General features: G+C 44.9%; 84 protein-coding genes and 1 tRNA gene (1 of these 85 cut by a window edge). 37 read left to right on the top strand and 48 right to left on the bottom strand.

Annotated elements, in window-relative coordinates; genetic code table 11:
- Positions 1-483 precede the first annotated feature (483 nt).
- Entirely contained in the window at positions 484-1,356 is an 873-nt protein-coding gene (locus R7P74_RS16885) for a Tim44 domain-containing protein (RefSeq protein ID WP_005384268.1), read from the bottom strand.
- Positions 1,357-1,748: 392 nt separating this feature from the next.
- On the opposite strand from R7P74_RS16885, the gene R7P74_RS16880 reads away from it, so the two are divergent.
- The 3 genes from R7P74_RS16880 to R7P74_RS16870 all read left to right on the top strand — a co-directional run bounded on the left by R7P74_RS16880 (position 1,749) and on the right by R7P74_RS16870 (position 5,271).
- The gene (locus tag R7P74_RS16880) at positions 1,749-2,339 is read left to right on the top strand and encodes a TetR/AcrR family transcriptional regulator (protein WP_005382308.1); all 591 of its coding nucleotides are present in this window, start codon (positions 1,749-1,751) and stop codon (positions 2,337-2,339) included.
- Between the two features lie 13 nt (positions 2,340-2,352).
- Positions 2,353-4,227: an MFS transporter gene (locus R7P74_RS16875; RefSeq protein ID WP_115385834.1), complete on the top strand. Its 1,875-nt coding sequence runs from the start codon at positions 2,353-2,355 to the stop codon at positions 4,225-4,227.
- 114 nt (positions 4,228-4,341) lie between these two features.
- A complete protein-coding gene (locus R7P74_RS16870; RefSeq protein ID WP_213973147.1) occupies positions 4,342-5,271 on the top strand; it encodes a YeiH family protein in 930 nt (309 codons plus the stop codon).
- Here R7P74_RS16870 and R7P74_RS16865 read toward each other — a convergent pair.
- The 7 genes from R7P74_RS16865 to R7P74_RS16835 form a co-directional block, all read right to left on the bottom strand.
- Entirely contained in the window at positions 5,268-5,456 is a 189-nt protein-coding gene (locus tag R7P74_RS16865) for a hypothetical protein (protein WP_017634658.1), read from the bottom strand. The genes R7P74_RS16870 and R7P74_RS16865 overlap by 4 nt on opposite strands.
- Positions 5,457-5,556: 100 nt before the next feature.
- On the bottom strand, positions 5,557-6,984 hold the full coding sequence (gene menE / locus R7P74_RS16860; RefSeq protein WP_262634444.1) for an o-succinylbenzoate--CoA ligase: 1,428 nt from the start codon (positions 6,982-6,984) through the stop codon (positions 5,557-5,559).
- The gene (menC, locus tag R7P74_RS16855) at positions 6,969-7,958 is read right to left on the bottom strand and encodes an o-succinylbenzoate synthase (RefSeq protein WP_186584408.1); all 990 of its coding nucleotides are present in this window, start codon (positions 7,956-7,958) and stop codon (positions 6,969-6,971) included. The genes menE and menC overlap by 16 nt, the downstream gene beginning before the upstream one ends.
- Before the next feature lie 125 nt (positions 7,959-8,083).
- Positions 8,084-8,950, bottom strand: a complete 867-nt coding sequence (menB, locus tag R7P74_RS16850; protein ID WP_009707163.1) for a 1,4-dihydroxy-2-naphthoyl-CoA synthase — start codon at positions 8,948-8,950, stop codon at positions 8,084-8,086.
- Positions 8,943-9,770 carry a 2-succinyl-6-hydroxy-2,4-cyclohexadiene-1-carboxylate synthase gene (gene menH / locus R7P74_RS16845; RefSeq protein WP_318122985.1) on the bottom strand — a complete coding sequence of 276 codons (828 nt, stop codon included), beginning with the start codon at positions 9,768-9,770 and terminating at the stop codon, positions 8,943-8,945. The genes menB and menH overlap by 8 nt, the downstream gene beginning before the upstream one ends.
- Positions 9,757-11,475 carry a 2-succinyl-5-enolpyruvyl-6-hydroxy-3-cyclohexene-1-carboxylic-acid synthase gene (menD, locus tag R7P74_RS16840; protein WP_262634441.1) on the bottom strand — a complete coding sequence of 573 codons (1,719 nt, stop codon included), beginning with the start codon at positions 11,473-11,475 and terminating at the stop codon, positions 9,757-9,759. The genes menH and menD overlap by 14 nt, the downstream gene beginning before the upstream one ends.
- Positions 11,472-12,779, bottom strand: coding sequence for an isochorismate synthase (locus R7P74_RS16835; RefSeq protein WP_042524025.1), 1,308 nt, complete (start codon positions 12,777-12,779; stop codon positions 11,472-11,474). Before R7P74_RS16835 ends, menD begins: the two co-directional genes overlap by 4 nt.
- Before the next feature lie 217 nt (positions 12,780-12,996).
- Between R7P74_RS16835 and R7P74_RS16830 the strand changes: the two genes are divergently transcribed.
- From R7P74_RS16830 to R7P74_RS16820, 3 genes are all read left to right on the top strand, one after another.
- Positions 12,997-14,211, top strand: a complete 1,215-nt coding sequence (locus R7P74_RS16830; protein ID WP_005384283.1) for a pyridoxal phosphate-dependent aminotransferase — start codon at positions 12,997-12,999, stop codon at positions 14,209-14,211.
- 90 nt (positions 14,212-14,301) lie between these two features.
- Entirely contained in the window at positions 14,302-14,886 is a 585-nt protein-coding gene (gene yfbR / locus R7P74_RS16825; RefSeq protein ID WP_262634440.1) for a 5'-deoxynucleotidase, read from the top strand.
- Between the two features lie 15 nt (positions 14,887-14,901).
- Complete coding sequence (locus tag R7P74_RS16820) at positions 14,902-16,224, top strand: anti-phage deoxyguanosine triphosphatase (protein ID WP_262634439.1); 1,323 nt, start codon at positions 14,902-14,904, stop codon at positions 16,222-16,224.
- 6 nt (positions 16,225-16,230) lie between these two features.
- On the opposite strand, the gene R7P74_RS16815 is transcribed toward R7P74_RS16820, so the two are convergent.
- Positions 16,231-16,845: a tRNA-uridine aminocarboxypropyltransferase gene (locus tag R7P74_RS16815; protein WP_213871761.1), complete on the bottom strand. Its 615-nt coding sequence runs from the start codon at positions 16,843-16,845 to the stop codon at positions 16,231-16,233.
- A 3-nt stretch (positions 16,846-16,848) separates the two neighbouring features.
- On the opposite strand from R7P74_RS16815, the gene rrtA reads away from it, so the two are divergent.
- Positions 16,849-17,400 (top strand): rhombosortase, encoded by a 552-nt coding sequence (gene rrtA, locus R7P74_RS16810; RefSeq protein ID WP_165401728.1) that lies wholly within the window; start codon positions 16,849-16,851, stop codon positions 17,398-17,400.
- A gap of 98 nt (positions 17,401-17,498) precedes the next feature.
- On the opposite strand, the gene R7P74_RS16805 is transcribed toward rrtA, so the two are convergent.
- The 7 genes from R7P74_RS16805 to tig all read right to left on the bottom strand — a co-directional run bounded on the left by R7P74_RS16805 (position 17,499) and on the right by tig (position 26,436).
- Positions 17,499-17,783: a ComEA family DNA-binding protein gene (locus R7P74_RS16805; protein WP_031777211.1), complete on the bottom strand. Its 285-nt coding sequence runs from the start codon at positions 17,781-17,783 to the stop codon at positions 17,499-17,501.
- A 255-nt stretch (positions 17,784-18,038) separates the two neighbouring features.
- A complete protein-coding gene (gene ppiD / locus R7P74_RS16800; protein WP_005382334.1) occupies positions 18,039-19,898 on the bottom strand; it encodes a peptidylprolyl isomerase in 1,860 nt (619 codons plus the stop codon).
- 201 nt (positions 19,899-20,099) lie between these two features.
- The gene (locus R7P74_RS16795) at positions 20,100-20,372 is read right to left on the bottom strand and encodes an HU family DNA-binding protein (protein ID WP_005382341.1); all 273 of its coding nucleotides are present in this window, start codon (positions 20,370-20,372) and stop codon (positions 20,100-20,102) included.
- A gap of 191 nt (positions 20,373-20,563) precedes the next feature.
- Positions 20,564-22,915: an endopeptidase La gene (gene lon / locus R7P74_RS16790; protein ID WP_005384300.1), complete on the bottom strand. Its 2,352-nt coding sequence runs from the start codon at positions 22,913-22,915 to the stop codon at positions 20,564-20,566.
- Between the two features lie 130 nt (positions 22,916-23,045).
- Entirely contained in the window at positions 23,046-24,326 is a 1,281-nt protein-coding gene (clpX, locus tag R7P74_RS16785) for an ATP-dependent protease ATP-binding subunit ClpX (protein WP_005382345.1), read from the bottom strand.
- Positions 24,327-24,396: 70 nt separating this feature from the next.
- Complete coding sequence (gene clpP, locus R7P74_RS16780) at positions 24,397-25,023, bottom strand: ATP-dependent Clp endopeptidase proteolytic subunit ClpP (RefSeq protein WP_005382347.1); 627 nt, start codon at positions 25,021-25,023, stop codon at positions 24,397-24,399.
- Between the two features lie 105 nt (positions 25,024-25,128).
- On the bottom strand, positions 25,129-26,436 hold the full coding sequence (tig, locus tag R7P74_RS16775; protein WP_005382251.1) for a trigger factor: 1,308 nt from the start codon (positions 26,434-26,436) through the stop codon (positions 25,129-25,131).
- Positions 26,437-26,962: 526 nt separating this feature from the next.
- Between tig and R7P74_RS16770 the strand changes: the two genes are divergently transcribed.
- From R7P74_RS16770 to R7P74_RS16760, 3 genes are all read left to right on the top strand, one after another.
- Positions 26,963-28,768: an ATP-binding protein gene (locus R7P74_RS16770; protein ID WP_033906887.1), complete on the top strand. Its 1,806-nt coding sequence runs from the start codon at positions 26,963-26,965 to the stop codon at positions 28,766-28,768.
- Between the two features lie 4 nt (positions 28,769-28,772).
- Positions 28,773-30,110: a sigma-54-dependent transcriptional regulator gene (locus R7P74_RS16765; protein ID WP_033906888.1), complete on the top strand. Its 1,338-nt coding sequence runs from the start codon at positions 28,773-28,775 to the stop codon at positions 30,108-30,110.
- Between the two features lie 78 nt (positions 30,111-30,188).
- A complete protein-coding gene (locus R7P74_RS16760; protein ID WP_021034161.1) occupies positions 30,189-30,371 on the top strand; it encodes a hypothetical protein in 183 nt (60 codons plus the stop codon).
- Positions 30,372-30,404: 33 nt separating this feature from the next.
- Here R7P74_RS16760 and R7P74_RS16755 read toward each other — a convergent pair whose 3' ends face one another.
- The 13 genes from R7P74_RS16755 to R7P74_RS16695 form a co-directional block, all read right to left on the bottom strand.
- Positions 30,405-31,766, bottom strand: a complete 1,362-nt coding sequence (locus R7P74_RS16755) for a TRAP transporter large permease (RefSeq protein ID WP_225473971.1) — start codon at positions 31,764-31,766, stop codon at positions 30,405-30,407.
- Between the two features lie 3 nt (positions 31,767-31,769).
- Positions 31,770-32,444 (bottom strand): TRAP transporter small permease, encoded by a 675-nt coding sequence (locus tag R7P74_RS16750; RefSeq protein ID WP_005384308.1) that lies wholly within the window; start codon positions 32,442-32,444, stop codon positions 31,770-31,772.
- Positions 32,445-32,514: 70 nt separating this feature from the next.
- Entirely contained in the window at positions 32,515-33,513 is a 999-nt protein-coding gene (locus R7P74_RS16745; protein ID WP_017634784.1) for a TRAP transporter substrate-binding protein, read from the bottom strand.
- A 212-nt stretch (positions 33,514-33,725) separates the two neighbouring features.
- Entirely contained in the window at positions 33,726-35,195 is a 1,470-nt protein-coding gene (locus R7P74_RS16740) for a protein adenylyltransferase SelO (protein WP_225473969.1), read from the bottom strand.
- A 176-nt stretch (positions 35,196-35,371) separates the two neighbouring features.
- A complete protein-coding gene (locus tag R7P74_RS16735; protein WP_318122984.1) occupies positions 35,372-36,184 on the bottom strand; it encodes a sugar transporter in 813 nt (270 codons plus the stop codon).
- A gap of 172 nt (positions 36,185-36,356) precedes the next feature.
- Entirely contained in the window at positions 36,357-39,332 is a 2,976-nt protein-coding gene (locus R7P74_RS16730) for a M6 family metalloprotease domain-containing protein (protein ID WP_318122983.1), read from the bottom strand.
- Positions 39,333-39,692: 360 nt separating this feature from the next.
- On the bottom strand, positions 39,693-41,060 hold the full coding sequence (locus tag R7P74_RS16725) for a TrkH family potassium uptake protein (protein ID WP_025766961.1): 1,368 nt from the start codon (positions 41,058-41,060) through the stop codon (positions 39,693-39,695).
- The gene (locus tag R7P74_RS16720) at positions 41,057-41,719 is read right to left on the bottom strand and encodes a potassium channel family protein (protein ID WP_005388291.1); all 663 of its coding nucleotides are present in this window, start codon (positions 41,717-41,719) and stop codon (positions 41,057-41,059) included. Before R7P74_RS16720 ends, R7P74_RS16725 begins: the two co-directional genes overlap by 4 nt.
- Before the next feature lie 250 nt (positions 41,720-41,969).
- Positions 41,970-43,178 (bottom strand): DEAD/DEAH box helicase, encoded by a 1,209-nt coding sequence (locus R7P74_RS16715; RefSeq protein WP_318122982.1) that lies wholly within the window; start codon positions 43,176-43,178, stop codon positions 41,970-41,972.
- Between the two features lie 99 nt (positions 43,179-43,277).
- Complete coding sequence (locus tag R7P74_RS16710; protein WP_080276914.1) at positions 43,278-44,018, bottom strand: transglycosylase SLT domain-containing protein; 741 nt, start codon at positions 44,016-44,018, stop codon at positions 43,278-43,280.
- Positions 44,019-44,229: 211 nt separating this feature from the next.
- Positions 44,230-45,474 carry an NAD(P)/FAD-dependent oxidoreductase gene (locus R7P74_RS16705; protein WP_005388294.1) on the bottom strand — a complete coding sequence of 415 codons (1,245 nt, stop codon included), beginning with the start codon at positions 45,472-45,474 and terminating at the stop codon, positions 44,230-44,232.
- A gap of 7 nt (positions 45,475-45,481) precedes the next feature.
- Positions 45,482-46,549: a class I SAM-dependent methyltransferase gene (locus tag R7P74_RS16700; protein WP_262665596.1), complete on the bottom strand. Its 1,068-nt coding sequence runs from the start codon at positions 46,547-46,549 to the stop codon at positions 45,482-45,484.
- Between the two features lie 27 nt (positions 46,550-46,576).
- Positions 46,577-46,975, bottom strand: a complete 399-nt coding sequence (locus tag R7P74_RS16695) for a hypothetical protein (RefSeq protein ID WP_005382272.1) — start codon at positions 46,973-46,975, stop codon at positions 46,577-46,579.
- 76 nt (positions 46,976-47,051) lie between these two features.
- Between R7P74_RS16695 and R7P74_RS16690 the strand changes: the two genes are divergently transcribed.
- Genes R7P74_RS16690 through R7P74_RS16610 form a run of 17 tightly spaced genes read left to right on the top strand, consistent with a single transcriptional unit; the run spans position 47,052 to position 62,266 of the window.
- On the top strand, positions 47,052-47,780 hold the full coding sequence (locus tag R7P74_RS16690; protein WP_213896173.1) for a beta-ketoacyl synthase chain length factor: 729 nt from the start codon (positions 47,052-47,054) through the stop codon (positions 47,778-47,780).
- Positions 47,777-48,544, top strand: coding sequence for a lysophospholipid acyltransferase family protein (locus R7P74_RS16685; RefSeq protein ID WP_005388305.1), 768 nt, complete (start codon positions 47,777-47,779; stop codon positions 48,542-48,544). The genes R7P74_RS16690 and R7P74_RS16685 overlap by 4 nt, the downstream gene beginning before the upstream one ends.
- Before the next feature lie 13 nt (positions 48,545-48,557).
- Positions 48,558-48,818 carry a phosphopantetheine-binding protein gene (locus R7P74_RS16680; protein WP_005382278.1) on the top strand — a complete coding sequence of 87 codons (261 nt, stop codon included), beginning with the start codon at positions 48,558-48,560 and terminating at the stop codon, positions 48,816-48,818.
- 15 nt (positions 48,819-48,833) lie between these two features.
- Positions 48,834-49,091 carry an acyl carrier protein gene (locus R7P74_RS16675; protein WP_025766966.1) on the top strand — a complete coding sequence of 86 codons (258 nt, stop codon included), beginning with the start codon at positions 48,834-48,836 and terminating at the stop codon, positions 49,089-49,091.
- Positions 49,091-49,651 (top strand): hypothetical protein, encoded by a 561-nt coding sequence (locus tag R7P74_RS16670; RefSeq protein ID WP_132936505.1) that lies wholly within the window; start codon positions 49,091-49,093, stop codon positions 49,649-49,651. The genes R7P74_RS16675 and R7P74_RS16670 overlap by 1 nt, the downstream gene beginning before the upstream one ends.
- 4 nt (positions 49,652-49,655) lie before the next feature.
- Positions 49,656-51,056: an AMP-binding protein gene (locus R7P74_RS16665; protein WP_318122981.1), complete on the top strand. Its 1,401-nt coding sequence runs from the start codon at positions 49,656-49,658 to the stop codon at positions 51,054-51,056.
- A 10-nt stretch (positions 51,057-51,066) separates the two neighbouring features.
- Positions 51,067-51,435, top strand: a complete 369-nt coding sequence (locus tag R7P74_RS16660; RefSeq protein ID WP_047102874.1) for an ApeI family dehydratase — start codon at positions 51,067-51,069, stop codon at positions 51,433-51,435.
- Positions 51,428-53,134 (top strand): glycosyltransferase family 2 protein, encoded by a 1,707-nt coding sequence (locus R7P74_RS16655; protein ID WP_318122980.1) that lies wholly within the window; start codon positions 51,428-51,430, stop codon positions 53,132-53,134. The genes R7P74_RS16660 and R7P74_RS16655 overlap by 8 nt, the downstream gene beginning before the upstream one ends.
- Positions 53,118-54,671 (top strand): HAL/PAL/TAL family ammonia-lyase, encoded by a 1,554-nt coding sequence (locus R7P74_RS16650; RefSeq protein WP_213912197.1) that lies wholly within the window; start codon positions 53,118-53,120, stop codon positions 54,669-54,671. The genes R7P74_RS16655 and R7P74_RS16650 overlap by 17 nt, the downstream gene beginning before the upstream one ends.
- Positions 54,671-55,117: an acyl-CoA thioesterase gene (locus R7P74_RS16645; protein WP_318122979.1), complete on the top strand. Its 447-nt coding sequence runs from the start codon at positions 54,671-54,673 to the stop codon at positions 55,115-55,117. The genes R7P74_RS16650 and R7P74_RS16645 overlap by 1 nt, the downstream gene beginning before the upstream one ends.
- Entirely contained in the window at positions 55,117-55,737 is a 621-nt protein-coding gene (locus R7P74_RS16640; protein ID WP_213973161.1) for a LolA family protein, read from the top strand. Before R7P74_RS16645 ends, R7P74_RS16640 begins: the two co-directional genes overlap by 1 nt.
- Complete coding sequence (locus tag R7P74_RS16635) at positions 55,709-58,051, top strand: MMPL family transporter (protein WP_318116853.1); 2,343 nt, start codon at positions 55,709-55,711, stop codon at positions 58,049-58,051. Before R7P74_RS16640 ends, R7P74_RS16635 begins: the two co-directional genes overlap by 29 nt.
- Positions 58,048-58,659: a DUF3261 domain-containing protein gene (locus tag R7P74_RS16630; protein WP_318122977.1), complete on the top strand. Its 612-nt coding sequence runs from the start codon at positions 58,048-58,050 to the stop codon at positions 58,657-58,659. The genes R7P74_RS16635 and R7P74_RS16630 overlap by 4 nt, the downstream gene beginning before the upstream one ends.
- A 20-nt stretch (positions 58,660-58,679) precedes the next feature.
- Positions 58,680-59,867, top strand: a complete 1,188-nt coding sequence (locus tag R7P74_RS16625) for a beta-ketoacyl-[acyl-carrier-protein] synthase family protein (protein WP_225473946.1) — start codon at positions 58,680-58,682, stop codon at positions 59,865-59,867.
- Positions 59,860-60,324, top strand: coding sequence for a hotdog family protein (locus R7P74_RS16620; protein ID WP_074191022.1), 465 nt, complete (start codon positions 59,860-59,862; stop codon positions 60,322-60,324). The genes R7P74_RS16625 and R7P74_RS16620 overlap by 8 nt, the downstream gene beginning before the upstream one ends.
- Complete coding sequence (gene fabG, locus R7P74_RS16615) at positions 60,321-61,046, top strand: 3-oxoacyl-ACP reductase FabG (protein ID WP_005388326.1); 726 nt, start codon at positions 60,321-60,323, stop codon at positions 61,044-61,046. Before R7P74_RS16620 ends, fabG begins: the two co-directional genes overlap by 4 nt.
- Positions 61,043-62,266 (top strand): beta-ketoacyl-ACP synthase, encoded by a 1,224-nt coding sequence (locus R7P74_RS16610; protein ID WP_213973139.1) that lies wholly within the window; start codon positions 61,043-61,045, stop codon positions 62,264-62,266. The genes fabG and R7P74_RS16610 overlap by 4 nt, the downstream gene beginning before the upstream one ends.
- 185 nt (positions 62,267-62,451) lie before the next feature.
- Here the strand turns inward: R7P74_RS16610 and R7P74_RS16605 are convergent.
- A tRNA-Arg gene (locus tag R7P74_RS16605) sits at positions 62,452-62,528 on the bottom strand.
- A 203-nt stretch (positions 62,529-62,731) separates the two neighbouring features.
- Here R7P74_RS16605 and folD point away from each other — a divergent pair.
- The gene (gene folD, locus R7P74_RS16600; RefSeq protein WP_005382297.1) at positions 62,732-63,592 is read left to right on the top strand and encodes a bifunctional methylenetetrahydrofolate dehydrogenase/methenyltetrahydrofolate cyclohydrolase FolD; all 861 of its coding nucleotides are present in this window, start codon (positions 62,732-62,734) and stop codon (positions 63,590-63,592) included.
- 68 nt (positions 63,593-63,660) lie between these two features.
- Here folD and R7P74_RS16595 read toward each other — a convergent pair whose 3' ends face one another.
- The 4 genes from R7P74_RS16595 to R7P74_RS16580 form a co-directional block, all read right to left on the bottom strand.
- Positions 63,661-64,860 (bottom strand): NupC/NupG family nucleoside CNT transporter, encoded by a 1,200-nt coding sequence (locus R7P74_RS16595; protein ID WP_005382298.1) that lies wholly within the window; start codon positions 64,858-64,860, stop codon positions 63,661-63,663.
- 257 nt (positions 64,861-65,117) lie between these two features.
- Positions 65,118-66,062, bottom strand: coding sequence for a LysR family transcriptional regulator (locus tag R7P74_RS16590; RefSeq protein ID WP_213973136.1), 945 nt, complete (start codon positions 66,060-66,062; stop codon positions 65,118-65,120).
- Between the two features lie 88 nt (positions 66,063-66,150).
- The gene (locus R7P74_RS16585; protein WP_005388330.1) at positions 66,151-67,122 is read right to left on the bottom strand and encodes a lytic murein transglycosylase; all 972 of its coding nucleotides are present in this window, start codon (positions 67,120-67,122) and stop codon (positions 66,151-66,153) included.
- A 48-nt stretch (positions 67,123-67,170) separates the two neighbouring features.
- On the bottom strand, positions 67,171-67,452 hold the full coding sequence (locus R7P74_RS16580) for a YcgL domain-containing protein (RefSeq protein WP_005382303.1): 282 nt from the start codon (positions 67,450-67,452) through the stop codon (positions 67,171-67,173).
- A 197-nt stretch (positions 67,453-67,649) separates the two neighbouring features.
- Between R7P74_RS16580 and minC the strand changes: the two genes are divergently transcribed.
- From minC to minE, 3 genes are read left to right on the top strand one after another with little or no spacing between them, the layout of a single operon-like run.
- Positions 67,650-68,312, top strand: coding sequence for a septum site-determining protein MinC (gene minC, locus R7P74_RS16575; protein ID WP_005382304.1), 663 nt, complete (start codon positions 67,650-67,652; stop codon positions 68,310-68,312).
- Between the two features lie 17 nt (positions 68,313-68,329).
- Positions 68,330-69,142 carry a septum site-determining protein MinD gene (minD, locus tag R7P74_RS16570; protein WP_005388331.1) on the top strand — a complete coding sequence of 271 codons (813 nt, stop codon included), beginning with the start codon at positions 68,330-68,332 and terminating at the stop codon, positions 69,140-69,142.
- 2 nt (positions 69,143-69,144) lie between these two features.
- Positions 69,145-69,408 carry a cell division topological specificity factor MinE gene (minE, locus tag R7P74_RS16565; RefSeq protein WP_005388332.1) on the top strand — a complete coding sequence of 88 codons (264 nt, stop codon included), beginning with the start codon at positions 69,145-69,147 and terminating at the stop codon, positions 69,406-69,408.
- A gap of 77 nt (positions 69,409-69,485) precedes the next feature.
- On the opposite strand, the gene rnd is transcribed toward minE, so the two are convergent.
- The 7 genes from rnd to R7P74_RS16530 all read right to left on the bottom strand — a co-directional run bounded on the left by rnd (position 69,486) and on the right by R7P74_RS16530 (position 76,979).
- Positions 69,486-70,604 carry a ribonuclease D gene (gene rnd, locus R7P74_RS16560; protein WP_031777213.1) on the bottom strand — a complete coding sequence of 373 codons (1,119 nt, stop codon included), beginning with the start codon at positions 70,602-70,604 and terminating at the stop codon, positions 69,486-69,488.
- Positions 70,605-70,683: 79 nt separating this feature from the next.
- Positions 70,684-72,375: a long-chain-fatty-acid--CoA ligase FadD gene (fadD, locus tag R7P74_RS16555; RefSeq protein ID WP_005382216.1), complete on the bottom strand. Its 1,692-nt coding sequence runs from the start codon at positions 72,373-72,375 to the stop codon at positions 70,684-70,686.
- A gap of 106 nt (positions 72,376-72,481) precedes the next feature.
- A complete protein-coding gene (locus R7P74_RS16550) occupies positions 72,482-73,336 on the bottom strand; it encodes an alpha/beta fold hydrolase (RefSeq protein ID WP_047102882.1) in 855 nt (284 codons plus the stop codon).
- A 6-nt stretch (positions 73,337-73,342) separates the two neighbouring features.
- On the bottom strand, positions 73,343-73,900 hold the full coding sequence (locus R7P74_RS16545; protein WP_258644889.1) for a Slp family lipoprotein: 558 nt from the start codon (positions 73,898-73,900) through the stop codon (positions 73,343-73,345).
- A gap of 41 nt (positions 73,901-73,941) precedes the next feature.
- Positions 73,942-74,247, bottom strand: coding sequence for a hypothetical protein (locus R7P74_RS16540; RefSeq protein WP_047102883.1), 306 nt, complete (start codon positions 74,245-74,247; stop codon positions 73,942-73,944).
- A gap of 60 nt (positions 74,248-74,307) precedes the next feature.
- Positions 74,308-75,009, bottom strand: coding sequence for a tRNA (adenosine(37)-N6)-threonylcarbamoyltransferase complex dimerization subunit type 1 TsaB (gene tsaB, locus R7P74_RS16535; RefSeq protein WP_154204748.1), 702 nt, complete (start codon positions 75,007-75,009; stop codon positions 74,308-74,310).
- A 29-nt stretch (positions 75,010-75,038) separates the two neighbouring features.
- A complete protein-coding gene (locus R7P74_RS16530; protein ID WP_005382210.1) occupies positions 75,039-76,979 on the bottom strand; it encodes an ATP-dependent DNA helicase in 1,941 nt (646 codons plus the stop codon).
- 218 nt (positions 76,980-77,197) lie between these two features.
- On the opposite strand from R7P74_RS16530, the gene purU reads away from it, so the two are divergent.
- Complete coding sequence (gene purU, locus R7P74_RS16525) at positions 77,198-78,031, top strand: formyltetrahydrofolate deformylase (RefSeq protein ID WP_005382206.1); 834 nt, start codon at positions 77,198-77,200, stop codon at positions 78,029-78,031.
- Between the two features lie 74 nt (positions 78,032-78,105).
- Here purU and R7P74_RS16520 read toward each other — a convergent pair whose 3' ends face one another.
- Entirely contained in the window at positions 78,106-78,705 is a 600-nt protein-coding gene (locus R7P74_RS16520) for a VOC family protein (RefSeq protein WP_262597933.1), read from the bottom strand.
- Between the two features lie 220 nt (positions 78,706-78,925).
- Between R7P74_RS16520 and argS the strand changes: the two genes are divergently transcribed.
- The 3 genes from argS to R7P74_RS16505 all read left to right on the top strand — a co-directional run bounded on the left by argS (position 78,926) and on the right by R7P74_RS16505 (position 81,885).
- On the top strand, positions 78,926-80,659 hold the full coding sequence (gene argS / locus R7P74_RS16515) for an arginine--tRNA ligase (RefSeq protein WP_262597931.1): 1,734 nt from the start codon (positions 78,926-78,928) through the stop codon (positions 80,657-80,659).
- A gap of 125 nt (positions 80,660-80,784) precedes the next feature.
- Positions 80,785-81,213, top strand: a complete 429-nt coding sequence (locus R7P74_RS16510) for an HIT family protein (protein WP_005446436.1) — start codon at positions 80,785-80,787, stop codon at positions 81,211-81,213.
- 150 nt (positions 81,214-81,363) lie between these two features.
- A complete protein-coding gene (locus tag R7P74_RS16505) occupies positions 81,364-81,885 on the top strand; it encodes a YqhA family protein (RefSeq protein ID WP_042523163.1) in 522 nt (173 codons plus the stop codon).
- Positions 81,886-81,993: 108 nt separating this feature from the next.
- Here R7P74_RS16505 and R7P74_RS16500 read toward each other — a convergent pair whose 3' ends face one another.
- The 5 genes from R7P74_RS16500 to znuA all read right to left on the bottom strand — a co-directional run bounded on the left by R7P74_RS16500 (position 81,994) and on the right by znuA (position 90,024).
- The gene (locus R7P74_RS16500) at positions 81,994-82,224 is read right to left on the bottom strand and encodes a FeoC-like transcriptional regulator (protein ID WP_053303289.1); all 231 of its coding nucleotides are present in this window, start codon (positions 82,222-82,224) and stop codon (positions 81,994-81,996) included.
- The gene (gene feoB, locus R7P74_RS16495) at positions 82,221-84,497 is read right to left on the bottom strand and encodes a Fe(2+) transporter permease subunit FeoB (protein WP_226083839.1); all 2,277 of its coding nucleotides are present in this window, start codon (positions 84,495-84,497) and stop codon (positions 82,221-82,223) included. The genes R7P74_RS16500 and feoB overlap by 4 nt, the downstream gene beginning before the upstream one ends.
- A complete protein-coding gene (locus tag R7P74_RS16490; RefSeq protein ID WP_065274263.1) occupies positions 84,479-84,724 on the bottom strand; it encodes a FeoA family protein in 246 nt (81 codons plus the stop codon). The genes feoB and R7P74_RS16490 overlap by 19 nt, the downstream gene beginning before the upstream one ends.
- An 832-nt stretch (positions 84,725-85,556) precedes the next feature.
- Positions 85,557-88,934 carry a helix-turn-helix domain-containing protein gene (locus R7P74_RS16485; RefSeq protein ID WP_318122976.1) on the bottom strand — a complete coding sequence of 1,126 codons (3,378 nt, stop codon included), beginning with the start codon at positions 88,932-88,934 and terminating at the stop codon, positions 85,557-85,559.
- 202 nt (positions 88,935-89,136) lie between these two features.
- Complete coding sequence (znuA, locus tag R7P74_RS16480) at positions 89,137-90,024, bottom strand: zinc ABC transporter substrate-binding protein ZnuA (protein ID WP_167415070.1); 888 nt, start codon at positions 90,022-90,024, stop codon at positions 89,137-89,139.
- Between the two features lie 78 nt (positions 90,025-90,102).
- Between znuA and znuC the strand changes: the two genes are divergently transcribed.
- Complete coding sequence (gene znuC, locus R7P74_RS16475; RefSeq protein ID WP_005382185.1) at positions 90,103-90,891, top strand: zinc ABC transporter ATP-binding protein ZnuC; 789 nt, start codon at positions 90,103-90,105, stop codon at positions 90,889-90,891.
- Entirely contained in the window at positions 90,884-91,669 is a 786-nt protein-coding gene (gene znuB / locus R7P74_RS16470; protein WP_005382183.1) for a zinc ABC transporter permease subunit ZnuB, read from the top strand. Before znuC ends, znuB begins: the two co-directional genes overlap by 8 nt.
- A 119-nt stretch (positions 91,670-91,788) precedes the next feature.
- On the opposite strand, the gene sucD is transcribed toward znuB, so the two are convergent.
- On the bottom strand, positions 91,789-92,541 hold the 3' portion of the coding sequence (gene sucD, locus R7P74_RS16465) for a succinate--CoA ligase subunit alpha (protein ID WP_005382181.1). It continues 120 nt past the right edge of the window; only the last 753 of its 873 coding nucleotides appear in the window; its start codon lies off the right edge, out of view; it ends in the stop codon at positions 91,789-91,791.

Raw genomic sequence — 92,541 nt, 5'->3', positions numbered from 1 at the left:
CAGTAAATAAGTGATCAGAAATAGCGTAGGGAAAATGCTTGAGAACAAGGCGCAATTTTTCGATAAGTAGTTATTCTGCAATCAAAAATTGCAACGCAGTTATCGAGTATTTTAACAAGCTAGAATGACCAGTTATTTACTACGATTGGTATAACCTATACTCAATCTCACTAAAGTAACCAACCCCATGTGAAGCTCCACAAACAAAAGGCTGAGGAGCAGATCTTTACCCTACAAACAATGTACTAGCTATTTTGATTTTGTTAGTTCGTATGGCCTTAATATGAATGTTCAATATAACTAGGAAAACACTTGAGGACTTACTAGAAAAAGGGGGCTCGCAAAATTAGAGCAAAAGTTATCAAGCGGACTCAATTAGTGATGTTTGTGTAAAAGCACGTACAAGAAATATAAATGATAGATACAAAAAATCCCGCAGGGGGTGCGGGATTTTTACTAGTGGCTAAATCGGTTTAAAGGTGACTAGCCTTGAATACCAACGATTAACCATGGCGCATTAGGCGCAGTCAAGTCACGCTCTAGGTGCCAGATATCTTCGATTTCTTCTTCAACACCTTCTACTGTGTCACGGTAACGACCGCTAAACTGTAGACTAAGCTGTGCTTTATTTGCATCGTAATCAGCACGGACGATCTCTGCATCAACGTACATTACATCAGTATGCTGCTCACCGTCGAGCTTCGCGCGCTCTGCTTTTAGGTCTTCAAACAAGCTTGGAGAAACATATTCTTCAATAGTTTCTAGCTGGTTGTGATTCCACGCACCTTGCAGGATTCGATAGTGTTCACGAGAACCATTAATGAACGCTGCTTGGTCAAAACCCGGTGGGTAGTTATGTGGTACGTCTGTTTGAGCGCCAAAACCACCAAAGCCACCATTATTTGTGTTTGGTTGTTGCTCAAAGTTTTGCATGTTTGGTTGCTCAAACTTAGATGCGTTGCCACCAAATGCAGGCTGTTGACGATGCTGGTTCATACTGCCCTGCTTCGCACCTAGCATACCGCGCATTAGTTTAAAGATGACAAAGGCAATCAAACCAATAATTAGGATATCCATAAACTGGATACCTTCAAAAGCACCGCCAAAGAATGCAGCAAGTAGACCACCAGCAAGAAGTCCGCCTAGCAGACCACCCATAAGGCCTTTCTTACTTGAAGACTTTGTCGTCTGATCTTTGCCGACCGTATTGGTGTTTTGTTGCTGTTGTTTCGGTGCTGGTGCAGTTTTGTAGCTCTTACCGAAAGACTTACTGCCACCAAACTTCTTCGCTTCCGCGATAGGCGTTACAGCAACAGTAAACATCAATAAAGCAACAATAGAAAATAAACGTTTCATCGTTATCCTTAAAGTTAGCTATCTAAGATAGTGCCCCATTTTCAAGACGAAACAATCGTTGTTTCAAACAGTAGCACGCCAAAGATGATTTTTAAGTCATCATACTCTGTATACCGATTGATGAAAATAGCTTATAGAAGCTGACATGTATCAGAATATTGCCAAAAATGCAGACTGCTCACACTGCTTGCAATTCAGCTGAAGGCGCTTGATCAATGTAAAAAAAGTATGGAATAAGTTCACTAATACTCCAGATTGTTTTACTTGAATTAGAATCAGTGACACAGCTCAGAATCCTACACCTTGAGGGCACTTGGACACATTGCCTTGTTGACGGTTAATAGGTAGCTGACTATCATATTGAACGATGTTCAATAAAGTAGTTTGAGAGTATGGCGCGCAGAAACGATCACACCCGAGAAGAGTTAGTGAATTTGACCTTAACAACGGTCAAAAACTTTTTAGATGAGAATTCTTACCACGAACTCAGTCTTCGTAAAATCGCTAACATGATTGGTTACGTGCCAAGCACATTGGTAAATGTTTTTGGTAATTATAATTTGTTGTTGCTTCATGTTGTCGCTCAAACTTTAGATGAGTTATCTCAAGAAGCACGCAAAGCGACTAATGACAGCAAAGACTCCCATCAAGCGCTTTTTGAACTCGCTTATTGCTACCACGATTTTGCTCAAAAACACCCATACCGTTGGCAGTTAGTGTTCGAACACAACATGAATGGAGCAGAACTTCCGGAATGGCATGCCAAACGTATCGATGGTATGACGGGAATGCTAGAGTCACTATTGGCTCAAATCGCACCACATCGTACTGAATCCGAAGTGATTCAAGCGAGTCGAGTCCTTTGGTCTGGCGTACATGGCATTACTTTACTCAGTGTTGATGATAAGTTTTTCTCTAGTGAACCGATTGATGGCAAAGAATTGATCAGTAATCTTCTTTCTAACTACCTCACGAACTGGTAACAAAGGATTATCCATGTCATCCGACAGACAGCCGTCCTTACTTACGCAGAGAAAGTTCCTGCCCTATTTCATTACTCAGTTTTTTGGCGCTTTCAACGACAATATTTTTAAAAACGTTTTGCTGTTGTTTGTCGCATTCGCTGGCTCCAGTGCACTGCCTATTTCGAGCAATTTGTTCATCAACCTTGCGGCAGGCTTGTTCATTCTACCGTTCTTTCTGTTCTCTGCTTCCGCTGGCGTATTAGCCGACAAATATGAAAAGTCATGGTTTATTCGTAAGGTCAAACTATTTGAAATAGCCATCATGCTGTTGGGTGCCATCGGATTCATAACCGAAAGTTATGGTGTGCTTTTATTGCTACTGTTTTTAATGGGCACACAGTCAGCATTTTTTGGCCCAGTTAAATATGCCCTTTTGCCTCAAAAGTTAAATGCTAAAGAGTTAGTGCCCGGCAACGCTCTTGTTGAAGCTGGTACCTTTATCGCCATCCTTATTGGCACCTTAGGCGCTGGGATTATAGCCTCTGCAGACAACGCAAAATACCTTGCCGCATTTTGTGTCGTGATCTTCGCATTGTTAGGCTACTTGTCGAGCCGCTCAATCCCCTTTGCTGCAGCCAGCGCGCCCAATCTCTCTTTTCGTTGGCAACCATACAAGCAAACCAAACACACGCTCTCTATCGCCAAATCCGATCGAGTTGTTTTTCAATGCATAATGGCAATAAGCTGGTTTTGGTTTTTAGGCGCCGCATATCTAACACAATTCCCGAATTTCACTAAGATTTACCTAAATGGCACCGAGAGTGCGGTGTCTTTCTTGCTCGCTCTATTTTCCATTGGTATCGCGCTAGGGTCGCTACTTTGCAATTGGATCTCAAACCATCGTATCGAAGTCGGTATTGTGCCAATTGGTGCCTTTGGCATTACGGTATTTGGGTACCTAATGGCCACTTCCATTCCCAATGATCTACCTATTTTCCATAACTTTGTAGACTTCTTTAGATATGAGCCTTTTTGGCCATTATTTTTCTACCTATTGATGATTGGCGCTTCGGGCGGTTTGTTTATCGTGCCTCTTTACGCATTAATGCAGCATCGAGCAAAGGAAACCGAACGTGCTCAAGTCATCGCAGGGCTCAACATCTTTAACTCTCTGTTTATGGTCGGCAGCGCTGTCTTGGGTATTGTGTGCCTAAGTGTAATCAAGATGACAATTCCTCAGCTGTTTGCATTGTTAGCCATTTTAAATTTCTTAGTTGCCGCTTACATCTTTTTGCAAATACCTATTTTTGTAGTTCGCTTTGTCATGTGGATGCTTACGCACACCATCTATCGAGTTAAGCATAAGAATCTACACAACCTACCCGAGCATGGTGGGGCATTGATTGTATGTAATCATGTAAGCTACATGGATGCATTGCTACTTAGTGCAGTATGCCCAAGGTTGATTCGTTTTGTGATGGAGGAAGATTACGCCAACCTACCTCCATTAAGGCGCTTTTTACGTCGAACTGGGGTAATTCCAATTTCAGCGAGTAACAGAAGCTCTATCAGACGTGCATTTAACGATGTGGAAGCCGCGCTAAGCGAAGGTCATATCGTCTGTATTTTCCCTGAAGGAAGATTAACTTCAGATGGTGAAATGAATGAATTCATGCGCGGTATTGATATCATTCTACGTCGTAGTCCAGTACCTGTCATACCTGTTGCACTTAAAGGCTTATGGGGAAGCTATTTCAGCCGCGCAAAAGGTCGCGCATGCTGTGGCTTACCGACTCGATTTTGGTCAAAGCTAGAAATAGAGGCAGGACAACCGGTGCCACCAAACGAGGCAACGGCAAAAACAATGTTCGATAAAGTGCATCAACTTAGAGGCGACTGGCGATAAATACACTTGAACACATGTTTAGGATAACTGAACATGTGTTCAAATCATTAAGACAAACTGACCACACCCAGTGCGATATACTCTCCCTTTCATTCACAACAGCGAATAAAAACCTTGAATAGAAACTACCTCCTGTTTGGATTGGCGTTACTTTTTTGTCTAACCCCTCTTGCCTCCTCTCCCATTGCTCTAGTTATCGGTTTTCTACTCGCAAGTTTTGGTTTTGTGCCTTCCGAGCTGCCCATCGCTTCTTTTACTAAAAAGCTGCTGTCTTACTCGATTATTGGCTTAGGCTTTGGCATCAACTTCGAGCAAGCACTTGCAGTCACATCGGATGGTATCGGCCTGATCATCGCCACTATTACAGGCACACTGATCATGGGCACTCTCATTGCCAGGGTAATTAAATTGGAGCGAGTAACCGCTTACTTAATCTCATCAGGTACTGCAATTTGTGGTGGTAGCGCAATTGCTGCTGTGGCACCGGCGATTAAAGCGAAAGACGAGCAGATTGGATTAGCACTGGCAACAGTGTTTGTCCTGAACTCCATTGCACTCTTTGTGTTTCCTGTGATTGGACATGCTTTAGGGCTAGATCAACACACGTTTGGCACATGGGCTGCGATTGCCATTCATGACACATCTTCTGTTGTCGGGGCTGCCTCGGCCTATGGGGAAGAAGCACTAACGACGGCAACAACATTGAAACTCGCGCGCGCTTTATGGATCATTCCTGTTGCTTTTATCAGTGCCGTCATCTTTTCAAGAGGCCAAAAAGAGAATGGAAAGAAAAAACTAGCTATCCCTTATTTCATTTTTTGGTACTGTGCAGCTATCGCGTTTAGCGACTTCTTTCCTCAATTTGAAATGGTCTATCACGGCATTTTCATTGGAGCAAAGCAAGCGTTGGTTGTATGTCTGTTCTTGATAGGTTGCAGCATTTCAATTTCAAAACTAAAGTCAGCTGGAGCTAAGCCGCTGTTGTTTGGCGTGACTCTGTGGGTGTTAATTTCGACCACTTCTCTAAGTTGGTTACTGTTTTAGATATTGGTGGTCTGCTTATCGCGTTGAGGGGACGGTATTTCCCGTTTGCTATTTTTGTATATAACGACCAACGCAATAGCGATCAAAAATGCCGTTAGCTCTGCAAGAGAGCGGGCTAGCCCTTCACTACTTATCGCGATACCAATTTGTAGTGCTACTGCCGCAATTAAAACTAGCTTTGCCATCCTGAACCTTATGCATTTTCTCTCCACGAAGAAGCATAATTATGATTCAGAGTTATAAGGATACGAAATTCTCTTTATGACTAATACATAGCAAAATTGACTAATGCTGAAGTGATGACAGCAGCCACTCTTTCACGGCCTTACGTGAAATTTTGATCCCACCTTTTAGTAGAGTTTGTGGCATTACATGGTATTCCACTGGCCATTTAAACTTCTCTAACTTTGATTGCAAGTGCTGGTCATACTCCGACTTGCTGCGCAATCCATTGGTCTGAATCACAGCTACTGGTCTATGACCAAACTCCGCGTCTTCGACTGGAACCACTATACTCTGCACTACACCATCAATTTGGTTCAAAGCGGCTTCAATCTCTTCACAATGGATATTCTCACCACCAGAGATAAACTGATTGTCGGCACGGCCGATTATCTTTAATTCATCACCTTGCCACTCGCCAAGATCCTTGCTGTCAAACCAGCCTTTCTCATCCAGAAATGGGGTAACATGTCCTTGATGGAAATACCCTGCCGCTAATGTCTTACCGCCAATAAAAATGCGTTGGTCAACTAATTTTATCTTACGGTGCTTCAATACATGTCCAGCATTACTGGTGCTGTCAATTCTCTTTGCGGTAACGGTAGAGGCCGCCTCCGTCATCCCATAACCTAACCATGTCTCAATGCCTTGCCTTGTTGCTCGTAGTGCCAATTCGTGATCAACGTGGCTGCCGCCCAGTAGCACATGTGTCAATGACAAATGTGCATCATCATCCAATAACCGTTTGAGCTGAGTCGCAACCAAAGAAGCGTGTGATACGCCCTGAACATCATCAACAAGTTTCCCTGAACCGACTTTTAGTGTTGCTCCGACATATAGCCAACGATAGACAATCGCTAATCCAGAGACGTGATACAACGGAAGCGATAATAGCCAAGCATCTTGCTGAGTGAAAATGAACTCCTGCAACAAGCCCTCTGCAGACGCAAGATGCTGTCGATGTGTATGAACCACAGCTTTAGGCTCCCCTGTAGAGCCAGAAGTAAATACTACTGAAGCGAGCCGGTCATGATGATAGCTATCTTCAGTCAACGAATCACTCTCTTGCTGTGATACTGCAGGCGGTGAAAGCAATGTTGCCTTGAGTTTTTGTATATCATGTTCAGAAAAGGTCGAAGCGCACTCCTGAGAAAACCAGATAAACCGAGTTTGATCAGGCCTGTAAAGTGTAGCAAGCTTACCCTGCAACTTATCTAGTGGTTGTTCCATGGTCAGCGCAGCGAGCGCACCCAACTGTTTGGAGGCAAGATAAAACAACAGTGTTTCTACTTGGTTCTTGCCAACCAAAGTCAGCACATCCCCCCGAGTTACACCCAAGTCATTCAAATAGTGAGTGTATTGGTCAATACGCTTCGAGAGTTGTTGCCAGTTTAATACTTCTGTTGATGTCTTGAGTGCAATAGAAAAAGGGCTCGTTTGAGCCCAATATTTCCATGGTGCCTTCGCAATATTGTCTACGCAGAATGCCACACAATCTCCTGGTCTTTTAGAGGAAGAACGGGAAGTTCACACTTAGGCCAGCCCTGCTCTAGCTGAGCTTTGAATAAGCCAATCGTATCCAAACCTGGAACTTCATCAGGCAGCTGCCATTGGGCAAAGCGCGCTAATTGAGTTAAACCGAGACTGGATTCAATGCTCGAGCTAATCACTGCTTTCATCCCTAGTGACTTCGCTTTCTTTATCAGTGTAATACAAAAATCCACTGAACCAATGAGTGTGGGTTTGATGATGATCGTTTTCACACCAGTTAGATCTTCAAGACGGAAATCTTCACGACGAACCGCATCTTGCAATGTTTCATCCCAAGCGATAGCAATACCAGTATTAATCGCAAAAGAGAGACTATCGCCAGGAGAGCGGCACGGCTCTTCCAAAAAGGTAATGCGCTGACGCAAAGACGGAGTAATGTATTTAGCAAACTGCTGCGCTTTTTCTGGTGTCCAAGCGCGGTTTGCATCAAGTCGAAGCGTTAATTGAGGGATTGATTCAAGAAAAAGGTTCACAAGCATGCCATCGCGAATTGGCTCATAAAGTCCAACTTTCACCTTAGCGACTTTCTCACCTTCCATTTCGTTCAGCTTTGGAATGAGCTCATCTGGGTCGCCAGTGCATAGTGGCGCTGTTTGGTATTTACCTTGTTGTGGTAAGCCACCAGCTAATTCAAGCTGTGCCATCGATAAACCAAACGCAACCGACGGGTACATATTGGCATAATCCACATCCAACTCTGCAACCCAACGCTCCGCCTGTTCTTGTAGCTGAACACCCGCATCTTCGGCGCTCTCTAAGCTAAAACCAGGAAGAGGAGCGACTTCTCCAAGCCCTGTTTTACCATCTTCGGAAAGCGCAACAACATAACCAACACGTTCGGTTAGCTTGTTGTCACGTAGGATGACACCACTATCCATGGGCAAGCTATAACGATAAATTTTCGCTTCACGCATAATTCAAGTCCTATGTAATGCCGTATATTTGAGCGTTCTGACGAGCAATCCCACCAGCCTCCCAGAGGGCGAGGCGCTCAGGAAAAAAGGAACAGAGGAGCTAACACGCTCCTCATTTAGACGGATTATGGGTTGCGAGGGAATTTATCGAAGTCTGGGCGACGCTTCTCGTTAAAGGCATTACGACCTTCTTGGCCTTCATCTGTCATGTAGAACATCATCGTTGCGTTACCCGCTAACTCTTGCAGACCCGCTTGACCATCACAATCTGCGTTTAATGCAGCTTTTAAGCAACGCAGTGCCATTGGGCTGTGCTGTAGTACTTCACGACACCAACGAACGGTTTCTTTCTCTAGATCCGCTAGTGGTACAACTGTGTTTACTAGGCCCATGTCTACTGCTTCTTGAGCATTGTAGAAACGACATAGGAACCAAATTTCGCGAGCTTTCTTTTGGCCTACGATGCGAGCCATGTAAGATGCGCCCCAACCTCCGTCAAATGAACCCACTTTAGGGCCTGTTTGACCAAATTGAGCGTTGTCAGCTGCAATTGTTAGATCACACATCATATGCAGTACATGACCACCGCCAACAGCCCAACCAGCTACCGATGCAATAACTGGTTTTGGACAAGTACGAATATCGCGTTGGAAGTCCAATACGTTTAGGTGGTGCGTACCTTGGTCGTCTTTATAGCCGCCGTAGTCGCCACGGATCTTCTGGTCGCCGCCAGAACAGAATGCGTCTTCACCTAGACCTGTCAGAATGATCACGCCAACACCAGAGTCGTAGCGTGCATCTGCCAACGCATCAATCATCTCTTTTACCGTTTGAGGACGAAACGCGTTACGCACTTGAGGACGTGCAATAGTGATTTTCGCGATACCATCTACAGACTTGTGATAATGAATGTCCTCGTATTTCTCGCTGCAATCTTTCCATTGAACCGGAGCGTAAAGTTCTTCTTCAGAAATGCCTACTGTTTTAGCCATGGTGATTCCCATTGTTCTCGTTACTCTCACCAAAGTGAGACTGAATTATTTGCTTGATATGTATCGCAAACTGTTTGGGCTGCTCTTGATGGACGTTATGACCAGCGCCTTCAACTTGTTGATACGCCAACCCGCTACGTTGTGCCAGTTGGCTAAATTTTTGGTCTTTCTCACCACACAAGTAATACACTGGTATGTTCTGCTTTTGCAGTGAGGGCAACAAATATGCCTGTTTGGCTAACGATGTCGCCATCAACGTATTCGCCACCGCTGAGCCAAGATTATCACTTCGCTTCGCAATGAATGTTTGTCTTTGCTCATGGTTTAGTGAAGAAAACACCGCTTGTTGGTACCAATCGTTCAAAACACGTTCAAGTGGTTCAGTTTTGAAACGCATTGCCCAGCGAGCATCATTCTCTAATCTCACCTGTTTCTCTGACTCAGTTTGAAGCCCGAAGTTTCCCCCTTCAACAATCGCGCCCGCAATATTGAGATCTGGAAAGCATTGATGGGCAATACCATGCATCGCAATGCGGCCGCCCATAGAGTAACCAATCAAAATAAGTGGTTGTTGTGAGGGAAATAATAAAGATAGTGTGGAACCAAGAAGTTTGCAGCAATCATTCAGATCGCTGCAAGAAATAGATTGGCTATGCCCATGACCAGGGAGGTCAACCGTAACACGTTCATACTCGGGTAACGCGTTGATACACGATTGCCAGTCTTCACCGCTACCAAGCAAACCATGCAAAAACACCAGAGTAGGCAACGTTCTACTTTGGTGTTTTTCTAATACAGGGGAACGTTCAAAGTAAAGCATTCAGACTCTTATTAAATGCCTTGAGTGTCTCAGCAGCTTGGTTAGATGGGGTTTGAACCTCGACCAGCAACGTTCCTTGGCCGTGACATAAATGCTCTTTTACAGATGATTGGAATTGCTCCAGTGTAGAAACATGCAAATACGCCAAACCAAACTGCTTTGCCGCGTGTTCAAACTGATAACCATGAGGCATTTGATAATATGTCGTTCTGCGCTCTGGTGGTACTGGCAACATATCAAAAATCGCACCGCCGTCATTATTAGTAACAACAAGTATCGCCGGCAGTTTATTGTGAGAAAATAGCGCCAGAGAATTGAGATCATAAAGTGCTGCTGTGTCACCGATATACATCAGTAACGGATTACCTCTTGCCCGTTGCACGCCTGATGCCGCAGCAAACAAACCGTCAATCCCTGACGCGCCTCGATTAGTGAAAACCTCTACACCATCCAATTTTCCGTACATATCAACAAGCCGAACAAACAAGCTATTACCCAAGAAAACATCTACGTTCTTTGTGCGCTCGTTGATGTCTGCTGCCAACGCAATTTCGTCAATGGCAGACGCTGAATCAGATAGGAAGGCTTCTTCGATACGTTGATGAACTCGCTTAACGTCATTCGCTAACCTATCAGCCCACCCAGCAAATATTGACTTCTCAAAACTAATGCGAGAAACCCACGTTTTAGGAGGCTCAACCCAGTGCATTTGCGCCAGATGATTTTGGTTATTCCGGTCCATACAAGGTGAGACATACCAATACTGAACGTCTTTACTTTGTTGATTTTTCGATACTTGTTTATCAATCCATTGGTTCAAACGTTTGGAGATGATTCGGCTACCAAATTGGATAATAAGTTCACAAGATTCAAGCTCGTTTGCGAACTCGGGAAGTTGAAGCCATACATCGTAATACGCCCAATTCGAACTGAGACCACTTTGCGGGTCTGCAAGTACTGGCCATCCCATCTTTTGTGCAAATGCCTGCGCCGACTTCGCTTGTTCAAGCGGTAAGCTGCCAATCACAACCAAGCCTTTTTTGTCTGAAAAAGGCGGGATGTTCGCCTGTGACAAATGGCTAAAACGCTGAGTATAAGTGCCGCTTCCTTTTCGCCATCCGGCGACCGAATCTAAGTAGGTTTGATAATCCGCTTTTGCGCCGTTGGAATACAAAGGCTCTGGAAATGCACAATTAATATGAACAGCACTACCCTGCAATTGCTGAGTAAACATCACTTCGTCAACAGAGGTCAGCAACCAGTTAAGCGACGTTGCTAAATTTGGGCTTGGTAAATTCAAACTGGCCGAAACATGATGTGAAAAAATACCCAATTGATTTATCGCTTGGTTTGCACCACAGCCGACAAGTTCTACTGGACGATCTGCTGTCAGCAGCACCAGTTTTTCACCAGTAAGTTTGGCTTCGGCAACCGACGGTAATAGGTTCGCCACTGCCGTACCAGAGGTAACGATAATTGCCACTGGCTCCTGAGTAGCTTTCGCTAAACCAAGAGCCATAAAGCCCAGTCCACGCTCATCAAAATGAGTATGAATGGAAAAGTCGGACTGTTCTGCCGCTTCTAAAGTTAAAGGAGTAGAACGAGATCCGGGAGCGATACAAACATGCTTAACGCCAAATCGCTGAAGCTCAATCAATATGGTTTCTGACCAAACTCGATTGAGCACCGCTTGGTCATGACTCATGATGCGACTCCCAATGGCGGATGATCAGAAATCAGCGTAAGTAACGTCGACATTTTCTTATCAAGTTCTGCCCACTCATGTTCTGCCACAGAACCAGGCACAATCCCTGCGCCCGCAAACAGTTGTACTTGATCACCGAGCACAAGCGCGCTTCTGATTGCGACACAAAACTCTGCTCGTTCATGGCTAATGTAACCCATAGAGCCTGCATACCAGCCGCGTGCAAAGGGCTCATTATCAAGAATAAACTGCATGGACTCTTGTCGGGGTAAGCCAGCAACCGCCGCTGTTGGCTGAAGCGCCGATAACAACTGAACACCATTTATCCCCGCTCTTAGACTAGCGTGAATATTTCGCTTAAGGTGCTGCACTTTTCGTAGTCTGACCAAACTCGGTTCAGCTTCCACTTCAACCATTTCAGAATGCGGTAATAGACGATCAATGATGTCGTCCACCACATACTGGTTTTCGTTGAGGTTCTTTTGGTCTTGGGATAACCAATTCGCCAACTCCATATCTTGAGTGGCATTGTCTCCCCGACCAATCGTACCTGCTAACGCTTCGGTATGTAGCTCATGCCCTACGCGAGAATACAAACGTTCTGGCGTAGACCCCATAAAACTGTGCTTACTGTCTAAGCTCAGCATGAAATGGAAGCTATGATGGTTATTTAAGTAACTTGCTTTAAGTAGCTGTGCAGCACTTAATGTGTTATCAAGCTGCACGGTAGAGCGACGCGCTAAAACCACTTTCTTAAAATCATCATTCTCTATACCAGTCAGAACCTTATGAACTAACTCATTCCATTGAGGCTGACTTGGCGTATGAACAATAGAGCGGATGTGAGACGAAATTGGAGCTAAGGTCGCGACCTCACAAACCAGTTTATTCAACCCAGCTAGAGTTCGCGCTTTGTCTTCTGAAATATTAACTGCGAGAGACCACTGTTGGTCAAAACGAATTAACTCAATTTGAGGCAAAAAGAAAAAAGAAGGCATACAGCGACGATTCTTCTCATGCTGTCCATCAAAAGAGCGCCCGCCCCAGACTCTTTGCCCTTCACCTAGAATGGTATAAGCAGGACCTGGCTCAACAAAAGCGTGCAATTGCCCTAGTGCAACGACCTCTTCACGTGTATCGCGGGACTGCCAATAAAACTTAGGGAAAAGTGGTTGTGCATCAAGCCAATCAATAAATGAGAAATTAGGTTTCTCGCTAAGGGGCTCGACCAGACGTGTTTGATTGCCTTCCGATTGCTGAACTCGCTCGATAATTCTCTTTACGGCTTGATGGAACTGTGACAAATCAACCTCGTTGTATGTGAGGATAAATGGTAACTGACGGCTACTCTAAGTTTAGACCCAAAGCAAATCAAGGTCGTATGCGATCTTTTGCAAAATCCTGTGATAGCAAGCGAGCAAAACTTAACCAGCAGACAGATTATTTACAGATATATATTCTAATAAAAAACAAATTATTGTATTTTAATAAAGAAATTAACGAATTTTTAGGAATTAAACAATGCAAAATATCGGGATGTCGTCAAAACTCGACAATGTCTGCTACGACATTAGGGGTCCTGTACTCAAACATGCTAAGCGCATGGAGGAAGAAGGGCATAAAATCCTAAAGCTAAACATTGGTAACCCTGCCCCATTTGGTTTTGACGCCCCTGATGAGATTTTAGTCGACGTGATTCGTAATCTGCCGACTTCTCAAGGCTATTGTGATTCCAAAGGTATTTACTCTGCTCGTAAAGCTGTGGTCCAACACTATCAGCGTAAAGGTATACGCTCGCTAGATGTCGAAGATGTGTATGTAGGTAACGGCGTGTCTGAGTTGATCGTAATGGCCATGCAAGCGCTATTAAACAATGGCGACGAAATGCTGATCCCAGCACCAGACTATCCGTTATGGACAGCTTCAGTTGCACTATCTGGTGGTAAGCCGGTTCATTATCTATGTGATGAAGAGGCTGACTGGTACCCAGACCTTGAAGACATCAAAAAGAAAATCACACCAAAGACACGTGGCATTGTTCTGATCAACCCGAACAACCCGACAGGTGCGGTATACAGCCGTGACTTCCTACTTGAAGTGATTGAGATAGCACGCCAGCACAAACTGATCATTTTCGCAGATGAGATCTACGACAAAGTGTTGTACGACGGTGCAACACATACCTCAGTCGCCACACTCACTGAAGACGTGCTAGTCATGACATTCAATGGCCTTTCAAAAGCCTACCGTGTTTGTGGTTTCCGTGGTGGCTGGATGTTCTTAACGGGGCCTAAACATCTGGCTCAAGGGTACGTGAATGGCTTGGAGCTGCTTTCATCGATGCGTTTATGCGCAAACGTACCAATGCAGCATGCGATTCAAACCGCGTTAGGTGGATACCAGAGTATTAATGAACTGATTTTACCTGGCGGACGCTTATTAGAGCAGCGCAACCGAGCGTATGAACTGATCAATCAGATTCCTGGTGTTTCTTGTGTCAAACCTAAGGGTGCGATGTACCTCTTCCCGAAAATCGACACTAAAATGTACAACATCAAGAACGATCAGCAGATGGTTTTAGATTTCTTAAAACAAGAGAAGGTCTTACTGGTGCAAGGTTCTGGTTTTAACTGGCCAAAACCAGACCACTTCCGCATCGTGACACTACCGCACGTTGAAGATCTAGAAATCGCCATTGGACGTTTTGAAAGATTCCTATCAACCTACAGCCAGTAATGAATCACTGGTAGTAATTAGTGCTGATCTCTCATATGCTTAGAGGAACTCCTAGTGAGTTCCTTTTTTACACCAGAAACGGAGAAAGCCATGAAAGAAAGCCATTTTTTCGCCCACCTGGCTCGAATGAAGCTGATCCAACGCTGGCCTTTAATGCGGTCCGTCTCACCAGAAAACGTTTCAGAGCATAGCTTACAAGTTGCTTTTGTCGCTCATGCCCTTGCCCTAATTAAAAACAAAAAGTTCGGCGGCAACCTTAATCCAGAGCGCATAGCGATTCTTGCCATGTACCATGATTCCAGTGAAGTATTAACGGGTGATCTTCCAACTCCAGTGAAGTATTACAACCCTGAAATTGCCAAAGAATATAAGAAGATAGAATCGGCAGCGGAACAAAAATTACTCTCAATGTTACCGGAAGAGTTCCAAGATGATTTTTCCCCCTATCTTCTTTCCCACTCTGCACATGAAGAGGACGCAAAAATCGTTAAGCAAGCCGATTCCATCTGTGCCTATTTAAAATGTCTCGAAGAACTAAGCGCCGGCAACCATGAGTTCGCTCTGGCAAAAAAACGCTTAGACGTCACTTTGCAAGAACGCAGAACACCTGAAATGGATTACTTTCTCAATACCTTTGCCCCAAGTTTCGAATTATCGTTAGATGAAATCAGTTAGCTTACGGAGATAATCGTGTCGTTTGAATTACACCCGCAATGGCAAGAGCGCCATGATGATGAGCATAAAATCCGTCGAGACGACCATCGGAGCCCGTACCAACGAGACCGAGCGCGCATTCTTCACTCGGCTGCATTTCGACGCCTACAAGCAAAAACCCAAGTACACGGCAATAGCTTGGAAGACTTTCACCGCAGTCGGTTAACACACTCCTTAGAAGCGTCGCAACTCGGGACCGGTATCGTCGCCCAGTTAAAGAAAAAACAACCAGAGTTCCGTGAACTATTACCATCAGACAGCTTAATTGATTCATTATGTTTGGCTCACGACATCGGGCATCCTCCATACGGTCATGGGGGAGAAGTCGCTCTAAACTACGTAATGCGCGAACATGGCGGCTTCGAGGGGAACGCCCAAACCTTTCGTATCGTCACTAAGTTAGAGCCTTATACCGAGCATTTCGGAATGAATTTATCACGCCGCACGCTGTTTGGTTTGATTAAGTACCCTGCCCTCATTAGTCAAACACGCTCCGTCAAGTTGCCTCAACCAGCCGAGCATCAACGTAAACTAAAAGCAAAAGATTGGAGCCCAGCTAAAGGCATTTATGATTGTGATAAAGACTTATTTGATTGGGTAATTGCACCGCTTTCTGACAACGACAAGGCATTGCTTAGTCTGATGCGTTCAACGCCAGAATCGGAGTTTGAGCACAGTAAAACGCGTTTTAAATCAATCGACTGCTCAATCATGGAGCTAGCAGATGATATCGCCTACGGTGTTCATGATTTAGAAGATGCAATCGTACTTGGTATGGTGACACGTCAGCAATGGCAAGAAGGCGCAGCAAGTCAATTAGCGGACTGTGGCGACCCGTGGTTTGAAGCTCATATCGATTCCATCGGACAGATGCTATTTAGCGGTAAGCACCATGAGCGGAAAGATGCCATCGGTGGTATGGTTAACGCGCTACTGACCAGCATTTCAATCAAAATGGTGGATGAGCCGTTTAATAACCCGTTACTGTCTTGGAATGCGTGTTTAGAACCACAGATGGCACGTGCACTTGACATACTCAAGCACTTTGTCAGCACCTTCGTTATCCAAGTCCCGCAGGTCCAGATCGTTGAGTATAAGGGTCAGCAAATTATTATGGATATTTTTGAAGCGTTAACAGCAGACCCAGAGCGATTACTACCCGTTCATACAAAAGATCTGTGGTGTCAGGCGAAGAGCGAGAGCAATAAAATGAGGGTCATCGCCGATTATATTTCTGCAATGACCGATGGTCACGCGCAAAAGCTACACCGCCAACTTTTCTCTTCCATCGTTCTTTAGTAACACTCAACCTTTCAAGTAATTCTTTTCAAAAACGCCCGGAGGCATCTGGGCGATTTGGAATTCGATCATCTTTTCAAAGGCACGCATCAGCGGTGTAAAGTCTCGCTCGGGTTCAAGCAAGCGAAGCGAATGATAACCAGCCTCGACTGTCGATAAGCTATTCTCAGAGGGCGCCTTACGAATGGTGTAGTGCCCTTGTAGTTGCTTAGGCAACTGCACGGTTGGGAATGAATGTAAGTTGCTTGAGAGTTGCCACATTTTGTACGCTTTTTTCCACGTACCATCGAGCAAAATCAAACGTATTTTCTTAGATACACTATGACTCGCTTGAGTGATTTCAGAAATGCATCGTGACTCTTCTGATGGGTAAAGAACAAAATGTTGATATGACTCATCCGCTAATAAGTGATTTAAGACATCATCACAAGAAAAGTCCTCTCCTATCAAACAAATACAGTTATCTAAACTCAAATTGAGAATCCGTGCCGTACCAAGCGGACGATGTTCTTCACTCGTGTGCTGAAGAATGATAAGTTCTACCTCGCTTGCCAGCGGTACAATCCATTGGCAAATACACGCTTTTTGCGATTTTCCACAACGAGAACAATAACGAGACATAGAGTGAACCTTTATACCTTGCTGAGTATTATCAGCGTGATCTGTTTGATACTTCAATTTGAACCAATGGCAAGCCTAACCGAGTGGCACAGCTACAATATACGCCATGGTGAATGGTGGCGAATCGTAACAGGAAATCTCACACATACCAACTTTGCGCACTTAGGAATGAACCTCGCAGGATTGTGGATCATTACTTTTATTTTTCGCCCAAGCACTCGTAACTTCCTTATCGTTTTTTCAATCTTATGTGCATGTGTTGGTGCGCTGAATTTGTTTACCAACATGTCGGTGTACGTGGGTTTATCCGGCGTATTACACGGATTGTTTGGATTTTGGGCGCTCAGAGAAGTCTTTGAAAGCAGAAGAAGCAGTGTGTTGTTAGTCGGAGGGCTAATCGCCAAAGTAGCATGGGAGCAGGTCTATGGCCCATCCAGCAGTACTGCTGAGCTTATCGGTGCAAACGTTGCTATTGATGCTCATATGTTTGGCGCACTCGGTGGGTTAGTAATGGCTTTAATGGAAAAAGGCCTTCGCCGTCGTTTATTCGGATAAAAAATCCCGAACCACGAAAGAGGGGCTGGTTCGGGAAAGCAGTAATAGGGAAACAGATATTGTTCTGAATTCAGACTCAATATCTACGATACATCAAGCTACAGTAAAATGCGGTCTTCGTTTTTCTTAACTGTCGCTTCACCTATGCCTTTTACGCTCTTCAAATCTGCTGCCGTTTTAAAAGGGCCATGTTCCTCGCGGTAGTCCACTATACTCTGCGCTTTCTTCTCACCTATACCTTTCAACATGGTCGCAATTTCTTCAGCAGTGGCCGTGTTGATATTTACAGTAATTTCAATTCCTTCATATTTGTCAGTGGCTGAATCCGCAGCCATGCTAAAAGGTGCAAAAACAAATAAGCACAATGTCAAAATCCATTTCATATTGAACATACAATCTCCAAAATAGTAGGCTAAAAACAGTCGTCGAGAGCGAGTCACTATCAAGTTTGCAATGGAAAGCAATATGGTTATGCATTTAACAAACTGAGATGACCCGGAATTCACAACGGCCGCTATCACTTAAACGCGCACTAATTTAAGTAATGCCTATTGATGATTGAAGTTCATAAAGACAAAAATAAAACGGACCGCTTATGCGGTCCGTTTTATTCAACATACAAATTACACTAATTGTGCTTAGTTGCTCACAACAAAGTACTCAATGTCAGTATTTGCACGCAGTACGGCTAGTACAGATGATAAATCTTGCTGAGAAGATGCACGCTGCATTTGCATCGCAACTTGATCTTCTAACTCACTATCTAGCTCTGCGTTTACAGCATCAAGCTCGATGATAATGATGTTACCTTCAAGATCTTTAGACTGACCGTATACTGGTTTACCATCGACTGGTTTTGCCATCGCGAATACCGTTGTTGCCAACGGAGAACGACGATCTACTGTCTCTTGTTCACCAAAGGCAAGATTGTTTTCAGCAAGCACGTTCGTCTTACCTTCTTTCAATGCCGCAACGACTTGTGTTCCAAGTTCCATCGCTTCTTGCTCACCTTTAACACGAGATAGCTCTGCAACAACCTGATCTTTCACTTCTTCTAGTGGAAGAACTGTCTCGTCACGCGCATCTTCAACACGAACAACGATAATATGCTCAGGCGCAACTTCGATAGCTTCAGAGTTTAGGCCATCTTCTTTAACTTCAGGGCTTAGGATAGCTTGCATTACCGCAGGGCTACGAAGCACTTCAGGTGCATCAACCTGAGAAATAAAGTCCGTTGTTTTCACTTCTTGGTTAACCGCTTGAGAAGCATCATACAATGAGTCTGGGTATTCAAACGCTACGCGCTCAAGCTCATTTTGCAACTCGTAGAATTGATCGATCGCTTGTTGGTCGACCATCTCTTGTTTGATTTCAGCAGCGACTTCTTCAAATGGCTTCGCCACAGAATCTTTTAGCTCTTCAAGCTTGATAATGTGATAGCCAAAGTCCGACTTTACTAGACCCGACGTATCGCCAGGATTCTTCAGTGCGAATGCCGCTTCTTCAAAAGCAGGGTCCATCACATCACGCTCAATCCAACCTAGGTCACCACCGTTTTCAGCGCTGCCAAAATCGTCAGATTTCTCTTGAGCAAGCGTCGCAAAATCTGCACCCGCGTTTAGCTCATCTAGGATAGCTTGCGCTTTTGCTTCATCGTCCCCTTCTACAAGAATGTGAGCGACACGTCGTTGCTCTTCTGAAGAGTATTTGTTTAAGTGCTCGTCGTAGTACTTTTTCACCTCAGCATCAGAAACATTAACTTGTTCCTTTAGCGCTTCAGCTGACAGTTCGATGTAAGAGACTTTAACCTGCTCTGGGCGTGTAAAGTTGTCTGGGTTTGCTTTGTAGTACTCTTGAATTTCTTCGTCGGTCAATTCAATATTTTTCGCAAACTCCGCTAAGTCGATCTGAATCGTGCGAATATCACGAGTTTGAGTGAACAGCTTGCCTTCTGCTTGTACTTCACCCGGCAGAATAAATTCACTGTTTTGTAGCGCATTCAGCAGTTGCTCACGAACCAATTCACGACGCATGTACTCAGCAAAAGAGTCTGGCGAAAAGCCTGCACGACGCAAAGAAGCTTGATAGATCTCTTGATCAAACTGACCATTAGATTGGAACTGAGGCATGTCTAGAATCATGCTACGCACTTGAGTGTCGCTGATTCGCAGACCCAAAGCTTCAGCTTGTTGGTCAAGCAACACGTCATTGATCATTCGATCTAAAACGGATTTGCGGAAAGATTCAACATATGCAGGGTCAGCCAGCATTTGAGAGAAGTAGTCACCCAACTGAGCTTGCATACGGTTACGCTCATTTTGGTATGCCATCTCGAACTCACCACGAGGAATCTCAGTGTTACCGACTTTCGCTGCAGAGTTGTTGCTACCACCAACGATGTAGCTACCTACACCTGCAAATACGAAAGACAGGATGATAAGTCCAAGGATAATTTTGACCGCGATGCTATTCACGCCTTCGCGTAGTCGATCCATCATAATTTAACTGCTCTCCACAATTGAAGCCTACTGCTTCTATCTAATAGAAATAATGGCGCAATAATATCAGAAAAAGAAATGCGCATCAGTATGATGCGCATAATTTAAGAAAGTTCGGCTCGAAGTTTGTAAATTTTTGTTCGAAACTTATTGTTTGAGCAAAAGTTAAGCAAATGGCCGGTTACAGAAATAACGCCGTGATTAGTTACAAGCGTCTTTCAGTGCTTTACCAGCTTTGAAAGCTGGTACTTTTGCTTCTGCGATTTGGATTTCTTCACCAGTTTTTGGGTTACGACCAGTACGTGCAGCACGAGTACGAACGCTGAATGTACCAAAGCCAACTAGAGCGACTTGATCACCAGATTGAAGAGTTCCGCTTACTGCTTCGATGAATGCATCTAGAGCACGACCCGCTGACGCTTTAGAAATATCTGCATTTTCTGCGATTTGTTCTACTAACTGAGTTTTATTCACTGTAATTTCCCCTTTGTGTCATCTGTGATTATTTTTGTGATGACTTTCGTTCCATTGTTAAGAAAATATGCTCCACCCCTTATTCATCAAGGGCTGGCAGCTATCGAAACTAACTTAGCGCCCAAAAAAAACGCTGACAAGCCTTTTTGGGCTTATCAGCGTAAACTTTTACTTATTTTTGCTACACATCACTATTTTTGAGACTCAAACTCAACGCCCGTCGGGTCTCGCTCTAGTGCGACTTTCAGTACTTCATCAATCCACTGTACAGGGATAACTTTCAGATCAGCGATAACATTATCAGGAATCTCTTCCAGATCACGCTCGTTATCTTTTGGAATTAGCACTGTCTTAATGCCACCACGGTGTGCCGCAAGTAACTTCTCTTTTAGGCCGCCGATAGGTAGAACCTCACCACGCAGTGTGATTTCACCCGTCATCGCTACTTCTGCTTTCACAGGGTTGCCTGTCAGAGAAGAAACCAATGCCGTACACATTGCTGTACCCGCACTTGGGCCATCTTTTGGTGTCGCGCCTTCCGGTACGTGTACGTGAATATCTTTCTTCTCGTAGAAGTCAGTATTGATACCTAGCTTTTCTGCACGAGAGCGAACCACTGTCATTGCTGCTTGGATAGACTCTTGCATCACATCACCAAGAGAACCCGTTTGTGTCAGCTTACCTTTACCTGGCATTGATTGAGTTTCAATCGTTAATAGATCGCCACCCACTTCTGTCCAAGCTAGGCCAGTTACTTGACCAATTCGGTTACTTTCATCCGCTTTACCGTAATCGAAACGTTGAACACCTAAGTACTCTTTTAGGTTGTCCATCGTTACCGTTACTGACTTGATGTCCTTATCCAGCAAGATGTTCTTCACCGCTTTACGGCAGATCTTAGAAATCTCACGCTCTAAGTTACGGACACCCGCTTCACGCGTGTAGTAACGAATGATGCCAATAATCGCAGAATCTTCAATGACGATTTCATCCGCTTTCAAGCCATTACGCTTCACTTGTTTATCAACAAGGTGACGTTTTGCAATGTTCAGCTTCTCGTCTTCGGTGTAACCAGATAAACGAATAACTTCCATACGGTCTAACAATGGACCCGGGATGTTCATCGAGTTCGATGTCGCAACAAACATAACGTCAGAGAGATCGTAATCCACTTCTAGGTAGTGATCGTTGAACGAGTTATTCTGTTCAGGATCAAGTACTTCTAGCAGAGCCGATGCTGGATCACCACGCATATCGGAAGACATTTTGTCGATTTCGTCCAATAAGAACAGCGGGTTCTTCACACCAACCTTCGACATCTTCTGGATCAATTTGCCTGGTAATGAGCCGATATAAGTACGACGGTGACCACGAATTTCAGCTTCATCACGCACACCACCCAACGCCATACGAACATACTTACGGCCTGTAGCTGAAGCAATTGAACGACCAAGAGATGTTTTACCGACACCAGGAGGACCAACAAGACAAAGGATAGGACCTTTTAGCTTGTTGATACGGTTTTGAACCGCCAAGTATTCAAGGATACGTTCTTTGACGCGTTCTAGACCGTAGTGATCTTCATTAAGAACCTCTTCTGCTTTCGCTAAGTTTTTCTTAACTTTTGAGCGCTTAGCCCAAGGAACGCTGACCATCCAATCGATGTAGCTACGAACCACTGTTGCTTCAGCAGACATTGGAGACATCATCTTGAGCTTTTGCAGCTCTTGCTCTGTCTTTTCACGTGCCTCTTGAGGCATTTTTGATTCGTCAATCTTCTTCTGTAGCGTTTCGAACTCGTCTGGTGCGTCTTCCATCTCACCAAGTTCTTTCTGAATCGCTTTCATTTGCTCATTCAGATAATACTCACGCTGAGATTTTTCCATTTGCTTTTTAACGCGACCACGAATTCGTTTTTCAACTTGCAGCAAGTCGATCTCTGATTCCATCTGGCCCATCAGGAATTCCAGACGCTCAGTGACGTCAACAATTTCAAGCACTTGCTGCTTATCCACCAACTTTAACGGCATATGAGCCGCAATGGTATCCGCTAAGCGTGCGGCTTCGTCGATACCATTAAGTGACGTTAGCACTTCTGGTGGAATCTTCTTGTTTAGCTTAATGAACCCTTCAAACTGATTAATCGCGCTGCGAACAATCACTTCTTGCTCACGCTCATCCAATTCTGGCGTAACAACAAATTCAGCTTCCGCTAGGAAGAAGTCACTCTCTTTAAAGTGATTGATTTTTGCTCGCTGCTGGCCTTCGACCAATACTTTTACTGTGCCATCCGGAAGCTTCAAGAGCTGGAGAATGGTGGCTACCGTACCTACGTCAAATAGGTCGTCAACCGTAGGCTCGTCAGTGTCCGCTTGCTTTTGTGCCACAAGAAGAACTTGTTTGTTGGTTTCCATCGCCGTTTCTAGACAGCTAATCGATTTCTCACGACCAACAAACAATGGAATAACCATGTGTGGGTAGACCACTACGTCACGTAGAGGTAGTACCGGGATCTCGATACGCTCGGAACGTTCCAAGTTCATATAATTCTCTCTTCCGCTTTCACGTTTAACGTATTACTTAAGGCAGTATATGGGGGCTAATTGTTTGGATTCAATAAGAGAAATAAAAAAAGGAGGTAATTACTTACCTCCTTTTTCATTATGGCTGAATTTACTCTGCTCCAGCTGCCTGATTGTCTGCGTTACTGTAAATAAGCAGTGGCTCTGACTCGCCATTAATGACGGACTCATCAATCACGACTTTACTAACGTCTGTTGCAGATGGTAATTCGTACATGGTTTCAAGTAGCACGCCTTCAAGAATCGAGCGTAAGCCACGAGCACCTGTTTTACGCTCCATTGCTTTTTTCGCGATAGCGCGCAGCGCATCTTCACGGAATTCAAGTTCGGCGTTTTCTAGCTCAAACAATGCTGCATATTGCTTGGTCAGTGCGTTCTTCGGTTCACATAGGATCTGAATCAACGCTTCTTCATCAAGCTCAGTCAGTGTTGTTGTTACAGGTAGACGACCAATGAATTCTGGAATGAGGCCGTACTTCACTAAGTCTTCAGGTTCAACTTGAGTAAATAGCTCACCTACTGTCTTCGATTCATTCTTCGAACGAACTTCAGCACCAAAGCCAATACCTGTACCTGTTGCAACACGCTGCTCAATCACTTTGTCTAAGCCAGCAAAAGCACCACCACAGATGAACAGGATCTTAGATGTGTCCACTTGTAGGAATTCTTGCTGAGGATGCTTACGACCACCTTGAGGTGGAACCGATGCAACCGTACCTTCGATAAGTTTTAGTAGCGCCTGCTGAACACCTTCACCAGATACGTCACGCGTAATAGATGGGTTTTCAGCTTTGCGTGAAATCTTATCAATTTCATCAATGTAAACGATGCCGCGTTCCGCTTTAGCTACATCGTAATCACATTTTTGCAGAAGCTTTTGGATGATGTTTTCAACGTCTTCACCTACGTAACCGGCTTCGGTTAGTGTCGTCGCGTCTGCCATTGTAAATGGCACATCCAAGAATCGAGCTAATGTCTCCGCAAGTAGTGTTTTACCGCTACCTGTAGGACCAATTAGAAGGATGTTACTCTTACCAAGCTCCACACCTTCGCTCGTTGTATCACCATTGCGTAAACGCTTGTAGTGGTTATATACCGCAACTGCGAGCACTTTTTTCGCGTAATCTTGCCCGATCACATAGTCATCAAGGTGTTCACGGATCTGTTTTGGCGTTGGTAACGCTTCAGATTCTTTCTTAGGGAGAACATCCTTGATTTCTTCGCGAATAATATCGTTACATAAGTCGACACACTCGTCGCAAATGTACACTGACGGACCTGCGATTAGCTTGCGAACTTCGTGCTGACTTTTGCCGCAGAAAGAACAGTACAGCAATTTACCGCTGCCACTTTCTTTGCTTTTATCTGTCATTCGCTAACCTCTTAGCCTTTACTCTTCATGAATGAGTGTATATCAATTTTTGCCAAAATGCGCTGGCTAATTACTCGCCACGGTGGCTTAACACTGCATCCACGATACCGTATTCCACAGCCTGCTCTGATGACATGAAGTTATCACGATCAGTATCGCGCTCAATGACTTCAAGAGGTTGGCCTGTATGTTCTGCTAACAACTTGTTTAGCTTCTGTTTAATCGTCAGGATTTCCTGAGCATGGATTTGGATATCAGAAGCTTGACCCTGGAAACCACCCAATGGTTGGTGGATCATTACACGAGAGTTAGGCAGTACGTAACGCTTACCTGGCGCACCACCTGCAAGCAGGAAGGCACCCATTGAACATGCTTGACCCATACACACAGTGCTGACATTTGGCTTAATGAACTGCATGGTATCGTAAATAGACATACCAGCTGTTACGCTGCCGCCTGGCGAGTTGATGTATAGGAAAATATCTTTATCTGGATTTTCAGATTCTAGGAAAAGTAGCTGAGCCACGACAAGGTTTGCCATGTGGTCTTCCACTTGACCCGTTAAAAAAATCACGCGCTCTTTCAGCAGACGTGAGTAGATGTCGTAAGAGCGTTCGCCTCGGGAAGTTTGTTCAACCACCATTGGTACTAGCGCGTCCATAATTGGCGACATTGCATTTTTTTCTTGGTAGCTCATATTCTTATGTCCCTAAAATAAATGGCCCGGATGATGACTATCATACGGACCATTGTTAGCAGAATAGTTAACGTTAAGTCAACCTTCTACGCAAGATATTGCTTATTAAGCAGCAGGTTGTTGTTGGTTAAGTAGCTCGTTGAAGCCTACTTCTTTCTCAGAAACCTGTGCTTTAGCGATGATCGCGTCGATTGCTTGCTCTTCTAGAGCTACGTTGCGCATGTTGTTCATCATTTCTTCGTTTTGCTCGTAGTAAGCAATAACTTCTGATGGATCTTCGTATGCAGTAGCCATTTCTTCGATTAGAGCTTTAACTTTCTCGTCGTCCGCTTTTAGCTCTTCAGATTTGATTACCTCACCTAGTAGAAGACCAACAACTACGCGACGTTTAGCTTGTTCTTCGAACAGTTCACGTGGAAGCTGAGCAGCAGCTTCTGGGTTACCACCGAAGCGTTGTGCAGCTTGTTGACGTAGAACTTGGATTTCTTGCTCGATAAGCGCTGATGGTACGTTGATGTCGTTTTGCTCAACTAGACCGTCAATCGCTTGCTCTTTGATGCGGTTCTTAACAGCTTGCTTAAGTTCGCGTTCCATGTTCTTACGAACTTCAGCTTTAAGTGCTTCAACACCACCTTCAACAACACCGAACTTAGCAACGAACTCGTCGTTTAGTTCTGGAAGTTCACGAGCTTCAACTTTGTTCACTTTGATTGCGAACTTAGCTGCTTTACCTTTTAGGTTTTCAGCGTGGTAATCTTCTGGGAAAGTCACGTCGATGTCGAATTCCATACCAGCAGTTTTACCTGCGATACCGTCTTCGAAACCAGGGATCATGCGACCAGCACCCATTTCTAGAGGGAAGTTCTCAGCTTTACCGCCTTCGAACTCTTCACCGTCGATAGAACCAACGAAGTCGATGCTTACGCGTTTGCCATCTTCTGCTGCTTCTTCAACTTCAACCCAAGTTGCTTGTTGCTTACGTAGAGTATCGATCATCTCTTCTACGTCTGCATCTTTAACTTCTGTTAATGGTTTTTCAACAGTGATGCTCTCTAGGCCTTTAAGCTCAACTTCTGGGTAAACTTCAAAAGTTGCAGTGAAAACTAGGTCTGAACCTTCTTTGTTCTCTACAGGAGCGAAAGTTGGAGCGCCAGCTGGGTTGATTTTCTCTTTAACGATAGCTTCGATGAAGTGGCGTTGCATTACTTCACCAAGAACGTCTTGACGTACTGCTTTGCCGTACATCTTAGCAACCATTTTTAGAGGCACTTTACCCTTACGGAAACCATCGAAACGACGGTTTTTAGCGATGTTGCGTAGTTCAGCTGTTACAGCGTCTTCGATGTTTGCAGCTGGAACAGTAATGTTTAGACGGCGCTCTAGGCCCTCTAGCGTTTCAACAGTAACTTGCATTATATATAAACCTCTAAAGTGGCTCGGTTTTCCGAGCGTATGAGCGAAACTCAGAGGAGCTTACGCTTCATCCTTGTGTAGTGTTCTGTCCGAACACCTAATTTAAAATCGAGTATCGATACTGGTTGTCAGTACCGGACTAATCAGTGATATCTTCGATAAAATAACCAAAGGTATCTCCTATTAGCCTCAGGACAGAATTTTTAGACGCGACATTCTAGCGATCTGTCGCAACCCTGTCGAGCCAATAGCCACTATGTGGACATTGTCTGCGCTAAATTCTCGAATGCTGACCCATTTTTTCTTCAAAAATGCGATTCAGACACCGTCTAAGCATTGCCAGCATATCTAGAATGGGGACAATAGCGACTTTTTCAAGAGAATCGACCGGTTTTTTTATCGAAAAGCCTAAAAAGAGATCTTGCTCTTGTTTTACTCCACAGAGTTGAAAACTAAATCCCTAATCCTTCCTACAAACTATTAACATTTTCTTACGTGACCAAAGGAAGTTGTAAGGAGTGTAAGGATGTCGCAAAAAAAACGGATTCTGCTGACATTTTTTGCTTTCTATTTCCTGTCCGCAATTATCGGTGGCCATTGGGTTTGGCAGACCAGTTATCAATCTCTACTTGATAAACACCAATCACAGTTGGAGCAGTTTTCTGGCCATATAAAAAATAAACTCGATAAGTACGCCCATATTCCAAATCTTCTCGCTAAAGATGATCCTCTTTATCAAGCGCTTCTGCACCCCAACAACAGTGCGCAACTGGAAATCACTAATCGGTATTTAGAATCCGTTAATGGCGTGATTGAAGCAGCGGATACGTACTTAATCGATCAATGGGGTACAACGATCGCGGCCAGCAACTGGCGTAAAGAGCGCTCCTTTATCGGGCGAAATTTTGCATTTCGCCCTTATTTCAAACAAGCCATTGTAGGCAAAAGAAGCCAATACTACGCACTGGGCTCAACATCTGGTAAACGTGGCTACTACTATTCTTATCCCATCGTATACGCTGGCGGTGTACTTGGTGTCGTCGTGGTGAAGATGGACCTAAGTAAGATAGAGGACAACTGGCAGCAACCAAACAGTGTTTTTGTCGCCAGCGACCCATACGAAATTGTTTTCATGAGTAGCCGAAGTGAATGGCTGCTCAAAAGCTTACAACCACTGACAAAAAAAGAGAAAAAGCAAGTTTGGGCAAGCCAACAATATCTTGATGCGCCAATTGAAACGCTTGGATTAGTGGGTAGTTTGGACGAGGTGCATTCTGAGCTTAAACAGGGTTACCCATACAATAAAGGAACCTTGGTAGTCTCTTCGCTGCCCCTACCCGAACTCAAACTGACTATTCGTGTGCTGTCTCCTAAACAGTCGATCGTTTGGTTCACCATGGGTTACATCTTTGTACTCACTCTAGCATTCATGGTTTTGTTTTTAATTGGTCAGCTTATCTATCACCGTCAACAGCGTCACTTGCAACTTGAACGAATTCAACAAGAAGCAAATCAAAAGTTGGAATATCAAGTCATGGCACGGACTGCCGAGTTGCAAGCGGAGATCGCACAGCGTATCGATACCGAACAAACTTTACGCGTTACTCAAGACGAATTGGTGCAAGCAGCGAAACTCGCGGTGTTAGGACAAATGTCGGCCAGTATCAGCCATGAACTGAATAATCCACTTGCGGCAATTCGTAGCTTTGCGGAGAACGGCAAGCTGTTTCTAAAAAAAGAAAAATATGAGCGAGTGGAAGATAATCTCACTCGCATTTCTGCTCTCACTGACCGTATGGCAAATATCAGTCAGCAACTTCGCTCTTTCGCCAAAAAAACCAGTGGTGACGAGTTGGCTCAATCTCGACTGTTCCCTGTTATTGCCTCTGTAAAAGAACTGATGAAGCCCGCATTTAAATCAGGGCGCGTCACGTTAGAAACAAATTTGCCAGAGCATGATGTTGAAGTGCAGATCAATATTATTCAACTGGAGCAAGTGTTGGTCAATTTACTGACTAATGCGATAGAAGCACTCAAAGAGCAACAAGACAAACAGGTAGAATTATCTGTAGAACACGATGAGCACACTGATTTGGTTTGGATTCATGTTGATGATAATGGCCCAGGGCTTGGCTCTTTCTCACTTTCTGATTTATGTGAACCGTTTCTAACCACTAAACTGAACGGTTTAGGTTTGGGTCTCTCTATCTCGCAACAAATCTTAGCCAGTATGAATGGAAAATTATGTGCCCATAATCGAGAACAAGGCGGCGCTCGATTCTCATTGTGTTTACCTATCACTTCTTACAACACTGAACCATCAAAAGGATAAGATCATGTGTCAGGTGTTTTTTATTGATGATGAGGCCGATCTCAGAATCGCTATAGAACAGACCTTTGAACTGGCGGATATCGACGCCAAGTTTTTTGTGGATGCAGAATCGGCTTTAATAGCGATGCAGCAAGGAGAAGAAGCTGGCGTCGTGGTCACTGATATCTGTTTGCCGGGCATTTCTGGTATGGATATGCTGACAACTTTGACTCAACGCGATGCAAACTTACCCGTCATCATGATCACTGGACACGGTGATATTTCCATGGCTGTGCAAGCCCTTCATCAAGGCGCTTACGACTTTATTGAGAAACCTTTTGCGCCAGAACATTTGGTTGAAACGGTTAAGCGGGCGATTGAGAAGCGCAAACTAACCAATGAAAATGAAAAACTGCGCCTGTCACTTAAAGCCAGTAAAACCCTTGGTCCACGAGTTATTGGTGAAACCTCTAGCATCCAAATATTACGAGAGACCATCACCCAAATCGCCGATACCGACGCCGATATTTTATTGTTTGGTGAAACCGGTACAGGGAAAGAGTTAATCGCTCGTTCTTTACATGAGCAAAGCTCTCGCCGGAACCAAAACTTTGTCGCCGTAAATTGTGGAGCGGTTCCAGAGAACTTAATTGAGAGTGAACTCTACGGCCATGAAAAAGGCGCATTCACTGGCGCCGAAAGCCGTCGTATCGGTAAATTTGAGTTTGCACAAGGCGGCACACTTTTCTTGGATGAGATCGAGTCGATGCCTATTCAAGCCCAAATTCGTTTATTGAGGGTATTACAAGAGCGCGTGATTGAGCGTGTCGGTTCAAATGAATTATTGCCTTTAGATATTCGAGTGATTGCCGCAACAAAGGTCGATTTAAAACACGCAGCTGAAGAAGGTACTTTCCGTCAGGACCTCTACTATCGGCTCAATGTCGTGACCCTGGATCTCCCGCCACTACGCGAACGAAAAGAAGACATTCCCGCCCTCTTTCACCACTTTCTGTTGGTAGCAGCTTCACGTTATGGCAAAAGCTCACCTAGCTTGTCACCCCAAGATCTAGCGCAACTGATGAGCCATGACTGGCCTGGCAATGTTCGAGAACTCAGAAATGCTGCAGAGCGTTTTGTGCTATTGGGTAAGTTAATTCAGTTGGGAGAATCGAACCCAGTTACTAAGTCTTTCTCAAGCCTTGCAGAGCAAGTGGCGGAGTTTGAGAGAGCAGCCATTGAAGGCGCTTTATTAGAAAACAACGGTAGTATTAAACAGACAATGTGCCAATTGAATGTGCCAAGAAAAACTCTTTACGACAAGATGCAGCGCTACCAAATAAATAAAGACCTTTACAAATAAAACACGTTCAAATAGCTGGCATTATATTCAACTTGAATCATAATTTTTAACAACGGGTTTATCATGGTTGTTATAGATATGAACGAAAAAGTGAGAATACCGATTGTTACAGATACCGTGCTCGTAGACGGTTGCTATCAAGAAGAGAGAAGATTCGGTGAAGAGCGTCGCAAAAATAAAAAGAGGTGGCGACACTATGAACGTCGAATTAATTCAGACCCGCGCAAAACTTGTTACAAGTCAATAGACGAAGAGGTGTGAATTCTCACACCTCTTTCTACTTTCTGGCTTCCATTACTTGGTAATGATCTCCGGCCCCATCAAGGTAGTAGGCAACCAAGTCGAAACCCATGGTACATATGTGACGATAATTAGGAATAAGAACATCACTCCAACCCAGGGTAATGCTGCCTTCACTACGTTCATCATCGACATTTTGGCAACACCAGCGGTCACAAATAAGTTAAGACCCACGGGCGGCGTTATCATTCCTATCTCCATATTCACCACCATCATTATGCCCAAGTGAATTGGGTCTATGCCTAATGCAATCGCAATTGGGAACACGAGCGGCGCAACAATGATCAACAAGCCTGATGGCTCCATAAACTGACCACCAATCAACAACAAGACGTTCACCACAATCAAGAAAGTGATGGGTCCGAGACCAGCGGAGAGCATCGACTCGGTGATCATTTGCGGGATGCGTTCTTCCGTTAAAACATGCTTCAAAATTAAGGCATTAGCAATGATGAACAGCAGCATGATGGTGAGTTTGCCCGCTTCATACAGGGTGTGTTTGGTGTCTTTATGAACAAAGGTTTGGAAGGTTTTAACGAGCGCAGGTTTAGTGTTTTTCTTGTCTGCAAATGGCCCCATGTCTTTGTATACAAAGTTAGCAATAAAGAATGAGTACACAGCAGCAACCGCAGCGGCTTCTGTCGGCGTAAAGATACCGCCATAGATACCACCAAGAATGATGACGACCAACAACAAGCCCCAGCTTGCATCCTTGGCGGCATCAAAAGTTTCTTTCCAACCGACAAAAGGTTGCTTTGGAAGGTTCTTGATTCTCGCGGCAATGTAAATCGCGATCATCAACATGACACCCGCCAGCAAACCGGGAATCACACCACCAAGGAACATACGTCCAACTGACACATCCGTTGCGGCTGCATACACCACCATCACAATCGAAGGTGGGATCAAAATCCCTAGCGTACCTGCGTTACAAATTACCCCAGAGGCAAACTCTTTTGAGTAACCGTTTTTGATCATACCTGCGATAACAATACTACCTATGGCAACAACCGTTGCAGGTGAGGAACCTGACAACGCGGCAAACATCATACACGCTACAACCGAAGCCATCGCCAAACCACCGCGGAACCAGCCTACAATGGCAATGGCGAAACGAATGATCCGCTTTGCTACGCCACCCGTCGACATAAAGCTTGAAGCCAATATAAAGAATGGAATAGCCAATAGCGTGTAGTGGCCCGCGAATGCATTAAACAGCGTTTGAGCAACTGACGCTAAAGAGGCATCCGAATGCATTAAAAGGAAAAGAACACTGGAAAGGCCCAGCGAAATAGCAATTGGCACGCCAACCAGCATAAAGCCAATTACCATCAAAAATAGAAATAAGATATCCATGGCTTATTGCTCCTTGTTTTTAGCGTCTTGCGAGGCCTTTGGAGCCATTACGTCTTCAGCGTCACTCATCTCAGCTTTAAGAGATTCGAGCTCTTCCTCCGCTTCATGTCCTGCAATCAAGCGATCGAGCTTACCAGTAGCGATTTGCCACGTGACTTGAACAAATCTAAACGTTAGTAGCGCCATTCCAAGTGGCAAAGCGAAGTAAGGAATAAAACGTGGCAGCTTTTCATAACGCTCTCCCTCATTTAACCAGTCGGCCATGAACTGGAGTATTTCAGGCATCGGAATATCGTCCGTTTCATACCACGCTCGGTCGGTAGCGAACGGATACCAGTAGTTCCAAGCGCCAATTAACAGCAAAATAGAGAAGGCTAAGCAACACATTGCTGCAAAAAGCGCCAGGGCTTTTCGTTTACCTTCCGGAACGATGTTAATAATGACATCGACACCAATATGAAAGTGTTTTTTCACACCATAAGATGCGCCAACCAACACCATCCATGCGAACATGAAAACGGTGAGCTCAAGCGCCCAAAGAATATTGTCGTTAAAGACATAACGAAAGATGACATTGGCAAAGGTCAGCAAGGTCATGGCACCCAAGAAGAAAGCAATCAAAGTCTCTTCAATGGCATCAGTGATTCGTCCAGCCTTGGCAAAAAAAGTCTGTTCCATAATTACATCACGTCGTCTGTAGGGGGAAAGAGCCCCCTCAGTTTGAGAGGGCTAAATGTGCTAGGTGTTATTATTTTTGGTTAGACGCCAAAGCGGCTTCGATTAGGTCAGAACCAATGTCTTTTTCGAACTTCTTCCATACTGGTTGAAGTGCAGTGACCCACTCTTGGCGCTGTTCTGGCGTTAGAGTACGAACCACACCACCGGCTTCGATGATATTGTTCTTATTCGCAAGGTTTACTTTGGTTGACTCAGCATTACGCTGCGCAGTTACCTCTTGAATAATGGTATTTAACTGCTCGCGCTGATCATCTGGTAGGTTTTTCCAGAAGTCGTTTGACGTCACAACTAAGTAATCCAGAATTCCGTGGTTCGTTTCCGTAATGCCATCTTGAACTTCGAAGAATTTTTTGCCGTAAATGTTTGACCAAGTATTTTCTTGACCATCAATAACCTTAGTTTGCAAGCCGCCGTAAACTTCTTTGAACGACATTTTTTGTGGGTTAGCACCTAGCTGCTCAAACTGAGCAACGAGTACATCAGAGGCTTGAACACGGAACTTAAGTCCTTCAGCATCAGTTGGAGAAATGAGCGGCTTGTTGGCTGACATTTGCTTCATGCCGTTATGCCAAAACGCAATGCCTTGTAGGCCACGACGTTTCATTGAATTTTTCAGCTTTTCACCCGCTTCCGAGTTTTGGAAACGGTCAACCGCGTCGACATCATCGAACAAGAAAGGAAGATCGAAAAGGCGGTACTTCTTGGTGAATTTCTCAAACTTAGAAAGAGAAGGAGCAGCGAGTTGAACATCACCATTCAGTAGCGCTTCCAACACTTTGTCATCATCATACAGTGTTGAGTTAGGAAACACCTGCATACAGACTTTACCGTTCATCTCTTCGTTGACGCGCTTTTCAAGTAACGAAGCCGCGATGCCTTTAGGGTGTTTGTCCGCGTTCGTTACATGGCTAAACTTGATGACCGTTTCACCCGGGTCACAATTTGCGGCAGCATTAAAACTGGTAACAGCAAGTGCAGAGACAGATAGTAGAGTTAGAGGCTTAAACATTATTATTCTCCTTGTTGAATCACATCCCATCCCGTCCATGAGTAACTAGGTGTTAGGCGATGGGTACGGATATTCAACAAAGAGCAATTAATGGACCATGTTAAAATTTATATGTATTTCAATAAATTAACATAGCCCATTAACATGAATCCGAAGTGTAACGAGTGAATTCCACCCAAGAAAAAGATACAAATGGGTGGGAAATGACCCATTTATGAAGAACAGCTTATCTCCATTTTCTTCCCCCATTCCGGCGGCAATTTCGCGTAATCATCAAACTCAGGTTGCTCATCAAATGGGCGTTTTAACAGTTCGGCCAATCGGTGTAATTCGCTAAAGTCCCCTTCTTCCGCTTTATCAATCGCCAACTGAGCCAAGTAGTTACGCAAGATGTATTTGGGATTGGCTTGACGCATCTGTTTGCAACGCTGTTCGGTTGAAATCAGGCCCCCTAGTTCATCAACCTCTAGCTCACACCGAGCTAAGTACAGTTCAAGCCAAGCTCGCGCAGCTTCTCGGTCGAGAAATAAATCGATTACGGCTTGGGAAGGCGCATTATCAAGGTTTGAAAGCGTTCTGAAGAAGCGAGTGTAGTCCGTTTTGTTCTGGTGAAGAAGCTCAAACATAGCTTCAAACAAACGCCCGTCTTCCGCTATCTTGGTTTTTAAGCCCAACTTCTCACGCATGAGGCGGCTGAACTGCTGGCTTAAATGAACTTCAAATTGACTCAACGACGATTCTAAATCTTCTCGTTCAACGAGTGGCGATAGCGCATGCGCCAGTGCTGACAGGTTCCAAAGCGCAATTCTAGGCTGTTGATCAAATGCGTAACGACCCTGGTAGTCTGAATGATTACAAATGTATCCCGGCTCATAATCATCAAGAAAGCCAAACGGACCATAATCAAAAGTTTGCCCAAGAATTGACATGTTATCGGTATTCATCACACCATGCGCAAAACCAAAAGCTTGCCAATATGCGATCATCTCGGCTGTTTTAGTCACGATGGCGTCAAACATCGCGGCATATGGTTTCTCCGCCGATGCACAATCAGCAAAGTGCCACTCAATCACCTTATCCGCCAACAGCTGCTGCTCTGCTAACTGGTTGGTGTAAAAGAAATGCTCAAAGTGACCGAATCGAACATGGGTTTCAGCCATTCGAAGTAACAAAGCGCCCGATTCCGTTTTTTCTCGATAAACAGGTGTATCACTGACCATCATACCAAGAGCACGTGTCGTGGGAACCCCAAGGCCCGCCATGGCTTCACTGCACAAGTACTCACGGATAGTTGAGCGTAATACCGCTCGCCCATCTCCCATTCGCGAGTAAGGCGTTAGCCCTGCACCTTTGAGGTGAAGATCAAACCAAGTACCATCCTGATGCTCAATTTCTGCCAACAGTAATCCACGTCCATCGCCCAAATCTGGGTTGTAAACGCCAAACTGATGGCCTGCATATTTCATCGCAAGAGGACGAAATTGTTCGAATTCACTTAGCCCAGAAAAAACCGCCAATAACTCATCGTTTTGCTCTTCTGGTAAACCAAACTGCTGTGCAAACTCACCATTCCAAGCGACCCAGCGAGTGTTGTCCAAGGGTTGTGGCTCGACCAACGTATAGAACGCTGACGGTAATTGACTAAAGCGATGGGTGAAATTGACCCGTTGCCAAATGGACATGTAGGGTTCCTTAATAAAAAGAAGTACTGTTGTGAGTATACGTGTGAATGTCCCTGTCATTCAGCCATGAAATGGGCATGGGTATTTTGCGTGAATAACGCGAAGGCGGCAGGAAGGTATCAACCTGCCGCAGACCGTCTCCTAAACGGAGGTAGCATGTAAAAACGATCAAAGGGTTAAGCGGAAAATTCTTCACCCGTTTTTGGTGGCTGTGATGTCGTATCAAAACGAGCGCGTTCGATATCCACTACCGTTTTATAGCTCAACGATAACAATGCCAGCTGGTACGCGCCAAAAATACCATAGGCCACACCGACGAGGCTCAACATAAAGAGATTCGTAAAGTGGCTAAAGATCAGCTGACTGAGCAAGCCCGCACCCAATGGAATTAGTCCCATCAAAATGAATACTTGTTTGTTGTATGCTCTGCTCTGGTTCCACGAACGACGCAAACTGCGCGGCTGATGATCCATTGCAGTCGCTGGCAACACAAATGACCATCGCGCCATTACCCAATAGCCAGGAACGCTTGCAATCGTTGTGATAATAGCCATAGCAACAAAGTCGGCTTCACCACTTTCTGCAATGTAGATAAACGACAACACAAAGATCGGGATACCAATAACGAGCATCATCATCAGTCCAAACAGTATCCACCAGCCTATGAAACGGAATTCTCGAGCTGACAAACGAAATACATCCAACGCAGAGTGCATGTAATCGCCGGCTAAATAAATTCGATGCACACGCACAGCCGCCATAGCGGCAACAAGTGGGTACAAAATAATTGTGACGAAATAAAATCCTGCGACATTGCCTTCTTGAACGTTCGCTTGATCTTGCCCCGTCATTTCAGGATACATAAAAGTAAAAACTGAGTGCACGATAATCAACGGAATACAAGCAATAACAATTGCGAGTAGATTCCTTCTGACCATCACTGCCGCTTCTCGGCATATTTCCGAAACAGAAAAGCCCTCGGTAGACATATAACATCCTTAGTTCATAAAAATCGGCCCCTAGGGTAACCGCAGAGTAGAAAAATCGCTTTAAAAATAATGAGAAACACATCTCATAAGACAATGAGAACGAAACCAAAATAAATCAGATAAAAAATAAGCCACTCAATGTGAGTGGCTTATACCGCAATTCAATACCGTTTTAGACGCGACGTCGCCAGCCTAATGTTGCAAGTAACATCAAAGCCCAATAAGAAACACTGCCGCTACCTTCTGAGTTCTTGAATGTCGTTGTCTTCAAAGAAGCAACAACCGTCACGATAACTTCCCCCGTAGCAGTGGCACCATGACCGTCTGAAACCGTATATTGCAGCTTGATGCCGTCAGTAGGGCTATCCGGTGCTTGAAAACGGATTTTGCCATTCTCTACACTCGCACTTCCCACACCCGTTACGTTCTGTACGCTTTCTACAACCAGTTTATCGCCGTTCACATCCGAATCATTGCTCGCTGCATCAATCAGAATACTTTCACCAACGGCAACGGTCGCCGTATCTACGAGCGTAACTGGCACTGCGTTTTTCATGGTTAAATCGACGGTAGCACTGGACGTTTCATTACTAGGGTCAGTCACGGTTAAACGGAATGTCAGAACCTCACCCGCTTTTGCACCTTGAGGCACCGTAAAGCCTGTGCTAACACTGGTTGCATTGCCAAGAGAAACTGAAGTGCCAGCCAACTGCTCCCATTTATAACTCAACACATCACCATCAGCATCCGTACTATTTAACGCAGACAACGTGACTCGCTGCCCAACCGTCATGTCTTTACTACCAATATCAATCACAGCCACTGGCGCTTCGTTGCTGCCAAGCACTTCCACCTGCACATTCACGATTGAAGATGAGTACGCACCATCAACCGACAACAAACGATATTGGAAAGTGTCCAGACCAACGAAGTTAGCTTCAGGTTGGTACTGGTTACCAGAGATGGTGCCGTGCTCAGGCTTCTGCACAATGTCCACATTGAACTGATACCCTACCGCCATGAAATCATTGTCCATCAGGTTCAGTTTGATTGGCGTATTTTTATTGGTTTGTAACGAATCAGATTTCGCTTCAACCAAGTTGCTCGCATCCACATTTAATAATGCTGCAAACGGAATATAAGAGAACCCGGCTTTTTCTAGACCAAACGTGCCAATCTCACTGTAATCACCAGTCCACATTACAGGTAGGGAGGCTTTTTCAGTTTTTAGCAAGCGGCCGAAGTCAAAGTTTGCATCAAATTGACCGCCTTCCAATTCAACGACCAATAAGTGCTGACCCGCACTCAATTGGCTTGATTGGGGGAATAAAATTCGAGATGACTTTTGGAAGTTACCTTGCTGTAAAAGCTCAGCGTTGTTTTGATTCAATATTAATCGATAGCCAATGTTTCCAGAAAATGGGAATCGCCAAACTCGATAAGTCATGTCACTTTGAGCGCTATCTCTTTGCGCATAAAGTTGAAGGCCATCAAGCTCTGTATCACTATTCAAGTCCAGTGACACCGCCAGAGTGTTACTCCCACTCGCGTACACATAACCTTGATGAAGAGAGTTCAGCCATGCTGATTTATTTGGTTCGTTTGTATGCTCAAGAGAAAAGCTACCGCCGTTGGTGTTGCTGGCAATGTTGGAAATACGAACCCCAGTATCAAACCCTGTGATCGCTCTCAGACCCGGGGTCGATGTATCTGAAATGACATCGCCACCATTAGGGTACAAATCGTCAGCGTCACTCCTACCATCATTTTCTAACTCATTCAGACCATCAGCCTGCATGATTTGAACCTGCATCGCGCCAACATCATTAAAGCGGTTCTGGACATTGACCGACGTCGCCAGGATACCTTCAGCCGCCAATGCTCGGTCGTAACCGCTAAAGGTGCGATTTTCCAAGTAAACACGTGGACCAAACTCTTTCAAGTACGGGTCGAGATACACCAGCTTGACATCGTCGTTGTTCACAGAAATAGGCGCTGGACTTTCATGAGTTACCGTTGGTACAACAAAACCAGCAGCGTGTTTGCTCCATGCACTCATGTTCACCGGAGTGTCACCAGCGTATGAATCTCCCGGTTTCTGCGCCCATGAACCGCCACCCATCACGCCCCAAGAGCCAATCGAGGCATCACTGTTCCTTGCGTACAAATCCGGCAAGCCAAGCATTAAGTGGCCAAGCTCGTGTACGATCACGCCCAACGTCGCTTGATGATCAACTTGATAGTCAGCGAACACACAATAGTCTGTGATCTTTTTACCATCTAGTGTGACATCATCGTGAGAGAATTTGTGCGGCCAAATAGCAGGACGGTTGAGAACCCCTGTTGAACGATCGCCCCCCGCAAAAATAAACATGACAGAGAGTTCTGACGGTTCTACGGTACCATTTTGATTGCTGTCGTAGGCCGAAAGATTAAAGTATGGATCCAGTTTTTGATAAGCCTCGGTGAAAACCGCATTCAACTTGGCGGTGCATGTCTTATCAGTAGAACTAGAGTGACAGTTAGGGTGGCTTTGTGCCACAGTCACATCTATCACACCGTCATTGGCGGTGCCGTAACTCTCAAGTGCAGGAACAACTTTGAATTTACCTTGAGAGTTTTTATCAAAGTAATCCACAACGCTTTGACCATTGGTATTAAATACGCGTTGCTCAAAATCGTGCACCATTGCTTGGTCATCAAACGAAACTTGCACAACTAATAGGGGCTGCTGCTTCACCGTTGAACTGCTCATCGCCTGGTAACCTTGCAGTAGGTTTTTTCGTGCCATCGGCTCAATGGTTTTTAGAGAAGATAATTGCGGTTTAACTTGTAAATCCGGGCGAAACCTCGCCGACTCAGGTGGCTCACTCGACTGCGTTTTCACCACACCTGTCGAGGTCAATATTGGCGTGTCTGACTCGCGCTGAATCTGCGCGAAAAACCAAACGCCGTCTTCCTGAAGTAAGGCATTGCCCTGCTTATCTTCAAACCAGTGGAAATCTGCCGTTCCACGTAGAATTGCCTCACTGGAGCTACCATCGCTCAACGCAATAGTATGCCAAATCGGTGATGGCGGAGTAGTTGCCATGCTCTTCCCTGCAAGAAGCGCAGTTAGCATAGCCATGGCGAGTGTGTTGAATTTCAAAGTACGACTCCATCTTTTCGATTCGTTCATTCATACCAAGCACAACAAACACAAAGTAACCCTATGTGCATAGAGTAAGACTGAGTGACTATTGACGAAGGCTGGTATCAATTCGCTCAGATAACACGACGTAGTTTGGTGTCACACTACAAAAGCGTCGGATTCCAAAACGCTGTTATGAGCGTAGCTTCTGAGAATATAAATTGAGTGAATGAATAGTATCGAAACGAAAGGAAGAAGAAATGAACTTCTACGAATTTGTAGGTAAAACTGGGCAACATTCCACATATTCTATAAATGTACGAGCACTGCTATTAATCAATGCTCGTAATGGTCGCGCGGCCATTGTTGAACGCTATATTAACCTGTAAGAACGGCGTCTTCTGGGTATTTGACCAAGGTAGGTTCAGGACGTGCCAACATGTAGGCAAGCGTGAGCGGCCCAATACGACCAATGATCATCACCACGATCATAATGTATTTACCAGGTTCAGAAAGTTCCGCAGTCAAACCGGCGGTGAGCCCCACTGTGGCAAATGCGGAAATGGTTTCAAACATAACTTTATCAAAGCTGGCCTTCTCGGTAAGCATCAATAAAAACATTGCGCTTGTCAGGATGGCTCCGCTCACAACGATAATTGCCAATGACTTAGTCACAGTTTGCCAATTTATGGTTCGCTTAAACATAACCACATGTTTCTTTTGGCGTAAAAAGGTCCACGTAGCCATAAACGCAACAGCAAATGTGGAAACTTTAATACCGCCCCCCGTTGAGGTGGAACCCGCTCCAATTAACATCAGAACAATCATGACCAGTAAGGCCGGCTGGGTAAACAACGCCAAGTCAACACTATTAAACCCTGCCGTTCGCGCACTCGCAGATTGAAAGAATGCCGCCAACCATTGCCCTGTTGCAGGTAAAGACGCCATTGTGTTTGGGTTGCTTCGCTCAAGTAACCAAAACATCATCGTTCCGACTAAGAGCAATATCGGTGTCGCAATCAGCATGATTTTGGTGTGAAGATGCAAAAAGTGGAAACCTTTGCGCCAGTTTAGCCAGATGTCACCCACAACAGTAAAACCAAGCCCGCCAAAAATGAATAGCCCCGCCAGTGTAAAGATAACCAACGGATCATTCACAAAGCTCATCATACTGTCAGAAAACAGCGCGAACCCAGCGTTGTTAAATGCAGAAATTGCATGAAACAAGGCGTAAAACATACCAGTCTGCCAGCCCATTTCAGGGACCCAGCGGATAGAGAGAAAAATAAACCCGACCGTTTCTGCAACAAGCGCGAAAACAACAATCCGCTTTACTAGTCGGTTTAGATTGACTTGCCGATCTTGCCCTAATGCTTCTTTCGCCAGCGCTTGTTGACGCAAACTCAAACGCACGCCGAACATATAGAGTAAGACTGCCGACAACGTCATCTGCCCCAACCCACCGATTTGCATTAAAAACATCAGCAAGATTTTACCCGCAAGCGTAAAGTGTTGCCCAGTATCGACAACACCAAGACCTGTCACACTAATAGCGGACGTTGCAGTAAACAAAGCATCCGTTATCGACAGGCCCGTAACAGAAAAAACTGGCAAGGTTAGCAATACCGCAGAAGGCAGTAAAACACCGAGAAAACTGAGCAATATAATTCGCGGTTCGTTGCCTTTCGCTTTCTCTTGTTTACCATCTGGTGCGTAAAAAACACCTTTCTGATGAAAATACGTCATAGCGATTTTAATTTATTTGCGAGCGCATCTTGAGGGCCGACCACAATAATTAGGTCACCAATTTCTAGTGTGGTATTAAGGTCAGGTGCCTTGGTAATTTCTGGGCCCCGTTTAAACCCTAGCACTTGCACGCCATCGACTTTGCACAGAGCCAAATCACTTAGTGTCTTACCCATCCAACGAGAGCCAATCACAAACTCCGTCATAGCTAAGCCACTGCCTAATGGGTGGAACTCAAGAACCCGTTTATCGAGCATTTTACGCGCGACACGTATCCCCATGTCACGCTCAGGCATGATAATGTGGTCTGCGCCAATTTTTTGCAGAACACGAGCTTGGAAGCGGTCGTTGGCTTTAACCCATACTGACTTTACTCCCGCCTCTTTAGCAATCAATGTCGCAAGAATACTGGCATTGACATCCGCTCCGATGGCAATCATCACCATGTCGTAATCATCAAGTTTGAGCTCAGCAACCGTCTCTTCGTGAGTACAGTTAGCCACAACCGCCTGACTAACAAAACTGGCGGCTTCTTTAACTCTGTCTTCGTTGATGTCAACGGCTAAAACTTGAGCGCCTGAATCTTGTAACTCTTTACACACTGCCAAACCAAATCGGCCAAGACCAATAACGGCGAATTGCTTATCACCTGTTTTCATTTGTGCCCCATCTTATGCATTCATTAGCAAGCAAAAAAGTTTGCGCCCATTCCTTACCTTGTGCAAACCTGCGGACAGATAATTGACAAAAGCTTAACGCACCTTGATTCACTTTACGTGTTAAGCGTATGACACTGATTAACTTTTTTCCTCATTACCGAATAGAAACCGTCGCGATGGCTACATAATTGGATGCCTTAAAACGCAAAAAGCCGCAAGAATGCGGCTTTTAGATCATGGGATAAACTGGCTATTTTGATTCGCGCTTATCGTGCGGTTTACGTTTATTCTTAGGCACGTAATTTAAAATTGAAATTGGTACTGGCTTTCTTGGCGCAAAACCTTCAATTTCCACTCGCTCTAGCAAGTGCCCTAAACGACTTTCAATCATGCAGAGGTTCTTAAAGTCGTCTTTTGAAACCAGTGATATCGCCTCACCTTTCGCGCCAGCACGACCTGTACGACCAATACGATGTACATACTCATCCGCTGGGTAAGGTAAATCGTAGTTGATGACAACTGGCAGATTATCAATATCAATACCGCGCGCAGCAACGCCGGTTGCGACTAAGTACTGGATTTCACCCGCTTTAAACTTTTCTATTAATTCCTGGCGAACACGCTGATTACGGCCACTGTGGAATGCTTCTGCCACAATGCCACGTTTCTCAAGTTGGCTTACCAGTTTGGCTGCGCCGTGTTTAGTTTCAATAAATACTAGTACTTGCGACCAGTCATTTTCTTTAAGCAAGTGACTTAACAGCGACGACTTCATGTCTTTATCGACGGTCGTGATCCACTGTTTAATATTTGATTTTGAGGCACTGTGCTTTGCAATCGTGATCTCTTCAGGATCAATAATCGCATTTTTCGCCAAGTCACGAACAGGGTTAGATAACGTTGCTGAGAACAGCAAACTTTGCACATGTTCTGGCATACAGTCGACGATTTTGTCGATCGCATCGATGAATCCCATATCCAACATTTTGTCGGCTTCATCAAGCACTAGTATTTCCACTTCATCAAAGTGAATCGCGCGTTGACCGTACAGATCAATCAAGCGCCCAGGCGTGCTTACCACAATATCGACACCCTCGATCAAGGCTTGTTTTTGTGTTGCATAATCCACACCACCAAACATCGCCATTGAGCGTAATGGTAAGTTTTTACCATAAGCTTCAATACTTTGATGAACCTGAAGCGCAAGTTCGCGTGTTGGCGTTAGGATAACCGCCCGAGCGCGTTTTTTACGTTGCGTTTCGCCTCGACTAAGCTTTTCTAAGATTGGCAGAACAAAACTGGCCGTTTTACCTGTGCCCGTTTGCGCTGCTGCAATTAAATTGCGGCCACGCAATACGATTGGAATGGCTTTTTGTTGGATAGAAGTGGGTTTTTCATAACCTAGCGCTTTTACTGCATCAGCAATCGATGCGCTTAAACCAAGCTTAGAAAATGGCATAGAAAGGTCTCAACAGAGGAAATGGGCGCGTAGTGTATCAGAATCCCCGTGAAGTAACAGAAGGATTCATGCGCGAAAAACTAGGAACATGACACAATCTTAGCCCATGAAATTGGGCTGCAAACCTTTTTCTAATTTTTGCCTCACTTTGTAGGAAACATCATTAAGCGTGATTTTCCCCGTTTTGTGGCGGTCGATACCTGCATTCTGTCGATAGGCAATTGAGCCTTGTCTGAACAAAACGAAAGACGGCGGTTTACCAATCGCAGCAGGGTAGAGAATGGCCATGTAAGCATCTTCTAAGCTATTAATTTTATTTCGATAGGGCCAATAGTACGCTTTCACATAGTCAAGTTGTTCAAGCGCGCTCATTCTCGCAAGAGTCTTTGTGTTCACTCCTAATGATTCTGCGGTAGAGGGCATAAATTGAATTAACCCTGTAGCCCCGCTTCCGGAACCATTTTTGATGCTTGGACTGAAAGTTTCAGCAGTTTCAAATGCCATGCACGCCATAAGATGATTAGGATTGATCTTTAGCTCTTTACTAATACGAATGACTTTAGATTTGAACTCTGGAGAAACTTTACCTCCCCACGCTACCGCGTTCTCGGGATCTGCAATCGAAGAGACCGTTGATGCGTCATGTTCTTCAACAATTTTAGAAAGTAGAGGAAGCGTTTGGCGTAGTCGATGGCTCGAACTCACCAAGCGAATTGATTTGGTAAGAAACTTGTCTTTTTTTTGGTGTAGTTTTTGGAACTTTACTAACTTATACAGTTGCTTATAAACCGTTTTCACAACGAAGCCGGATGTAGGGAACACTCCCAGAATGTAATCCATTTCCTACAAATTTAATATAAATATCAGCAACAGGAATTCTAGATGTGATCAGTGTCACCATAAAAATTCTCAAATTCGATACACACCGATGTAAGTGGTCAATGTGTCTCCAACACGCTAGAAGTAAAAGTAAAGAGGCATTAAAAAGGTCTTACCAATTTTTTTGGTAAGACCTAGGCTTACTGATTCTCGGATAAGCGAATGTATATTCTTACAGTTCAGCTTCCCGAACCAGTTCTGCAAGCGTCGACAAACGCTGCTCACTTTGTTTTACGTAAGGATTATTCGTATCCCAAGCATATCCAGCCAAAATCGCACTAATCATCTGTTTAATACGTGGGTTCGGGTTTTGATAGAAAATCACATCTTGCAACGTGCCGTTGTACCAGCCTTCCACATAAGTGCGGAATGTGTTCACTCCCACCATTAAGCGTTGCGAGTACTCTTCTTGCCAATCAACCTTTTCACCATTCAGCTGACGAACCACGCAGTCCGCTGCAAACTCTGCCGATTTCATGGCGATAGTGACACCCGATGAAAATACAGGATCAAGAAACTCACCTGCATTACCAAGCAACGCGTAGTGCTCTGTCGCTAAACGTTTGACGTTAGCAGAATAGCCACCCAACTCGCCTGCTGGATTCGGGTAATTCGCATTTCGCAACAAAGAAGCCAAACCCGGCTCTTCATTGGCTAACTGCTGCAACGCTGCAATCTTATCTTCTGGGTATTGTTCGAAAAATTCTGGCTCACCCACCACACCAAACGAACAAGTACCATTAGAGAATGGGATTAGCCAGTACCATACGTCGTGATTTTCAGGATGAACTGAAATTAAAATTTTGTTGCGATCGTATTCCGGCTCTTGGGGAGAGATATGATCTTCGATATGGGTAAAGATCGCTTTTCTAGGCGGAAGACAAGAAGGTTCTTCTAGCTCCAACAAGCGTGGCAAAACACGCCCAAAGCCACTTGCATCCAACACAAAATCTGCTTCGATTTGATAAGCCTTCTTATTTGAGTCGAGCACTTCTAATCGAGACTTTTTCCCTTCAAACACTAGGTTGAGCAGCTCATGCTGATAGCGAATCTCTACGCCTTGCTCTTCAGCGCTATCTGCCAATACTTTATCAAAGTTGGCACGTTGAACCTGAAACGTCGTACCCGGTCCTGGCGTGTATTTGTTTGTAAAGTCGAACTGGGTGTATACGCCATTACGACGAAATGCAGCACCATCTTTATACTGGAAACCAAACTGCTTTACTGCATGAGTCATTCCTGCTTGTTCAACAACTTCCATACATGCAGGGAGTAGGCTTTCTCCTATGGAAAAACGTGGAAAAGTCGCTTTTTCTAAGACAACAACATCTATGCCACGCGATTTTAATAACGCAGAAACGGTTGAACCTGATGGCCCCGCTCCTACGACAACAACTTGCTTGAGCTCTGTTTTCATTCTGAATTTAGTTTGCTTGTAGTTTTAATAAGGTATGACCAAGGCCAATATTGTCGGTTCTTTCAACGACAGATAAACCTGCCGCTTCGACAATTTCTAAGAAATCATCACTGCGATAAAAGCGACTATTACCGTTAGCTAAACAGGTAAAATAAAGAGAAGTGGCATTAAGGCTATAGGAAGCTCCCGCGTATTTTTGAGCATCCCAAAACAGCTCCAATACGTAAATAGTATCTCCCTTCGTTAACTGGGCTTTAACTTTTTTAAGGATATTGAGGATCTCAATTGGGGAAAAGCAATCCAAGAACTGGCTCATCCACCATACGTCAGCATGCTCAGGCAATGTTTGTGCTTTATCAAGCATGTTTGCAGGGTATGGACGTACACGCTCGACGAACTGGTTTTCTGAAACATTCTTCATCGCTACTTCTAATTGCTGCGGTAAATCAACAATCGTCACTTGAACGTCAGGGTCATGTTTACAACACTGAATCGCCCATTTTCCCGTATTTCCGCCAATATCCACAAGATGCTTTGGCTTGCTTGCAAATACCTCTTTAAGCAGAAGTGGGAACGAGCGATCCGAATAGAAATGATCGAACTTAAACCAGCTCTGTTTGGCTTGTTCTGGTAACGTCGATAGACCTTGATAGATGGTCTCCCAATTGCCCAACTCTTTCAAACCAGACGGTTTACCTTCTTGAATTGCTTCCGTCAAATGCATCATCGCGGCGTAACAAACATCTGCCGTAAAATCCATGTTTGCATTCGTCATACCATCATGAAGAAGGTAAAAACCAAGGTTTGCAAGCGAATAGTTAGGTCGTTCCCATAAAACAATATGCGCACTAATCGCCATATCCAACAGTACTTTAACACCATATTCTGATACTCCCGTTTTCTCGGCAATATCTGTGGCACTCATGCCTTGTGCGCCAGCGCTGTCTAAAGCGGCTAAAATACCTAAATCTCGAAGCGTTCTAGCAGTCTGGAACACGATTGGTGCAAAAGATAACTTCTGAGCTTCTGTCTTCGCCTCAAAAGCATTAAAAGGGTCATTATTTTGATTTAACACGGAAAAACCTAACTGCAATTAATAGTTTTATTGTTGAGATTGATTGCCCAACAATGCAATAGCTCGCTGAATATCAACATTCAAGTTGTTTACCCAACGATTGTAATTGCGGTGGATTTTGCCATCACTTGCTTTGAGATTTACTGAGTTGAGATAAATAATTGAGTAATATTTATTATTGTATGGGATTTTTACTTCTGCAGAGTGTTTACGAACGTGGATTTTTGCAATAAGAACACCAGGGCTTACTTCTTCGATCGTCCAGCCTCGGTTAGTTGCTGATTGCACTATGGCCATTTTTACTTGTTTATTTTGAAGATCATAAGCAACTGGAGTATCCTCCACATTCATTACAGGTTGTACTCGTCCACAACCAACAAGAAGCAAAGTTAATAATAACGAGACATACAGCTTAAAACGCGACATGATAATTTCCTTTTTATTGTGAATTTGGGTCAACCCCAATTTGTATCGAGCTGTAAAATAAACAATTTAACCCAATATGCCAAACTCGAAGATCAACATTTCGTTCAATATTGATGCGTGGACAGCGAATTCATTCGGTTTATCCGAATCCAATGAATGGAAACAATGGGCAACAGAGATAAAATGGCCAGAAGATGGCAAAATCAATGTTGCAAATATTCCTGCGATGATGCGCAGAAGAATGAGCCCACTCAGTAAACTGGCGGTACAAACTGCAATCGAAATGCTTAATCAACATCAAGTTGATTACCTTGTATTTTCAAGCCGTCATGGTGAACTGCATCGCAGCGTCGCACTAGTTGAAGATATAATTAATGGAGAAGAGGCGTCTCCGATGGCTTTTTCTCAATCGGTGCACAATACCGCCGCAGGGCTTGCCACTATCGCAACTAAACAACCCATTCCCCTAACTTCTATCGCTGCGGCAGAAAACACATTCCAAAGCGCAATATTAGAAGCATGGCTGTTTTTGTCCGACAATCCTGACAAAAAAGTACTGCTTGTTGATTTTGATGAGCCTATGCCTGACTCTTATTTAGAATATGAAAACCAACAATACAAAGGGTTTGGACTTGGCTTGATACTTTCTCATGGAGACAATTTCGCGATACAAAGCTCCATAAACGCAGAACGTTCCGGTCATCCTCTTCCTCAAGGTTTAGTATTTTTGCAACAATACTTGTTAGATAAAAGCCAGTGGACTATTTTCGCTCCGCAACAAGCTTGGGAATGGCACAAAAAATGACTCGCTTAAATCAGTATTGGCGTGTGCTAGCAACAGGCTTTTGTTTTTCAGTATTTGGGTTAGGTGGTTTAGTACTGAGTTTCATTGTTATTCCGACCATTCGTATTTTTGTTTCAGACCAAACGGAACGCGAATATAAAGTTCAGGGTGCGATTCGATATTCATTCAACACATTTTGTAAATTGATGAAGCTAAGTGGCGCAATCGATTATCAAATTATTGGTGCCGATATTCTTCAACAAGATCGTAATTGTTTAATTGTTGCCAACCACCCTAGTTTAATCGATTACGTTCTCATTGCTTCACAATTAAATCGCTGCGACTGTTTAGTAAAATCGGCAATATGGTCGAATCCTTTTATGAAGCACATCGTAAAAGCAGCCGGATATATTCCCAATGAAGCACCGGATGATTTATTAGCACTTTGTGATGAACGATTTAACAAAGGCAACGTGTTGCTTATATTTCCTGAAGGAACAAGAACAACACCAGGTGTAGAGCCGAAATTACAACGCGGTGCAGCACAAATTGCGGTAAGAACAGAACGAGATTTAAGAGTTGTCCATATTACGGTAACGCCAAGTTTCCTCACAAAAGAGAAAAAATGGTATCAAGTACCGGCAACAAAGCCCTTTTTCAGGGTTGAAGTTAAGGATAAAGTTGAGATTACCCCCTTTATAAAGCAAACTACGTCGCCGACAATAGCGGCGCGACGCTTACAACAGCACCTAGCTGAAAACATTTTTCCAGAAAACTTTTATTAATAAGCAGGTCCCAGTGGAACAGTTACACAACGACATTAAGCAACTTATTATTGATGCTTTAAACCTTGAAGATTTAACCGTAGATGATATTGAAACGGATGCACCACTTTTTGGTGATGGACTTGGCTTAGATTCTATCGACGCGCTTGAGCTTGGACTCGCAATAAAAAAACAATACAACATCGTTATTGATGCCGACGACTCAAATACGCGCGAACACTTTGCGTCTGTAGCAAATCTAGCGAAATACGTTTCTTCTCAAACTAATGAATAAGTTGTAGGTATATTCATGACTGATGTAAATAAAGATCAAGTATTTGAACAAGTTAAAGATGCGCTTGTTGAGCTGTTCGAAATTGATGCAGCCGACATTCAATCAGATGCGCACTTATACCAAGATCTCGATCTTGATAGCATTGACGCCGTTGATTTGGTCGTACACCTACAGAATGTCACTGGCAAAAAAATCAAGCCGGCAGAGTTTAGTACAGTAAGAACCGTCGACGATGTGGTTAACGCTGTTACTGAGTTATTGAAGGAAAGTTAATGCGCCAATTGCTGACTGGTCTGTCTGCAATTGTACTGTTTGCCTACCCCTTCGCCGTCTATTTCGGTATAGATAAATTTGGCTTGAACTTAGTTGGGGGCTTGTTAATTGCTGCGTTACTTTTGCGTGTTTTCGTCGCAAATAAGACCCCACTAAAAGAGTTTAAGTTCTTGGCGCTCGTTACGGGCGCTGTTGGCATTGTCCTAATTACGCTTGGCATGGTGTTTAAACAACATGGGTGGCTTCAGTTTTACCCTGTCGTTGTCAATGTATGTATGCTGTGTGTATTTGGACTGAGCTTAAAACAGCCGCAATCGATCATAGAGAGGCTTGCTCGCTTGCAAGAACCCGACCTTCCGGCTAGTGGCGTGACTTACACTCGCAAAGTGACGATGGTTTGGTGCGCCTTTTTTACGCTCAACGCTGCTGTTGCACTCTATACCTGTTTCCTACCAGTAAAAATATGGACGCTTTATAACGGCCTCATCAGCTACTTACTTGCTGGTGGCTTGTTCGCTGGAGAATGGATCGTGCGTCAATTTGTTCGAAAGGAACACTAATCGTATGAATACAACGTATTCGAGCTTTACCTCCCTAGCGACCTTGTTCATCGCAGAGAGGTCTGAGCAATCCCCAGTCTCTTACGAGCGCGACACGGTTATCACGTGGGGTGATTTCCAGCAGCACGTCGCAACACTTGCTCAGCAGTTAGAAACCCAACCAACGCAAAACATTGCGTTGTGTTTTGGCAACAGCTACCTGTTTGCCGTTGGTTTTTTTGCTTGTTGTTATGCAGGAAAATCCATTGTATTACCTGGTAATTACCAACCAGAAGCACTCAAAGAGCTCAGTGAGCACTACGATTTGTTGCTGCATGATGCCGATGTCTCGGTTCCAGAACTGGTGAGCTCGCTTTTGATCGAAGCTCAATCATTGCTAGAAACCACCGTGATTAACGAGTCAGAGGCCAAACAACCTTATTTTTGGCGTGAATTAAACCTGGCGGAAATACCGGTAACGCTATTCACTTCGGGTTCAAGCGGCACACCAAAAGCCATTGCAAAAACGCTGAAACAGCTCGACATCGAAGTTGCTATTCTAGATAACCTGTGGGGCGACACGGTTGCCAGCACACGCGTTGAAAGCACCGTTTCTCATCAACACATTTACGGCTTGCTGTTCCGCGTATTGTGGCCTTTGTGCTCTGCACGTCCATTTTCAGCACACAACCTTGAGTTCCCAGAGCAAATTGTCCATCACGCTGATGCTGACACCACGCTAGTAAGCAGCCCTGCGTTACTAAAACGACTCAGTGAAGAGCACAATCCGGTTGCGATTCGGTGTGTATTTTCTTCTGGTGGCCCCTTGCCAAACCAAGCGGCGCAGCACAGCCAGCAGTTGTTTGGGTCACTTCCTATTGAAGTTTTTGGCAGCACAGAAACCGGCGGCATCGCTTACCGTCAGCAGCACGTAGCTAGCACTCCTTGGACGTTATTCCCTGGTGTTGAAGCCGAGCTTAACCATGAGAATTGTTTAAAGCTCCGCTCGCCACACATTGATGAAAACACTTGGTACCAAACTGCGGATGAATGCTATTTCCATGATAGTATTTCTTTTGAATTGCGTGGACGCACTGACCGAATCGTCAAAGTCGAAGAAAAGCGTATTTCCCTTGTCGAAGTGGAAAAACGTTTAGAGCAATTGCCGTGGGTTCAAGAAAGCGTGGTGATCCCAATGGAAGAATCTGGTCGTCTCACATTAGTCTCGATCATCGTACTTAACGATAAAGGCGGTGATGTGCTTAATGAACTTGGTAAAGGCAAATTTTGGCTTGAACTTCGCAAGGCACTGCGCAATTGGCTAGAACCGATCGCTATCCCGAGAAAATTCCGAGTGGTCGACGAAATTCCATTGAACAGCCAAGGCAAACGCCAAGTTGCTGAAATTGAAAAACTATTCCAATAAAGCTAGTAACATGGAAAAAAGAAAACCAACTATTCAGAATATTGAAGTGAGTGACCATACCGCGGAGCTGTCGCTGCGAGTGGATGCTGACATCTTAGATTTCCAAGGTCATTTCAATCACTTCCCTCTTTTACCCGGCGTCACTCAAATTGATTGGGCGCTGTTCTACGCCGTTCAATATTTGAATACTCCCAAGGTATTTAAAGGAATGGAAGTCATCAAATTTCAAGAGCCGATTCTGCCAAACGCCGACGTTTGCCTCTCACTCTCTTGGGACAATGAGCGTGAGAAATTGACCTTTAAGTACACATCGAAAAACGGTGAAACCTTGGTGACTCACTCGTCAGGAAAAATGAAACTGGGTGAGTCACGTGAGTGATTATCGCCCCTGCTTTTTAATTCCTTGCTACAACCACGGCAGCACAATTGCAGACGTGGTGGCATCGTTATCCTCTTTCGCTTTGCCAGTGCTGGCCGTTGACGATGGCAGCAATGAAGACACCAAACAAGCGCTTTCTGCTTTGAGCAAGAAAGGGCTGATAAAACTGATTAGTTTGAGCGAAAACCAAGGTAAAGGTGGCGCGGTGATGGCTGGCCTACATCAAGCTCACAAACTTGGTTTTACGCACGCCATTCAAATCGACGCAGACGGTCAACACGACCTAGAAGCATTGCCGAAATTGCTCAGCGCCAGCGAAACAAAACCAGATAACCTGATTTCAGGCCAACCGATATACGACGAGAGCGTACCTAAATCCCGTTTGTATGGTCGCTACGCTACGCACGTTTGGGTGTGGATAGAAACCTTGTCACTGTCTATCAAAGACAGCATGTGCGGTTTCCGCGCCTACCCAGTGGCGAAAACGGTCGCCGTGTTGAACAAGTACAACATCGGCAAACGCATGGATTTTGATATCGAAATTCTGGTGCGAATGTACTGGGAAGGCGTCGATATTGATTTTGTTCCAACGCGCGTGATCTACCCTGAAGGTGGCATTTCCCACTTCGACGCATTGTGGGATAACGTCAAGATAAGCTGGATGCACACTCGCCTATTTTTTGGCATGTTGCCGCGCATTCCTTCGCTACTCGCCAGAAAGCACAGTCACACAGATGACAGTAATGCCCACTGGTCGAAACGAAAAGAACAAGGCACGATTTTAGGCATCAAAACCTTACTCGCGGTTTACCGCTTGTTCGGCAGAAAAGCGTTTGACCTGATTTTAAAATTAGTCATGCGCTACTACCACTTCACGGGTAAATCTGCCCGTGAAGCGTCTGAGGTTTACCTGCAAAACTTGCAGTACTACGCAACGCAGCAGAGCATCGCACTACCAAAACAGTTGGACAGCTATCATCATCTGCTTTCTTTTGGGCGAACCATGCTCGACAAACTGGCTGCCTGGCAAGGTGACTTTAACGTCGATAACCTAACCATTCACGGCCAGCATCATTTCGAAGAGATGGCGCAGAAAAAACAAGGCGTGCTCATTTTAGGCTCGCACCTTGGCAATATCGAACTCTGCCGCGCGCTTGGTCGTCGACACTCTCATGTCAAAATCAATGCCTTGGTATTTACCCAACACGCTGAACAATTTAATGCGGTAATGAAGGCGGTAAACCCAAACTCGGAACTGAATCTGATTCAAGTCAGCTCAATGGGACCAGACACCGCGATTCTGCTTCAACAAAAAATCGAGCAAGGCGAATGGGTGGTGATCGTTGGCGATCGCACTTCTACCAGCAAAGAAAATCGTGTTGTTTGGGCAGATTTTCTTGGTAAACCTGCACCATTCCCGCAAGGCCCATTCATGCTGGCCTCGGTATTAAAAGCGCCGGTTTACCTACTCTTCGGCCTACGCGACGATGAAGCGAACACTCCGCATTTTAATGTGTACTTTGAACACTTTAGTGACCAAGTCACGCTACCACGCAAGGAGCGTCAGCAGGCACTAGAACGCGTTGTTCAACAGTACGCACAAAGATTAGAACACCACACACTGCAAGCGCCGTTACAGTGGTACAACTTTTTTAACTTCTGGACTTTAAGTAATCAGCCACATGACAAACAACAATAATCACAACATCACTTTTGGTGCCCAATCTTTCACCATCGAAGATGTCGTTGCCATTGCTCAAGGTGCAAAGGCACACATGAACACCTCGCCAGAATTTACCGCGAAAATTGATCGTGGCGTGGCGTTTCTGGAACGATTACTGAAGGAAGAAGGCGTTATTTACGGCGTGACCACGGGTTACGGCGATTCATGTACTGTGGCGATTCCACCCGCTCTTGTGGATGAACTTCCGTTGCACCTTACACGCTTCCATGGTTGTGGCTTAGGTCAAATCCTTTCTCATGAGCAAGCTCGTGCGGTGCTGGCAACACGTTTATGTTCATTGTCGCAAGGCGTATCTGGCGTGTCTCACGATCTGTTGAACCAAATCGTTACGCTTATCAACCACGACATTGCGCCACGTATTCCACAAGAGGGCTCGGTGGGCGCAAGTGGCGATTTAACGCCTCTGTCTTACCTAGCGGCGACCTTAATTGGCGAACGTGAAGTGCTTTACAAAGGTGATGTGCGACCAACACAAGAAGTGTTTGCAGAGCTGGGCATTGAGCCAATTCGCCTAAAACCAAAAGAAGGTTTGGCGTTAATGAACGGTACATCCGTGATGACGGCCCTCGCCTGTCTTGCCTACAAACGTGCAGAATACCTAGCGCAGCTTTGCACCAAGATTACCGCGATGGTCTCTGTGGGTATGCAAGGTAATGACTTCCACTTTGATGAAGCGTTGTTTGCGGTAAAACCTCATCCTGGTCAACAGCAAGTTGCGGCTTGGCTGCGTGATGATCTCAATGCTGAGCGTCCGCCACGCAATAGCGACCGACTGCAAGATCGTTACTCGCTGCGTTGTGCGCCACACGTCATTGGCATGGTGCAAGACTCACTGCCTTGGCTACGTCAATTGATTGAGAATGAACTAAATAGTGCCAACGACAATCCAATCATCGATGGCGACAATGAGCGCGTTCTGCACGGCGGTCACTTCTACGGTGGTCATATCGCAATGGCGATGGATACGTTGAAAGTGAACATTGCCAACTTAGCTGATTTGCTGGATCGTCAGATGGCGCAATTGATGGATTACAAGTTCAATAACGGCCTGCCGTTTAACTTAACTGGTGCAGAAGGCGAGCGTAAACCTATCAACCATGGCTTTAAAGCGGTTCAGATTGGTATCTCAGCTTGGACGGCAGAAGCGTTGAAAAACACCATGCCAGCGAGCGTTTTTTCTCGCTCAACCGAATGTCACAACCAAGACAAAGTGAGCATGGGTACCATCGCGGCTCGTGATTGCCTACGCGTACTTGAGTTAACAGAGCAAGTTGCTGCGGCTTCACTCCTAGCAAGCGTTCAAGCGGTTGAGATTCGTCGTCGTCATAACGAATTGGACGAACACCACATGAGTCAGAGTTTGCGAGTAATTCGTGACGCAGTACTGAGCGAGTTTGAATTTGTGATTGAAGATCGCCCATTGGAACAAGATTTGCGCCATTTCATTGAACGCATTCAGCAACGTCATTGGCCACTCTACGCGGAGGTATAATGCAAGAGCAGGTTCTCTACCCATTAGAAGCGGAGGTGACTATGGTCACCTCATTCCAAGATGCTGACCCGATGGGCGTGATTTATCACGGCAACTTCTTTCGATATTTTGAAGAAGCGCGTCGTGTGCTGATGGAAAAGATCCAATACAGCTATCGCGATATGCAAGACTCTGGGTACATGTGGCCGATCATCGACACGCGCGTTAAATACGTGAAGGCGATTCCGTTTAATCACACCATTCGCATTACCGCGCAACTCACTGAGTGGGAAAACCGCTTACGTGTGGATTACGTGATTTACGATGCCGAAACGAATCAACGTATGTCCAAAGCGCATACAACGCAAGTCGCCGTATCCATTGAAAAGCAAGAGATGTGCTTTGTTTCTCCAGCAGTCTTTTTAGATAAAGTAGAGCGATGGCACAACCATGGGAGCCTGAACTAATGCAAAAGTGGTTACTCTCTTTTTTGCTAATATTTTCTGCTTCAGCACTGGCAACACCGACAGTAAATGTAACGGATTTGGCATCGCTTCAACAGCAGTTGTCTCAGCATGAAATCGTACGCGGAGATTTTACGCAGCAGCGTCATCTGGAAATGTTTAGTCAACCTTTAACCTCTAAAGGTCAGTTCACACTGAGCAAAACACATGGCTTGTTGTGGCAACAAACAGAACCTTTCGCAGTCAATTTGGTATTGACGGAAAACAAACTTCGTCAGACTTTTGCCAACCAAGATCCGAAAACGATCTCTGCTGAAGAAAACCCAATGGCCTTCTACTTTAGCCATGTGTTTTTATCCGTGTTCCACGGGGATACTTCTGCACTGCAAGAACAATTCACACTCGATTTTTCAGTTGAGAACAATCAGTGGCAGCTCGTTTTAGTGCCCAAACAGTCGCCATTAAATGCGGTGTTTAAAGCCATCACCCTTTCCGGTAAAACGCACATTGATCGCCTAACCCTGCAAGAGCTGCGCGGCGATAAGACCGAAATCACGTTTACAAACCAGACCTCTCTACCTCAGGAACTCACGGATGCCGAAGACGCTCAATTCCGTTTCTAAACTCAGTCTTGGCACTCATACCTTTGCTCTGGTTTGGCTCAATCTCGTTGTTTTAGCGGGCGCGTTGCTACTCAAACAATGGGTTTGGAGTGCAGAGTCTCCGATTGAGACCAACATTTTAAAACTGCTGCCGAAGAACCAACAAAACCCGGTGGCTGAGCAAGCCTTTGAGTCGGTCTCGGCAAGTATGAGTGACAAAGTCATTTTCGTGATCACAGCGCCGGACAAAAATGCCCTTTTTGCAGCGGCCGCTGAATTTGATAAGGGGTTGCATCAGAGTAATCATTTTCGCGATGTGGTGGGAAAGATCTCACCTCAAGAACAGCAAGCTTGGGCGAGTTACTACTTTAAGCACCGCTTCCAATTGCTGACGCCTGAACAACGAGAGCGTTTAAGCCAAAATCCAGAACAGCAAGTGCAGTATGTGATTCAGTCTCTGTACAACCCGTTTTCTGGGGTGACTGGGCAAGAGTTACAAAATGATCCTTTCTTGCTATTTCGTGATTATTTAAGCCAAGTTACCCAGCAATCGTCCTCTTTCCGATTGGATAACGGCTATCTGTCCGTCGAAAAAGACGGTGCTCAATACTTGCTTATTACTGCTGAGCTAAAAGACTCGCCTTATAGCCTAACGGGGCAGCTTGCAGTCCCTGATATTCAATCGCTAGAACAAAGCGTCGCGCAGAAATATGGTGCTGAAGTCGCACATACTGGCGTTCTATTTTACGCCGACTTTGGTACGCAAAGTGCCAAATCGGAGATCAGTACCATCGGTGTGTTCTCTCTGCTCGGTATCATTGCATTGTTCGTGTTGGTCTTTCGTAGTGTGATGCCACTGTCTCTGGCACTGCTTTCCATCACCATTGGTTTGCTCGTTGCGTTGTCCGTTACGACGTGGATTTTTGGAAAAGTCCATCTGTTCAGCTTAGTGTTTGGCGCAAGTTTAATCGGCGTGTCTATCGACTACGCATTCCACTACCTAACCGAACGCCTTGCGGCGGGAAATGAATGGGATAGCGAGCAAGGGTTAAAGCATATTTTCATAGCGATCACACTTGGCTTAATCACCAGTTTGATCGGCTATTTGGGCATGTTAGTGGCGCCGTTTCCTGGTTTGCAGCAGCTTGCGCTGTTTTCATCCATTGGTCTGATTGCCGCTTACATCACCGTGGTGGCTTGGTATCCGATACTGGCTCGTAACCCATCGCGCACCATTTCGACTTTACCGGGACAATCATTGTTGGCGAAATGGTTAACGCTTTGGAATCAACCTCGAATTAAAGTCGGATTACCGATGTTATGTGTGGTTGCGAGTGGCATTTTCTTGCTGCAATTGAACTACGATGACGACATTCGTCTGCTGCAAACGATGCCGAAAGATCTCAAGCAGCAAGAAACCTTGATTACGACGCTCAGTGGCATGCAATCTTCGCAGCAAATGTTGGTCGTTACCGCCGACGATGACGAAAACCTAATGAAAAAGCTGGAGTCTTTAACGCCAACATTAGAAGCGTGGAAAGCGGACAGCACCATCGAAAGCTACCAGAGTCTGAGTCGCTACTTGAGCTCAGTGGAGCGTCAGCAACAAGACTATCAATTGATTCACGATCTTTACGCGACACAATCCAGCCCACTTGCATCCGGACTGCGCTTAAATAAAAAGCCGAAAATGGACGCCGACTTTATCCCTGTCACGGTTGATCAGTACTTGCAAAACCCAGTATCAGCGCCTGTGCGTTTTCTCCATTTGGGTAAAATTAAAGGAAAATCGGCAACGGTAGTGGTGTTAAACCAATTGCAAGACTCCGCCGTTGTTAAGTCTTTTGCCAAATCGCAGTCTGATATTGTCTACCTAAACAAAGCAGAAGAAATTTCCTCCCTATTTGGTGAATACCGAATCAAAATCATGGAGCTATTGGTAGCCGCCAGTGCTGTGATCTTTCTGGTGTTAATCAAGCGGTACGGTCTGCAACACAGTTGGCGAGTTTTACTGCCATCATTGATTGCTTGCGCCTGCGGTCTGGCAACTGCTGTCGCGATGGGAACAACATTAAACCTGTTCAACTTGCTTGGCTTGGTGCTCATTCTTGGTATCGGGATCGATTACACTCTGTTCTTTGCCGAGAAAGCGCGCAGCGTGAGCACACTATTGGCGATCACCCTTTCGGCAATAACCACTGTGCTGTCATTTGGGTTGCTGTCACTAAGCCAAACTCACGCGATTCACAGTTTCGGCATTACGGTGTTAAGTGGTATTTTTGTCGCTTGGTTGCTCTCTCCGATTGCAATTAAAACAGAGGAAACGACGTCATGATTTTTAACCATGCTTTTCGCTGCGCGACGTTAATCGCACTGAGTCTGTTTTTAAGTGCATGCAGCTTGGTCCCTCACCAATCGACACCTCAAGTCGATATTGCTGAGAACACCCAAGTTAACTTACCGACTCCAACCAGCTTGGGCTATCAGTTGACGGCCAGCCAATTGATTACGGCCTCTTGGGTAATTGATGGCAAACCCACATCTGAGCAACTTCCGGTGCAACTGCAAGTGACTAGCAACGAAGTGGTACTGGCAGGCTTCTCATCTTGGGGGACGCGAGTGCTCTCGTTGTCTTACGATGGAGAACAAATCCAAACCGAAGTACTCAACGGTTTGCAAGGTACGCTACCGCAGCCAGAACAGGTATTATTTAACCTGATGATCACGCTCTGGCCGAGTTCCGCTTGGGAAGGATCGTTAAATGAGGTAAGGTGGCGAATTATTGATAAAAATAATTCTCGCGCCATCTTTGATAGCGACGGTGAAAAGATCATTGAGATTCAATACAGCTCTTCTAACAAGTTAGAGGGTAAGATTGATTTTCATCACCTCAAACATCAGTTTTCAATTTCTATTCAAACACTGCAACATCAGATTAATTAAGAACAATTTAGAATAACAATATGCCTATTCGCTCTTCTCAACCTTTGTATATTCAGGCCTGTGGCTTTCACTCTGCCATGGGGCCAGATGACACGCTCATCCACCAATGTTTATCGGGAGCGAAACCATCCAACATGGTGGTTGACCAAGACATTTTGAATTCAGGCCGACAAACAGTAATCGGTCGAATTGCACAGCCGTTACCGAAATTACCACCAGCTTTCAGCCGGTTTGATACGAGAAACAACCGCCTCGCACTTTCGGCTTTGCAGCAAATCGAAGGCGACGTGCGTGACGCCATTGCTAAATATGGTCGTGACCGTATCGCAGTCGTGATCGGCACCAGCACATCTGGCATTTCAGATGGCGAAATCGCATTTGGTGAAAAGCTGGCAAAGGGTAATTTTCCTGCCGACTACCATTACACCAAACAAGAGCTTGGCAACTGCAGCGATTTTATTGCCGCCTACTTTGATTTGAGCGGCCCACATTACTCAGTTTCAACCGCCTGTTCTTCTAGTGGTCGTGTCTTTTTAACCGCGCAACGCCTGATTCGCTCTGGCATTGTTGATGCGGTCATTGTGGGTGGTGTGGATACCATTTGTCGCCTCACACTAAACGGCTTTAACGGTTTAGAAGCTCTATCCGATAGCCTTTGTAAGCCGTTTGATCAACATCGCAACGGCATCAATATCGGCGAAGCCGCAGCATTAATGTTGCTAAGCAAAACACCTGCGCCCGTTGCTCTTCTCGGAGCTGGCGACAGCTCAGACGCACACCATATTTCCGCACCACATCCAGAAGGGTTAGGCGCAGAAGAAGCGATGAACAAAGCGTTGGCCAATGCAGGACTTACAGCGCAAGACATTGGTTACATCAACGCGCATGGCACAGCAACGCCGTTAAACGATGCGATGGAAAGCAAAGCCATTCATCGCTGCTTTGGAGACTCCGTTCCCGTAAGCTCGACAAAGCCACTTACCGGACACACATTAGGTGCAGCAAGTGCAACGGAAGCCGCGATCGCTTGGCATATTCTCAAGTACAACCTTGATTTGCCAATACAACACTGCGAAACCAAAGCAGACGATATCCATATATCGTTAGTTGAGACGCCAACCAAACTGGGTAACAAAGCGATTCTCAGCAACTCTTTTGCTTTTGGTGGCAATAATATTAGTCTTATTTTTGGTTACGCTCATGACTAAACTTCCTCCCATCGAACAACTTTTGCCACACGACAAACCAATGATCTTGGTTGATCGTGCTTTGGATGTTCAACAAGATACGATTCACTGCCAGGTTGATATCGCAGAACACAACCCGTTCTTCGACTCGACCTCTCAAACCGTGCCAGCTTACGTTGGCATTGAGTTTATGGCGCAATCTGTCGCGGCGTGGTCTGGTTACCACGCATTAATGAAAGAACAAGCGCCACCGATTGGCTTTTTGCTTGGTAGCCGTCGATACACGTCTGAATGCGATGCGTTTTCTCGCGGACAGGTGCTCGATGTGTATGCTGAAAAAGTTATGGAAGATAACGGTATGGCGGTTTTTTCAGCCCGTATTGAGCTACAAGGAACTGTTGTAGCGACTTGCCAATTGAACGTTTACGTTCCATCAGAAGAAAAATTACAAGAAATGAAAATCAGGAGTCAACAATGACCCGACAAGTCCTCGTTACAGGTGCCAGCAAAGGCATCGGTAAAGCCATTGCCGTTCAATTAGCCAAAGATGGTTTCCAAGTCATTGTCCATTACATGGGCGATCAACAAGGCGCGCAAGACACCCTAAACACCATCGAACAGCATGGTGGTAGCGGTCGTCTTATCCAATTCGACATCAGTGACCGTGCAGATTGTCGTGAGAAGCTCGAAGCCGATATCGCCGAACACGGCGCTTACTATGGCGTCGTGAACAACGCTGGCATCACAAAAGATACCGCTTTCCCTGCGATGACCGAAGAAGAATGGGATGGTGTGATTCATACCAACTTAGACAGCTTCTACAACGTTCTTCACCCTTGTGTTATGCCAATGGTGCAAAAGCGCAAAGGCGGCCGAATTGTTACGCTTGCATCAGTCTCTGGCCTAATGGGGAATCGTGGTCAAACTAACTACAGCGCAGCGAAAGCGGGCGTAATTGGTGCAACAAAATCACTCGCGCTTGAACTGGCAAAACGCAAAATCACCGTCAACTGCGTTGCACCGGGACTTATCGACACAGGCATGGTAGACGAACACGTGAAAGAACATGCGATGCCGCAAATTCCTTTGCGCCGCATGGGAGAGCCAGAAGAAGTTGCTGGTTTAGTCAGTTACCTTATGTCTGACATCGCAGGCTATGTAACTCGCCAAGTCATTTCGGTAAACGGAGGCCTAGTATGAGCCGTCGAGTTGTTGTAACCGGAATGTCAGGCGTGACTGCGTTTGGTAACGATTGGCAATCTGTCGAACCAAAACTGCGTGACTGCCAGAACGCGACGCAATACATGCCTTCTTACGAACAGTATGATGGTTTGAACACCAAGCTCGCGGCACCAATTTTAGGTTTTGAACTGCCAAAGCACTACAAGCGCAAGCAAGTACGCGGCATGGGGCGTGTTTCCAAATTGGCGACCGTCGCAACAGAAAACGCACTAAGCCAAGCAGGTTTGATTGGTCATGACGTACTCACCAATGGTCAAACGGGTATCGCATACGGCTCATCAACAGGCAGTACTGACGCAATCGGCGCATTTGGTGTCATGTTGAATGAGAAAACCACCAAAGCGATCACCGCAACGACTTACGTGCAGATGATGCCGCATACCACAGCAGTGAACGTTGGTCTATTTTTCGGTTTGAAAGGCCGAGTGATCCCAACCAGCAGTGCATGTACTTCTGGCAGCCAAGCAATCGGCTATGCCTACGAAGCGATCAAACACGGCTACCAAACGGTGATGGTTGCTGGTGGCGCTGAAGAATTGTGCCCAACGGAATCTGCTGTCTTCGATACCCTTTTTGCCACCAGTCTAAAGAATGAAGACCCGAAAAGCACACCAAGACCTTATGACTCCGATCGCGATGGTTTGGTGATTGGTGAAGGTGCGGGAACACTGGTTCTGGAAGAGTACGAACACGCCGTCGCTCGTGGCGCGAAAATCTATGCAGAAATCATCGGTTTTGCCAGCAACTGCGATGCCGCACACGTCACTCAACCACAGATGGAAACCATGCAAATCTGTATGGAAATGGCTTTGCAAAACGCGGGCATTCCTTCTGAGAAGATCGACTATGTATCTGCTCACGGCACTGCCACCGACCGCGGCGATATTGCGGAAAGCAACGCAACAGCGAATGCTCTGGGCAAAGTGCCAATCAGTTCACTCAAGAGCTACTTTGGCCACACACTAGGCGCCTGTGGCGCGATTGAAGCGTGGCTAGGTTTAGAAATGATGCACACAGGTTGGTTTAACCCAACGCTCAACCTAGAAAACCTCGACGAGCAATGTGGCGATTTAGACTACATCGCTGGACAAGGTCGAGAGCTGGACGTGAAATATTTGATGAGTAACAACTTCGCCTTTGGCGGCATCAACACCTCCATCATCTTTAAAAAGATGTAATTCCCTTAATAAATGCAAAAGCGCTGGTTAACCAGCGCTTTTTTGTTGGTGGCTATCCAGATTGCTAGAAATTGCAATGGCTAGAATGCCATTCAAAAGTTGTAGATAGAGTGGCAATTACAGCCAAAAACCTAAAAACGACAAAGCCCCGACAACTCAAAGAGTTATCGGGGCTTTTGAATAAATGGCACGCCCTATTGGATTCGAACCAATGACCACATCCTTAGAAGGGACGTGCTCTATCCAGCTGAGCTAAGGGCGCGCTACAGGGACAGGATTATACGAGTTCAAACGGGTAAATCAACGGGTTTTCATAACATTCTGATCTGAATGCCTAAAAAAAGTCCATTAAAACGCTTAATGTTCAAAAACACCACAAAGCAAACGTTTGCTTATGGATGTTGATAAGAAATTCTGCGACAATGCGCCGCAGATAATCTGCCTTCTTAATTTATAAGGAAAGTCATGACTGCTCAAAATATAGACGGAACTCTCATTTCCCAAACTGTTCGATCTGAAGTGGCTGCACGTGTTAAAGCACGTGTTGAAGCTGGGCTACGTGCTCCTGGTTTAGCAGTGGTTCTAGTTGGTGAAGATCCTGCTTCTCAGGTTTATGTCGGTAGCAAACGCCGCGCATGTGAAGAAGTTGGGTTTGTTTCTAAGTCTTTTGACCTTCCTGCGTCTAGCTCAGAAGAAGAGTTACTAGCTCTGATTGATGAATTAAACAACGATGATGAAATTGACGGCATTCTAGTGCAATTACCCCTTCCTGCGGGCATAGACACAACACATGTTTTAGAGCGCATTCACCCAGAGAAGGACGTGGATGGCTTCCATCCTTACAACGTTGGTCGTCTTGCGCAGCGTATTCCAAAGCTTCGCTCTTGCACGCCAAAGGGCATAATTACCCTACTCGACCGTTACAACATTGAGCTACGTGGTAAACATGCGGTTGTGGTTGGTGCATCAAACATTGTTGGTCGTCCAATGACACTTGAGCTGCTGCTTGCGGGCTGCACAACAACAACATGTCACCGTTTTACCAAAGACCTAGAGAGTCATGTGCGTCAAGCTGACGTTGTCGTGGTGGCGGTTGGTAAGCCTAACTTCATCCCTGGTGAGTGGATTAAAAAAGGCGCAGTGGTGGTCGATGTCGGTATTAACCGTCTTGATTCAGGCAAACTAGTTGGCGACGTGGAATACGACAAAGCACGTGAAAGTGCGAGCTTTATTACTCCTGTTCCTGGTGGCGTTGGCCCAATGACCGTCGCAAGTTTAATTGAGAACACGATGCTCGCTTGCGAACAGTTCCACACAGACAAATAACGTAAAACTTAAGATACGAAAAAGGCTCCGCAAGGAGCCTTTTTGCTAATTGTTGATATCTATTTCAATTACAGACTTAAAATCACGCCCGCAATCGAAGCGCTCATTAAGTTCGCCATGACACCAGCGATAATCGCACGGAAACCATGCTTAGAAACAAATGCACGCTTTTCTGGTACCAATGAGCCCAACCCACCAATCAGCATCGCCATGCTTGAGATGTTTGCAAAGCCACACAAAGCAAACGTCACGATTGCTTGTGAGTGTTCACTAAGTTGAGACTTCACTTCTGCAAGCTGGATGAAAGCGACGAACTCATTCACCACAATCTTGTTACCAATCAGCGAGCCTGCTGTGGTTGCTTCTTGCCATGGGATACCCAACAACCAAGCGACTGGCGCAAACACAAAACCTAGGATGAGCTCAAAACTTAATGGTGTCCCAATAAGATCACCTATCCAGCCTAACATGCCGTTTAGCATTGCAATGACACTAATAAACGCCAGTAACGTACCACCGACCGATACAGCAATGCGTACACCCGCCATGGCACCATCGGCTAATGCTTCTACTACGTTGGTTGCACGTGGAATTTCAACTTGGCTAATGTCGATATCTGCTGCTTTATCCGTATCTTCTGGCATTAAAATTTTTGCCATCAACAAGCCGGCAGGTGCCGACATAAATGCAGCAGCAATAAGATAGTTGAGGTCGACACCCAGTGATGCGTAACCAACCAACGTTCCGCCAGCAACTGACGCTAAACCGCCTGTCATAACTGCAAAGAACTGCGAGTCAGTCATGTGTTTTAGGTAAGGCTTTACCATCAATGGAGCTTCAATAGTGCCAACAAAGATATTCGCCGTAGCAGACAAAGACTCAGCACGACCGATACCCAGCAGCTTTTGAATACCACCACCGATAAAGTTAATGATTTTTGGCATCACACCAATGTGATAAAGACCTGAGATAAGAGAGGAAAAGAAAACGATGATACCCAGAACATTGATCGCAAAGGTGAAGCCCCCTGTCGCCAAATTACCGAATAAAAACGCAATGCCCTCTTGACCATAGTTGATCAAATTCGACACAACGCTGCTCACTGAATTCAGCGCATCTCGTCCTGCTGGCACATATAAAACCAACAACGCAAACAGTACCTGCAAAGCAAACGCAAACGACACCGTTCTCAGCTTTATATTTTTTCTATTTGTAGAAAGTAGCCATGCTAGGAATAGTATGGCTACGATACCAATAATTGAGTTCATAAAATGAATCCGACAGAAGGGGGATATGGAAGGCACCGGATTGTATAGTGGACTCAAAATGCTGCAAGTTGAGGATGTTAACAATGTGAAAAGTTTAAGCGACCAATAACTGACCAACAAAATAACCAATTGAATTTATTGAAGATAAACGTTTGCTTATTTTAATTATTTCCATATGGAAAATATGTTTCTGATTCAGGAAAAATTTTTGTGAAGTGAATCACCTTATGTGTCGTTCTACAACTTCATTGATCCTGTTATTTAGGAATAGAGATGTAAGGCGCCAAACGTTGGTCCCAATGACAAGGGTTGCCGATCTTCTGTTTGATAAAGTTAATCACTGCGGATATTTTTTTTGGCATATACTGGCGGCTTGGGTATACCGCATAAAACGGCATCGACTGGCTGGCTTTCCAATCAGGTAACAGCTGTATTAACTTACCCGTTCTGAACTCATCACCCAGCAAGTAAGTGGCAAGGTAGGCAATACCCCAACCTGCAATAGCCGCATCCCGAACGGCTTCTGCCAGATCTACTGAATAGTTACCCGAGACTTTTACGTTCAATTCTTGCTGATCTTTGGTAAACGCCCACCCCGTATAGTCACGCTCCCAGCTTCTGTATATGAGGCAGTTGTGAGCAGATAGGTCATCCGGTTCTGTTGGCGTGTCATGTTTCAATAAGTAATCTGGCGATGCCGCAACAACAAACTGGCAATCCGTCAAACGCTGCGCAATGTAACCTTCAGGCAAATGCTCGTTGTTGGTTACCCATAAATCGAGCCCTTCGGCTAACATATCGACCTTATAGTCAAACAGATGTACTTCCACTTGAAGTTGAGGATACAGTTCGCGTAACTCTTGAATCGCTGGAATAATGTGTAAGGTACCAAATGATTGCGACAACCCAAGACGTACCAAACCTGCCACTTCATCCCGCTGGGTTTCCATCTCTAATGTGGCGCTGCTCACCGCTTGTACCACTTGCTCACAGTGATGAAAAAAGGTTTTCCCTGCCTCAGTCGGCGTAAAGCTTCGCGTAGTGCGTTGAACAAGCTTGATACCAAGAGACGCTTCTAACTGACTCAATTGTTTACTCACATGAGACACCGACACGCCTAAGCTCTTTGCAGCAGCTGTGAAGCTTTTGTGTTTAAGAAGAGCGGAGAAAATCACCATTTGTGCGGCACGTTCAGATAACACGCTTTACCTCGATTTGGTTATAGAAAAAACAAAGGGCTCCGAAGAGCCCTTGTATTGAAGACTGAATGCCAAATTGTTTGATGGCAGATCAGTATTTAATGCGGTCAGCCAAGTGACTCACAGCAAGTGCGAAGTAGTAAGAGCGGTTCCACTTCATCAATACGTTGTAGTTATTGTAAACCAGATACGTACGACCATTCTCGTCGTCCGGCATGATCAACCATGCTTTGATGTCTTCATCCAGTTTTGGCAACGGGCTACCGTCATATTTTGTGATACCTAATTGGCTCCACTCTTGAAGGTATTTGCCTTTTTCAGCCGTGCGCCCTTCTAGGCTGCGATCAATATTTTTAGGAACCTTAACTTGGCGACCCCAAGTATATTTATCATCCCAACCAGACTTGCTCAAATAGTTAGCGGTTGATGCAAACACGTCCGCTTCAGATTGCCATATGTCTTTTTTACCATCACCGTTGCCGTCAGCAGCAAAACGAAGGAAAGAGCTTGGCATAAACTGGCATTGACCCATCGCACCAGCCCATGAGCCTTTAAAGTTCTCTAGCTCAATATGGCCTTGATCGAGGATCTGAAGTGCCGACATAGTCTCTTTACGGAAAAACTCTTCACGACGGCCTTCAAATGCCATTGTGGATAGTGCATCAATCACTTTAAAGTTGCCGGTAAACTTACCAAAGTTACTTTCAACTCCCCAAAGTGCCACAATAAAGCGCGGGTGGACACCGTACTCATCGCCTATACGCTTTAGCTCGGTGTAATGCTCTTTGTAGAGTTGTCTGGCTTGCTTCACCTTCCATTCAGGCACCGCGCGAGGAATGTACTCATCCAATGTCAGTTTCTTTTCTGGTTGGTTTCGGTCCGCTTTTACTGCTCGGGGCTTGTACTCAACATTAGCAAAAGCAGCACTAATGACCTGCTCTGAGATACCTTTATCACGAGCTTCAGCACGCAGCTTATTCAAGTATTCATCAAAACCCTCGCTACTTGCAAAAGCCGAGGTACACATACCAACGCTAAGCATGGTAGCCAGTATCTTTTTCATATTGCCCTCCTTGAGCAAGGCAGAAATCCCAGATGAAAAACGATGACGTTATTCGCCTTTCTGCTGGGCTTTTTGTTCTTTGTACTTTTCTAATAGGTTCTCCGGCGGCGGTGGAACCTGAAGAAAGAAGCCATCATTTTGTAATGAAGCCTTCACTTTTTCGATATCAACTTGTGCCAATTTACGGCCATCAAGTTTAATCGTCATGACAGCGATAGGCTTACCGAACATCTGCATTAAGGTGTCAGGAACCTGTGAAAAATCATCCTTTTTCGGAATATAGAGATAAGTACCTTCTTTTTTCGAGCTTTTATAAATAGAACAAAGCATGACACGCCTTTTATGCTGATTTAGCCGCGTTGAGTGCGGATTAGGTTGTAAACGTCAAATTCTCGCAAACTTAATAGCAAATTTGAGATTAATTCACCTATTTGCCCACGAGAGAACTTGCTGCGTCAAAGGATGAAATATAACATGACATACCTAGTTTAAGGCAACGCTCTTTCAATAAAGGCAAGAAGTCCACGATGACCCATTCACCAGACCTTAAAGGTAGCAGTTTTACATTGTCAGTTTTACACCTTTCTGACAATGAGATCGCAAAGACTGTCGAATTTTTGCAAGAAAAAGTTTCTCAAGCACCTTCTTTTTTTGCATCCGCGCCTTTGGTAATCAATATAGCAAAAGTACAAGGCGACATTGATTTCCCTAAGCTTAAACAAGGCATCTCAGATGCCGGTTTTATTCCGGTCGGTGTAACGGGCTGTAAAGACAAGCGTGTACAAAACCTTGCTTCCGAAGCTGGCTTCGCCATTATGTCGGCGAGCAAATCGCCAAGCCAAGCACCTGCCAAAATGGCACCAACGAAAGTAGTTCGTACGCCTGTCCGCTCAGGACAACAGATCTACGCAAAAGATGGTGATTTGGTGGTGCTAGCGCACGTAAGTGCAGGTGCTGAAGTCATTGCTGACGGCTCTATTCATATCCATGGCACACTTCGAGGTCGTGCGATTGCAGGAGCAAGTGGTCAGCAGGAAGCGCGTATTATTTGCCACGATTTACAAGCAGAACTGGTATCCATTGCGGGTGACTACTGGTTAAGCGATCAAATTGAAAGCGAGTACTGGCAAAAGAAAGTAATGATCAGTAAAGCCGATGAATCATTACATTTAGAAGTTCTCGCGATTTAATCTAAAAAGGAAAAAAAATGGCACGCATTATTGTAGTAACGTCTGGTAAAGGTGGCGTTGGTAAAACCACTTCAAGCGCAGCCATCGCCTCTGGTCTAGCTCTGAAGGGAAAAAAGACCGCGGTGATCGATTTTGACATCGGTTTGCGTAACCTCGATCTAATCATGGGCTGTGAGCGCCGCGTCGTGTATGACTTTGTGAACGTCATTAACGGCGAAGCGACATTAAACCAAGCGCTGATCAAAGATAAGCGCACGGACAACCTATTTATTCTTCCTGCTTCTCAAACTCGTGATAAAGACGCACTGACAAAAGATGGTGTTCAGCGCGTATTCGGCGAACTTGATGAAATGGGCTTTGATTTCATTATTTGTGATTCACCAGCAGGTATCGAGCAAGGCGCGTTAATGGCCTTGTACTATGCCGATGAAGCCATTGTCACAACGAACCCAGAAGTCTCTTCTGTGCGTGACTCTGACCGCATTCTCGGTATTTTAGATTCCAAGTCACTGCGTGCAGAACAAGGGCTAGAGCCAGTAAAACAGCACCTTCTACTGACTCGCTACAACCCATCTCGCGTCACTCAAGGCGAAATGCTAAGCGTTGAAGACGTAGAGGAGATCTTACATATTCCACTACTGGGCGTGATTCCAGAAAGCCAAGCCGTGCTTAACGCGTCAAACAAAGGTGTGCCAGTCACTTTTGACGATAACACCGATGCGGGTATGGCTTATTCTGACACCGTTGATCGCTTATTAGGCAATCAGGTTGAATTTCGTTTCCTTACTGAGGAGAAGAAAGGACTCTTTAAACGACTCTTTGGAGGCTAGACATGTCATTATTAGAATTTTTCCGTCCACAGAAGAAAACTTCTGCGAATCTAGCTAAAGAGCGTTTGCAAATCATTGTCGCAGAGCGCCGCAGCCAAAATGATCCTGCGCCGTCTTACTTGCCTCAATTAAAAGAAGACATCTTGAAGGTGATCAGCAAGTACGTGGCAATTGATCCAAATATGGTTGACTTAACATTTGAGCACAAAGACGACGATATCTCAGTTCTTGAGCTGAATGTGAAGCTACCAGACGAAGAAAAGTAATCAGTTTCTCTCGCAAGACGAATGCTCTAATTAGAACGAAAAAGGTTGGCATCGAGGCCAACCTTTTTCATCTTTCATTACTTTAATGCTTTGTTCATCTTGTCGCCGAGTAAATCCAAACGCCACCCTTGCATCAAATCAGGCAATACTTCTGGGTCACGATCTTTTTTCCAAACCCAACTGATCAACTGATTGATCTGCTTTTTAGAGGCAAGGAACTCCGTGGCTAAACCTGACTTCTGCGAAGCCGATTTCACCAAGTCTTTCATATTTTTGAAGACCTGCTTGTAACCCGGATAGTCCATTAAACGCTCAATTTTCGCAGGATACTCTTCAGAAGGTGTTTGCTTCGCTTGTTTAACAATCGCGGCAATCTTCGCGCCATGGCGGTTAATCGCTCGGATATCAATATCTTCTGCTTCCATCTTCTTAAAGTTCGTTAAACCAAGACGAGCGACCGTTAATAGATCACCTTCTTTGAAGATAAAGTTCAGCGCTAAATCTCGTTTGATTGCTTCACGATAACGCCACGTCGCCAATGGCTTTAAAATAGCCAGCTCAGAAGGTTTTAATTGCCAAGCGCCCTTAATATCAAGGTAGGCATTCTCTTCATTAGTTACGCGAATACGTTTCGAAACGAGTAAATCACTTTCTTGCTGTACAGCTTCCCACCAACCTGCTTGCGTCACCTTATCAAACAGCTTTTCGTATAACGGTAACAAGTAATGAACATCTGCGGCAGCATAATCTAATTGCTTTTGTGTCAGTGGACGAGCCATCCAGTCGGTACGTGATTCACTTTTGTCGAGCTCTACGCCTAAATATTCTTCCACCAGCGATGCGAAGCCTGTCGATAGGCCGTGACCGAGAAAAGCGGCCATCAGCTGCGTATCCACCATAGGGAATGGTGTACAACCAAAAGCGTTTTGGAAAACTTCTAAATCTTCACCACATGCGTGCAGCACTTTTAGCACAGAAGTATCTTTTAATAGCGCTACAAACGGCGTCATATCCGTTAATTCAGTCGGATCAATCAGCGAGAGGCGATTACCATCGAAAAGCTGAATCAGACCTAACTGCGGGTAGAAAGTGCGAATACGAACGAATTCGGTATCCAGCATCACTACGTCTGCCTCTCGGGCATGAGTGCAAACCTCTTCTAGGTCTTTGTTTTTAGTAATAATTTGATAGTTCACATACTTCTCGCTATAAAAAATGCCAGCAAAACGCTGGCATTCTATCATTTTTTAAATCTCTCGACTCGACGAAATCGGCTTATGCGCTTTTCTTCGCAAGTTCAGCGTCATTCTCTTCGCGTAAAACACGACGCAAGATCTTACCGACATTGGTTTTAGGTAAGTCTTCGCGGAATTCAACCAACTTCGGAACTTTGTAGCCAGTTAGGTGTTCTCGACAATGCGCGATCACTTCGTCTTTGGTCAAGCTCGGATCGCGTTTCACGACATAAATCTTCACTAATTCACCAGACACTTCATGCGGCTGACCAATAGCAGCAACTTCAAGTACTTTGCCGTGTAGTGCTACAACGTCTTCAATTTCATTCGGGTAAACATTAAAGCCTGATACTAAGATCATGTCTTTCTTACGGTCAACGATATGCAGGAAGCCTTCGTCATCGAACTTAACGATGTCGCCAGTTGATAGCCAGCCGTCTTCGTTAATCGTATCTTTCGTTGCTTCAGGTCGTTGCCAGTAACCTTGCATAACCTGAGGACCACGAACTTGAAGTTCACCAGTTTCAGTATTCGCAAGAGCGTTGCCTTCTTCGTCCACGATACGAACTTCTGTTGATGGTACCGGCAGACCAATAGAGCCATTGTATTCAACAAGATCATGCGGATATGCCGCCACCAACGGAGAACACTCTGTTAGACCGTAACCTTCGAGCAAATAGCAACCCGTGGTCTTTTGCCATCTTTCTGCCACTGAGCGCTGCACTGCCATGCCGCCGCCAACGGCTAAACGTAGATTACTGAAATCCAACTCGTGGAAATCTTCATTATTGACCAATGCATTAAATAAGGTATTCACGCCCGTAATCGCAGTAAACGGATGCTTTTGTAGCTCTTTCACGAACCCTGGAATATCTCTAGGGTTCGTAATAAGTAAGTTACGACCACCCATTTCAACAAACAGCAGACAGTTTACGGTAAGAGCAAATACGTGATACAGCGGTAATGCTGTCACGACTAATTCACGCCCCGGAGATAAAACCGGTCCGTACGCGCCTTTTGCCTGTAGAACGTTCGCAATCATGTTGCGGTGAGTCAGAATCGCGCCTTTCGCGACACCTGTCGTCCCCCCCGTATATTGCAGGAATGCAATGTCATCCCCAGACATAAACGGTTTAACGTATTGTAGACGACGACCTTTACGTAGAGCCTGACGCATTGAGATTGCACCAGGTAAATCGTACTTAGGCACCATGCCCTTAACGTACTTCACGACAAAATCGACAATCGTACCTTTCGCTCGTGGCAGCATTTGACCAAGACTGGTTAACACTACGTGTTTGACTGGTGTTTTATCGACGATTTGTTCTAGCGTATTCGCAAAGTTAGACACAATCACAATCGTCGTCGCACCTGAGTCATTCAATTGGTGTTCAAGTTCACGAGGAGTGTAAAGTGGGTTAACGTTTACGGCGATACAACCTGCACGCAAAATACCAAATAATGCTACTGGGTATTGCAGTAAGTTTGGCATCATCAGAGCAACGCGGTCACCCTTTTGCAGTTTTAACTCGTTTTGCAGATACGCTGCGAATGCGCGACTACGCTCTTCCAATTTACGGAAGGTCATAACCGAGCCCATGTTCATGAATGCTGGTTGGTCTGCATATTTTTGTACAGACTGTTCAAACATTTCTACCAAAGACTCATATTGCTCTGGATTAATGGTTTCAGGTACGTCACTTGGATAACGTGAAAGCCATGGTTTATCCACGATGTTACTCCTCGTTTATAACTGGCTAAAAAATAGCGTCCTTTTTATTTTGAAAGCTATTACAGCACAGCGAACGTGCTTGAGCACGCAACTCTCAAACACTTGTTTAAATTTTGTTAACTACACCAAGAATTCGCGTTGCGACCTCGAGTATTTGCTCTAAATGACAGTGATGACCACCCTTGACAGAAACCACTTGCGGTGGGTTCTCTCCCCAATCAGCTTGGTTAGATGGTAAATTCTGAAATCCTTGATCGCCTAATACAATCAAATGAGGACAACGTATTTGGCTGGTAATCGAGTTAGCATGCGCTTGCGCCATTCGGTAAAGCGACGCACATTTTAACTTGGCGTCATGCCGCCAATACCATTTATCTCCTCGCTGCTCTGTTCCACGCTCGACTATCGGTAGAAGCTGCTCAGCGGTTAATTGGTTGGCTTGCATGCGTAATTTTAACGCCAGATCGAAGGAGGCAATGGCTCGCTCTGGCTTGTTTTGCTGTCTTATTCGACTTAAAACGCCATCGCGAAGACGAGGCAAACTGTTAATAGGCTCTTCAGTAAGAGGTCCTGCTCCCTCAATTTGCACAAGACCTTCGACCTGCTCTGGAAACGCAGCACTATAGCAACTTGCGATTAAAGCACCAAGTGAATGCCCTACTAATATCAGTCTGTTTGGTGATAATTCGTCCAAAAACTGATACAAATCGGCAATATAGTCGTGAAAGGGGTAATAATTATCGTGAGATTTATGACTCGATAAACCGTGACCAAAATGATCGATGGCGAGGAGGTGTAAGTGAGGATTAAGTTGGTTCAACTGCTCCATGAGCGCTTTAAAGCTGCCCGCATTATCTAACCACCCATGAAGAAAAACGACTGACAAGTCAGCCGTTTTCTCGTTCCCTATCTCAAGGGCTGCCATTTTGCCGGCAGGAAGCTCGAATTGACGCTCATGCATCGCAGATTATTTGACCTGTTTTATCACTTTACCGTCTTGTGGGAAATCATTACGCCACATGCGGCAGTTAATCGAGTAACATGGGTAAAAGTAGGTTGGCGAGTCATACATGCGTACACGTTCTTCAATTTTCCATAAACGGTACCCTTCCCCCTTAATTACCGGGAAGATGTAACCGTGCTCACCGATCTTTCCTTCTTCTTCCCCTGCTCCTTTGCCTACAACCGTTACCAAACGGCCTTCACTAAAGGCGACAGGCTCTAAATAGCCATCAAAATAGGCGACAAAACGTCCCGTAGGCTCTTCATCAATATCAGGTTTACCAGACTTACTGATAGGAAGGTTTACAATCTCTAGACGCGTTTTATCTTTAAAGTTATCCACTTTAGCGATGATTCCACCAAGGCGAACATCTTCACTCACTTGCCCCTGAGACTCAGCAAAAGCTTTATAGTCTGTAACGACCAATTCTGTGCTTGCATTTAGCTCCTCTGGCAACGAGCTACACGCAGACAAACCAACCGAAGCAAATAATGCGAGAAAAAACCGTCCAAAAACCTTCATAAACCACCTTTCAATATTTGTAACCCCAAGCTGGGGAGATCTCACACGTAAATATCGACACCAAGTAATTGAGCCAGTTCCTCTTTTTTAGCTCGATTCATGACATCCATGTACTGCTCCATTGCTTTACGTGCGCCCCCTTCAGGAAGGTCATATTGCACTTGAGCTCGGTGAATTTGGGACTCATCCACGTGTTTTATGGAGTGCGCCACGGCGTTAGCAACCTTTGAAGGCTGACCTACAGGCTGCTTTGTTTGTGATTTATTTACCTGCTTCTTTTGACTGGCTTTATTAGTGCGATTTGCACCTGGAATCAAAGAAGGAGGCAAGCCATTAATCGACGCCATAGCACTCCATAAAAATACAGGGCAAACGCCCTGCTTTTTGTCAGGTTAATGAAAAACGGACTATTCGCGACCAGGAAGTTTTTTCCATGTCACATTATCACGTAAATAAACAGGGCTCGAATCTTCGACCGGCACGGTATTACCCTTTTTAAATTCTTGTTCAGCAAGAATCACGATGTCTTGTGAATCAGGGTACAGAACGTCACCATGCGTCAAATTAAACGGTAGGTCTGCTAATACTTCTTGGTAGGCATCCCAACCAGTACCTGCTGTCGTCCACGTTGTGTCGTCTGCTTGTGCTTCTTCAACGAGACGTGCTGGTGGAATTACGCATTCTGCATCCATCTCTGCCCACTCACCGTTTGCTTGGCGAGTGTAACGTGCCCAGTAAACTTCACCCATACGTGCATCAATGGCCACAGCGACATCGGTCACACCATGTAAGCGATAGCTACCTTGAGCCATTGCAGCCAGCGTTGAAACGCCGATCATAGGTAAGTCAGCACCGAACGCCAAACCTTGTGCGATACCAATACCGATACGAACACCAGTAAAGCTACCTGGACCACGTCCAAACGCTAACGCATCCAGCTCTTGTAGAGTCAGGCCAGCTTCTTTGAGTACTTCGTCAACCATTGGCAGTACTTTTTTGGTGTGATCGCGTGGTGCAACCGCACTACGTGAAATCACTTGATCATTAGCCAACAACGCAACTGAACAGTTTTCAGTCGCTGTATCGATAGCAAGAATTTTTGCGCTCATTTAACTCTCTACAACTTTCATTTATTGGGTTATGCCTCAGCACTTGCGTCTGTGACAGATTGTTCTGCTTTCAGGAATGCTTTGATTCCATCTAAGTCTCGCGTCCTTGGGATAGGTGGTAGGCTTCCGAGGAAAATACCACCATAGTCTCGCGTGACAAGGCGATTATCACAAATGATCAACGCACCGTGATCCTTCTGATCTCGAATTAATCGCCCTACTCCCTGCTTTAACGTAATCACTGCATCCGGGATTTGTACTTCAGCAAATGGTTCACCGCCACGTAATCGACAATCCTCGATACGGGCTTTGAGTAACGGATCGTCAGGGGCGGTAAACGGTAATTTGTCGATAATAACACAGCTCAGCGCATCACCTCTAACATCAATCCCTTCCCAGAAAGCGCCCGTCGCCACGAGTAAAGCGTTACCCAGTTCCATAAACTCCGCCAAGGTTTTCTGCTTACTCATCTCCCCTTGCATTAACACAGGCAACTCAAGTACTTCTCGGAACTTCTCACCTAGTTCACGCATCATGCTGTGCGAGGTACATAAAAAGAAGCAGCGACCATCATTTTCTTCAATCACCGGAGCAAGCATTCGGACTAACTTATCCGCTAAGCCGTTACTGTTTGGCTCTGGCAAATACCTTGGCACACAAAGGCGCGCTTGTTTTTGATAATCAAAGGGGGACGGCAGAGAAAATTGCTTTGTAGGCTTGAGGCCAAGGCGCTCAGTAAAGTGCTTGAAGTCGCCCGATACAGCTAGGGTTGCTGACGTGAAAATCCACGCGCCTTGTTTAATCTCTATTTGCTCATGGAACTTGTCCGCGACAGAAAGAGGCGTAATGTGCAGAGCGAAATGACGAGGTGAGGTATCGTACCAGTATGAGTAACCGGTAATATCGACATCACATACCCGGTCGATACGGCCTTTGATCAAATTGGCTCGTTCAAAGGCCGTATCCAGTAATTGACTGCGCCCTAAAGCTATTTTGAGTACATCAATCGCCAATTCGAGGCTGTCAGTTAAGCGCAATAATTCTCGCTTAATAGAACCTGATTGCAACGCCTCACGCCAGTTGCCACGAAAGCCTGGCTCACCCAATACAATCCGCATGTCCATTGCGCTTTGCATGAGTTTGTCGCCCACTTTTTGCAATTGACGCATATCTTTGGCTTCGGTGCGATAGGCTATTTCAATGTCTTTGGCAAGATCGTGAATTTGGCGGCTTGAAACTGACTGGCCGAAATATTCGCTCGCAATATCTGGCAACTGATGAGCTTCATCAAAGATAAACACATCGGCTTCTGGAATCAGTTCACCGAATCCTGTTTCTTTGATCGCTAAATCAGCAAGAAACAAGTGATGGTTCACTACAACAATGTCGGAATCCATGGCTCGCTTACGCGCTTTCAATACAAAGCAATCAGTGTAGCTCGGACATTCTTTACCTAAACAGTTATCATTGGTTGAGGTGATGGTCGGAATGATCATGCTGTCTTCTGGTAGATCATCACAATCCCCAAGGTCACCTGTTTTGGTTTCTGATGACCAAGCACGCACTTTAACCAGTTGAGTTAATAACGTCGGGTCAGATTCATTAGTGTGGCTTTCGACCATTTGGCGGCTCAAACGATCCAAACACAGATAATTAGAACGCCCTTTTAATAACGCCACTTGGCCATAAAAACCAAGCGCATTGACCATGAGCGGTAAGTCACGATGGTACAACTGCTCTTGCAAGTTTTTCGAGCCTGTACTGATGATCACTTTTTTACCGCTCAACAGCGCAGGGACTAGGTATGCGAAGGTCTTACCGGTTCCGGTTCCTGCCTCCACCACCAACTGGGTTTGATCTTTGATCGCACTGCTGACGGCTTCCGCCATATCGATTTGTGGCTGACGAGCTTGAAAGCCAGGAATGGCCTTACCTAACGCGCCATCAGAGGAAAAAGTTTTTGCGATCATGCTTGGTATTGAGTTTGAAAAATTATCGAGAGTATATCAGAGGAATAGGAGTGACATCAGCCCACAATCTGACCAGCTTGCGGCGACACGCGGATATTTTGTTGAAACCAACGTAAGAATAGATTATTTATGGTGAAACATGGCTGTACAGTTACACCCGCCAGGGAATAATAACAAATTCGTACGCTAAAATATTAATGCATGGAAGTACCTGATTTATGGAAAAGAAAACACTGTTGACTCACTGTTCTGACGCCCCGGGTCTCATCTCGAAAATTACTAATATCTGTTACAAGCACCAACTCAACATCGTTCACAATAACGAATTTGTTGATAATACCAGTGGCCACTTTTTCATGAGAACGGAGTTGGAGGGGTACTTCAACGATCAAACGTTTCTTGCCGACTTGGACCAAGCTCTCCCGCAAGGTGCTAAGCGTAAATTGGTTGGCTCTCGCCGTAAGCGCATCGTCATTCTCGTCACAAAAGAAGCGCATTGTTTAGGCGATATTCTGATGAAAACCTACGATGGAAGCCTAGATGTTGAGATCGCCGCTGTGGTGGGGAATTACGACAAACTGCAAACTCTCACTGAGCGCTTCGACATTCCTTACCACCATGTGACCCATGAAAATCTTAGCCGTGAAGAACACGAGCAGAAGATGCTAGAAGTGATCGATCAATACGATGCTGACTTTTTGGTGCTAGCTAAATACATGCGCGTATTAACGCCGACGTTTGTTGAGAAATATCACCACAAAATCATTAATATTCACCACAGCTTCTTACCTGCTTTTATTGGCGCGAAGCCATATCAACAAGCTTACGATCGCGGTGTGAAAATCATCGGTGCAACAGCACACTTCGTGACTAATGATTTAGATGAAGGGCCGATCATCAAGCAAGACGTAATTCCTGTCGACCATACATTCAATGCCCAAGATATGGCGCAAGCGGGACGCGATGTAGAGAAGAACGTATTGAGTAAGGCTTTGAATAAAGTGATCAATGACCACGTCTTTGTTTATGGGAATAAGACAGTGATCCTTTAAGTTCATCGCTTTTGAATGAAAGAAAGGGTTGCTCATTTGCAAACCTTTCTTCTTTCTAGTCGTTCAAAACTTGCTTATTCAGCCTGCTCAGACTCCACAATACGCTTAAGTGAATGCGGGTGCAGTTTGATACAAATGTCTTGGTACTTAAACGCCACCGTTGGGTTGTTCAAGCGTTCGCCTTCCCCTTTCGGGCTCGACAATTTGCTCTTCACACCCAGCTCTTCCAACTCGTCAAAACGCGCGCCAAACGCTGGGTAAGTGTGTTTCAAATCAGCAAGAAACGCGTCTGCGGTTTCAGCATGAGATGGAATCACGAACTCCACATGTTCCCAGCTTTCATTTGGGTAGATTTTGCCTTCCGCAGGGTATGGCAGTTCCAGACACTCAATCTTCCAACCACGGCTTTCCAACGCTTTGTCGAATTCGATAACGATGATTGGACGACCGTTGATTTTCGCTTGTGAAATCACCTTACCGTATTGATTCCATGCTTCATGCGCGGCTTTTGCTGTTTCAGTATCATTAATTCGCAGCGCAATATGGTCAGCTTGAGCAAAGCTCAGATCCAGTTTTAACAGGGATGCAAGCTCTTCAATCTTCGCCATAAATGCATCCAGATCTTGGATCATCAATTTAGGCGCTAGGCGTTTTTCAACTAGTTGAGTCGTCATTGTGGTTCTCTTTTGGGGCGATTTATCTTATTACTCTGAGCGCAATAGTAAACGCAAACCAAACCACATTTCCATTCAATCGAAAAAGTATAAATTTCCCCAATTCCTCTCTGTATGAAAAGCAATAAAGTTGTTATCATTAGCCCCATTTTTGTGAACTCCAACAGAACTCGGCACTTACTTCGCCGAGTTCTTCGTCCTTGAATTGAAGGAAACGCGTGTGAATATCCAAGCACTTATTAATGACAAAGTATCTCAGGCTCTAGAAGCCGCTGGCGCACCTGCAGGCAGTCCTGCAGCAGTACGCCAATCAGCAAAGCCACAATTTGGTGACTACCAAGCAAACGGCGTAATGGGCGTTGCTAAAAAACTGGGTACTAACCCACGAGAATTTGCACAGAAAGTACTGGATGTTCTAGATCTAGATGGTATTGCGAGCAAGACAGAAATCGCTGGTCCTGGTTTCATCAACATTTTCCTAAGCGAAGAGTTCCTAGCAAAACAAGCGGAAGCAGCACTGGCTGACTCACGTCTTGGCGTTGCAGCAGACGAAGCTCAAACTATCGTTGCTGACTACTCTGCACCAAACGTTGCTAAAGAAATGCACGTTGGTCACCTACGTTCAACCATCATCGGTGATGCAGTAGTACGTACTCTTGAGTTCCTAGGTCACAAAGTGATCCGTGCGAACCACATCGGTGACTGGGGTACTCAGTTCGGTATGCTTATCGCAAACCTTGAGCGTGTACAACAAGAGTCTGGCGAAGTTTCTATGGAACTGGCTGACCTTGAAGGCTTCTACCGTGAGTCTAAGAAACTGTACGACGAAGACGAAGAATTCGCAGTGAAAGCGCGAAACTACGTTGTGAAACTGCAAAGCGGTGACGAGTACTGTGCAGAAATGTGGAAAAAACTCGTTGATGTAACCATGATCCAAAACCAGCGCAACTACGACCGTCTAAACGTGTCACTGACTCGTGACGACGTGATGGGCGAGAGCATGTACAACGACATGCTTCCTAAGATCGTTGCAGACCTAAAAGAACAAGGTCTTGCCGTTGAAGATGATGGCGCGCAAGTTGTATTCCTAGATGAATACAAGAACAAAGATGGCGAACCAATGGGCGTTATCGTTCAAAAACGCGATGGCGGTTTCCTATACACAACAACAGACATCGCATGTGCAAAATATCGTTATGAAGAGCTAAGCGCAGACCGTGTGCTTTACTTCATCGACTCACGTCAACACCAGCACCTAATGCAAGCTTGGACAATTGTTCGTAAGGCAGGCTACGTACCTGAGTCAGTATCTCTTGAGCACCACGCGTTCGGCATGATGCTTGGTAAAGATGGTAAGCCATTCAAAACTCGTGCGGGTGGTACCGTTCGTCTTGCCGACCTTCTAGATGAAGCAGAAGTTCGTGCAGCACAACTGATCGAATCTAAAAACCCTGAACTAGATGCGGAAGAAAAAGAGAAGATCTCTAAAACAGTTGCAATGGCAGCGGTTAAATACGCAGACCTTTCTAAGCACCGTACTACGGACTACGTGTTCGATTGGGACAACATGCTAGCGTTCGAAGGTAACACTGCACCGTACATGCAATACGCTTACACTCGTGTAGCATCTGTATTCGCTAAAGCAGGCGTTTCTATGGATGATCTACAAGGTGAAATTAAGATCACTGACGAGAAAGAAAAAGCGCTTATCGCAAAACTTATGCAGTTCGAAGAAGCGGTTCAATCCGTTGCTCGCGAAGGTCAACCACACATCATGTGTAGCTACCTATTCGAACTAGCAGGTCAGTTCTCTAGCTTCTACGAAGCATGCCCTATCCTAGTTGCTGAAGACGAAGTTGTGAAACAAAGCCGTCTGAAACTAGCAGCCCTAACAGCGAAGACCATCAAGCAAGGTCTGTCTCTACTAGGTATTGATACTCTAGAGCGTATGTAAGCAAATCGAGAATCGAGAATCGAGAATCGAGAATCGAGATGATTTCGAAAGGTTGGCGTGAAAGCGTCAACCTTTTGTTTTATCTGGCGTATACTGATGTCATTCAATTCAAATCGGATAATATAATGAGTTTTGAACTGCACCCTCAATTGGCAAAAGACACTACCGTTATCGGTCACTTCCCACTGTGTGTGGCGCTTCTACATAAAGACAATGCCGTGCCATGGGTTATCTTGGTACCAAAACGTGCAAACCTGAAAGAGCTTCACCACTTGCCAATGAAAGAACAGCAACAGTTTTTGCTAGAGTCTCAGGCAGTAAGCCAAGCACTAGAAGCAACATTCCGTCCAGACAAGTTAAACCTAGGCGCACTAGGTAACATGGTACCTCAGCTACACATTCACCATATTGCTCGCTTCAAAGATGACGTAGCATGGCCGGGACCAGTTTGGGGCAACACCAAAGGTGAATTCCGTACAGAAGAAGAGCAAAATGAATTGCTTGGCCGTATTAAAAACGTGCTATCACTGAGCTCTATTTTCCAAAAAGCATAGCCGCTGCCAGCGAAAATAATTCGCCTTTGAATACGGCTGAAACAGACAGAGAAAGATTAATACGCATTTGTAACAATCTTTCTCATTTTTCTAGGATTATCACTAGAATAAAACTTGTTTAGACTGCCAACTCAGTTAGAGAGGGTCATCATGAAACAAGTCTTCAACACATTCCGATACGTCAGCTGGATCGCCATCATCTGTTCTATGGCTGCTTCATTCTTGCTTTTTCTTATGGGCGCAGCAAAAACCTATTCGGCATTTGCGGTCTTCATTCTTAATCAAACACCTCCAGAAGCACTCGCACATTTAGATAAAGCAGACATCGCGATCGCATATTTGATCAAATCACTGGATACGTTTCTTGTCGCACTAGTTTTGTTCATCTTTGCTCACGGCATCTACACACTGTTTATTTCCAACAAAGCTAAAGCGAAAACACAAGAACAGTCGGTTTTGCATTGGATCAGAACCCCAAACATCGGTCACCTAAAAAACATTTTGGCTGAAGTCATCATCGTGATCTTGTTTGTGAAGTTCTTAGAGCTCGTGCTGATTAACTTCGACAGCTTAGATTGGACGATCTTAACATTACCTATTTCGATTTTAGTTTTAAGTCTTGGTTTAAAGTTCCTAGGGTTAGGCGCGACTAAACACTCTGAAGAACATTAATTTCGCTGTATTCACAAACAATAACCAGCAAAATAAAAGCCGCATCATTGCTGATGCGGCTTTGTCGTTTTTACGTGATAATTTTTAGGTGACTAATTTTGATAGTCGCTACATGGTGACTGTCAGAGACAAACCATCTTGTTTAGTCACTGAGTAGCGAACTCGAGTCACGTCATGAGCTTTATTAGTGTCAACTAAGCGGCTAACTTTACCCTTCTTAATCCACACGCTTAACATCGCGTCGGCGCCATCTTCACTCATCCCAAACTGTTTAGCCAGATCTGACTGGGAGACGGTTCCTTTGTCTGCAATGTATTGATAAAGCTCTTTTAAAATCATGCTATTTGCGCCTCTAATGCACCGTTTTGTTTCTTACCAACTTGTTTGAACACACGGTATGTGCCAAAGAAGATAGCTACGATCACAGCCATCCAAATACCACTTGTTACTGGGCTATCTGCGAAATGCGTCAATTGGTTGTAGAACGTCGCACATAGGTAAGCCAAACCCATTGTCCAAACCGCGATAAAGCGTGCGAACTTATGACCAAACTCACGTACGTAAGCACCCATCGCCGCCACACAAGGTGTGTACAGTAGGATAAAGATTAGGTAAGCAAATGCGGCATTACCAGAAGCAAACTGCGATTTGATGTTACCGAAGATAGAAGCATCGACTTCTTGCTCTTCTGCAACGGCATTTGAGTCAGTTAAGTCACCCACTTCAATACCTAGTGGATCTGAGTAGCTCAAACCGGCTAAGTTTTCAGGGATACTCATTACTGCCTCTTCTAGGCTGCCCATTAGATCAAATTCTGCGTCTTCACCGTCGCTTGGCGTAGTGTATAGACTGTTCAGCGTACCAACTACCGCCTCTTTTGCGAAGATACCAGTAATGATACCTACGGTCGCTGGCCAGTTGTCTTCTTGAACACCGATTGGTGAGAATACTGGAGTCACAACTTGCGCTGCTTTAGAAAGCACAGAGTTTTCGCTGTCTTCGTTACCAAAACTGCCATCAGTCCCCAATGAGTTGAAGAAACTCAGAATAGCAACAACGATAACGATGGTTTTACCTGCACCAAGTACAAAGCGCTTTAGCTTTTGCCAAGTTTTGATCACCACGTTTTGTAGCGTCGGAAGCTCGTAATCTGGCATTTCCATCAATAGGCTATCGCTGCTACCTGGGTAAAGCGTGTGCTTAAGGAAAAGACCTGTGAAGATCGCTGCCACAATACCAAGTAGGTAAAGTGCGAATACAATGTTCTGGCCAGAACCTGGGAAGAATGCCGCAGCGAATAGCGCGTATACAGGCAGACGAGCACCACATGACATAAATGGTGCCATAGAGGCAGCCAGTTTACGCTCACGTTCTTGGTCTAGAGTACGAGTTGCCATGATTGACGGTACGTTACAGCCAAAACCAAGAACCAACGGTACAAATGCTTTGCCCGGTAGGCCGATCTTCTGCATCACTTTATCTAGTACGAATGCTGCACGAGCCATGTAACCTGAGCTCTCAAGTACCGCTAGGAAGAGGTACAAACACGCGATAACCGGAATGAAGGTTGCAACCGTCTGGATACCTCCACCGATACCATCAGCAAGAACCGTCACTAACCACACAGGCAAATGACCGTCTAACAAGTGATGCCCACCATCAACCAACAATGCGCCCACACCAATGTCAAAAAAGTCGATAAATGCACTACCGATGTTAATCGAGAACATAAACATCAGGTACATAACAACAAAGAAGAAAGGAATTCCAATCCACTTGTTCAAAATAAACTGGTCGAGTCTTTCAGTCACACTACGACTTAACTTGCCTTCGCTTCGGCGAACTTTTTTACACTGTTCATGCAGATGCGTGTACTTAGTATCCGCGACATGCAAATCGATATCCAAATCTAACGTCGTAATGACTTCCAATACTTTGCTTCTATCAATATCAGAAAGACTATTGAGCACCATTGTGTCTTTTTCAAGCGCACGAATCGCTAGTGCACGATGAGCGACGGTTTGGTCGTTAAAAAGTGCGGAAACCGTTTGAATTGCCGACTCCATCTTCTCACCGTAATGCAAAGACAATTCCTTAAGTGGCACTCCTTGAACGATGGATTTATGAAGCTTTTCTTTAAACTCTGCCACTTGAGTTTTATTGGTTGCAGATAAACTGACAACCGGACAACCTAACGTTTTCTCAAGCTCTGCAACGTTAATCATCTGACGTTCACGCTTTAGCGCATCCATCTTGTTGAGGACAACAATCATAGGGCGACCAAGTTCGCGAAGTTGCAGCGTCATATATAAGCTGCGCTCTAAACTTGTAGCATCCACCACGTTAATAATGAGATCAGCAGGATGAGTTAGAACCGCACGCGATGCGATGGATTCATCAATACTATTACTATCATTACCACTGTCTAATGAGTAAATACCCGGAAGGTCAGTGAGCAAAAACTCATCCCCAGCATGCTTGAATTGTCCCGTTTTCTTTTCAACCGTGACGCCTGCCCAGTTACCAACTTGCTGTTTTGCGCCAGTTAAACCATTAAATAGCGTCGTTTTACCACTATTAGGGTTACCTACGGTTAGCACTTGATATTGCATGACACTCGCTCCACTTCAATTTTCTGAGCAATTGTTTCTCGCAATGCGACAGACACACCACGGACTTCGACTTGTAAAGGATCGCCCATTGGCGCACGTCGAATCACTTTGACTTCTGTATTGGGAAGCAGCCCCATTACCATGAGTTTCTTTCTGATATCTGATGAAAGACCATCTAACAACCGAATCGTCACCGTATCGCCAGGATTAATCTCTGATAACTTCATAGTGGCCCTTAAGAGTATTGCTAATGAGAAATATTATTATTTAATAAGTTTAGGTTGCCAATATTACTCCCCTATACCCCTTCAATCCTTGTGTGAAATCAAAGATTCCGTAAATGTTTTCACGCTTTCAAACGTTAACTTCGTAAATTTCCTCTCGTTATTTACGTCAAAATTAACAATTAAAAATGACACCTAACGAAACAAAAATGTCACAAACCAAGACAGAAAACAAAAAAATCAAATTAAAACAATGGTTTAATTAAAAAACCAAACATTGTCGCTTTTCTCATATAAACATGGCGTTATTTTTATAAGAAAAATAAGTAACCTCTCGTATAGTTACTCCATCGAGAGGGCAACCTCTCTAATAAATTCCAGAGGTGGCATAGCAACATGTCACTCCGGCAGCAAGCGAAGGTGTCCTTGACACCCGTGGTATAGTCCCCCCGGCTATACCACGATATTTTTTTCACCTCTTTCAAAACTTCTTTACCTTATCCATCTTTTCAACACAGTTTTCGTTTTCACGAATGTCGCATGCCATCATTCACCCAAATGAACAACGCTCTTTTGATACAGCAATACAACTGTCATTTATTTGTCGCAACTATAAGTAAATCATTCTCTTGAAGCCATTTATGCTTATTGCTATGAACATCGCGACTAACAGATAGAACGTGATCGTGCTTACGTGTTGAGAATGGATTTGTAGGCTAGATGTGATGAAGAAACAATGAAACTTACTGCGTTAGCAACTGCAGCAATAATAGAGCACTGCATGCAGCTCCCCAGCATCTTAACTATTAACTAGGGAGCGTATAATGAAGGTTTTCTAGTTAATTTCTTGGCTTTCTTGAGTCAAAGCAAACTTGGACGGGGGCAAACCAAAATGTAGCTTAAACTTTTGGCTAAAGTAAGATGGATCATTAAAGCCACAGTTAAAGGCGACTTCACTGATTTTCTCACCCGCCAATAACTGTTCACACGCCGTTTCCAAACGAACCTCTGTGACATAGTCTTTTAACGTTCTTGACGAGGCAGATTTAAAACGTCTCTGCAAAGAACGTTCAGACATATACAGCATTTTAGCGGCTGACGCAGTGCCAAATTCAGGATCATGGTAATGCTCTGCCACTAATTGATAGACTTTTTGCAACCACTCTTTCTCTGGTGTGACTTGATCTTCTGCAATAGTTACAGGATTGAATTCTTGCTGCGGTTCATCCAAATAACTCCTTTCCTTCGCAGATGGCCATGTGATCTCGACTTTGTTCTGAGCATCAGAAGAGAAGACAGCCAAATAACCACCACTCGTTGTCACTAGTTGGGCAAGGTGGTCAATACTCAACTCAGAGTGATTTAAGTTAGATGGAAGCCCAGTCACGACTTTATTAGGTAATTGCGTCCCGTAATCAAGAAAGCTCAATGACACAATATCATGCCCCTCTTCTAGCATAATTCTAACCGTTTGACCTCGGAAAGAGCGCTTGATGATATTGGCAAAAATGCTATTGAAAATAACATCAAGATTAAAACTTTCCAGAGCAACCCGGCTCTGCTTGCTCTCATCTTCTAGCTTTACCAAAATACCCGCTTTTGCAAAGTCATCTTGCCATACATCAACCACTGACTGAGTTATCTGACTCAAGTTGTAGTTCTGACTCCCACCACTTACATCACTTGGAACACTTTTGAGTTCATTTAACTGCCAATTCGTTTTAGCCAAATGATCCTCTGTCGCAGTATCCAGAGGCATAGGTAGTTTCGCCACAATAAAGTCGACGCTTGATTTTATGGATAGAGCTACATGGTCTACGAGTAGGTTTCTAACTTGAATCTGTTTACGTAATTGCTGGTTGCTCGTAAGCAACACTCTACTTTGATGTCTTAACTGATTCGTTTTGAGAGTCACTTGAGCTGCTAGATCACGGTTAGCCTGTACAACGTAGCGAGAGCGCCAGAAAACAAGTAATGCGACGACCGCAATACTAGCTACGACAAAGCCTAAAATAGCAAATCGCGATAGATACCAAGGATGAAGGACGATAAAGTGAGATTCTAAACCAACGACTCCAGTGGCAACTTGAGACTCATTACTGACCTGCAAGTGATATTCACCGGAACTAAGGTGCTCGAGTGTCAGTTGGCCCCCCTCTAACGTTTGCCATGGGTCATCGTTGTTCAATCGATAGTACAAGTTTTGACTGTCTGGTTTTGGCATCACACCGAATAAAAAACTCAGCGAAGATCCATATGGCAGTGTGAGCCCATTCAGATCGGCACTACCAACTTGCAGAACTTCATTTTCAAGCACAACTTGGCTAACAATAAACTTAGACTCTGGGGGATTAGATACAAGCAGCTTGGATGCTTCTGCTTTTACGAGTCCGTACTTCGACCCCAGAACAAGCTCTCGCTCACCAATTTCTGTCTGCTGTATAACGCTACAAATACCAGGGAGGAACTCATTGTTCATTAAGCCTGATGACGATGAGTAATGTTTCACTAACTCACCCGAAAAGTGGTAATAGCTTAAACCGACAGAGGAAGCTAACCATACACCTTGCCTGTCTCTGATCAAGCAAGCAGGTCTGGCGTTGGGCTCACTCATTTCAACAACACGTTTTTCATCGCTTCGTGTATCAGTTTTAAACACACCATAAGATGAAGCAAACCACTGGCTGCCATCAACCGCCGTGGTCATGTCTAATGATTCACCAAACTTTTCTGAAAAACGGATAAACTGGATGTTGTCATTACTGTATTGGTATACGCCATGATCGGTGCCTATTAATAGGGCATCTTCAGTATCATATAGGCGCGTAACCTTAGCAGGCAAATACTGACTTACTAGCCACTCACTTCCAAAGTTTCGTACGCTTCGTGCAGCAGTATCAACATTGTAAAGATGGTATCCGCTTGATACCCAAAGACGGTCATCACCATCAACGGTCACATGCTCTACGGCATGTCCGGCCATAACCTGTAAATAAGGAAATGTAATCTTGTTGAGACCATTTAGCTCAAATAATTCCAGCCCTTTTGAGGTCGCAAGCCAAAGCATACCGTTTTGAAATGCAAATTCATTGATCTGCGACTCCAACTCTAAGACTTGGTTAATCCCACTCTTTCCTGAACGATAAATCTTTCGGTCATCAGCAAACCAAAGCGCACCATCAGGACCTTCAATAGTTTGCCGAATTCGTCCTGATAGGGTGTGTGAGTCATAACTACTAAAGGTCACTCGTTCAAATTTTTTACTAAATAGCGAGTAATAACGAATACCTTGGTTAGTCGCAATCCACATCCCTCCCATATTGTCGCTCAACAACGAATAAATCTTCGTGTTATCTAACTCTAACTCAAGAAAACTTGCAGGCGCGACTTCGGTGACCTCACCTGAAAAAAATGAGTACAAATAAAGACCATGCTCGGTCCCCACCCAATACTCTTGATTTGTCTCTGCGAATGTCAAAACATGTGAGCCGCCAATTCTAATCACTTCTTTATCAGGCTGGTAAATGTTGAAAATTAAAGCGCCACGCAATGTACCTATCAAAATTTCTCTTCGCGTGTGTGAATAATAGACTTTCTCAATGTAGTTTTGACCTGAGGCAGCGACATGGTCAAACTTATCACCTTCAGAAAGATAGAAGCCGGAAGTCGTTGCTAGTGCCCACTTGGTTTCAACTAGCACCGCATCATTAATGTAAACGTAGCTATTATTACTATGTTGATAGAGCTGCAATAGAGAGAAAGAGTTTAACTCGCTAGTGTCGATATTGTAGGTATAGAAATGCGCGCCATCACTCACCCAAATATAGTTCTTTGAAGACCCTATTTTTCTTATTTGTGAGCCTGGATTTAAACTAAAGACTAAACGTCGTTCCTGATTTGGATAGGTTCGATAGACCTCATTTTCAATAAAGGTCCAAAAAGCACCTTTATGATAAGCCAACTGCTTAGCCGACGTTTGTAGGAAGCTACCTGATTTAGGCAATATAGTTTGACCATCGTAAAACAGGACTCGTCCGTGTACGTCATGAATCCACAAACCGCCCTTTTCACCCAAGAACAACTTTTTAGCCGCGATAAAAGTACCCTTTGCCTGAGTTGGCAAAGGGTAAAAGATTGCATTTGCATTATGAAGCGCAAATGCTTGGTAGGATAAGACAAAGCCCAACAGAGCAAGGGCTAATTGGCGTAGCAAGACGAAAACCTTTTGTATCAATTTGTGCTCGGAAAGTGACCGTTCATCGTTTGTAAAACATGGATTGATACGGTTATTTTGAGCTGATAATTATTGGTAATGATATCTCAATTACTTTCTGAGAAAAGGCTCGCCTTACCAAAGGTTGTAATTCTTACTACTGGATCACGTTAAAAAGACTACTCCTACATTACGACAGCACTTAATCTGACTTTTTGTTCAAGCATTGCTCAAAACTATTCGCCATATTGTTGAGAAAAGTAAAGTAACTGCCAGGTTTTGCTTCAATTGTGCTCCCTAACGGGTCAAGCTCGCCTTTAGCGACATCACTGCCTCTCATTACACTCTGAACGACAGCCGGAGTAAACTGAGGTTCAGAAAATACACAAGCCACATCTCCACCACTTAGCTTTTGACGAATTTGAATTAAGGTCTTCGCTCCTGGCTTGCGTTCTGGGCTCACAGTAAAATGCCCCATTTGATTTAGTTCATAACGATCTTCGAAATAACCGTAAGCATCATGGAATACAAAGTAACCTTTGTTTTTTACTGGTGCCAGCTTCTGCTTTATCTGTTGGTCAGTGTCTTTTAGCTCGAGTTCAAACTTTTTGAGGTTCGCTTGATATTGAGCTGCATTTTCCGGATCAAGTGACACAAGTTGATTCACAACAGCCTTGGCCACTTGTTGTGCTTGGCTTACACCTAGCCAAAAGTGCGGATCATGTGAGCCATGATCGTGCCCATCATGGTCATGGTTGTGCTCACTATCAAATTCACGCAATTCTAGATTTGGAATTTGACTAATAGTCAAAGTATTCGATCTATCCGAAACAACTTTCTCTAGAAACGGTTCAAGATCATGTCCGTACCAGATAACCAAATCAGCCGAAGCGACCTTTTTAACATCCGATGGACGCAAAGCATAGTCATGGGGTGATGTGTTAGACTGCAATAGCACGTCTGGTGTAGTTACTCCTTGAGTAAGCTCTGTTACTAACAACTGAATAGGTTTGATACTCGTCAGTACCGTTACCGCCTGTGCTGGCAGTGTTAACATTGCTGAGGCAGCAAGAATTAATGCTCTTTTCATAGTTTTACTTGGGATATGGCGTGGAAAGTGAGATAATGTTACATTATAACATTATTGATTTGCAAATGAGTTTCATTCATGTCTTCCTTAGTCCATCTTGAGCAGTTATGCGTCGAGTTCGATGGCCGCAGAGTTCTCGATAACATTAGTATGGAATTAGAAAAGGGCAAAATAACTACCCTAATTGGTCCCAATGGAGCGGGAAAATCAACGTTAGTCAAAGTTATCTTAGGTCTTCAAAAGCCGACTAGCGGCAAGTTGAACCGACAAAGAAAACTGAAAATTGGTTACGTTCCTCAAAAGTTGAAGCTCAATGACTCCCTTCCATTGAATGTAACCCGCTTCCTAAATTTAGCAGGAAAATACAGTAAGCAGGAGTGCATTGATGCATTAAGGCTTGTTGGCGCTGAACATTTACTTAATAGTAATATGCATCGCTTATCCGGTGGTGAAAACCAACGAGTGTTACTGGCGCGCGCTCTGCTTCAGCGTCCTCAGCTGTTGGTATTAGACGAACCAGCTCAGGGTGTGGATATCCAAGGTCAAATCGATCTCTATGACTTAATTGAGAGCATTCGTCACCGCTTTGATTGTGGCGTATTTATGGTGTCGCATGACTTACATTTAGTGATGGCGAAAACGGACGATGTTATTTGTCTGCATCACCATGTTTGCTGCTCAGGTTCACCTGCCACTATTACTCAGCACCCTTCTTACATCGCACTATTTGGCAATGCTGCGAGAGAGTCTCTCGCGTTTTATCATCACGACCATGAGCACCATCATCACGATTTATCCGGAACGCCAGTAAGCGGTGATGCGACATCATGCTCCCACCATAAACACGGACATCACCATCATGATTGAGTTTCTCCTACCTTCTATTCTTGCTGGTATTGGTATCGCGATCATTGCCGGTCCACTTGGGTCATTTGTCGTTTGGCGTAAAATGGCTTACTTCGGAGATACCCTAGCTCATGCATCGTTAATGGGCCTAGCGCTGGGCTTCTTGCTCAACGTAAATCTCTACCTTGCGCTACTCGTCTGCTGTTTAGCTCTGGCCGTTTTGCTTGTCACTCTGCAAAAGCAACAACTTGTGGCTACAGACACGTTGTTAGGTATCTTGGCACACAGTGCACTCTCTATCGGTTTAGTATCGGTTAGCTTTTTGGAAAACGTGCGCGTCGATTTAATGAGCTACCTATTTGGGGACTTACTTGCCGTCTCTCCACAAGATCTGATGTTTATTTACGCAGGTGTTGTTGCGGTAAGTGCGTGTTTGTACGTCTTCTGGCGCCCACTGCTTTCTAGCACTGTTAGTGAAGAACTTGCCGCTGTTGAGGGCGTGAATACAGACTTAGTTAGATTGGTGTTAATGCTAATGGTGGGTGTAGTAATCGCAGTAGGTATGAAGTTCGTTGGCGCGTTGATCATGACTTCGCTCCTAATTATCCCAGCAGCAACAGCACGTAAAGTCTCTTCATCACCAGAGCAAATGGCATTGTTCGCATCCATTATTGGCTCAGTGGCAGTACTGATGGGGCTTAGCCTATCATGGCACTTCGATACACCGGCCGGCCCTTCCGTAGTGATCAGCGCAACATCCTTATTTATGCTGAGCCAGCTGATTAAAAGCAAAGCGTAATCGCATTGAGTATTAAACGCGAAAGACCTTGCTAACAACAAACATAAACCCACGGGAACGGAAAAAGAAAAGCCTGCGAAGTCGCAGGCTTTTTAATACTTATTAAGTAGTGTGGTCGATTACCAACCCGTCACTTCACGTAGACCTTGGCCGATCTCTGCTAGAGATTTCACAGTTTTAACGCCAGCCGCTTCTAGTGCAGCAAATTTGTCTTCAGCAGTACCTTTACCACCAGAGATAATCGCACCAGCATGGCCCATACGCTTACCAGGAGGTGCAGTTACACCAGCAATGTAAGAAACCACTGGCTTCGTTACATTTTCTTTAATGTATGCTGCTGCTTCTTCTTCTGCAGTACCACCGATCTCACCGATCATAACGATCGCTTCTGTCTCAGGGTCTTCTTGGAACAGTTTTAGGATATCAATGAAGTTTGAACCCGGGATTGGGTCACCACCGATACCAACACAAGTAGACTGGCCGAAACCTTCGTCAGTGGTTTGTTTAACTGCTTCGTAAGTTAGAGTACCGCTACGAGATACGATACCTACTTTGCCTTTCTTGTGAATGTGACCAGGCATGATACCGATCTTACACTCATCAGGAGTGATAACACCCGGACAGTTAGGACCGATCATGCGAACGCCAGTTTCTTCTAGCTTCACTTTCACGTCGATCATATCTGTAGTAGGGATACCTTCAGTAATCGTTACGATTAGCTCGATACCCGCGTCAATCGCTTCTAGGATTGCATCTTTACAGAAAGGTGCTGGTACGTAGATGACTGTCGCTGTTGCACCAGTCGCTTCTACTGCTTCACGAACTGTGTTGAATACAGGAAGACCTAGGTGAGTTTGGCCGCCTTTACCTGG

The sequence above is a fragment of the Vibrio sp. 2033 genome (genome assembly GCF_033339735.1).
This window is presented reverse-complemented; position numbering and strand designations above follow the sequence as displayed.

Bases quoted from the DNA above. Each gene is read 5' to 3' on its own strand.
- R7P74_RS16885 (WP_005384268.1), bottom strand. From the start codon at position 1,356: ATGAAACGTTTATTTTCTATTGTTGCTTTATTGATGTTTACTGTTGCT.
- R7P74_RS16880 (WP_005382308.1), top strand. From the start codon at position 1,749: ATGGCGCGCAGAAACGATCACACCCGAGAAGAGTTAGTGAATTTGACC.
- R7P74_RS16875 (WP_115385834.1), top strand. From the start codon at position 2,353: ATGTCATCCGACAGACAGCCGTCCTTACTTACGCAGAGAAAGTTCCTG.
- R7P74_RS16865 (WP_017634658.1), bottom strand. From the start codon at position 5,456: ATGGCAAAGCTAGTTTTAATTGCGGCAGTAGCACTACAAATTGGTATC.
- menC (WP_186584408.1), bottom strand. From the start codon at position 7,958: ATGCGTGAAGCGAAAATTTATCGTTATAGCTTGCCCATGGATAGTGGT.
- menB (WP_009707163.1), bottom strand. From the start codon at position 8,950: ATGGCTAAAACAGTAGGCATTTCTGAAGAAGAACTTTACGCTCCGGTT.
- menH (WP_318122985.1), bottom strand. From the start codon at position 9,770: ATGCTTTACTTTGAACGTTCCCCTGTATTAGAAAAACACCAAAGTAGA.
- menD (WP_262634441.1), bottom strand. From the start codon at position 11,475: ATGAGTCATGACCAAGCGGTGCTCAATCGAGTTTGGTCAGAAACCATA.
- R7P74_RS16830 (WP_005384283.1), top strand. From the start codon at position 12,997: ATGCAAAATATCGGGATGTCGTCAAAACTCGACAATGTCTGCTACGAC.
- yfbR (WP_262634440.1), top strand. From the start codon at position 14,302: ATGAAAGAAAGCCATTTTTTCGCCCACCTGGCTCGAATGAAGCTGATC.
- R7P74_RS16815 (WP_213871761.1), bottom strand. From the start codon at position 16,845: ATGTCTCGTTATTGTTCTCGTTGTGGAAAATCGCAAAAAGCGTGTATT.
- R7P74_RS16805 (WP_031777211.1), bottom strand. From the start codon at position 17,783: ATGAAATGGATTTTGACATTGTGCTTATTTGTTTTTGCACCTTTTAGC.
- ppiD (WP_005382334.1), bottom strand. From the start codon at position 19,898: ATGATGGATCGACTACGCGAAGGCGTGAATAGCATCGCGGTCAAAATT.
- lon (WP_005384300.1), bottom strand. From the start codon at position 22,915: ATGAACTTGGAACGTTCCGAGCGTATCGAGATCCCGGTACTACCTCTA.
- clpX (WP_005382345.1), bottom strand. From the start codon at position 24,326: ATGACAGATAAAAGCAAAGAAAGTGGCAGCGGTAAATTGCTGTACTGT.
- clpP (WP_005382347.1), bottom strand. From the start codon at position 25,023: ATGAGCTACCAAGAAAAAAATGCAATGTCGCCAATTATGGACGCGCTA.
- tig (WP_005382251.1), bottom strand. From the start codon at position 26,436: ATGCAAGTTACTGTTGAAACGCTAGAGGGCCTAGAGCGCCGTCTAAAC.
- R7P74_RS16770 (WP_033906887.1), top strand. From the start codon at position 26,963: ATGTCGCAAAAAAAACGGATTCTGCTGACATTTTTTGCTTTCTATTTC.
- R7P74_RS16765 (WP_033906888.1), top strand. From the start codon at position 28,773: ATGTGTCAGGTGTTTTTTATTGATGATGAGGCCGATCTCAGAATCGCT.
- R7P74_RS16760 (WP_021034161.1), top strand. From the start codon at position 30,189: ATGAACGAAAAAGTGAGAATACCGATTGTTACAGATACCGTGCTCGTA.
- R7P74_RS16755 (WP_225473971.1), bottom strand. From the start codon at position 31,766: ATGGATATCTTATTTCTATTTTTGATGGTAATTGGCTTTATGCTGGTT.
- R7P74_RS16750 (WP_005384308.1), bottom strand. From the start codon at position 32,444: ATGGAACAGACTTTTTTTGCCAAGGCTGGACGAATCACTGATGCCATT.
- R7P74_RS16745 (WP_017634784.1), bottom strand. From the start codon at position 33,513: ATGTTTAAGCCTCTAACTCTACTATCTGTCTCTGCACTTGCTGTTACC.
- R7P74_RS16740 (WP_225473969.1), bottom strand. From the start codon at position 35,195: ATGTCCATTTGGCAACGGGTCAATTTCACCCATCGCTTTAGTCAATTA.
- R7P74_RS16735 (WP_318122984.1), bottom strand. From the start codon at position 36,184: ATGTCTACCGAGGGCTTTTCTGTTTCGGAAATATGCCGAGAAGCGGCA.
- R7P74_RS16725 (WP_025766961.1), bottom strand. From the start codon at position 41,060: ATGACGTATTTTCATCAGAAAGGTGTTTTTTACGCACCAGATGGTAAA.
- R7P74_RS16720 (WP_005388291.1), bottom strand. From the start codon at position 41,719: ATGAAAACAGGTGATAAGCAATTCGCCGTTATTGGTCTTGGCCGATTT.
- R7P74_RS16715 (WP_318122982.1), bottom strand. From the start codon at position 43,178: ATGCCATTTTCTAAGCTTGGTTTAAGCGCATCGATTGCTGATGCAGTA.
- R7P74_RS16710 (WP_080276914.1), bottom strand. From the start codon at position 44,018: ATGGATTACATTCTGGGAGTGTTCCCTACATCCGGCTTCGTTGTGAAA.
- R7P74_RS16705 (WP_005388294.1), bottom strand. From the start codon at position 45,474: ATGAAAACAGAGCTCAAGCAAGTTGTTGTCGTAGGAGCGGGGCCATCA.
- R7P74_RS16695 (WP_005382272.1), bottom strand. From the start codon at position 46,975: ATGTCGCGTTTTAAGCTGTATGTCTCGTTATTATTAACTTTGCTTCTT.
- R7P74_RS16690 (WP_213896173.1), top strand. From the start codon at position 47,052: ATGCCAAACTCGAAGATCAACATTTCGTTCAATATTGATGCGTGGACA.
- R7P74_RS16685 (WP_005388305.1), top strand. From the start codon at position 47,777: ATGACTCGCTTAAATCAGTATTGGCGTGTGCTAGCAACAGGCTTTTGT.
- R7P74_RS16675 (WP_025766966.1), top strand. From the start codon at position 48,834: ATGACTGATGTAAATAAAGATCAAGTATTTGAACAAGTTAAAGATGCG.
- R7P74_RS16670 (WP_132936505.1), top strand. From the start codon at position 49,091: ATGCGCCAATTGCTGACTGGTCTGTCTGCAATTGTACTGTTTGCCTAC.
- R7P74_RS16665 (WP_318122981.1), top strand. From the start codon at position 49,656: ATGAATACAACGTATTCGAGCTTTACCTCCCTAGCGACCTTGTTCATC.
- R7P74_RS16660 (WP_047102874.1), top strand. From the start codon at position 51,067: ATGGAAAAAAGAAAACCAACTATTCAGAATATTGAAGTGAGTGACCAT.
- R7P74_RS16650 (WP_213912197.1), top strand. From the start codon at position 53,118: ATGACAAACAACAATAATCACAACATCACTTTTGGTGCCCAATCTTTC.
- R7P74_RS16645 (WP_318122979.1), top strand. From the start codon at position 54,671: ATGCAAGAGCAGGTTCTCTACCCATTAGAAGCGGAGGTGACTATGGTC.
- R7P74_RS16640 (WP_213973161.1), top strand. From the start codon at position 55,117: ATGCAAAAGTGGTTACTCTCTTTTTTGCTAATATTTTCTGCTTCAGCA.
- R7P74_RS16635 (WP_318116853.1), top strand. From the start codon at position 55,709: ATGCCGAAGACGCTCAATTCCGTTTCTAAACTCAGTCTTGGCACTCAT.
- R7P74_RS16630 (WP_318122977.1), top strand. From the start codon at position 58,048: ATGATTTTTAACCATGCTTTTCGCTGCGCGACGTTAATCGCACTGAGT.
- R7P74_RS16625 (WP_225473946.1), top strand. From the start codon at position 58,680: ATGCCTATTCGCTCTTCTCAACCTTTGTATATTCAGGCCTGTGGCTTT.
- R7P74_RS16620 (WP_074191022.1), top strand. From the start codon at position 59,860: ATGACTAAACTTCCTCCCATCGAACAACTTTTGCCACACGACAAACCA.
- fabG (WP_005388326.1), top strand. From the start codon at position 60,321: ATGACCCGACAAGTCCTCGTTACAGGTGCCAGCAAAGGCATCGGTAAA.
- R7P74_RS16610 (WP_213973139.1), top strand. From the start codon at position 61,043: ATGAGCCGTCGAGTTGTTGTAACCGGAATGTCAGGCGTGACTGCGTTT.
- folD (WP_005382297.1), top strand. From the start codon at position 62,732: ATGACTGCTCAAAATATAGACGGAACTCTCATTTCCCAAACTGTTCGA.
- R7P74_RS16595 (WP_005382298.1), bottom strand. From the start codon at position 64,860: ATGAACTCAATTATTGGTATCGTAGCCATACTATTCCTAGCATGGCTA.
- R7P74_RS16585 (WP_005388330.1), bottom strand. From the start codon at position 67,122: ATGAAAAAGATACTGGCTACCATGCTTAGCGTTGGTATGTGTACCTCG.
- R7P74_RS16580 (WP_005382303.1), bottom strand. From the start codon at position 67,452: ATGCTTTGTTCTATTTATAAAAGCTCGAAAAAAGAAGGTACTTATCTC.
- minC (WP_005382304.1), top strand. From the start codon at position 67,650: ATGACCCATTCACCAGACCTTAAAGGTAGCAGTTTTACATTGTCAGTT.
- minD (WP_005388331.1), top strand. From the start codon at position 68,330: ATGGCACGCATTATTGTAGTAACGTCTGGTAAAGGTGGCGTTGGTAAA.
- minE (WP_005388332.1), top strand. From the start codon at position 69,145: ATGTCATTATTAGAATTTTTCCGTCCACAGAAGAAAACTTCTGCGAAT.
- R7P74_RS16550 (WP_047102882.1), bottom strand. From the start codon at position 73,336: ATGCATGAGCGTCAATTCGAGCTTCCTGCCGGCAAAATGGCAGCCCTT.
- R7P74_RS16545 (WP_258644889.1), bottom strand. From the start codon at position 73,900: ATGAAGGTTTTTGGACGGTTTTTTCTCGCATTATTTGCTTCGGTTGGT.
- R7P74_RS16540 (WP_047102883.1), bottom strand. From the start codon at position 74,247: ATGGCGTCGATTAATGGCTTGCCTCCTTCTTTGATTCCAGGTGCAAAT.
- tsaB (WP_154204748.1), bottom strand. From the start codon at position 75,009: ATGAGCGCAAAAATTCTTGCTATCGATACAGCGACTGAAAACTGTTCA.
- R7P74_RS16530 (WP_005382210.1), bottom strand. From the start codon at position 76,979: ATGATCGCAAAAACTTTTTCCTCTGATGGCGCGTTAGGTAAGGCCATT.
- purU (WP_005382206.1), top strand. From the start codon at position 77,198: ATGGAAAAGAAAACACTGTTGACTCACTGTTCTGACGCCCCGGGTCTC.
- R7P74_RS16520 (WP_262597933.1), bottom strand. From the start codon at position 78,705: ATGACGACTCAACTAGTTGAAAAACGCCTAGCGCCTAAATTGATGATC.
- R7P74_RS16510 (WP_005446436.1), top strand. From the start codon at position 80,785: ATGAGTTTTGAACTGCACCCTCAATTGGCAAAAGACACTACCGTTATC.
- R7P74_RS16505 (WP_042523163.1), top strand. From the start codon at position 81,364: ATGAAACAAGTCTTCAACACATTCCGATACGTCAGCTGGATCGCCATC.
- R7P74_RS16500 (WP_053303289.1), bottom strand. From the start codon at position 82,224: ATGATTTTAAAAGAGCTTTATCAATACATTGCAGACAAAGGAACCGTC.
- feoB (WP_226083839.1), bottom strand. From the start codon at position 84,497: ATGCAATATCAAGTGCTAACCGTAGGTAACCCTAATAGTGGTAAAACG.
- R7P74_RS16490 (WP_065274263.1), bottom strand. From the start codon at position 84,724: ATGAAGTTATCAGAGATTAATCCTGGCGATACGGTGACGATTCGGTTG.
- znuA (WP_167415070.1), bottom strand. From the start codon at position 90,024: ATGAAAAGAGCATTAATTCTTGCTGCCTCAGCAATGTTAACACTGCCA.
- znuC (WP_005382185.1), top strand. From the start codon at position 90,103: ATGTCTTCCTTAGTCCATCTTGAGCAGTTATGCGTCGAGTTCGATGGC.
- znuB (WP_005382183.1), top strand. From the start codon at position 90,884: ATGATTGAGTTTCTCCTACCTTCTATTCTTGCTGGTATTGGTATCGCG.